Here is a 113,787-nt window from a genome sequence, read left to right on the forward strand (position 1 = left end):
AAGTCCCATTCTCAACCCTAAACCTCCTGCGGATCGAACCCCGGCCAGCCCTTCGGTTCGAACCCTCACAACGCAAAAAATCCCTCATCTTTCGATGAAGGATTTTTCTGCGGAGAGTGAGGGATTCGAACCCCCGAACCTGTGACAGTTAACGGTTTTCAAGACCGCCGCATTCGACCACTCTGCCAACTCTCCGCGACAAAAGTAGAAATTCCGAGTTGATCTGCAAAACTTATTTTGGTATTTCCTTTTTACGCATTGAAAATGAGCGAAATTATTTTAGGTTGGCTTAAATCTGTTCGTTAGGGCGAGAGAACTTCGTGAACATGCTTTTTAATATTGCTTGCTATCTTATCGATGGGCAGATCATCGGCATCGCTACCGAAAGGCTCTTCGATGGATTCGCCGATCAGCTCCAGCGAGGCTAAGACATAAAATATGAAAGGCACCGCCGCAATCACAAAATAACCCATTGAAAATACATATCCGATAGGTAGGGTTATCGAGTACGCCATGACAAACTTTTTTATGAAGGAGCTATAACTTAATGGAATCGGTGTGTTTTTGATGCGTTCGCATGCACCACATACGTTAGTTAGATTTTGCAATTCGTCGTTTAAGATGATAAACTGTTCCCCCGAAATCTGTTCATTTTTATACAAGCTATTTGTTTTCCGAAAGATGAGGGATGCCAGTTGGTTTGGACCGTGTTTCTTATCATCCAGATCTGCCAGTTCGGGATGTTCCTTTTCATCAAGCATAAATTTGGTATAATCGGAACGCAAGAAGTTGAAGAGCGTCTCCGCATATAGTGGGATTGCTTTCCGATAGAAACTTCGCGATACTTTATCGTCACTGTCTATAAAACTGTTTAATTTATACGCCAATGTGCGACTGATATTGGTGAGGGTACCCCATTGTTTTCGAGCTTCCCACCAGCGGTCATACGCAGTATTCGTGCGGAATACCAAAAGCAATGACAAAACAAATCCCAATAAGCTATGTACGATCGTGATATTTTTGATCCAGCTTTTTTCCGAAAGCTTGAGATATTCGAGTTCCCAATACGCAATGCCCCATGCGTAGAGCGCCATGAGGAGTAAGAAGGGCAACAGCTTACGGAAGGTATCTGTTCGGTGAAAGAATACAGTAGCTGTAAACCATTCTTTGGAGTTGTAAACACGCATCGGTGAGTTTAATTTTTTGGGTTGTCAATAAAAAATAATTCTACTATTTTCACTGCAATATGGCAAAAACTAAGAAAACTGTCAAGAAGAAAGCCGAAACAGCCACGCAAGAACGAAACCGAATGTTGCTATGGAGTATTATGATCCCATTGTTTGTGGTAACGATCATTGGTGTCATGCTTTGGAGGACAGATCTTTCTTATACCTTGAAAAGCTGGATGTACGGGGAAGATAGGGGTGATCGACACAGTGCAAATGAGCATGATCGACGAAACTTGGATTTGATGCGGAAGCACGATGGTTATGTCTACGGTATCGATATCTCGCAATACCAGGGTAAAGTACGTTGGATCGAAGTGAACACCATCCACGACCAGATTCCTGTCGACTTTGTATTTATACGAGCTACCATGGGCGAGCGGGCTAAAGATAAACGGTATGGAGAAAATTGGAGGGCAGCTTCAAGCCGTGCGAAGCTTCGCGGAGCCTACCATTATTTTAGACCTAATGAGAATTCAATCCGGCAAGCACGAAATTTTATACAAACGGTCGACCTGAAGCCGGGTGATCTTCCTCCTGTTTTGGACATTGAGGAACGGCCGCGCAGACAGCCTATGGATTCACTGAAGGTGGGATTGAAACGATGGCTGGACGAAGTGGAGGCACATTACGGTATTCAACCGATCTTGTACTCCGGGGATAGCTATTTTACAGACTTTTTAGAGAAGGAATTCTCGGATTACATATTGTGGATTGCCAACTACAACTTTTGGATTAAGAAACCGAAGAAACATTGGAACTTCTGGCAGTTTTCCGAACGCGGTTATGTACGCGGTATACAAGGAAACGTCGATCTTAATATGTTTAAGGGGAGTATAGAAGACCTGGAGGGATTGGCTATTCCGTATTGAGTGAAAAGTGCATGGAAAAAATTGTATCTTTATAGATATGGCTTCTTTTACTGATATTATACAACAAAACCCGCTGGTATTGGTCGACTTCTCAGCCACTTGGTGTGGTCCGTGTCAAATGTTGGCGCCGATATTGAAAGACTTGAAAACCCACTATGGTGAGGCTTTGTCTATCATTAAGATTGACGTGGACAAAAACAATGCGTTAGCATCCAGTTATCGCGTGCAAGGCGTGCCTACATTGATCTTATTCCGCGACGGCCAACAGGTATGGCGGCAGAGTGGTGTATTGACTGTGCAACAGCTCATAGCGGTCGTAGATCCGCAGAGGGCCTGAAAAGGGCATGTGGGTTAGTCTTCGTTTTCGGAGATGTCTCGTGTCGGAAGCGGCAGTTTATTTACTTGCACTTTGTCGATGCGATGTCCGTCCATGTCGATAACCTCTAATCGATAATTTTTGAAATGGATGGCTTCTCCTTCTTCGGGGACGTGATCCAAGGTTAAAAAGACTAAGCCGCCAAGCGTCGTGACGTTGCCTAACTCTTCTTCTTCCTCTTCGCTTAGGTAGATCTGAAAATAGGTTAGAAAATCGCTTAGTTGCGTGCGGCCATCCACCATGTGTGATCCGTCTTCGCGTTTGCGGATATGCGATTCCGTGTGCTCGTCTCCATTTTCCATGTCGCCAAACAACGTACGAACAATATCCTTAATCGAAACAATACCTTGTGGGATACCATACTCGTCAATGACGACGGCTAATTGTGCCTTTGCGTTCTTAAAGATATTCAATACGTTGTAGGCGTAGGTGTTTTCATTAACAAAAGGCATTGGCTCGATGAGCTCGGTCAAATCGATTGGCTTATTGTCTATGTACTTCTTTAGGAATGTTTTGACGTGAATGATACCTTTAACTTGATCAAAGCTACCGTCGATTACGGGAAACTCGGTGTGCTCTGATTTTCGCATAATCGCTTTGTTTTCGTCGAAGCTGCTTTGAAGGTCGAGACAGTCGATATCCGAGCGATGTACCATAAGATTAATAGCACGTTTGTCGCCGAGCACGAGCAGGCGATCGACAAAGTCATGTTCGAAGTTTTCGATAACACCGCTGTCTACACCTTCGTCGACCAAGGCTTTGATTTCCTCTTCGGTCACGGTGTTTTTTGAAACTTTGATATTTAAAAGCCGTACTATGGCGTCGGTGGATACGCTGAGCAACCAAACGAAGGGTCTAACGATTTTACTTAGCACTTGCATGGGCGCTGCAATAAACGAGGCATACTTTTCGGGTATAGCCATTCCGATGCGTTTGGGTACCAATTCGCCAATGACCAGTGATAGGTACGTGATGACAAGCACGACCAGTATAACAGACAGCTGTTGGCTATAAGGGGCGAGAAACGAAATCTGACTAAAAATGCTGGCTAAGAAAGACGATATAGTGCCACCACTGAAAAAACCGGTGAGGATACCAATGAGTGTAATCCCTATTTGTACAGTAGATAAGAATTGGTTTGGATTCTCTTTAAGTGCTAAGGCTATTTTTGCCGATTTGTTGTTTTTATCGGCAGCAGCTTGCAAGCGGGCTTTTCGGCTGGAAACAATGGATATTTCGGAAGCGGATAATATACCATTTAGAATGATTAAGGCAAGGATGATGAAAATCTCCGTGAGCATAAGGTTTGTTTTAAAGCCTAAAATACAAATTATTTTTCAGGCAGGGGCACGTCGGTTGAAAAAAGCGTCTTACACCACTTCATTGTCGCCGTGTCTTGTTGATTTAATAGTAGACATAGGCGGAAAAAAACGGAAAAACGTGCAAACGTTTGCTTTTATTTCAGGCTTTCGTTTTTTAAATTATTTGGTGATATTGCGAAGGGATAAACATGAATTATGTTAAAATTTGAAATTTTATAATGTTTGATTGTAAAAATAGTAGTGTCATAGCGTCAGCCAATCATTTTGATATAGAGGGAGATATAGAACGTGTCGACCGGTTCGGATCCGGACATATCAACGATACTTTTTGCGTGAAAACTAATAGTTCGAATGGAAAGAGTTACTTATTGCAGCGAATAAATAACCAAATATTTGAGAATGTCGCGGGACTCATGGAGAACACGCGTATTGTATTGGACCACCTGAAAGAAAAATTAGCGCATCTCGGAAAGGAGGTCGTGGAAAAAAAAACGTTGACGCTGATTCCAACGCGCGATGGAGCCTTGTTTCATCATGACGAGGAAGATGGCTACTGGCGAATGTTTCTTCTTTTGGAGGGAACAAAGAGTTACGATATTGTGGAAACGCCAGCACAAGCCCATTCCGGTGGAAGGGCATTTGGCGATTTTCAGAAGCAACTTTCTGATTTAGATGCACGGAGATTGGTAGAGATCCTGCCGAATTTCCACAATATTGACTTCCGTATGGAAAATTTGCGGAAGGCTATCGACAACGATGCGGTCGGGCGTGTGCACGACGTGCAGGATATCTTGGATTATATTTTTGAACGGGAAGAACGTATGCGTGCAATCTTGTTGATGGGGGGGCGTGGAGATCTGCCCTTGCGGATTACGCATAACGATACCAAGTTCAATAATGTGCTGTTGGACCAGGAGGACCGCGTACAATGTGTGATTGACCTCGATACGGTGATGCCCGGGTATGTGGCCTATGATTTTGGCGACGCTATTCGAACGATTATTAATTCGGCGGCAGAAGATGAGGCAGATACGACGAAAATTGTATTGAATATTCCGCTTTTCAAAGCGTATACCGAGGGATATATGAGCGAGGCTAAGGATTTCTTATCGGAGACAGAAATTGAATCGTTGCTTCATGGTGTATTCTTGCTTCCCTTTATGCAGGCGGTGCGGTTTTTGACAGATTATCTGAACGGAGATACGTATTATAAGATACATTATCCGACACATAATTTGGTCAGAACAAATGCACAACTTAAATTAGTTCAAGAAATGGAATTGCACCAAGATCAATTGTCTGCGATTCTTGAGGAGAGTGTAAACATATAAACCGAAAATATATGAGTAGTTTACGGGTGCCAAAGATTGACGGGAATATCGTCACATTGAACTATGCGACGCTGCAGCAGAAGCTGGAAATGTTGCCTTGGAATAATCTTCCAAATGTGAACTGGCCGGAGGAATATCCGGATAAGCCCATCGTTAACTTTCAGATCGCACATAGCGGAGAGTCGATTTTCTTGCATTATGTGGTGGATGAAGATTTCGTCAAGGCACAATACGTCCGCCCGAATGAAGCAGTATGGGAAGATAGCTGTGTGGAATTTTTTGTTTCCTTTGATGAACGTAAGCATTACTACAATTTGGAGTTTAATGTATTGGGAACCGGCTTGATCGGGTATGGAACAGAGGTAAAAAGCGAACGACAGCGTTTGCGTGCAAGCCTGATTGAAACCGTACAAACGGTTACCTCCGTAGTACACACGGGAGGGAAAAAGACCTGGGGTATCGTGTTAATCATCCCGGTATCCGTTTTTACCGAAAGCAGTATTGCGCGTTTGGATGGAGTGAAGGCGCATGCCAACTTTTATAAATGTGGAGACGGTTTGCCAAAGCCACACTTCATTTCTTGGAGTAAAATAGACTATCCAACGCCTAACTTCCATCTGCCGGCTTTCTTCGGCGATGTAATCTTTGAATAACGATTATGGTTTGTTAAATTGATGTAGTGTCCCCAAGACGCCTGTAAGGCCTCCCGTATGAATAAGGAGGATGTTGGATCCCGAAGGAATTTTTCCTTGCTCTATGAGATCGTGTACAGCAAAAAAAAGTTTTCCGGAATAGGTGGGTTCAATCAGTATGCCCGTATGCCGCACGAAAGCTTGGATGAACGCGATGAGTGCAGGTTTGGTTTTTGCATATCCGCCAAAATGATAGTTTAGATGTAAGGTAGGAGGCAGGCTGTTTTCGGACAGGTGGGCTATTTCTTTTGCGAGAAAATCAGCTCCTTTTAGTACAGGAACACCATGAAGTTGTGTCGATAAATTTCGTTCCTGTATGCCGAGGGCTAATCCGGCCAATGTTGTGCCGGTTCCGCCAGCACAAAAGCAATAATCGTAAGGTCGACGAAGTTCGTGCACGATTTCGGCACAACCCCTTGCACCGAGAGCGCTATAGCCCCCTTCATCAATAAAAAACGCAGAGGGGTCGTCTGAAAAATACGTGTTAACTAGATTTTGCTTATCACGGTAGGTCGTTCGGTCTACGAAATGTAGTTTCATGCCGTACAAACGGCACATCGCAAGTACGGGGTTTTCTACATCTTCGCCCCGGACAAATCCGTAGGTACGAAATCCGAACTTCGCGCCTGCACAAGCTGTCGCTAACAAATGGTTGGACCAGGCTCCTCCGAACGTCACGAGTAATGTTTTGTGTTGCTCTCTGGCCTGGTGTAGCGGATATTTTAGCTTGCGCCATTTGTTGCCTGAAATGAAGGGATGGATGAGGTCGTCTCGTTTCACGAACACACGCACATGTCGTGTTTCATACAGGGGGAAGTGGATCTCCTCTTCGGGGCTATAAAAATCAAAATTCAGCATATTCCTTCAGGCAAAGTTAGTAGATTTTAAAGGATTTCAATACTTTTGCGTGATGGCAGAGGATTTCGATTTTCAAGAACAAGATGAACAGGAGCTTTTTGAGCACTTTAGGATAGAAGCACCTAAAGGACAAGCATTGTTGCGGGTAGATAAGTTCTTGATGAACAGGGTAGAAAACACGTCCAGAAATCGTATCCAAAACGCAATAGACGCGGAGACTGTTCTGGTGAATGGTAGGATCGTAAAGGCGAGCTATAAGATCAAACCGTTCGATGTCGTGACCATGGTGCTGCCGGATCCGCCCCGTGACACAGAGGTTTACCCGGAAGATATTGCACTGGAAATTGTTTACGAAGATGATGATGTGCTCTTGGTGAACAAAGCGGCGGGTATGGTCGTGCACCCGGGATATAACAACTATACGGGCACACTGGTAAATGCATTGACGTTCCATCTCAATCAACTGCCCACGCTACCGGGGAATACTGGTCGTCCTGGGTTGGTACATCGCATTGATAAGGATACATCGGGCTTGCTGGTCATTGCAAAAAACGAATGGGCAATGACCTTTTTGGCCAAACAATTTTTTGAGCATACAATAAATCGAAAATATATAGCGTTAGTGTGGGGAGATATCGTTGCGGATGGGACGGTTTCCGGTTATATTGGCCGCAGTACGAAAGACAGACGCATCATGGATATGTATGATGATCCAGAAAAAGGTAAATGGTCGGTTACGCATTACCGGGTCTTAGAGCGTCTAGGTTATGTCACGCTCATCGAATGCGAATTGGAGACAGGACGTACCCACCAGATCCGGGCACATATGAAATCTATCGGGCACCCGTTGTTTTCTGACGAATCTTATGGAGGGAATAAAATTCTAAAAGGAACCGTGTTTAATAAGTATAAACAATTCGTGCAGAATTGTTTTGAATTGCTACCTAGACAGGCTCTTCATGCGAAATCTCTAGGTTTTGTTCATCCCCGTCGTAAAGAGCGGGTACATTTTGAAGTACCTTTGCCACAGGATTTTCAGCTTGCGCTGGAGAAATGGCGATCATATGCTACGGCTGTTGATCAACAATCTTAACACGAAACTTTTTATGTCAGTACAATTTATAAATTTTGATGGGCAGATTATTGCCGAAAATCAGCATATAGCCAGCATCGATAGTCGTGCGCTACGGTATGGTGATGGACTCTTCGAAACGATGCTGTGGAAAGATGGAGACATCCGTTTTCTCGATTTCCATATCGATCGACTGCAACGAACAATGCAGACCTTACAATTGGAGGAATCTACCAAATTCGATGCATTTTTCATTCGTTCGAAAACGGAAGAACTGGTGCGGAAAAATAATATGATCGGACAGCAGGTCCGGGTGCGTTTAACGGTGTATCGAGCGGGAGGGGGACTCTACGCCCCGGAAACGAATAAGCCTGTATATTGTTTGCAGGTGTCCCGTTTGCCGACGTCATTGCGGGATAAAAAACTGGGTTTGATCGTCGATCTGTACACCGACTTTAAAAAGCCATATAGCGAGCTGTCGCATTTAAAATCCAATAATGCGCTGATCTATGTAATGGCTGGACTCTATAAGAAAAAGTTTGCGTATGATGATGTTTTTATTCTAAATCAAGAAGGTTATCTCTGTGAAGCCCTTACCTCAAATATTTTTGTGTATTACGAAAAAGTATTGTACACGCCTGCATTAACGCAAGGATGTGTGCAGGGAGTTATGCGGCAAGTGGTTATGGATATGGCTGCGGATGAAGGCATTCAAGTGGTAGAAGCCCAGATCAGTCCGGAGATTATGAAACAGGCCGACGAAATCTTTTGTACGAACGCGGTACAGGGGGTACAATGGGTTATGGGCTATAAGCAAAAACGGTATTTTAATAAGATTTCCCGTATTCTGCAGGACAAGTTGCAAACATGGAGCTACAACGAAGAGGTTTAAAAGCCGCGTGTTAAAGAGCAAGCTTCCTGTTTCTCCGAGCAGAGGGAACAGGAAGCGAAAGCAAGTCTATTTTTTCGATCTACTTTTCTGAACCAGTAGGTAGCTAACATACAGTAAAACCAACCATATAGGGATAAGTTCGACCGATATTTTTAATCCGGTAAACCACATCATAACCAGCACGCCCAGCAGGAACAAAAGGCAAATATAGTTGCTAATGGGGTAAAATAATGTCGGAAACAGGGATTGTTCTTTCTTGGCCGTGATCGTTCGTTTAAAGAAGATATGTGTCAGGCTGATCATGATCCAATTGATGACCAAAGACGAAACAACCAAACTCATCAAAATTTCTAATGCCTTTTCCGGGATAATCTTGTTTACAACGATGCAGACCGCGACCAGTCCGGCAGACACCAGGATCGCATTTATAGGCGAATGATTCTTGTTTAGTTTTGTCAAAAAACGAGGGGCATTTCCTTGTTCAGCTAGGCCAAACAACATGCGCGAGTTACTGTACACACAGCTGTTGTATACCGAGAGTGCTGCTGTCAATACGATGAGGTTTAGTGCATTGGCAATCACATTGGTGAAATAATAGGTCGATCCGAACAGTTGGAATTGCATGCCTTTCAAACTAGCGAAGACTTCCACAAAAGGACTGGTTTCTGAGGTGATATTCCGCCAAGGCATTAAGGAAAACAGGATAACCAACGAACCGATATAAAAAATCAGGATACGCCAAAGTACTTGATTCGTTGCTTTCGGGATATTTTTTTGTGGATTTTCTGCTTCGGCGGCGGTGATACCGACGAGTTCAAGTCCCCCAAAGGAGAACATAATCATCACCAAAGCGGCAAGTAATCCTTGATACGATCCGCTCTCGGAGGTGGTTAACCATCCTTTTGGAAAGAACCCTCCATCGTTAGTTAGGTTGTTTACGCTCGCATTTTCACCTCCTTTTCCACTCATTAGCAAGTACGAGCCAAAGAGAATCATGGCAATGATTGCAACAACTTTAACGATAGAAAACCAGAATTCGGTTTCACCGTAGACCTTTACGGAAGCTAAGTTCAAAACGTTAATCACGACAAAGAAGAAGAGACTGGATACCCAAAGTGGGATTTCTGGCCACCAAAATTGTACGTAGTGGCCGATGGCGGTAAGTTCAGCCATACTGACCAACAGATATAACACCCAGTAGTTCCAACCGGAGGCGTAGCCCGCAAATGACCCCCAATAGGTATTGGCAAAATAGCTGAAGCTGCCGGATACGGGTTGATGCACGACCATCTCCCCGAGTTGGCGCATGATGAAAAATGCGATCAGACCGGCTATAGCATATCCTAAAATAACAGAGGGACCTGCGAGGACTGCCGCTTGGCCTATTCCTAAAAACAGACCGGTTCCAATAGCCCCGCCTAAGGCGATCAGTTGTATATGCCTATTGCTGAGCCCTCTCTTTAACGTTTTGTTGTCGGTAGAATTTGTTTCCAAGTTATGTGTTTGATTAGTTGCTGTTCTGGGTCGTTATTTTCTGGAAGCCAATTAGCTCGTCCCATAGGCTTCCCGGACGACGATTGTAAATTAAAATTTGATACTCGTTTCCTGTGTCGTAATGGCTACCAGAAAATGCATCGACACGGAGTTCGCCTGATGGAGCATCTACGATGTATTCATAATCGTATACTCCTTGCTTCAAAAGTAAGGTGGTCTGCCATGTTCCTGACTGCGGATCATAAGAAAGTCTATTTTCTGCCTTACGTTGAAAATTGGAAAATCCGCCAACAACAAATATGTTTCCGTTGATGGTCTGTTCGGTTTTTAGGGAGAATACGACGTTCGCGTAATCGCCGTGTACGGCGTCGGGTTGATCCGAAGCATCGCTACGAAGTAGAAAACGTCCATTTCTATCAAAATTGGCCACATAGGTGTTTTTATAGTGGTCTTGATCCGTTTGTAATTTAATATGTGTTGTGGAATCTGTCTCTATGTGTTGGACACCTTCAGCTGCCGTACGGATATTTCGAATATCAAAAAAACGAAATTCGTTGTTTCCGTTGAAATCGAATGCATCTACTTGTGTGTAGCGCAGCTCGTTGCCAGCAGAAAAGCTCGGCGTTTGCAGCTCCATACGCTGATCTTCGCGTTGGTTTTGTAAGACCATTACTGTTAAATCGCGTTGTGGATCGGGGATTGTTACGGCTGTCGTTAGGCGTACGTCAAGTTTCTGTTTACGGAATCTGTCTGTTGTCGACGGCTTGACCGTGACGGATAGCGACGTTAACGGATTGACTACGTAGAAACGACGTGTCAAAATCAATCGCTCTTTATCCGCATCTTCATATACCTTGAGGATGTAATTGCCAGCTATCTTTGGACGTAAATTGGGCGAGGGGAAGCGGAAGATATAATGGGTATATGGATGCAACGTGCTTTGAGATTGTTGATAATCGTCGAGCCTTTCTTCGTTGATTCCCTCTGCATAATCCAATATGCCGGCTCGGCTTGGTCTCCAATTGCGGTCGCAGTGCACCATGCTGACGTAATAATTGCGTACATCTGCGCGTAAATCGTCAAATGACAGATGTAGATTGTCTCCGCTCCCCAATATATACGATGGAAAGCTGCCCTCGGCACCGCTAGGATAAAGTTGGACAGTCCGAATGACGGGCAGATAGCTATGGTTATCGTATATAAGTTCTTGCCGAGGCGATGGCTCCACAGATTTGTGTTTCTTTTTTGCCTGCGCTGGACTTTCGACAGCCCAAAGCAGAAAAAGAAATGCCGTAAACAGCGGGAAAACCGTCCTTCTAATCATCTTGTAAAAATAAGAAAACCGCTCTATTATCAGCGGTTTTTATAATTATTAAACGTTTATTCCTACATAGCGGGAGGAATAAACAGGGAATCGGGTGGGTTGTCGTTGGATCTGCGTCACTCCTAAAATGTATTTCCCCTGGTCGAGGGATCGGACTGAGAACAGCCACAGCCTTTCGAGCAGCTCCCTGTTTTATTCTTGCTTGGAAGAAAACGTTTAACGAAATAGAAGAGCGCTACCGCAAATACGACAGCTATGATAACGTATTGAATTGTTATATCCATTGCCAGTTTATTTGATGAATTGATACGCTAAAAAAGCCACCACATAAGCCACCCCGGTCATCATTGCGGTTTGGATTAATGTCCATTTCCAAGAGCCGGTTTCCCGTTTCATAATGGCAATGGTACTCATGCATTGCATAGCAAATGCATAAAATAGTAATAACGAGACGCCCGACGCCAGATTGTATGCTGGCCGTCCCGTGTTTCGATTGACTTCAGACTTCATTTTACTCAATAGCGTCGTTTTTTGCTCCTCATCTTCAATATCGACGTCTTCGCCCAAACTGTAAACGGTTGCCATTGTTCCGACGAAGACCTCGCGCGCAGCGAAGGAGGAGACAAGACCGATTCCCATCTTCCAGTCGTAGCCCAATGGCTCCACTAATGGCTCTATACCCATTCCGATATATCCCAAATAGGAATGCTCCAACCGAAAGGAAGCGACTTCTTCCGCAAAGTCATCCTCATTAAGTGCGGGATTGGCTTCTTGAACATACCGTTCCGCATCGCTGAATTTGTCGTTCGGCCCAAAGCTGCCCAGTACCCACAAAATAACGGCCATTGCTAAGATGATCTTACCCGCGCCAAAAAGGAAGCTCGACGTTTTATCCCAGACATTGGTTCCTACGTTTTTCCAATCGGGCGCCTTGTAGGATGGTAATTCGAAGATTAGAAATGACCGGTGTTGGGTTTTTACAATTTTGCTCAATACCCAAGCCGACAAAAGCGCCGCAACAATTCCAAGGATATACAGCACATTGAGGACGAGTCCTTGAAGTCCGAAGCCTAGAAAACGATCGTCTGGGATGACCAAAGCGATGAGGACAATGTAGATCGGTAGTCGGGCAGAGCACGTCATGAATGGAGTGACCAACATGGTAATTAACCGTTCTTTTGTATTTTCTATATTACGTGCGGCCATGATCGCCGGAACAGCACATCCGACGCCAGACATCAATGGAATGACTGATTTTCCATTTAATCCGTAAGGGCGTAACCATCTGTCCATCAAGAAGACAACACGACTCATGTAACCTGTTTCTTCCATCAACGAAATTAAGAGAAAAAGAATAGCTATTTGGGGGACAAAGATGATGATTCCGCCGATACCGGCTAAGATCCCCTGTGTAAGCAAATCAGCGACGGGACCTTCTGGCAAGACGCCGGCAATGCTATCCACCAATGCCGAAAAATTGACATCAATCCAATCCATGATCGGAGCGGAAAGGGTGAAAACAAGCTGGAAAATAAGAAATAAAATAACAAAGAAAATAACGTAACCCCACAATGGATGGAGGAGTAATGCATCAATTCGATTGGTTTTGGTGAGTAACTTATTTTCTGCTAGAAAAACAATGGGCTGTATATCTTTCTCTATCTGTGTATTACGCGCTATTGCTTCTGCCTGTTGTAGTTCGTTGGGATGCAGTTGATGTCGACCTCTGATTTCGTTTAGACTTTTGCGTTGACTATCCGTTAAAAAGGAGGTGTATTCCTGTGCTAGAAATTGCCAGGTTTGGTATTCCGTATGTAACGGAAAACTTTTTCTAATTTCGCTTAATGCGCCTGCATAACGCTCGTCTATTTTAAACTGACTTAGGAAATGTGCGGGGCGTTCATCAAAAGCTTGAATAAGTTGTTGAATGCCTTTTCCGTTACGTGCATCGGTTGTGAACACCTTGGTATGCAAATAAGACTCCAGTTTGTTGTAATCGATTTCTAAGCCTTTGTCCTTGACTTCATCAATCATATTGATGACAAAAAGTGCGGGAACACCAAGCTCTCTCGCTTGTTGGTACAGAACTATAGAGCGTTTTATATTGTTTGGTTCGGCTACGACAATAACGAGATCTGGATGCGCCGGATTCGTTTTATCGGCCAAGGCATTATATACAATTTCTTCATCCAAGGATGTAGGAAATAGCGTGTACGTGCCGGGGAGATCAATAATTTGATACGTTTTACCGTTGGCTTTGACGGATCCGACTCTTTTTTCTACCGTTATGCCGGGATAGTTACCGACGTGTTGGTGCAACTTCGTAATACGGTTGAATAAGGATGTTTTTCCCACATTAGGATTTCCTAATAGGGCTATAATAGGATTCTTCATATTATCTTTCAACTAAAATGTGCGTGGCTTCGGATTTACGGATGGCAACGAGTACATTTGAGCTATGAATATGTATACCTATCGGGCCATTGAAAGGCGCTTTGTGCTTTACTTCGATCACCGTGCCCGGCAGCAAGCCCATTTCAAAGAATTTGGAAGGGAGTTCGAGCGCATTAAGCTGACGGATGGTGGCGGTTTCTCCTACGTTCATTCCATCAAGACTGAAACTTTTTTGCATTTTCTATGTTAAAAATAGTATATAAATATATATTCGTATTCGAAAAATATTTGCGTGTGCCACCAAAGATAACCAATTTAGATTGATTCTACGGTTTAAAGTTGTCACACTTTTGTTTTAAAATCAAAACATCGATGAGGATAGAAGAAGAACTCCATGTGAGAAAATTTGTAAGTGATTGGCAGCGAGCGACTGTCAATATTTTGTTTACTGCGGGATGGCTGGGGCTGATCTTGGAGAAGCGTGCGTCGAAAAAGGGTATAACGTTGCAACAGTTTAATGTATTGCGTATTTTACGCGGTCAGTTGCCGCAGGCGGCCACGAACAATTTGGTACGTTCCAGAATGATCGGGAATACGCCGGATATTTCCAGATTAGTCGATCGGATCGTTGCGAAAGGCCTCGTTTCGCGCGATAAAAATAAGGAGGACAAGCGGGCTGTCGACTTGTTTATCACGCAAAAAGGCTTAGATCTTCTCGAAGCAATTGAGGAAGATATGATGTTATCCGATGTATTGCCGCATAATATATCCGAAAAAGAAGCGGCGCAACTAAGTGAGCTTTTGGACAAGATGAGGGGAAATGCTGCATCAGATTATTAATGTACATGGCCGTGGTCATCATGGTTATGGTGATCGTGGTCATGATGGTGCTGTTCGTGTGGCGTTTTGTTTCCGTGGTCGTGGTCGTGGCTATCAAATAGGAAGTTTGCTAATGATACCAATACCCCTAAAAGAACGGCAATCATTTTTTTCTTATTAAATTTATGGTGGTCTGCGGATCCTGATTCAAACAAAATGGTGGTTGATATGTGCAGGAATATGCCGATAACAATAGCCATGATTTTGTCAAAGTATTTCGCTATATCGCCAATTTCTCCTTCGGATATACCTTTGCTCGTGAGAAAACCAAGCGGTGTCATGGCTGCAAAGAGAAGAATAAACGTACCTATTTGGGTTTTCGACAAACGTGTATTGAGTAGTAAGCTTCCTAAGGCGAATGCAGCAGGTACATGATGTATAGCAATCCCAAATACCAGTTGAGATTGATGGCCTGCCGCTAATGGCATGCCCTCCAAAAAAGCATGCAAACACAAGCTGACCATTATACCAAGTGGGAAGACGCCATGATTGTGGTGGTGTATGTGGCCGTGCTCTATGCCCTGCGAAAATTGTTCCAGAACAAGCTGAAAAAGAAATCCGCCCAGTACATAAAGTCCGATGACTTCAGGACTGGTGCTACTGGATAGGTATACGTGTGGGATAAGATGTAATACAGTGATCCCAAATAGATAGGCACCACTAAAGGAAAGAATCAGTTTAAGCAAACTGGTATTGTCCCGTCGAACAAAAAATACCGAAAGTCCGCTGATAAACGCCGAAACAAATAAGATACTGACAATGAGAAATGCGTTCATGCTGTTGGTGAAGTTGATGGGGTGTTCGTGTAGAATGAAGGAAAAAAGCGTTTGAACAGGTATCCGACCCCGACGCCTATCAAAATACCTAACAAGGCGCCACAGACGACGTCGATCGGATAATGCACCCCAACATATATTTGGGAAAAACTAATTAAAGATGCCCAGGTAACACACAGCCATAATGCATGCTTCCATCGCCTCCTAAAGAGCATGATCCAAAAGAACGCCATGGCAAAATGGTTGGTCGCATGTGACGACGTGAAACTGAACCCTGATCCACAACGAACCCGGATATTGACTTCATTTTTGAAGACCAAGTCGTTGCACGGTCTGATCCGTTTTACATTTTTCTTAATTAAATGAGAGGAAACGGCATCAGATAGACCAAAATTGGCCAAGGTAAAAGCTACGATAAGGATCCCCATCTTGCCATAATTTTTAATAAAAAATATGATAAGAAACAGATACAAAGGTGCCCAAGTGTAGGGATTTCGTAGTATAGGTAGCAACCAATCAAAAAAAGGATTACTTAATCCTTGGTTGATGACCAAGAACATTTCTTGGTCAAAATGAATGAGTTGATTTAACATAAATTCTAAACCTGAAAAATTATCCTTCAAAAGTAAAGAATAATTGGCAACAAAGCTGCGTGATATTTAAACGAAACTATGTTGCAACAAATGTACGCTTTAGTTTGCAAATGTGAAAGTTTTGTATGATATTTTAGGATATAAAGCTATTTTTACGCTTCAAATAATTGATTATGACACTTATTAAATCTATATCGGGTATTAGAGGTACAATCGGCGGCAGGCCAGGAGAAGGTTTGACACCTGTAGATGTTGTTAAATTTACGGCAGCGTTTGGAAAAATATTGATGCAGAAAACCGGGAATACTAAAATCGTCGTCGGTCGAGACGCCCGCTTGTCTGGTGAAATGGTTAGTAATTTGGTGGTGGGAACACTTCAGAGCATCGGTGCGGATGTCGTTAATCTAGGACTTTCTACGACGCCAACCGTCGAGTTGGCTGTTCCGATGGAACACGCGGCCGGGGGGATTATCTTGACTGCTTCGCATAATCCTGGGCAATGGAATGCGCTTAAGTTACTAAATAGTAAGGGTGAGTTTATTAATGATGAGGAAGGAAAAGAGGTATTGGCGCTGGGTGATAGCCTTGATTTTGATTTTGCCGAGGTCGACGATTTGGGTAAGGAAATACAAGACGACAGCTATTTGCAGAAACATATAGATGCTGTGTTGGCATTGCCTTTGGTGGATGTTGATGCGATTCGCCAGGCAAACTTTAAGATCGCGGTCGACGCCGTAAATAGTACGGGGGGGATTTTCATCCCGGCTTTGCTCGCGGCATTGGGCGTTGAAACGGTGTATCAGATTCATTGCGAGCCCAATGGGAAGTTTCCTCACAATCCAGAACCATTGAAAGAACACTTAACCGACTTGTCTAAGGCCGTGTTAGACAATCATGCCGATCTGGGGATCGCTGTTGATCCAGATGTGGATCGGTTGGTATTCATGATGGAAGATGGTGAACTTTTTGGCGAAGAATATACATTAGTGGCTGTTGCTGATTATATTTTGGCGCATACGAAAGGCAATACGGTGTCGAACTTATCGTCGACGCGTGCGTTGCGGGATGTGACACTGAAGCATGGTGGCGAATACTTTGCCGCGGCAGTCGGAGAGGTAAACGTGGTCACTAAAATGAAGGAGGTGAACGCCGTGATCGGAGGAGAGGGAAATGGGGGTGTCATTTATCCGGACTCCCACTATGGTCGTGATGCGCTCGTTGGCGTGGCAATCTTTTTAAGTCATTTGGCAAAGTTAGGCAAATCAGCTTCAGCGTACCGTGCGGAACTCCCGCAATATTATATGTCTAAAAATAAAATGACACTAACCCCTTCTCTGGATATTGACGGTTTGCTCAGCAAGATGGAGGAAAAGTATAAGGGTGAACAATATACCACGATCGATGGATTGAAGATTGATTTTGAGCACGAGTGGGTACATTTACGGAAATCCAACACCGAACCTATTATCCGCATCTACTCTGAAGGTCCTACTCCGGAAGCTGCTGAGGCAATTGCGCAAAAGATTATCCGCGACATGGAAGAAATAATTAACTAAAAAACGGGCAGTTAAAAACTGCCCGTTTTTTGTTATAGGTTATGCTTTCCATTTCCAGGCTAAAATACGAATACTTTTGTTTCCTTGTGTCATGGGAATAACCTGTATAGCTGGGGCTTTATGGTATTCTAAGATGGCCAACAATGGTTTTAGATTATCCTTGTCAGAAACGAGTGTCGTTATCCATCCTAGCTGCTGCTGGAAGTCCATGCTTTCGTAAATCATAGTGCGTATAAACTGCTTTTCACCACCTTCACACCACAATTCGTTCGGATGGCCACCAAAATTTTGTACCGGCAGCTTCCCTTTGTTTGCTGCTAGATTGTTAAATTTTTTGGTCGTCTTTTCCCAATTATGTGCTCTTGATTTAAAAAAGGGCGGATTGCACATGACGGCGTCTATATATTCTTCGGTCGCTAGTATGCCTTTAAAAACATGGGATCGATCCTCCTGTAAGCGTAATTCTATGTTGTTTTTTAAGTTGCCGTTTCCTTTTAAGATGGCTTTGGCATGATTTAATGCTCCTGCGTCTATATCTGTTCCCACAAATCGCCATTGATAGATACGCTGTCCTAAAATCGGATAGATACAGGAAGAGCCTGTTCCAATATCCAATACACGTGTATTGGCACCCGTAGGAACCTGCCCGTTATGGTCGGTAGCAAGTAAATCCGCGAGGTAATGCACATAGTCTGCTCGTCCCGGAATGGGGGGGCAGAGGCTATTTTTTAAAATCGACCAGTTGTCAATTTGGTAATACGTTTTTAATAAGCTTCTATTCAGCTCGTACACCGATAGGGGATTTGAAAAATCGATAGATTCTTTCCCGGCTGGCGTGGCGATTATATGGGAGCGGAGGTCTTTATTCACGGAAGCGAGTTTTTTCATATCGTATCCGCCTCCATGTAAATTTCTAGGATGTAGCGTATGCTGTTGTTTTGAATGAGACATAAGGCTATTTTATGCAAATGTAGCACAAAAATTGTTGCGATTTTCGGAAATGGGTATATTTACCGCAAGTTAAATCGCACGCCTTCTTATGGTAGAGTCAAATATCCTCTTAGTCATGCTGCTGTTCTTTTTTATGGCGATGCTTTTCGTCCTTAGTCAGCGTTTAAAAATCTCGTATCCTATTCTCCTGGTGATAGGAGGATTATTAATCTCGTTGATTCCCGGTGTGCCTGCTATCAGTTTGGATCCAAACATGATCTTTTTGGTATTTTTACCGCCGCTGTTGTTTGAGGCCGCTTGGTATACATCGTGGGATAACTTCCTGAAGTGGAGACGATCGATCTTGATTATGGGCTTTGGTTTAGTGTTCGCGACTTCCCTCGCTGTCGCGTATTTTTCAGTCGCCATCATTCCTTCGTTTACGCTGGCGTTAGGATTTTTGCTAGGAGGCATTATTTCGCCTCCGGACGCTGTCGCTGCGACCTCCGTATTGAAAGGAGTACATATGCCAAAACGTGGTATAACGATTTTGGAAGGTGAAAGTCTTGTCAATGACGCGGCTTCTCTTACCGTTTTTCGGTTTGCACAGGCTGCGATCTTGACCGGCAGTTTTGTTTGGCATGAGGCAGCTACTGAATTTTTTGTATTGGCTTTTATGGGGGTGGTTGTGGGATTAGTGATTGCGCATATCCTATACGTCTTTTTGCGCTATGTCGCCAAATCGTCCAATATTACGACACCCATCACCCTGATAGCACCCTATATCATGTATATTGTAGCTGAGCATTTCGAGTGGTCGGGTGTGCTGGCGGTAGTAAGTGGGGGGCTGTTCCTTTCTTATCGAGCGCAAGATTATATGAACCATCATACGCGCATACAAACCAAAGAAGTATGGGCAACGGTGGGTTTTCTATTAAATGGATTTGTATTTATTCTGATCGGTCTGGAACTGCCGGTTATTGTTAGCGGATTGGAAGGGTATTCCATGGGCGAAGCTATTGAATATGCGTTGTTGATTAGCGTCATTGTAATTGTGCTGCGTGTGTTGATGGTATATGCTTCCGCTTTTGTACCGCGTTTGTTTTTCAAACGTGTGCGAAAGCGGGAAAAGAGTCCGGGATGGAAGTTGCCGCTCGTGGTTGGTTGGGCCGGTATGCGCGGTGTTGTGTCGCTGGCATCTGCACTAGCAATCCCTTTGGCGTTAAATAATGGCGAGGCATTTCCGCATCGGAATTTGATCTTGTTTATCACGTTTGTTGTTATCCTGGTGACGCTCGTTTTTCAAGGGCTGACATTGCCAATCCTTATCAAATGGGTTCGTTTGGAAGAAGTGGATGTAGAAGTGCCCGAAAAGGTACAGGTGGAATCCATCCGTTTGGCGTTGGCCAAAGAGGCTATTGCGTATTTGGACAAACATTATGAAAAGGAAATGGCTCAATTTGAGACGATAGCTCGCGTGAAAGAACAGTATCAACGAAGTATCCGGGCTACTGAAGACGCATTGGATGAGGAGGCAAAAATACGCTTAAGCGGCGTCAGGGCACTGTATACGAAGGTAGCTTTGGAGCTGGTCAACGTGCGGAGAAATGGCTTGGAACGTTTTCGGCAGGAGAAACGTTTCGATAGCGAAATTATCCGGCAAATGGAACATAACCTGGATTTAGAAGAATCTCGTTTGATACATGGATAATGGCTGACTTTGACGTTAAAGAATTTTTAGATAAGAAGGTTCTGTTGTTTAATAGACCGGCTTTTATTGAAAATGACCCCATCTGCATTCCGCATCTATTCGATAAAAAAGAAGATATAGAGATCATGGGCTTTTTTGCCGCAATATTGGCCTGGGGCCAACGAAAGACGATCATTAATAAGTGCAAAGAACTCATTATGCGCTTCGGAGGGACGCCTTACGAATTTATACGGCAGCATCAAGACGAGGATTTGAAAAGTCTGCTCGGATTTAAACATCGAACGTTTAACGATACGGATCTTTTGTATTTTGTCTCTTTTTTGAGGTTTCATTATGCTCGATTCGATTCATTGGAAGATGCTTTTTTACTGGACGTACATGCTGGATCGCATTTTACCATGGAAAGAAGCTTAAACGAATTCAAGGCGTACTTCTTTTCTCTGCCGGACCATCCGATACGAACAAAGAAGCATATCAGCTCGCCCGCTCAAAAATCAAGTTGTAAGCGTTTGAATATGTTTATGAGATGGATGGTTCGGAAAGACGACGCCGGTGTAGACTTTGGTATTTGGACACGTATTGATCCTCGTCAGCTGATCTGTCCGTGTGATGTTCACGTCGAACGGGTAGCACGTCGGTTGGGCTTGATTCAATCGGATAAGGTCAATTGGAAAACGGCGTTAGAATTGACGGAGCATTTAAGACGTTTTGACGCTGCAGATCCGGTCAAATACGATTTCGCACTGTTTGGTATCGGAGTGGAAGGAGAATTGTAAAACATGTGAAGCGCTTCCGGGTAAATGATGCCGTGAACGGCGCTTCATCACGTATGATCAGGTGCGGTTTGCCAAACGGTGTAAAATATCAACCATTCGGTTGGAATAGCCGAATTCATTATCGTACCAGCCGACCACCTTGATCAATCCCCCGACGATGGACGTCAGTTGCGCGTCAAAAACACAGGAATATGGGTTGTTGATGATATCGACAGAAACAATCGGATCTTCTGTATAGTATAGAATCTCCCGGAGCGGACCCTGCGCGGCAGCATGGAATGCGGCGTTTATCTCTTCTACAGTGGTTTCTCGTTTTAACGTACAGGTGAAGTCCGTTAAGGAACCGTTTAAAACAGGAACACGAATTCCAGCGCCACCGAGTTTACCGTCTAAATGGGGAAAAACGCTGGTAATCGCTTTTGCCGCACCTGTGGTGGTCGGAATAATAGAGGATGATGCTGCCCGAGCCCTGCGCAGGTCGCGATGTGGCGCATCATGTAAGTTCTGATCTCCGGTCATGGAATGGACCGTCGTGATGTAGCCATCGTTGATCCCCCAATTTTCGTCCAAAATTTTTACCAGTGGTGCAACGTTATTTGTTGTACAAGACGCGTTGGAGAATAACGGCGTGCTCCAGTCAAAGGTTTCGTCGTTAATGCCTAAGACGACCGTCGGAACATCTTTGTCGGGAGAAGGGGCGGAAATGATCGTCTGTTTGGCTCCCGCTTGCAAATGTAGGCTCGCCTTGTCTTTACGTGTGAATAAGCCAGTGGATTCGACCACAACATCGATGCTTTGATCCCGCCAGGGTAAAGCCCCGGGATCTTTTTCGTTGTAAATGCGAATAGGCCGGTCGTTGACATAGATATATGTACCGTCGTAACGTACGTGTTCACTATAAGGACCGTGCACCGAGTCGTACTTTAACAGATGCGCTAAAGTTTCTGTATCGGTAAGATCGTTGATCGCCACGACCTCAAGCTGTTCACTTAGTGAGCGCCTATACACATTTCGTAATATGTTTCGGCCGATACGGCCGAAACCATTGATTGCTATTCTCATGACTTGGTAAACTCCGCTAACAGGAACTCGATTGTTTTCTCTCCATCCCAATTGTTTTTCAACTTGTTGTCGGATCCATATACATAGTTGGCTGGGAATTGTTTCGGTACGTGGAATTTTTGGATGAATTCTTGATTTCGGTCATACAACACCTCTACATTCGGTTTGTCGATCAGCTCTTTGCCAAACGTCTCTAAAAAAGAGGCCATTAATGCAGGATCGTTCATAGAAACAAAGTAGATATTCACGTCTGTCAGCTTAGCGTAGTTTTTAGCTAAAAGTCCGGTTTCGTGCTGGCAATGTCCGCAGTTCGGATCGAATAAGATAAAAACCGTATTTCGGCCGGAGGGGATGTCTGCTTGCGTAAAGCTAATGCCCGATTTCACTTTGTAAAATTTGAAATCTGGAATTTGTTTGGCGGCTTCTTTGGCCATAGGAGGGGCGGGTTGTGTTTGCTGCTCTGGCGCACTGCTTGCGTGTGCGCTCGTCGTCTCCTGCTGCGCCGATTCCGCTTGTTGGTTGGTTGTCGGGTTATTGGATTGGCAGGCTGTAAGTCCGGACAAAACAGCCAATAAAACACCGCTACATATATACTTCATTTGTTGTGATTTTTTGAAGATCAAACTTAGTTAAGATTTCATAAAAAAAGAAATATAAAGCCCCTATCATCGCTTGGTCGATTTTAAATGATACTAAAATGAAAAAAGGCTCTTCATGGTATGTGAAGAGCCTTTTTATGGGGTTATTCAGATTATGGCGTAATCACCTTCGGTGTTTGCGCTTTTTCTTCTGAAATGTGATTTCCTTTTCCGAGGTCGTAGACCGTAGGTGCAGCAAGAATAATGGAAGAATAGGTACCTACAACGATACCGATTAAAATGGCGAAAGAGAATCCACGGATAACTTCGCCACCAAAAATGAACAATACAACGAGTACGAAGATAATGGTCAGTGACGTAATCACCGTCCGGCTTAACGTGGTATTGATGGCATGGTTTATCACCTCACCAAAATTCTTATTATGCGCACCTGGCTTACTTAAATCTTCGCGGATACGGTCGAATACGACCACCGTGTCGTTTACAGAGTAACCCAATACGGTCAAAATAGCAGCAACGAAGTGCTGGTCGATATCTAGGGAGAAAGGCACAATTCCATCCAAGATGGAGAATAAACCCAATAAAATAATGCCGTCGTGTATCGTAGCTACTGCCGCGCCCACAGAGTACTGCCATTTGCGGAAACGTAAAAGAATGTAGCCAGCGATAATCAAAATGGAGAAGATGCCTGAATAAACTGCTCTCTCTTTAATATCTGTTGCTATAGATGGCCCTACCTTTTGAGAAGAAAGGATTTCGTGCTTACTGCCTGCTATTTTTGATAGCCCTTCGTTTAGTTTCGTTAAAACCTCCTGATCCGCTTCGTCACTCGTTTCATCGATATGGTAAGTTGTTGTCACGCGAACCTGGTTCTCACTTCCGAATGTTTTTACTTCGGTGGTAGAATTGAACGTTTCATCTAAATTTTTACGTACCTCTTCTAGGTTTACTGGCTGATCATACCGAACAGTATAGGTCCGTCCGCCTCTGAAATCAACCCCTAGCGAGAATCCTTTGGTGAAGATGGACGCGATACAGATGACCACCGCGATGATGGAGATTGCATAGAAAATTTTACGTTTTTTGATAAACTGATAGTTTGCGTTTAGCAACGTATTGGCAGACCAAGGGAAAGATACGGAAATCTTCATATCCTTATCTAACATGTACTCAAATATCAAACGAGAGATAAAGATGGAAGTAAACAACGAGGTAACGATACCAATCATCAAGGTTGTAGCAAATCCTAAGATTGGGCCGCTACCGAAAAAGAACAATACTAGGCCGACTAAAAACGTTGTGATTTGCGAGTCAAGGATCGACGGCATCGCATGTTTATATCCATCGGCAATAGCCTGACGGATACCTTTACCCATTCGAATCTCTTCGCGGATCCGTTCATAAATCAAGACATTGGCGTCTACGGCTGTACCCATAGTTAATACGATACCAGCAATACCTGGGAGTGTCAGCACCGCATTCAGGGATGCTAAAATTCCCATCAAAAAGAATACGTTGAATAATACCGCAATATTGGCGGCTAAACCAGCTCGGTTGTAGTAGGCAATCATAAAAATCATAACCACCACAATACCGATAACAGCGGAGTTAACACCAGCGTCGATGGCTGCTTGTCCTAATGAAGGTCCTACAATTGCTTCTTCGACAATTTTTGCCGTTGTTGGTAAACGACCGGCTTTTAATACATTGGCTAAATCTTTCGTATCTTCGATCGTAAAGTTTCCAGAGATCTGTGAACTACCGTTTGGAATTTCTTCATTTACAGATGGTGCGGAATACACCACGCCGTCCAAAACAATAGCAATAGCTTCTCTGTTTTGTGCTGCTTGCGCGGTGATTTTACGCCATTGGCGCGCACCTTCTGTGTTCATGTCCATGGACACGACCGGATGGTTTTGTTGGTCGAAATTATCACGTGCATCGGTGATTACATCACCTGTCATGACAGCGCCGTTCTCTAGGCCCGCAGTCTTAATCGCATACAATGATAAAAAGTTAGGCGTTTTCTGTTCAGGCTTCACGGCCCATAACAATTTTAAATTGCCAGGAATAGTAGCTCTAACTTCTGAACGGTTTAAATATTCGTTAACGCGAGCTGTATCTTTCAAGTTTGCAATACCAACCATTGGGCCAGGCATCAAGCTTGGTTGACCATTTTGACCGGCATACGTGGCTGGATTTAAGACCGCAAATAATGGATTGTTGGCCGCTAATTCTGCTGAAATAGCAGTCGAATCTGTGCTGTCCTTCTTCGCGGCTCCGAGGTTTGCTAATAAATTATCGTCACTTTTCGTGGTGTCGGTAGCAGAAGTATCCTTTACCGCCGCGTTGTTAGCAGCGGGAGCTGTTGCTTTGATGCTGGATGCCAGAATATTGTTGATGTTCTCCAACAACGGGTAAACCTGGAAATTGTCGTGTGTTTGGTAGAATTCTAATTTCGCAGATCCCTGTAGTAACTTGCGTACACGCGCTTCGTCATTTACACCCGGTAGCTCGATTAAGATACGATTTGTCCCTTGTTGAATTTGGATATTCGGAGATGCTACACCGAATTTGTCGATACGGGTGCGCAGTACTTTATATGAATTTTGAATGGCGTTGTCCGCTTCTTTGGAAAGGAAATTACGGACGTCGCTTTCTGAACTCGTCGCTTGGATTAATGCGGCATTGTCTTTGGTTGCAAAGAAACTTGCTAAAGGCGTTGCCGCACCGGATGCTTTATATTCGTCCACGAATAGATCGACCACGCTTTTATTAGCCGATTTGCTTTTTTGAACGGCCGCCTCAAGTGCATTGTTAAACTTTTCGTCTTTGGGTTTATTAGCCAGGTTCTTGATGAGTTCGTCCAAAGAGATTTCCATAGTAACGTTCATCCCGCCTTTAAGATCCAGACCTAAGGCTAGTTCATGTGCTTTAGCCTCCCTGTACGTGAACTTTGCAAGTCCCAAATTATAAACCTCTTCACCAGCCATGGAATCCAAATATGCTTTTTCTTTGGCCATATCGCCTTTAGCATACTCCGCAGCATCTCGTTCAACTTTTCGTGTAACAAATGTGAATGATAGGGAATAGAGGCATGCTATTGACACCACTATTACCAAAAATTTAATCAGCCCTTTACTCTGCATTGTCTGTATTCGTGTATTTGTTTGATATAGTTTATATTATTTTTCCTTACGATTTAGCTTAATAATACTTAGCCAAGATTCGCAAAGGTATAAAAATTTTGTAGAAAGAAAACATAATTCTACAGATATGCAAACAAAAATTACAAATACAAATACGGGGAAAGTGTACATAAAAAATAAGGTCTATATCGTGCGGATATAGACCTTAATTTGTCGTGCTGCTGGCGGATTATTTTAATGTAAATTTGAATCCCAATGTAAACCGCGCAGGTTCAAAATTGGAATTATGCGACAGATTCCACCAAGGTTTCCAGTCGAAATGGAATGCGATCGGCGCTGAAGGAATTTTATATTCCAAACCGGCAGCCGGACGGATTGCGAAATCTACGTGGTCATCATCGTCCCAACGGTCATCATGCCAATATCCACCATGGTCGACAAAAGCTAATTGAGGTCCAACCCCCACGTACCATCCTAAACCGTTCGTGCCCGGGAATTGCCTATTGTACGAATAGTCAACTCCTAATACGGTAATGTTGTCCCCGAACAACACCTGTGCATTACCTGCGTTTGCGCCTCCAAATGAATGTTTGATTTGTGGACCAAACAAGGTTTCACCATCACCCAAATCAATACCTAGCCCTAAAGCGGTTCTATAAGGGGTTTGCGCATTGGCTTGTTGGACACCGAGTGTTAAGAATGTAGCAGCTAATACGGATAAAAATACTTTTTTCATAGTGTTACTTATATGATTTCATTATCCCATCGATTTTCGAAAGGGATGTTTGTTTTGGGGTTGTATGCAAATAGTTTGCCAAAACAAATTAGATTGATTCAAAAAAAGTAATCTTGACCGCGCAAATATCTTATTTAATCTAAGTGTCATCGTTTGATAAAAAACTTTAATTTTTTGATAAATTCAAGTAAAATCGTAAATTTGCCTGGCAAATAGAAACTCCTAAGATATTTGCCATATGCAATTAGACCCACAAAAATTCGTAGCTGAAGGACTTACATACGACGATGTTTTATTAATCCCAGCGTATTCTGAAATTTTGCCTCGTGACGTCGATACGAGCACAAACCTGACAAAGAAAATCAAATTGAATATTCCGCTCGTTTCGGCCGCAATGGATACGGTAACGGGCGCTGACTTGGCAATTGCTATCGCACAAGCCGGGGGCATTGGCATGTTGCACAAGAACATGACGATCGACGAGCAGGCTGCCGAAGTAAGAAAGGTTAAGCGTTCAGAAAGTGGCATGATTCAGGATCCCGTTACCTTGTTGGAGGGGGCAACAGTCGGCGATGCATTTAAAATTATGAAGGATCACAAAATCGGTGGTATACCGATTGTAAATGGTTCGGGAAAGTTGGTGGGCATTGTCACTAATCGTGACTTACGTTTCCAAAAAGACATGACCAAGCCAATTAATGAGTTGATGACGAAGACGAATTTAGTCGTTGCACCTGAAGGAACGGATTTGATTCAAGCGGAGGAGATTTTACAGAACCAAAAAATAGAGAAGTTGCCTGTGGTCGATGTGGATGGCAATTTAAAAGGGTTAATCACTTTTAAAGATATTCAAAAGTATAAACACTATCCCAATGCGGCAAAAGATAGTCATGGACGTTTGCTGGTAGGCGCCGCGGTAGGTGTTACAGCGGATACCATCGATCGGGTCAGCGCATTGGTAAAAGCAGGTGTTGATGTCGTGACGATTGACACAGCTCATGGACATTCTAAAGGCGTGCTTGAAAAATTAAGAGAGGTTAAAGCAGCCTTTCCAGAGCTTCAGGTTATTGTCGGAAATATTGCAACGGGTGCAGCTGCATTGGCATTGGCTGAGGCGGGCGCAGATGCCGTAAAGGTCGGGATCGGGCCAGGATCCATCTGTACAACACGCATTATTGCGGGAGTAGGAGTTCCGCAGTTGTATGCTGTTTACGAAGTCGCGAAAGCACTGAAGGGATCGGGAGTACCTGTTATCGCGGATGGCGGAATTAAACAAACAGGAGATATTGCAAAGGCTATTGCCGCTGGTGCTGATACAATTATGGCAGGCTCGTTATTCGCGGGTGTGGAAGAGGCGCCGGGTGAAACGATTATCTACGAAGGACGTAAGTTTAAATCGTATCGTGGGATGGGATCATTAGAAGCCATGGAAAAAGGATCGAAAGATCGTTATTTCCAAGACGTGGAAGATGATATTAAAAAATTAGTTCCTGAAGGTATTGTAGGGCGTGTTCCTTATAAAGGAACGTTGGCTGAAGTTGTATATCAATACATCGGAGGATTGAAAGCATCTATGGGCTATTGCGGTGCGCCGACGATCGAACGTCTAAAGGATGCACAATTTGTCAAAATAACCGGTGCAGGCTTGCGGGAGTCACATCCACACAATATCTCGATAACTAAGGAAGCTCCGAATTACAACAGTAGGGGGTAGTTTGATTTTGCGGAAACATTTTGGATTTCTAGCCAATTTTTTGTAGATTGCTTTTTATCGATCAATAGTAATACATTAAAAAAAAGCAATTATGGGAAAAGGCGATAAAAAAACCAGAAGAGGCAAAATAGTTATGGGATCGTACGGAAAGAAAAGACCGAAGAATGGTCCCAAAATAAATGTGAAAAAAGAAAAAGAAGGAGCTTCATAAGCTCCTTCTTTTTTATTTAATGTTATTGATTGCCTGTTGTTCGCGTAGTTTATCCACGTTATTTTTTTCAGCGAACTCATCGGTAGCTTGCTGGAACGTCTCCAGAATTTCCCGTATTGAATCGGCATTATCTGCCGTACGCTGATAGATATCAGGCAGCTTGGTTTCAATCGTTTTATCGCCCAGCTCAATATTGTCTACTTCTATTTTACCGATTTTTTCCAAAACCGCCTGCTGGCTATTTCTCACATCTTCGAGCTCCCGGGCAATTTTAGCCATTAAATCGAATTTCTTTAACTTATCCATAGTCGTTGTTTTGTTTTGATACTATAGATATAACGTATGGTTAAAGTTATTGTTTTTAAAAAATCTATATAAAAACGGACGAATGCTTTAACTGATCGTGCGTCCAGGATATACGGCTAATGCTTCTCTTAGACATTCTAAGGCCCTTTTTAAATCTTCTTGTTTGAGCACATAGGCTAAGCGTACCTCGTTTTTTCCGGCCCCATCTGTACTATAGAAACCCGTAGCGGGTGCCATCATAACGGTCTCGTTGTGGTGGGAGAAAGACTCCAACATCCATTGGCAGAACTTGTCCGCATCGTCGATGGGCAATTGGGCGACTACATAGAAGGCGCCGCCGGGATTCGGACAGAACACCCCGGGTATCGCATTTAAGCCTTGCACGAGTGTATCCCTCCGGGCTGTATATTCCTTGGACACCGCTTGGAAGTAGCTGTCTGGCGTATCAACGGCCGCTTCAGCTGCAATTTGTCCTTCTAACGAAGGGCTTAATCGAGCCTGTGCAAATTTTAAAGCGGTCTGATACAAGGCTGTATTTTTCGTAATCAAACAACCGATACGCGCTCCACACGCTGAATAACGTTTTGATACGGTATCAAAAATGACAACGTGCTCCTCCAAACCTTCTAAATGCATGGGAGAGATGAACTCCCGACCATCGTAGCAGAACTCGCGATACGCTTCGTCTGAGAAAAGGTATAAATCGTGCTTCAAGCATAACTCCTTTAAATGTTCAAGCTCCTCGCGCGAATAGAGATAGCCGGTTGGGTTGTTGGGGTTGCAGATTGCTATTGCTTTCGTTTTCTCTGTAATCAGTTTCTCAAATTCTGCAATGGGCGGTAGTCCGAATCCGTTCTCGATATACGACATGATCGGTTTAACCACGATGTCCGATGAACATGCAAAACCATTGTAATTGGCGTAAAATGGCTCGGGTATGATAATTTCTTCTCCGGGATTTAAACAAGCTTGCATCGCAAAGATGATCGCTTCTGACCCACCATTGGTCACTAATATATCATTAGCGGTAATATTGTAATGCAACTTATTGTAGTATTGCGCCAATTTTGTACGATAAGAAGCAATTCCTTCTGAGGGCGTGTAGGCCCATACTTTAAAGTTTATGTTTTTGAGCGCTTGTAGCATTCCCGCTGGCGTCTCGATATCGGGCTGACCGATATTCAGATGATAGATTTTTTTTCCTTCTTTCTTAGCCTCGTCAGCAAATGGTGTAAGTTTCCTGATTGGCGAAGCTGGCATGTCGATGCCTTTTTTTGATATTTTTGGCATTTCTTGTGGTGTTTTAGAATGTGCTGCAAAATTAGCAAAAGAAAATGATCGAAGATAATGATTTTATCAAGTGGATACGATAGGTTGTGAAGTGGGCAATTTACGCGGTTTCCGTCGGGGTTGACAAGGCGTTGTTTATAAGAACGGTCCCTCCGTAGTCATCCTACGTTCATGCAAAGAACAGTTCCTAAAAAAAACCATCCGGAGATGGTTTTTTATGGAAAGGAATCGTTGGTTATTACTCGACGTTTCCTTTTACTGTCAATGTCTTTACAGGGGTCTTGGTATTGGACTTCACTGTAAATTGTTTGGTAAAGGGTCCTTTTGCCGCAGCGTTATAGGTTACGGTTACGGTTCCGCTTTCACCTGGTTTTACAGGAGTTCTTGTGAATTCAGCTACAGAGCAACCACAAGACGGTTTTACCTCATTAATAATGATTGGCGCGTCGCCTGAGTTCGTGAACTTAAAATCAAATGAGGCCGGTTTGTTTTGAGGAATGCTACCGAAATCGTGTGTTTCTTTTTCAAATTTAAATTCTCCGATAGCTAGTGTCATGGATGTAAATCCTATGATAGCTATAAACATCGCTAAAATTCCTACTGTTTTTTTCATCGTCATCATATCTTCGTTAACTACCTAATTCAATCAAAATATACGCCAAATTTACCAAATATGCCTCATTGTTATGATATAAGGATCATTGTCGACAAAAATATTACAAAGCTCCTATTAAATAATACCTTCTTTAAGAAGATCTTGGATGTGTATAATCCCCTGATAACGATCGTCTTCTGTGACGATTAACTGCGAGATGTTATTTTGCCGCATTTTGTGTAATGCTTCCACGGCTAGTTCCGCACGATCGATGGTTTTCGGAATTCTGGCCATAATATTTTCAGCCATAACCTTCGATAAGTCGTCGTATTTTTCCAACATGCGGCGTATATCTCCGTCGGTGATAATGCCAATAATGTTTTGTCCGTCGAGAACAGCCGTAGCGCCTAGGCGGTACTTGGTTATGGTGATAATAACTTCCCGGATGTTGGCTTGCGGACCAACGACAGGCTTGCCATTGGCATCTGACAAGTCGCTAACTTTGAGATAAAGCTGTTTTCCGAGTGCCCCACCTGGATGGTATTTAGCGAAATCCCGGTCAGAAAACTGACGGCACGTCTGTAAACACACGGCCAACGCGTCACCCATTGCCAATTGCGCCGTGGTGCTGGTGGTAGGCGCAAGGTTATTCGGGCAGGCTTCACGTGCGACAGTTGTATCCAACACATAGTCGGCTTGTTGTGCTAAGAACGACGATAGATTTCCTACAATGGCGACCAGGGTATTTCCTGTTTGCTTCAGGAAGGGGACTAATACCTTAATTTCAGGTGTATTGCCACTTTTAGATATAGCGATGATTAAGTCGTGCGTTTGGATAATACCTAGATCACCATGGATCGCGTCGGCAGCATGCATAAAAATAGCGGGCGTGCCTGTCGAATTAAATGTCGCAACAATCTTTTGAGCAATGATGGCGCTTTTCCCGATACCGGTGACGATAACCCGTCCCTGCAAATTTAGGACCGTATCTACCACTTTAACAAAATCTGGACCGATGAGGCCGGTCAAGTTATGTATGGCAGACGCTTCCAGTTCGAGGGTTTCGATAGCTGTCTTTTTGATGTCGATGTTGTGTATCACAGAAAAAATATCTAATTTTATATTAAGAAACTACAAAAGTAAGTTATTTAGCGCTCAAAAGCGTCACAGGTCCATCTAATTTTTTGTCTACAGTCAATGGAAATAGAAAAGTCACTATTTGACAATTTGCAGGAATTTTTCGGCTTCGATACATTCAAAGGAGATCAGGAAGCGATCATAACGAACATCCTCAACAAAAAGGACACGTTTGTCATTATGCCTACTGGTGGAGGAAAATCGATCTGTTACCAGCTTCCTGCACTCATGAGTGAAGGAACCGCTATTGTCATTTCTCCATTGATCGCTCTGATGAAAAATCAAGTGGATCAACTGCGTGCATTCGGGGGAAATGACAGTATTGCTCATTTTTTAAACTCTTCGTTGAACAAAGGGGATATTACCAAGGTAAAACAGGACGTCTCTTCTGGAAAGACAAAGTTGTTGTATGTGGCTCCGGAGTCGTTGGCAAAAGAGGAAAATACGCAGTTTTTAAAGCAAATTAAGGTGTCTTTTGTAGCGGTGGACGAAGCGCATTGTATTTCGGAATGGGGGCATGACTTTCGTCCGGAATACCGCAAAATAAGACAGGTCATCAATGGGATAGGCGAAGGCATTCCAATTATTGCATTAACGGCTACAGCCACACCTAAAGTTCAGTCGGATATTCGTAAGAATCTGCAAATGAACAATGCAACGCTTTTTAAATCGTCCTTTAATCGTTCTAATCTCTATTATGAAGTTCGGACAAAAAAAGATGTTGTAAAAGAAATCGTACGATTCATCCGATTAAACGCCGGGAAAACGGGTATCATCTATTGTTTGAGTCGGAAAAAAGTCGAAGAAATTTCGGAAGTTCTAAATATTAATGGAATAAAGGCCTTGCCTTACCATGCGGGACTGGACGCAAAAACAAGGGCGGAGACACAGGATAAATTCCTGATGGAGGACGTCGAGGTGATTGTTGCGACTATTGCTTTCGGAATGGGGATTGATAAACCAGATGTGCGTTATGTTATCCATCACGATATCCCAAAGTCTATGGAGGGTTATTATCAGGAAACGGGTAGAGCGGGACGCGACGGCGGGGAAGGGTATTGTTTGGCGTTTTATTCCGAAAAAGACGTAGAGAAACTGACTAAGTTTATGAAAGATAAACCAGTTTCTGAACGCGAGATAGGAACACAGATCCTGAAGGAAGTTATCGATTATTCGGAATCTTCGGTATGCCGACGTAAACAGATACTGCACTACTTTGGCGAACAATTTGACGAAACCGGCTGTAACAATATGTGTGACAATTGCAGGGCAAAGAAAACGTATTTCGAGGCGGAAGAGTCCCTGCTAAAAGTTCTCAATTTTATAAAGGAAGAAGGTGAGCGTTTCGATGACCATCACATCATCAATGTGCTTATTGGTCAAAATAATCAACCTATTTCGTCCTATAAACACGACCAGCACCAGTTGTTTGGCACCGGTAAGGAAAGGGGAGCGAATTATTGGAAATCGCTCATTCGACAAGCGGAGCTCAATAACTTCGTTCGAAAAGATATTGATCACTATGGCTTGCTGATGTTGACAGAAAGCGGTCGTAAATACCTGGCCAATCCATATGCAATTAAGTTCATCTTGAACAGGCCAATGGAGAAAGCGGAAGACGAGAGTGCAGATGAACTGGCGGGAGGTTCTGTCGCTTTGGATGCAGAGCTTCTGAAGATGTTGAAGGAATTACGTAAGAAAATCGCAAAACAAAAAGCACTGCCGCCGTTTGTCATATTTCAAGATCCCTCGTTGGACGAGATGTGTACTCATTATCCGGTGACGTTAGATGAGTTGAAACAGATTCAAGGCGTAGGCGGTGGAAAGGCCACGAAATTTGGAGCACCCTTCGTCGAACTGATCAAAAAATATGTCGACGATAATGATATTGATCGTCCGCAAGATTTGGTAGTCAAAAGTACGGCAAACAAATCAGCACTGAAAGTCTCCATCATACAAAACATAGACCGAAAAATTGGATTGGATGATATAGCATCTTCGAAAGGAATTAGTTATGAGGATTTACTTAAAGAAGTAGAGTCTATCGTTAACTCAGGAACGAAGCTCAATATCGGTTATTTTGTAGATGAAATGATTGATCGCGATCGACAGGATGAGGTATATGACTATTTTCGCACGGCAGAGGTTGACTCGATCGATAAAGCACTAAATGAGTTGGGCGAAGAGGACTATACATTTGAAGATATTCAGTTGATGCGTATAAAATTCATGTCAGAATTAGGAAATTAATTACCAAAAATATATATGATTCAACAATATTTGTCCACAATCAAAAACGGTGATTCCACCCAGTTTTTTTTGATGGCGGGTCCTTGTGCCATTGAGGGAGAAGAAATAGCGCTACGCATAGCAGAACGGATCGTAACAATTACAGATAAGTATAATATTCCGTATATTTTTAAAGGATCTTATCGAAAAGCTAATCGTTCTAGAGTCGACTCATTCACGGGAATTGGGGATGAAAAAGCGTTGAAGGTATTGGAGAAAGTAGGCCGAACGTTTGGCGTTCCGACTGTCACGGATATTCATGAAAGCCATGAAGCCGAATTAGCTGCGGCGTATGTGGATGTACTTCAGATACCAGCTTTTCTTTGTCGACAAACGGAACTGTTAGTGGCAGCGGCTAAAACGGGCAAAGTTATCAACATAAAAAAAGGACAATTTTTATCCGCCGGATCTATGAAGTTTGCCGTAGACAAGGTCAGAGATTCTGGAAATAACAAGGTATTCTTAACAGATCGGGGCAACTCATTCGGGTATCAGGATCTAATCGTGGATTTTCGAGGATTGCCGGAAATGCGGGCGTTCGATGTACCAACGGTGATGGACTGCACACATTCCCTACAACAGCCCAATCAAACGTCTGGAGTAACTGGAGGAAAGCCAGAATTGATTGAAACGATAGCAAAGGCGGCTATTGCGGTTGGCGCAGACGGTTTATTTATCGAGACGCATCCCGATCCAGCCAATGCGAAATCTGACGGGGCCAATATGCTTCATCTGGACTTGCTAGACCCCCTATTAAAAAAACTAATTAAAATTCGGGAAGCCATTTTATAAATTCCCCGTCCTGTACACCTAATAAGGCGACCTCGATTGGTCGCTTTTTTTTTTGTGGTACAGCGATTTTCAGAAATGGAAAACCATTTCAGGGATAGACCATTCTTCAGTTGTGCGTGTCTACAACAACGTATTGGGAGCTTTGCGAGCAAGCTGGGGAGCTGAGGTTGTTGAGATAAACGATCAAGAACGATATTTGGAACTGAGGAGGATTTAACACTAATAAATTTGAAGGATGTATTTACTACGTAAAACGAAGATCATGTATCTCATAGGATTAGGGACGATTCTCCTATGTATATCTTGTGTGGGGGGCTCGACGGAGGAGCAATCCATCGAAGGACCGTCCGATTCCATTCACCGTTCTACCGATGGGGATGAGGGTGTCCCGTTGAATGAACTAGATCGTAGCCACGACGAGGATAGCGCTATACAGAAAGCCCAAGAGCCGACCGGAGTGCCAATGGATAATCTGGATAGGACCGAAACGAACGACACCATTGGGCAACCAGCGGTATCACCAAAAGAAGATTAGAACCGTTGGTTATCCTTTTTTCTGCAGGAATCGTTGATCATTTTCGGGGGAGTCATGGTATCTCTCCCGTACTGTTTTTAACTTGTCAATCATCATTTTCCGAACATCACTGTAGGAAGGGTCATCGAAAATGTTATTCAGCTCTGCGGGGTCTTTTTCCAAATCATATAGTTCCCATTCATCAACATCATAATAAAAATGAATGAGTTTGTACCTGTCGGTTCGGATGCCATAGTGTCTTTTTACCATATGTATACTTGGGTATTCGTAATACGTGTAGTAAACCACGTCTCTCCATTTTTGCGTATCTCCTGTAGCGAGCGGCCGAAAGGATTCCCCCTGCATGTCTTTGGGTGGTTTGACGCCTGCGAAGTCTAACAATGTGGGGGCGAAATCCAGATTTTGAACCAATGCATCCGATTTTCTTCCTGGAGCAATTTCTTGGGGATATCGGACTAAAAGTGGTGTGCGAAGAGACTCTTCATACATAAAACGTTTATCGAACCAGCCATGTTCTCCCAGGTAAAATCCTTGATCAGAGGTATAGACAACGATCGTGTTTTCATCGAGATCATTTTCAGCTAAATAATCTAATAGTTTTCCGACACCTTCATCTACAGCGGCTACTGTGCCCAAATAATCTTGCATATAACGCTGATATCGCCATCGTAGTAACTCATCCTGCGACATCTTAGGGTAGTGCATACGAAAGTCTGCCATGATTGGCATGTATACAGAATCCCAAGTCGCCCGTTCCTTTTCAGACATCCTTCCCAAGTTGTTATCGAAAGCAGCTTTGTCCCACGACATATATTCCTTTAATCCAAGTTCATCCATTAATGAAGGTGGAATCTTACTGTCGCCCGCCCAGTTCATGTGTTTTAGAATGTTCATCTCTGCAGTCTTTGCCGCAGTTCCGCGATTTTGAAAATCGTCAAACAATGTCGCGGGCTCCGGAAAACGCATGGCGGTATATTGTTTTATATGCCGAAGCGCAGGTAGCCACTCCCGGTGGGGTGCTTTCTGATGGTATAGTACGCAGAAGGGCTTCTCGGGATCGCGGTTATCAATCCAATCCAGTACCATATCGGTCGTCAGGTCGGACACATAGCCTGTCATCTGTCGTTTTTTGCCATTTACAATGAAGTTAGGATTGTAATATTCGCCTTGATCAATTAAAACGGCGGAGTGGTCGAAACCGGCCGGTATACCGTCCATATGTATCTTGCCGATTAATGCTGTTTGGTAACCATTTCTCTGCAAAATCTTGGCAAAATTGTCTTGACTCCAATCGAAACTAGCTTCGTTGTCAATTTTTCCGTTAATGAAGCTGTGTTTACCAGTTAGCAATACGGCGCGACTTGGTGCACAAAGCGAGTTGGTGACCGTTGCTCGCGTGAACATGATGCCCTCTTTCGCTAATCGGTCTATATTTGGTGTGTGATTAAGCCCATGTCCATAAGCGCTGACTGCTTGATAGGCGTGATCGTCACTCATGATATACACGATATTTGGTCGTTGTTTTTTTTGAGCGACCAGGATGGTCGGGAGGATAAGCGTCAGCAGCAAAAGGAGTGTTAAGTTTTTTCGGTCGTTCATGTTCAGAAATATTTCGTCCACGCGTTTATTTGACGATTTAAATATATATAAAATCTGCTAAAGAGCGGAATACACTAAGAGACAATCCCTATCTTAGTGTATTAACACGGATAAAATGAATGTCGATACAACAAAGCAAACAGGGATGGTTTACCGTAGATGTGGCAGAAGTGGTATAAATTTGCCTGCAATTTCTCTCGGGCTGTGGCAGAACTTTGGTGGTACGGACACTCAAGCTCAATTCAGAAGAACACTACGAACAGCGTTTACCGAAGGAGTTATACATATTGATTTAGCGAATAATTATGGACCGCCGTCAGGTACAGCGGAAATGAATTTTGGTCAGGTGCTGAAAAGTGATTTGGGTGTTCATCGGGATGAGCTATTTATCTCTACGAAGGCAGGATATACGATGTGGCCAGGTCCATATGGCGATTGGGGTAGTAAGAAGTATCTGATGGCTAGTTTAGAACAAAGTCTTAAACGTATGCAATTGGAATACGTGGATGTGTTTTATCACCATAGGCCGGATGCCGAAACACCGATGGAAGAAACTATGGAAACCTTGAGCAGTATGGTAAGCCAAGGGAAGGCTCTATATATTGGACTATCTAATTATCCAACAGAACAAGCAGAGCGAGCATTTACGATCCTCGAACAATTGGGGACTCGTTGTTTGGTTCATCAACCGAAATACTCTATGCTGGTTCGGACCGTGGAAGATGGGCTGCTGGATTGTTTGGAAAGGTTACAGGTGGGATGTATTGCATTTTCTCCGTTGGCGCAAGGTTTACTTACAAATCAATATCTACATGGCATACCGACAGACTCGCGCGCACGCAAAGAACATTTTTTAAAATCGGCGAGTATAACGCCAGAATTGATAGGTCAATTAACGAAGCTGCACGAGTTAGCTCTTTCCAGAGGGCAGTCTTTGGCACAAATGGCCATAGCATGGCTTTTAAAAGATGAACGGGTGACATCTGTCTTGGTCGGCGCACGCAACGAAACACAGTTATTGGATTCGTTACAAAGTTTAAACAACACGTATTTTACAGCAGATGAACTACAGCAGATAGACGCTATCTTAGGCCACGCCGGGATTTAAATTAACGAAGAACGTACCCCTCCATATCGAAATGTCAAGGGGCTTGGCGAGAGGGGCACGGTCTTATAATTTAATGGAAATGGTAAAGAAACACCACGTCGCCTACATAAGCCGGTTTAGTTTGTTCTTTAATCACGAGCGTAGCTTCTATAGTTGCTTTTACAATCCCTCGTAGATTTGTAATGGACTTTACTTTCGCCTGAAGCTGGACTTCATTATCGACCAAAACAGGTTGTCCGAATCTCAGATTTTCAATGCCGTAATTGATTTCCATCTTGACATTTCGAATATCTGCTATCTGTTTCCACAAATGTGGTATGAGCGACAGTGTGAGATATCCGTGCGCAATGGTGGTCTTGAAAGGTCCTTCTGACGCGGCTCTTTCCTGATCTACATGTATCCATTGGTGATCAAGTGTCGCATCAGCAAAACGATTGATCTGCTCTTGATCGATTTTGTGCCAATTGGAAACTCCAAGTTGGCTGCCTTCATAAGTTTTGTACTCTTCGAAATTATTGATAATGACCATAGTGTATATAAGTTTTTTTGAACGTCATAACGTGTGCGTTACCCACAATTGTCATACTTTTGTAAGTTCGTCCCTAAAATATCAAAAACTATGCATAGATTGCCGTTTTTTTAAATTAAATCGTAATCCATATGAAATCTTTCCGATCAGAACCGCAGCATGTAAAATGGTATAAGTTTTGCTAGGTAACGATTAATTTTAACCTTATTTTTATGCCGATTAATTTGTCTCAGCTCATTTATGGAGCAATAAAGAAAGATGAGCTTGATGAAATTATCAGTCGCCGATATTTTGGCGAACGTGTCTATATCGATCCGCCAATGCATGAGGAAGAGATCTTCAACTTAATTGCCTTAGCGAATAATCTATACCAACAAGGTGCTATTTCGAGAACAAAAGAAAGTCCGTTTGAACTTATGGACGCGGGAGACTACTCCGTACAAGGACCTTTTTGTTTAGTGATGGGGTACTTGTCGAAGCAGATCGAGTTTATTAAGAATGGAGCGGATCCAGGCGACTATTCTTCGCGTGACTTAGAGAATTTTTGTGACGAAAGCATTGAAGACGTAACGATACGGTTCGGAAATTACACAATAGGCAAACGCTTAGACTAGACGCTGGACAGAACAACAAAGAATATATAGGCTAGCGAGTTATGTTCGTATCATCATCATTCCCGCTATGACGATCAACAATACCCAAATCCTGTTGTCGTTTGCGTTGTTCGATATCTACAGATTCTTCGTCGTCGTTTTCAACTTCCGGTGTTTCTGTCGGTTTATTTTCCTCATATGTATCTATATCGGGGTTTTCTCTTTCTAGTGGATTTACGTCGGGCTGAATAGGGGGAAGATTTTCTACCTCTTCTTCGGGATCTGGAGACGCAAACAGGTTGCCGTAGAAAGGCCTACTATACCAAACATTGATTTCCATTGTACTTTTTCGAGCCCGCCAAGTGGGAAATTGGTCTACTGTTGTTGCCTGATAATTCTTCATGAACGATATGTTTTAATTCGTCTAGAGAACGCAGAAAAACCATTATCGTTTTGTACGTTGGTAACGGAGTACTTGGCTGAGGACGTCAACTTTGGATATAAAAATGCAAAAGTTTGTAACTTTTTGTAATTCCACTCGACTAATCCAGTGTTTAATGAATCAGTCGAATTATTTAACTTTATGAAAAGAACCTTTGTGACCGTTATTCTTGTCGTACTTGTCTTGACCTCGTATGCGCAAAGCAAAATTAAGGGCCGCGTTTACGATGTTGCAGATAATCAACAATTGACCAACTCCATGCTTATGCTAATAACAGCGAAAGACTCGATATTAGTAGATTTTGCTTATTCCGACGAAACGGGGCAATTTGTGATGAACCAACCCGATACGGGCATCTACTTGTTGATTGCTAGCTATCCGAAATATGGCGACTTCTATATCGATATTAGACCCGATACAGCGTATGGCGCATTACAGATACCCTTGACCAGCACAGCTCAATTATTAGAAGAGGTGGTCGTAACAGGTCGGATCCCGATAAAAATAAGTGGTGATACGACAGAATACGACGCAGGTAGCTTTAAAGTGGAAAAAAATGCAAAAGTTGAAGATCTGTTAAAGGTGTTACCGGGTATTACGGTAGATGCGTCGGGCAATATAACTGCTCAGGGCAAAACCGTGAAACGAGTGCTTGTTGACGGTGAGGAGTTTTTTGGAGACGATCCAACGCTAGTAACGCGTAACATCCGGTCGGACATGGTGGACAAGGTACAGGTGTATGAAAAAAAATCTGAGCAAGCCGAGCGCACAGGCGTGGACGATGGACAACGTGAACAGACGATTAATGTTAAACTGAAAGAAGATGCTAAAAATGGAATGTTTGGCAAGGCACTATTGGGAGGCGGTACAGATCAATATTACATGGGGCAGTTGATGATTAACAAATTCAAAGGAAGTCAAAAGATATCGGCATATAGCCTATTCGGAAATAATGCAACGACGAGTTTGGGACGGGAAGATGCCGAGAAATACGGGGGGGACAGCGGCGTAAACTATGGGGATGACGGCAGTGCTTGGTTTACCAATGTGGATGATCCATTTTCCGGAAAAGGGGTGGTAGGCGTCCCGAGTGCCATCAATACAGGAATAACTTACGCCGATCGATTCAATAAGGATAAGCACAAGGTTAATTTAAACTATAAATATGGCCGTATAAGTAGTGATGGGGAAGATGAAACAACTACGAGTGGAATCATCAATAACAATACACTAAAGAAAGTAGATACAGACAACGAACAACACCGCGTTAATTTGAAATATGATCTTAATTTGGATTCGTTAAATCTTTTGACTATTGCTGGAAACGCTTCCAGAAAGAAGCTGTGGCGAGATAATGTAACCGAATCAAACCAATATAATTTGGACATGTCGCCAACAGTAAGTAATAAAAGTAACGAAATATCGGAGGCTGAGGTAAGTTCGTATACCCTGAATGCACTATACACGCGCAAGTTTATGAAGAAAGGACGTTCTATCACATTGAATGGGCAAATCAGTCGAGATCAAAATGTGGGCGGGGGTACTCTTTATGCTACTACAGATCGATTAGCGTCAGCGATAGATACAACGGATCAACGTAAGAACCGAGATCAGCAAAATGACCATCAACGTTTGTCGCTCACCTACACGGAACCATTAACGAAAGCGTTGAACCTTTCTGTTGGAGCCGGTGTCGAACGTAGCAAAAGTGCCTCGTTGATTGAATCATTCAACAAGTCCGAGGCTGGGGTATATGATGAATTGGATTTGCGTTTCAGTAACAACTATAGATTCGATCGTTTGAGTAGCAATTATAAGCTAGCGTTAAATTATCGAACGGAAAAATTGCGCTTGAATTTCAGTAACAGTTTTAACAACGATGATTTAAATCAACACAATAATTATACGGATGCTGAGCTGTCGAGAAACTTTTTTACGTACAATCCGTCATTAGGCGGCGGCTATTCATTTACGAAGAGCAAGAACATTTGGTTCAACTATAACGGACGTAACAACTTACCTTCGCTAAGCCAAATACAACCTATCGTAGATAACACAGATCCGATCAATAGGTACATAGGGAATGAGAATTTAACCCCTTCGTTTAGTCATTCTTTCAACGTGGGCTATAATACATTTAAATTATTGACGGGCAGTTATTTTTATGTCGGAGGTGCATTTAGTTTGGAAAAAGATCCAATTAGTCAGAATATTACCACTCGGGACACAATTAACGAATACAAGTGGAATAATGTTATCGGAGAAAATAATACCAATTTTAATTTTTGGGCAGGGCATTACTTTAAAATTGATAAAGATTTAGGGCTATCTAATTCGCCACAAGTATCTGTATGGCGGAATGTGAACTTTAATTACGTGAATGGTGATCTTAATAAGATAAATACCACAAACTATAATTTTACGTATAATATCTTGCGGGATACAAAAACGGGGGTCAACTTCAATGTGAACCTAAGCCCCCAATATCGGGTGATGAATTCCAGTTTGGAAACGAATACGAATAGCAACGGTTTCGTCTTCGGTTCAAACGGTAGTGTCGAATATTTTTTAAGTAAGACATTTAAGATATATACAAACTACACCTATACGTACGAAGCACCGACGCAGGCATTTGATCAGAAATTCGAGCAGTTTCTGGTGCATCCGGGCGTTAGCAAGAAGTTTTTGAAAAACGAATCTTTAGTTCTTGATTTTGTAGTCAATGATGTCTTTAACCAAAATAAAGGGTTTAGTCGTTCTGCCGTCAACTCTGTATTTACGCAACGCCGATTCGAAACCATCCGTCGATATTATATGTTGAAAGTATCATGGGATTTCGCTAAAATGTTTATTTAATATTATCAAAAATGAAAACTAAAATATATATATTCTTTACTTTTTGTTTGTTGTGGTTGGGGGTAGATGCCCAACACACCCTGTTTTCGAAGTCAGGAACGATCACGTTTGACAAAACAATGTATATGAAAAATATTGTTGCCAAACAATTTATTGAGAAGGCCGACGATCGGTCCCGAGGACAATTTGAAAGCATGTTGCCCAGAATTCCACAACAAGTCGTATTGAAAAAAACGCTTAAATTTAATGCACATGAAACCCTATTCGAGCCGGTAAAATCTCAGGATCTGGATTTGCAAACACAACAACTGATCATGATGTTTGCGCTGGATTTCGAAGCCACTACTTTTTCTAATCTCCAAACAAAAGAGTATAAACGTTTTAATGACTTGATTGGAGAAAAAATAGTTATTCACGATACGGTGAAAACGATGAAATGGCGTATTACAAATGAATATCGTGACATTGCTGGTTTCACATGCCGACGGGCAAACGGACTTACGCCAGATTCGATTTATGTGGTGGCCTATTTTACACCTGAACTTCCGGTTAGTGGAGGTCCCGAGTCTATTAGCGGTTTGCCAGGAATGATTTTGGGCCTTGTCGTGCCGAGCCAACATGTTTCCTATTTTGCTAGTAAGGTTGAGCGTAGTGCGCCGGTCTCGATGGATACAAAAGTCTTTGAAAATAAAAAAACAAAAGTTATGTCCAGAAAGCAAATGGTCGATCAATTTTCGGCAACCCTGTCGGGTTGGCTGAATAAAGAAACGGTGGATTATATTATGAAACTGGGAACACTATAACGCATATCATCTGTTCCCCAAAAAAAGCGGGGACTGTCTCATCAAGTAGTAAATAAAAAATATGGAGTTCAGTTATGTCCCTTATAACTGGACTCTTTTTTCAAATAAAGTTAAGAACTGATTTAGGACAGATATCTCTCAAAGTCAAATATACCGATTTCAGTACGGCAGCGTCGCTGGGAAATGATAGTTTATTCTTTGTGTATTTACGAACCTTCCGATTCATGTTTTTGATGATATGGGTCGTGTAGATAATTCTTCACGTGTTGGAAGGCGCTGAACTTTCTCCTTATGGAGTGAACTAGGTCGTCGATGGGATGGCCATCGTATGGAGCAGGATGGTTCCGCGATATGTTATTAACTGATGAACTAATATCTAGGTTCCACACGATAAGATGGGATGGTTAATGAAAAAAAGGGTCGTTATGTCAACGTTTAAGGTAAAACAAAGCGAATATCTTCCTGTAGCTTGGGAATATGTCGAAATTATTGAAAAATTTGTTCGTAATCAGAAGGAGGGTAAAGTCTTCTTTTTTGATGAGAAAGGCGATGTGGGCGAAACATTTGGAAAAATAATGGGGATTGAAGATCGAAAAAATGAGGGGATGTTCATCGAATTGGATCGAGGCGTATCAATCAGAATTGACCGGATCATCACGTTATTTGGCAAGATTGGAGCAGCCTATGATCTCTACAATGCATATGCTGACGCATGTATGGACTGTCTCGGTGGTTACGAGAAGGACGAACTGTAATGACGTGGAAAAGGAATAGCAGATCGCTATTTCCTTTTCTCCAAAGCCAGTCCGGTAAATTGTATACCGTTCCAACCGTGTAAAGAAAACTGTCGAATGTTCTGATGATCATTACCGGCAGGTTTTTCCAATACGGATTGATAGTGTTCTGCGAAGAGCAGAAGAGTATCTTCTTTTGATAATTTGTTTAACGAAGCGAAAGTGAATACCTTTGCACTTCCTTGGTTTTCAGTGGGATCATTTGTTATTTCGCCATTTTTAAAACCCGTGGGTGTGTGGATGTAATAGGTATCTATAAAAGAGATTACATCGGAAAAATAACTATTTTTTCCTCTTAAATCTGCCAATAATTCGCTAATCTTTTGGTGCATATTCTTCCAATTTTAGTATTTCACGTGTAAAAGTACTAAAATTTCAACCAATGGATAGCGTAAGATCCGTTATATCGTTGTTAAACAAGACATCAAAACAAACCGCGTGTCAACGGTTAAAAGCAAAGCGGTGCAGTTGATTGGGCGTATCTGTGAATTGTTGTGAGCACTTGCGTGGTATTTCAGAGTGTGAAAGTCGATCGTCTAATGCATCTCTCGAGTGCATAATGAAAATATCAACCAATAAGAAGAATCTGTTCGTTGATTGAAAGCGTAGAAATTTCAATAGCATGTAAAGATTTATGTCTTTATGTTCTATAATATGCGGATATAAGGATGCGTTTTTTCCGTATTCATGAAAAGCGATGGTCGATATAGTATTTACTGAAGGACAAGACCTGTTTGTTGCTATGCACTCGGTTCGTTGATGTTAGCACTGTTCGTGTATTGGAAGCCTCACGTGCGGTCATCCTTTAGGATTTTTTGGAGTATATCAGAAAGCTCTTTGGCTCGATTGAGCGTTATCAAGTGGCCTCCGTGTTTAATCCAAATACAGTTTTTGACATAACGTGCGGGAAGGATGTGGTCACTTGTACCGTGTATATGTATGGTGTTTTTAGCAATTTTGCTATTTTGCCATCGGGTTATTTTAGTGAGCGCCCACTTCAAAAAAATGTTGTCTGTTTCCCGGAGAATTTGTTTTAAAAGAAGCTTGTCTTTATTAGATTTTGCACCGAATAGCCAGTTAGTCAACGTATTTGGAGACTTTAATAATTGGGCAGGGATGATTTTTAGTAATCCAAGACTTCCTATTCTTCGATAAAACAACGGTATTTCAGACCTTGTCTTGGCAGATGCAATTAGAATAATTTTGGATGTTGGAATCAGTTTTGCCACTTCTATCGCTATCATTCCTCCGAATGACAACCCAATCAAGATGGCATTTGGATCCGTAATTTGCTGCGCTAAGCGAGCGGCGTAATCTTCCATCGCTTCATTTTTTTTAGGGAGGACCCACTTTATATATTTTAATGGATGGCCTGAGAAGTTTAGTCGGTGAAAAGCTCTCTCGTCGGCTCCGAGGCCACTAAAAAGATATATCGTTTTTTTCTCAGCTGCTTGCATGCTTATTATTCAGAAAAATCAAATCAAATGTTTATCCGAATCATGTGATAGGTTATGATTTCAACGAAAGTAAGTTACGTAATCTATTTAAATACGGAGCTCATTTAAATGGTAATACGTGATGTATTTAGTTAGTCCTGTTAAATCTACCTATGTACAAGTTTAACATAATTTAGATGTTTTGCTATTTCATACTAAAGCAGAAGCGCTATCTTTGTTATGTTAAATTAAAAATGTTGATCCCTTCACATCTGTGGAAAGATCTCGAGTCTCAGGAGCGCAACTTCTGAGACTTTTAATAAGTTACCATAATTTGCCGAAGCCCTTTGGCGTTCTACTTATGATCAATCCGATAAATGGACGGACTTTTTTTAGTAAGAACAGTATATCCGTTTTAGTGGCTTTTATCTTGTTGTTTGAACATCTAGCTTTTTAGATCCATTTGCCCCATACGATGCGGCAGAGGATTATTGTAATTTGTGTGGTAGTACTAGCGAAGGCTTCGACACAAACAAGGGATTGCGCCTATCCTTTTCGGCACATCTTCATATACTCAGATCGTCCGCAGAGCTAGCTAATCAATGACATTGACCAGTGTTGCCCCCGAAATATTGCCACCAATTTGCATGTGGTTTTTATCAAAGACCTGTATGGTGCGTAACCGGCCAACCCCCATATTTGACGGTAGGGTTAGTCTAATTTTGTTGTCAGAGGGATGATACTGAGGTGTAATTTGATGTGCAACTCGTGAACGATCCGTAATTTTGAAATAGGACACTTGGTTTTGATAGTATTTTTCGTATATATCGGCTTGGTAACCCAAATCAATATGTTCTCCTTTTTTTACGTCAACGATATCTGGAGTTTCTATATAAACCAATGTTTCGATGGAAGGAGGGGGCGGAGCGACAATCGAAAACTGATCCGTAACAACCGAACGAATACCAGAAACAACTTTTAAACGATAGGTTCCTTCTGTTGTCTCGTCGGGAATATATACGTTTATGGCACTTACGCCCAGGGACGCCAGTGATAGCTTCTCCTCTTCGCCCTGTTCGTTGATTAGGTAAACCGATGTGCTGCCCTCCGCAGTCAATATGTGTTCCGTTGAAATACTCAGTGGTCCACTTGTTAAAACATAGTTGTTATCCGGTAGATTAGGAACGGCACGTATGAGCGGCTGGTTAACGATTAAATGTACCTGATATGTTTTCGTGGAACCGTCCTGTGCGGTTACTTGGTATGCGACTGGTGTCTGATTCGACAAATTGATCTCCACGCCAGAGGCAGGTACAATAGTTGCTCGTTCGGATATGCTGATAATTGGAGTAATCGATTTTGGGACAACTTGATATGGGGGCCAATAAATGAAAATGTTCTGTTCGACAATACTGGCCGTTAACGATTGTCCTTTCGCGTCATGTACGATATAACGCTCTATGTTGTTGTATGGAAAGTCTGCGTATTCTGTTTTACAGGACCATAGACACATTAGGGAAGATATAATTAAAAAAAACGGGACGAAGATCTTGGTTTGTATCTGAAAATGAGGTTGCATAAGTTACTTCATACTAATTTAATGGGGGATGAGCTGATAGGAATACACCGGTCCATCCACTAACCGGTGTAAAACCTGATGGGAAACCCTATTGGGTGGTTAAAGTGCTTTGAATTCGATGTTGATGTCTGCTTTCACTTCCAAATCTACGCCTGGCGTTCCTTGTTGACCAACATTGGCAAAGCCGTTTAATTTAACCGCATAAACAGCGCCGGTTGAATTGCCCACTAAAACCGTACGGCCTGCCACGGGTTCGTTCGCACGTGTCGTTGTGTTGTATGTATACCATCCTACTTGACTTGTTGTGTTTCTTCCCAGTGTACCGACGGGAGTAGCACTTGACCAGTCGCTGGCCACAACTGCGGTGTACGCTTTATCAATATAGCGGATAGTGAAAGCTGATCCCGCAGAAATGTTGCCATTGACATGGCTACCAAGAATAATTTGATGGGTGGCGGATGACGATAAACTTTGCGCTCCTGCACCTGAAATATTGACGTAGATATTCGGCCAATTCGCCGCGTCGCTTGGATCCCACCATTCGCCAATGACGGAAAATGTCGCTGTTGCGCGCGCCTGATTAAATTCAAGAGCTGTGTTGTCCTTTTCTTTGTCGCAAGAAGTGGTTAGCAAAGTTGCTGATAAAACGGCTACAGAAAAGGCCGATTTAAAGATTGTTTTAAAATTAAGAATCATGTTTTGTTCTCCTTTTTTTGTTAAATTATATATGTTGATGCTTCAGGCATCCGTGGATGACTTTGTTACGATTCGGTTATATTCAGTTGAGCGATCAATGTTACGCGTTGCCATTCTTTAAAGTCGAAATGCACACTTACATCGGACAACGGTCCGGTGGGGAAGTCTGCCGGAAAGGTAATCTTCATTTGCGTGCGGTTCCAGCTTTTTATGGGTAACTCATAATCTTGGCCTTTAACGGTCGCCGTCACTTTCTCTAAACCTAGGAATACCGTACTATATGGAACAATTTCCCATTCGTCAGTTTTTTTCATCGTAATGAGAGACGGTGTAAAGTAGACGTCGGGTTGTTCGTAAGCGATCTCGAAGGGTTCTTCCATGGTCGCCGTATGTCCCAGGTTTTTGATTTCGATTTTGTAGGAACCTTTTGTTACCTCTGCAGGGATCCGATCCGTCCTGAGACTGTAGTAATCCTGTACAGGCGTTAGACTGGTTGCCTTCAGTGGATAGCGCTGGTTTGTTTGTTGATTAATTAATGTGACTTCTACAATTTGTGGATTGGTATGGGCAAAGTTACCGGTTATTGCCGGAAGGTACCGCTGTGGTGAAAGGTTGGCAGGAAAAGTACCTTCCGGCCACGTCACCTGAAGCGATTCCGTACTTTGAAGAATAATGTGCAGGGTGTAGGTACGTACACTTCCATTGGCCGCCCGTACGGTGTAGGTGGTGGTGGTGGACGTTGTATTTATTGGGACGATAGGATCTCGTAACGCAGCCCCCGTTGAAAGTTTTATTTCTGGGTCAATAACTAATAAACCGTAGTAAAAAGGTAGATACACGGTTATTTCATTGGCTTCATTGTCGATTGCTCCATAAATTACCTCATCGTTGGGAAGGTTTACGATCTTGTATTCCACTACTCGATCTTCTGATAAGGGAGGTAGATCTTCTGTTTTTGTACAGGAGTACATTGTGAAAAATAGAGCATATAGTAGACCGGTCTTGATTAAGGTTCTGTGTAATTGCATGGTTGAATAAGGCTTTACGGTTTAATTTCAAATCGGGTACTACCTGCTTTTACCAATACATATTGGAAGGTATAGTAGGGTTGTGGATCACTACGGACCCATGTGTTTGGATCCAGTTTATCTTTGTAAATACTTAAAATTTTAATTTTAGCGTAGTTTCCCTTCGCCGTTCGAACAAGTAGGGTGTGGTTTTCTATCGGATAGGCTATGTGTTTTTTTTCTTCTGATCCGTCTCCTTTTAAGGTTCCGCCAAAATCGTATAAATACCAACCAAGTCCTTCTCCAAAAGCTCCGGAATCGTCGGTTCCGTAAGCCCGCTCACCTCGACGAAAAACATCGTCGGGGGGAACGTTAACAACGTCTTCAAACTTTTGTTTTACCAAATAGATGCCGCCCTTTCCGGGTCCATCGTTGCCGAACCCAGCCGAAGAGTGGTTACAGTTGATAAAGCTTCGATAAATATCGGAAAAGGAAATATCCCAACGGGTGGTGCGTTGGTAGTCTGGTTTTACAGCTTGTTTTTGCTCTAGGCTAAAAAAAATAGGATCCTGTTTATCCGTGGGTATACTACCGTCAGCTAAGGCTTCGCCAAAATTATGCACGGTAATAAGCCGGTTAAACATGGTGTCCGACGTTATTGGGTCAGGTCCAATTACTGGCGCAGTATCTTCATTTTTACCGCAGGACGAAATCATTCCAAGGCTTATGAAAAGTGCGAATAAGTGAATTCGCAATACATTCTTCGGAGTTGGATACGTTATCTGCATAGTTTATCTTTAATTATAATCATTCTAAATAATGACAAATATACGACCTGCACACATTATCCGAGCTATTAAAATTGACATTTGGTGTATGCAAAGTGATTTGATGCCAATCAACTATGGTTTGATATAAAAAATTAGATAGTAGGATGAACATAGGGATGCCGTCTATAATTTTTTTTGTTGTTTTTTAGTCGACACTATTTTTGGATCTGCTTAGATTATTCGTTAGATTAAGGTATTATTTGGAAGTAGGCCTATTCTCGTTTTTGGAAAGTCAGTAGAATAGCATGTGGATAGTTTAAGGAGTTGCTATAAACTTCATCATGCAAAAAGGAAAAAGAGTCTGCTTAATATATTACCGATTTACTACTATAGTAGGATGATAAAAACAATTTCCATTGGCAAATTTTGCAAATTTTGTATCTGCCTTTTACTTTCTTCTTGTTCACTTAAGCCGGTTAATAACGTGCAGTGGTACCAAAATCAAACTATTGAGCAGGTACTTTGGGAAACAGATTCGACCTACATTGTCCAAATCGGAATAATGGCGCAAGCTTTTCGGTTAAAACGCGCAAATGATGACTTTGAGGAACAATTGACGAGGTTACAAGAGGGGATGGTTCATCAACGTAAATTTGATATCGCAATTGAAAAAGGAACGGCTACTATTGTATCCGTTAAGGAAAGTCGTGACGTGTTACATTGAATTCTATTCTAGAGTAGTTTAATAACCGAAGATAATGAAAAACAACCCAATTACATTTCAGTTTATTTCTGAGCCGTCTGACGTCAACTACGGCGGGAACGTACACGGTGGTAGTGTAATGAAATGGATCGATCAAGCAGGTTACGCTTGTGCGAGCACATGGAGTGGAAGCTACTCAGTAACCGTTTACGTTGGTGGGATTCGATTCTATCAGCCGATTAAAATCGGCGACATTGTAAAAGTTGAAGCCCATGTGATCTACACGGGTTCTACCAGTATGCACATCGCAATAAACGTGTATTCCAGAGATCTAAAGAAGAAGAATTTTGAAAAGCGGACACATTGTATTATCGTATTCGTCGCTATAGATGAAAACGGGAAAGCGATCATGGTTCCTAAATGGCAGCCCAAAACAGCTGAAGAACTGCGTCAGGAACGATATGCGATCCGTTTGATGGAACTGCGAAAACAAATTGAAAACGAAATGAAACCTTTTCTTTGATTATTTAGCAACTCGCCTTTTTGAAATAGTTAATTATGCATTGGGATCCAGAATTATACGATACCTATAAAGAGCTTCGTTCTAAGCCATTCTTTGACTTAACGAATCTGATAAAATTTGAGCATGTAAAAAACGTAATTGATTTAGGATGTGGTACTGGTCAGCAAATTTCTATCTTAGCACAGCAATATGAACAGATTCGTTTTTTGGGGATAGATTCTTCTGAAGAAATGCTCGCGAAATCGAAATCATTTCTACGGGAAAACCTAGTTTTCCGTTTGTGTCCAATTGAAAGGATGTTAGATGATCAGGAAAAATGGGACGTAATTGTCAGCAATGCGGCACTACAGTGGCTAGAGAACCATGATCAGCTGTTTCCACGTCTACTCAATTTGTTGTCTGAAAACGGGCAAATTGCCGTACAGATGCCTGTTCAGCAAGAGAATATACTGAATCAAATCTTAGCCGACCTAGCTGATGAAGCTCCTTATTGTTTTCAGTTAAGGCATATGCAACAAAGGTCACCCGTCTTGTCCATGGATGACTATGCAAAAATTCTATTCCATCACGGAATGCAAAATATACATCTTTCTATAAAGGTGTATCCAATGATAGCAAATAAAACGGAAGATTTATTTCAATTTATTGCTGGAACAGCGTTACGCCCCTATTTGAATAAATTAAGAGAAGAAGACAGACCAAATTTTATCAAGGCGTATAAATTAAAGATCAATAAACATTTTGGATGTTATCCTGCGATTTATGCGTTTAAGCGTATGTTGCTATATGGTTGCAAGACAAAGCCAGATGTACATTAACTTCATAAAAATGTTGTTTATTTGTTGGTTCTGAACGAGCCTTTCTCCAGGCTGTTTTTAAACAGGAATGTCCCGACGGTTTAGTCCCATAGCCGGTCCAATTCATTGCAACTGACCACGCATGCATTGATTTCGTTTCAGCTACGATAACAATTTTGATGAATCGATGTGCATGTTAGTTGATTCCGATATGGATGGAGAATTGGTCGAGTCCTCTCTATTTATTGTTTGAGCAGGCCGATAGTAGGCTCACTGACCAAAAAAACTAAAAAAGTAAGATGGATTTTACGTATTCGTAAGATTTTGAAAAATTTATAAAACGATTAGTAAAAGTTCTTTATCTGCCTAGTTACTTTTACGAGGTGAGTGACTAGGCAAACATACCCAAAAATACAAATTTTTGAACATGAATGCGGCAGACCTCCATGAAAGAGGTCTGTTACGAAGAAGCAGGAAATTTATAGCATCATGCGATGTCACTATTTCACGAATTAAAGTGCTGTTCACGAGATTTTAATTCTTTTTTTATAGCACCGATTTTCTTGTAATTCATCAGGACGATGGGCGATAAAGCCAATGGCACAGCGAGCAGCGGGCTAGACCCGTTTATGATCCATGTATACGTCGTAAGACCTAAAAGGAGTGTTAGCATGCCCAGCAGAATGCTTGTTAAGACTGATATCGATTTTTTGCTTTTGAGCAATTCTTCTGTACTCAATTGATGCAAGCCCTTATTTTTCTCCATATGTTTTGTTATACGATAGTTATAATCGTTCATGCTAATATATTAATGCTCAGTAGAAAAAACAAAAAAACGTCAATATATCTCTTTTTTATGTGAAATTATTCTTCGTTATTGCAACTGGCAAAGGCCAAACCGTGGCAAACTCGCCATCAAGAGGCGAAGGATTTTATGTGTCAAAAAACAGTCTACAATTGGATTCCTGTGAACGAATTGAAAAAATGTAGCGATTATACTACAAAAAAAATAAATAAATACCGGTAGCTTCGAGTCTGCATTTATATCTAATGTAGTAGCTATCGAAGAGCAGGGCCCCAATCCCTGCTCTTCTTCTTTTTTAAGGAACCAAGATGCTCAAAGTTCACCCCTGTTAAAATAGGAATATGGAATACGAAATACAGATATTGGATACGAAAATCGGGAACCAGTAAAAAACGCTTACGTAATTTCTTTTAGGCCTACCGTTATCAAAATGCGTAAAATTAGGATAGACACGACTAGTATGCTATATTGACCAAAGATTCGTTTATTATTTCCTGATATAAAAACTTTTAGACCAATCGTCCGTTTCTATACAAATACATTTGTGATGATAAAAGCGCTTACAGATCTCCCCAATACATTGGTCGGCTTCGAAGCCACGGGGGAAGTTACGGCCGACGACTTTAAACAAGTGGTTATGCCTGCTGTGCATTCGTTTATTAGAATTCATGGTAAAATAAATTATTTACTCTTACTAAATACCGACATACAACTTTTCTCCGCCGGAGCATGGATCCAAGATATTTGGATGGGCATTAAAGATCTCGGTAAATGGAACCGAGCAGCGATCGTTTCCGATAGCGAAACAATTCGTAAAGTGACAGAAGTATTTACGAAAGTTATGCCTGGAGAATTTAAAGTGTTTCCGCATGACCGGTATGAGGAAGCGGTAAAGTGGGCAAGCGAAGCGATAGATTTACGGTAACAGTCAACAGAGGAAGCGTATAACCATTTTAATACTCGAGGTCGATTTAGATTAAACTGATGGTTTCTTCGCAATCAAACTGACCACTAGTAGAGGTGACCGGAAAGCGCACCATACACTTTTTTGAGATTACACTTCATTAGCTACTCGAGCGAACTTATTTCTGTATTCGATAGGCGTCAATCCCGTTATTTTCCGAAAAATGTCTCTAAAGGCTTTGGTATCCGTATAGCCTACATCATACATAACTTCCGAGACATTCTTTCTAGAAGCTTCGAAAAATTTTTTGGCAGCTTCAATGCGCACGCGCTGTATATACTCAATAGGCGTATTGTTGGTCGCTTCCTTAAACCTCCGTTCGAATGTTCTTCGCCCGATATGAACGTAATTGGATAAATCTTCTACCGTGATCCGATCTTCATAATTCTTTTCAATATAGTCTTGTACTTTCTGCATATCACGATCCCCATGGTTACGCTGTCCTCGAAAGATCGCAAATTGCGACTGGCTATCCCTGCTAATATCCAAAGCGAAATATTTAGAAATCATAACAGCAGTTTCACGATCCGAAAACTTCTCCACTAAATACAAGATCAGATTCCATAAACTGCTCGCTCCGCCACTGCTGTAGATGTTTTCGTGTTCGGTGATGATGGCACCGTCTTCTACATCAATATGTGGATATTTTGCTCTGAACTCGTTGATATAAGCCCAATGTGTAGAGCATTTCTTGCCATCTAATAAACCTGTTTCTGCAAGTAAAAAAGCACCAATACATAAACTAGCGAGACTTGCGCCTTGATCGTACAAACGCCGAAAACAGGGTATGGCTTCGGCATTCGCTTGTATACCAGCGTTCATGTCGCCAAAAGTTGGAGGAATAATTAGTAGATCAGTTCGTTTAACGTCGCGAAGCAATCGATTGGTTTTTATCGTGTATTCACCATTATTGGCCGGTACGTAGGAATGTAGCCCTACATATTCCACTTGGAATACCGGCTTTTTTCCGAACGTTGTCAAGAATTCATTCGCGGTATGGAATGTCCTGAATGCGGGTGTAATAGCTTCTATTGTGCCATATTGTGGAACAAAAACCGAAATCTGCATATCTTGTTATTTTGTAATGTAAAGATACATATAGTTTTTGTCGTAATCCACCCCTATAGTTGACGTTTTTACAACAGCCGGTTTTTGCGAAACTGTAGCAACTTTGTAATATCATTATAAACAAAACGAAAAGACAATGGCAACACAAACAAAAATGAAGGTAGAAGCAAAGGTAAATGCTCCCGTCGAAAAAGTATGGCAAGCTTGGAATACACCAACTGATATCATGAAATGGAATACGCCTGATCCGAGCTGGCATTGTCCCAGCAGCGAAAACGATTTACGATTGAACGGTTCTTTTAAAAATAGGATGGAAGCAAAAGACGGAAGTTTCGGCTTTGACTTCGAGGGCGTCTATAGTGAAGTGGATCTTCATAAAAAAATTGCGTATAGCATGGCTGATGGCAGAGCTGTGGTGACGGTTTTCGAAAATGACGGAGTTCATACGTCAATTACCACACACTTTGATCCGGAAACCGAAAACGACCCGGAATTTCAACGCCAAGGTTGGCAAGCTATATTGGACAGCTTTGTCAGGTATGTTACTTCTGAGAACCATTGAAATAATTAAATTAACGCGTCAGCTGTCGCACATCAGTCCAATCATGAAAAATATACAAATAAATGTAGGCCTATGCCTCGTCCTAACCTCTTTAATTACATTATCCTGTCAATCGGCGGACACGAAGAAACCGATGGACACAATAGAAAAAGAAGATAGTTCTCGAAAAGCTCTTAGCCTCCAACCCGCTGAGAAGGGGTATGCCGATGTCAACGGGATAGAGATGTATTTTGAAGTGCATGGAGATGGCGATCCTATCGTACTCATACACGGTTCATTTATGACCATACCATTGAATTGGTCCGCGCTCATTCCGCGTCTCGCACAGGATAGAAAGGTAATTGTAGCAGAAATGCAAGGACATGGGCGAACAGAAGATAGTCAGAGAACATTCAGTTACGAGCATATGGCAGACGACATATCCGCACTTTTGAAACACATAAAGGTCGATAGTGCCGATATATTAGGCTACAGTATGGGTGGAGGCGTTGCTTTTCAGATGGCAATCCGACACCCGAAGCAGGTACGTAAACTTGTTGTTCTATCTGGAACCTATGCGCACGACGGGTGGTGGCCCGATGTCGAAGCCAGTTTTAAGCACATAAATCCAAAAATGTTTGATGGAACTCCTATACGAGCACAATACGATAGTCTCCGTAAAACGCCAGAGCATTTTCCGGAATTTGTGAAAAAAGTGATACAGATAGATTTGGAACCCTACGATTGGAGCAAAGAAGCTGTCGAAATAAAGGCGCCTATTTTATACATAATCGGTGACGCCGACGGAGTGAGGTATGAACATGCGCTTTCACTATTCAAGGCGAAGGGGGGCGGTAAGATGGGCGATTTGCATGGGCTTCCGGCATCTCAGCTTGCGATTATTCCCGGAACGACACATATAGGAATGATGCATCGAGCAGATTTATTAATACCAATGATATCCGAATTTTTAGAAAGCACCGGCAAAAAGGACATACCAACATTTTAATCATTAAAAATATGTATACCATGAAAAAAAATAAAATAATCTTTTGGGTGGCTACAGTTATCCTTATTCTATGGGAAGGGGTCATGCCACTAGCAACCATGTTGTTCGCTCCACAGTTCGTCAATGCGGGAACGAAACCGCTCGGCTATCCTGACTATTTTGCATATACGCTGATTATTTGCAAAGTACTCGGCGTTATAGCGATTTCACTTCCGAGTCTTCCTAACAGGATAAAGGAGTGGGCCTACGCCGGCCTGACATTTAATCTGATCTTCGCGTTTATTAGTCACGCCTGTGTAGATAAGAATATCGGATTCATGGTTATGCCGCTTGTCGTACTAGGTATTTTGATACTGTCTTACCGTTACCGTGACTATGCCGCTGTTCAAAACGACAAAAAACATCCGAATGCAGATCTGATTGATCCTGCCGGTACTCTTTAAGTTCAGAAGAGGCTCACCGTAATAGATATGGAATAATAGACAATTTTTACATCAATCAAATAAACTATGAAAACTAACAGCGTTTCTTTACATCGAATTTTAACGGCAAGCCCGGAAAAGGTATTTCGCGCTTTCTCCGATCCCGTAGCACATGCAAATTGGCTACCACCTTATGGCTTTGTTTGTACCGTCCAAGAAATGAACTTTCAGGTCGGCGGAACTTTTAAGATGACTTTTATCAATTTCAGCACCGGAAACAGTCACTCCTTTGGAGGTGAATATCTGGATATAAAAAGCAACCAGTTCGTCAAATACATCGATCGGTTCGACGATCCCAATTTGCCGGGCGAAATGATAACGACAGTGTCGTTATCAAGGGTCTCGTGTGGTACCGAGCTTAATATTGAGCAATCGGGTATCCCAGAAGCTATCCCGGCCGAAATGTGTTATTTAGGATGGCAGGAGTCTCTAGATAAGCTGAAAAAATTAGTGGAACCGGAGATACCCGATGCATAATGTACAGGCGATGTTAGCTCAACAGCGCACCAAATTAATGAGTGGGATTTTTATTACGTTTTCCGGCAATTGTAAACAGGCACTTATGTTTTACCAAGCTTGTTTTGGAGGAGAAGTACAGATTGAATCTCTGGAATCTCCCTTACAAGGCTATTCAGAAATTCCCGTTATTAGCGGATCACTTTTATCGGACCGGATTACCATTCATGGATCCGACTTGGTACATAACGAAGGCCGGCAAATAGGGAATTATATGTCGATTTTTCTTCCCTGCAGAGATGATTTGGAGCGGAATGCCATCATCGCCAGGCTAGCACCGGAATATGTTGGAATACGAGCTGATGAAGGATTAGCACTCGTGGAAGTGACGGATCCCTTCGATGTGCGATGGGTTTTGGGAATTTAACGGGAAGGCGCTACCGATAGTGCCTTCCCAATTACTATATGGAGGCCGACTTACTGTACAAGTTTGTGCGCGGAATAAACTATTTCATGTTTCTGTTGTTCTCTCCAATAAAAGCTGGTAATTATGGATTTAAATAGGTCATTTCAATATACACATGATGGGAGAACAATACAATTTACAGCAACCTACAACCTGCAACTGCATAATTTTTCGATTGTAGAGGATGGATGCAGCCCATACACACTAAGTTACCATCCCACGACTAAGAGTTGGACAACTTCCTCAGGGTCGGAACCGTCGATACCCATTGCTACGTTGGCGGATCTCGTACAACGTAATTTTGGAGTTTTTGTATAAGTGTAGCGGTACAAATCTATCCAAGCGGATCAATACGCGAGACAGAATAACTTTTTTTGTTAGACCGGACGAAGAAAGAAGCACTCCGCTGTCATAAACCTTCGTCTGCTACAAACGTATTGAACCTTCCGTGACCAACGTCACAATCTGTACCCCACATAATTTAACGTTTACAATAGTTTAGCGCTTGGGAGCCGAATAAGGCTTCCAAGTTTTTTCGGAAGTCCTTAGCCGATTTGGTTGCTCAGATCTTGGCCCGCCGAATATCCTCTTCATATTCGTTCGCTTGTTTTGATGTCTACAGACCCCTGGGCGTAGACAAACATCGGCGTGCCAACAATGGATTCACGAATTCTTGATTTCCCAAAAAGCTTCTGATGTAAATTGGAAGAATGAATAGACGGTCGTCGACTATATGTTGGAGCGTGCCTATCTACTGTTTGGAAACAAATCGGTAGATGAAGTTAGCCAGACAAAACGTGTGCGTAAGGGTTTCATAGCGCGAATAATTACAGATGCATGTTCAACCACGCATTGTTGCAGGGAGGTGGACAGTATTATGAGAGGCTGGAGGAAATCCCGGCGCGGTACTGGTTGTTCACGGTACAGCAGACACGATTTGACATATAAAACACACGGATTAATCGCTTTCGGCCATACGAGGATCGAAAGTACTTAATTTAGGAGGAACTAGACATGAATTGCATGTCGATGATTAGAAAGTGATCATCTGCGCGGTAACCGTATTTTTTCCGCATCGAATGATCGAGAAAAATGATTAAATTAGACTTGAAAACATGAAGAAATGAATACCAGCGCAGATATCTTCTATCCAAAAACAAAGTCAGCGTGGCGAACATGGCTGATTGAAAATCACGAGAAAAAAAATGCGATATGGGTCGTATTGTTTAAAAAAAAATCGAATCAACCCACTATTTCCTGGAGCGACGCGGTGGAGGAGGCTTTGTGTTTCGGTTGGATTGACAGCATAAAAAAAACAGTGGATGAAGATCGATCCATTCAATTTTTCAGCAAACGCAAACCCAAGGGGACATGGTCAAAAATCAATAAGCAACGTATACAGCAACTTATGGAGACTGGCAGAATGTTTCCTGCCGGTTTGGCCAGCGTTGAAACGGCGAAGCAGAATGGTAGCTGGTCCATCTTGGATGATGTGGAAGAACTGATCGTACCTCCAGATCTGGAAGGGGCACTGAAAAAGAGCGGCGAAGCCGAAGCCTATTTTTTAAGTCAGAGCCGCAGCAAGCGAAAGATGCTGCTGCATTGGGTAATATTGGCCAAGCGGCCGGAGACGAGACGTAAGAGAGTCGACGAAATTGCAAATTGTGCCGCCGAAGGCAAATTGCCGCGCGGCTTTTAATCTAAAAACTAGTTAAATCAAAACGGAAAGTCTATCAAATATATTCAATTGCACCAAGATGCAATTCCTTGATGGGTGTATCATCTAGGCATCATGCTGATTGTGTTTATGTTGTGCTTTTTTTTCTGAACGAATATTTAGAAATTCGACCAAGACAGAAAATGCCATCGCAAAATAGATATATCCTTTTGGAATGTGCTGATCAAAGGCCTCAGCAGTCAACGAAACACCAATGAGTAATAAAAACGCTAAGGCCAACATCTTAACAGAGGGATAATGATTGACAAAATTACTGATGGGTTCCGCTGAAATCATCATAATCCCAACAGCAACAATAACGGCAGCGATCATTACCCCGATATAATCGACCATGCCTACTGCCGTAATAACCGAATCAAGCGAAAAGACGAGATCCAATATCAGGATTTGTGTGATAACATGAGTAAAAGTGATCCGTTTAAGTCGCATACCCTCAACCTCCGCATGCCCCTCCACACGGTGATGTATCTCCGTTGTGGATTTATAAATAAGAAAAAGTCCGCCGAAAAATAAAATGAGATCACGGCCAGAAAGCGATAGATACCGAACGATATTTGGATTGTCGATGTTTAGCCAGCCAGCAATATCGATCAATGTAGTAGTTAGACCCATAACCCACTTTATCGAGAACAAAAGGCCGACCCGCATAATCAAAGCAAGAGCTAAGCCCACTTGTCGAGCTTTCTTCTGTTGTTCTAACGGAAGTTTATTGCTTTGTATCGAAATAAATACGATGTTGTCAATACCTAGTACAATTTCTAAAATTGTAAGGGTAAAAAAAGATATCCAAATCTGTGGGTCGGCGATCCATTCCATATAATTCCTTTAGCGTCTTAGTTAAAAATCTAACGGGTTCGTTGCGTATATCATCCTGTGAACACCTATGAACAAATATTGTTTTGTGTATCGTGCTGTGGTCGAAAAATTGTTGTTTGCATTATATTATTTTATCTTTGTTGTCAAGATACTTTTTTATAAAGATTATGAGTACGCCAAATAAAATTACAATCTTGAGACGCTTGAGTCAGCAACTTGCATATACAACACTGCAAATGCATGAGCATATTGGTCGGTCGATTGGCCTTTCTGGAACTGACCATAAGTACTTGGGTTTATTTGTTCAAAAGGGTAAAATGACGGCCGGAGAGCTTGCATTATTAACCGGTTTAACATCAGGTGCTGTAACTGCTTTAATAGACCGGTTTGAAAACAAAAAGCTGATTAAACGGAAAGCGGATAAAAAAGACAGAAGAAAAGTCAATTTAATACCTGATAAGGAGAAGATAGTCGCACTGCTTACGCCAGTTTATAAAGACTTTCAAGATGCCACGGATGCATTAATAGCTTCATTATCGGAGACAGAACAAAACGTACTGGAATCTTATTTCAAAGGGTATATCAAATTGATGGAGGACAGCATGCGTATGGAAAGGGAGGAGGTCGGAAATATTTCCGGCGACCGCTTTTATCACGGTACAAAAGCCGATTTACAGATTGGCGACTACCTGACTGCTGGTTTTAAATCAAACTACCATCCTGAGGTTGTAATGAACCATGTCTATTTTACGGCATTGATAAACGGGGCAGGGCTGGCTGCCGAATTGGCTCCGGGCGACAAACCACCTCGAGTGTACATTGTGGAGCCAACAGGGAATTTTGAAGATGATCCGAATGTGACGGATAAAAAATTTCCCGGTAATCCCACACGTTCCTATCGGAGCAAAGAACCGTTGAAAATAACAGGGGAAGTCGTCGATTGGATAAGGCTTACCCCCACTGAATTGCAAGAATGGCGAAACAAGATTTCCGCATTGAAAAATAATTCGCAGGCTGAGATTATCAATTGATTAGTATAGGAGTAAGAGCAGGGGGTCATGTAAAAAACAGATGAGAAAGCGTGTGAAATTTTGGGTGCCTAGAAACGCAAACGGCTTCCAATGCATTAGGATGATGGTAAACCGTTTCATCCTGGTTTATCAGCTTGACGTTAAAAAATACTAAATCCGTAGCATGAACACAGGTTTATCAAGGCCATTTTACTATATTGTACGCGGTAACTAAACATGAGACATATGAAATGCCCAAATTGTAATGAAACATTATTGATGACGGAACGCCAAAATGTAGAGATTGATTACTGTCCAAGTTGTAGAGGCGTTTGGTTGGACAAAGGAGAGTTGGATAAGTTGTTGGAACACGCAGCAGGGCAACGTGCAGATAACGGATATGCAGTCGACAGAGAGATGGGGCGAAATAAGCATGCTCATGAAGATAGCGCGTACATCGACAGACATGATAGAGAGAGGGAACATTACGCGGATAAAAATAAATATCCGCACGGACGTAGGAAAAAATCTTTTTTATCGGATTTCTTTGATTTTGATTAGACGAAATAAAGGATTCAATAGCGCTTCATACTGCTCTATTAGGGCCTAGATGGTCTCAAACATTTTGCCTGGGATGGAGGTGCTTTCCAACCCATTCGAACACTTTTGAACAATAAAAAGTAAACGTCATCTTTTTCTTTTTCGAAATGCTGCAAAGGTTGCCGTTAAACGTATTCCCATTTCTTTACAGATTTATGGGTTTCATTTGTATTTTAATCATCGCATTTGATGGATATTTTAATTGAATTTTTAAATAATCTCAGCGATCCTGACTGGATCGTTGCCCACGGTGGGCTGTATCTATTGTTATTTATCATATTTGCGGAGACGGGTATACTGATTGGTTTTTTTCTTCCTGGAGACCCAATTTTGTTCATTGCCGGGATGATAGTCTCCAATATGACACTTGCATCGGCAGAGCAGACGTCGACCTTGTTGTATTGGATATTGTTCATTTCCATTGCCGCAATCCTCGGAAACTTTGTGGGATATTGGTGTGGAAAGCTTTTTGGTAAACGTATCATGCGCATGAAAGATACATGGTTCTTCAAAAAGGATTACATCTTGAAAGCGCAAGAATTTTATGGTAAGCGCGGGGGAGGCGCAATCGTTCTTGCTAGGTTTCTTCCGATTGTACGTACTTTTGCTCCGATAGTGGCTGGTATCGTAGGTATGAGTTTTCGAAAATTTGTAACCTACAATATTTTGGGTGCATTTATATGGGTAGGAAGCTTAATGACGTTAGGCTACTTATTAGGAGAAATGCCTTGGGTCCAACGTAATCTAGAGGTAGTCATTTTGTGTATTGTATTCGCAGCGACGGCTCCAGTGCTATTAAAGACATTCGCCGGCAAACGAAAAGATTCTACACATATATCGGATGCCAATACGTAACGTATCTGCATACGTACGGAAGATACAAGCCGCAGCAGCGAGCTACGATTTGCGCATGTTGGCACGTTTCTAAACGTGCATATGCGCGTGAGGATGCACCATGTTGCGTAAGATAATAGTTGAACTGCAGACGATTGTGTGCATCTCCGAAAATTGTACATTTTGTACCGTCTATGTCGCTTTCAGAAAGGTGCGGATGAAAAATAAAGTGCGCCATGAACCGCACACCACCCAACAGACTCTGTGTAACGAAAACCTTCAGAGGGTATACATAATCTGGCGGTTGGTATGATCAATACTGCCTGACAATTTTTAGTCTTTTTCGACAGGGAGAACTTGGAAACTGTCATACTACAAACATGAAACCGGAAGAGTTACGCTTTGTGCAAAAATATATCTATCTTTGCATCAATTTATTTATTTTTTATTTATTAAATCGCCATGAAAGAAGGCATTGTAAAATTTTTTAACGAAACAAAAGGTTTCGGGTTTATTACTCCAAATGACGGTGGTCGTGAAGTTTTTGTTCATGTTTCCGGACTTAAACAGAACATTCGTGAAAATGATCACGTATCGTTTGAGGTAGAAGAAGGAAAGAAAGGTCCTAATGCAGTAAATGTTAAGTTGATCTAAAAATTACTCTTGCATATATTGTAAAAGCCGTCCCAAAAGGGGCGGTTTTTTCGTTTCCACTGTCGATGTCGCGCAGGGTATAGCCGTAGCATGTAGCGGCCGATAAAACTAAAAACTTTTTCGCAAGTCTGTTGTCCTTTGCACATAGGCGTCGTTTGTTAAACAGAACAATCGCTTATTCTCCCAATAAAAAACGAGGAAATGAAACAGTCTCCCAAAAGAAGCTATAAACGAAAAGGTAGTGATCGTAACAACGACAGTCCTACCGATAAAAAACTAAAGGGAAATCCTGTCGAGCAAATAGAAGCGCGTGTAAAGCAGCGCGCATCCCCCGTACATCCACATACCAGCGATTGGATGAAAAGTGTAAAAAATGCTCCAAAACAAGCTTTTTATGATCGTGTTGAACCGATGCTAGCAACCTTGGTTGATCAACCTTTTGATCATGCCGATTGGATATATGAAGTGAAATGGGATGGTTACAGGGCGTTGGCCTTCGTGAATAAAACCGATGTGCAGTTGAAATCCCGAAACGACAAGAGCTTCAACGAAAAATTTTATCCTGTTTATGAAGAATTGAAAAGACTTAAATTGGAAGCGGTGTTGGATGGAGAGGTGGTTGTACTCGATCCGAACGGTCAAGCCAACTTCGCCTCTCTGCAAAAGTGGCGGAGTGAAGCGGATGGGGAGTTAGTCTACTATGTTTTTGATCTCCTGTGGTATAAAGGAAAAGATCTGAAAGATTTATCATTAGCACTACGTAAAGAAATACTGAATCAGATACTACCCGATAGTAATATCATTATTTATAGCGAACACTTCGAGACATCAGGTATAGAATTTTTAAAAACGGCAAGGACACTCGGCCTTGAAGGTATTATGGCTAAACGTAAAGACAGCAATTATCAAATACACAACCGCACAAAGGACTGGTTAAAAATTAAAGCGAGCAGGAGACAAGAAGTCGTAATTGGTGGATACACGCTGAATGAAGACTCCAAAAAGCCGTTTAGTAGTCTTCTGGTTGGGGTTTTTGACGAACAAAATAAGCTGATCTACAGCGGTAAGATAGGCACAGGGTTCACGATGGCGATGCAAAAAGATCTGAAGACCTTATTCAAACCATTAATTACGGCAAAATCTCCCTTTTTCAAGGAGCCTGACGTTAACCAACCGTCCCGATTTCGTCCAGACCCACCGCGGGCAGCAGTCACTTGGCTAAAACCGGAGTTGGTCTGTGAGGTTAATTACGCAGAACTCACCAAAGACGGAATCATGAGACATCCATCTTTTGAAGGGATGAGAAGCGACAAGAAGGCGACAGCGGTCGTCTTGGAGAAAGAAAAACGTGTGGCCGAGGTGGTGGAGCAGACCGACGGACATGTCCTAAAACCTCGGCCAAAACCTATCCGAAAAACCTTACTTAACCCAACAGAGAAAACACAAGTTAAGCGCGTTAATAAGCAAGAGCTAAAGTTTACCAACTTAACAAAGATGTTTTGGCCCGAGCAAGGGATAACGAAAGGTGATTTGATTAATTTTTATTATCAAATGGCTCCGTATATATTGCCGTACTTAAAAGATAGGCCGCAGAGTATGAACCGATTCCCCGACGGTATCCACGGAGAAAGTTTTTATTACAAAGACGTGACGGGCAGGGCGCCGAAATGGGTGGACACATTCCGCTATATAAGCGATACCGACGATCGCGAACGACACTATCTCGTCGGGAAAGACGAGGCCACATTACTCTATATGGCGAACCTTGGCTGTATCGAAATGAATCCTTGGAACAGCACCGTAAAAAAGCCTGATTATCCAAGCTTTTGCATTATTGATCTTGATCCCGATAAAAATTCCTTTGATCAGGTAATTGAAGCAGCACAGGTAACAAAACACGTCTTGGATGAAATGGGTGTCCCCTGTTACTGTAAAACGAGTGGCTCGACTGGACTGCATATCTACATCCCTCTTGGGCAGAAGTATACATATGAACAGTCTAAGGAATTCGCTCGCTTGATCGTCACGTTAGTACATCAGCAGATTCCAGCGTTTACCAGTTTAGAACGTACGATTAAGGATCGTCGCGGAAAGATGTATTTAGATTTCTTGCAGAATAGACCACATGCTACGATCGCTTCTGTATATTCGGTGCGGCCAAAGCAGGGAGCAACCGTGTCTATGCCCCTACATTGGGATGAAGTAAAGATAGGCTTGAAGATGCAGGACTTCCATATCTTTAATGCAGTGGAACGGGTACGTAGTGAAGGCGATCTCTTCAAACCAGTACTTGGCACAGGGATCGACCTAAAAAAAATAGTAGAGAAATATGCTAGTACCTTATAGAGAATCGAAAGGGGCTGCGCGATATAAGGAACGTGGTTCGTATACTGAATTTAAGGTCAGAGAGCAGGGCACGTTACCTGCTCTTTTTGGGCTGAAGCCTTTGGAATATACTAGAATTCCTCCGATACTGTACCGAAGGAATCCCAAAAAGTAACAATTAAAAATTTGTCAGATACATATAAGACATTGTCACGATCAATTGGTTTAAAGATCGGAGTAGATAGAAAGGAGCAATCCTGCGCCAAGATGGAACACCTGAACCATCCGTGGTGTAGTCGACGAAGAACACACTACAGACCGAGGGGAGAGCAAAAACGTCTAAGGGCTAATCCACAGAATAAGCGGATGTGTGAATTTTCAAACGACTTGCTCGTTTCGTTGTTTTCTTTAAGACGACGCATTCGTACGAAAACAGCGTAAAAACGTAATCTTTCAAACTTAGACAAATGATTAAATTCGAAAAACAGCGGATAGCAGCTATCGGGGCATTACTACGAGCGAGAGAGGAACGTGTTTCTGTCGCGGAGAGCGTGACTGCTGGTGTAGTGCAGTGCGCATTTTCGCAGATGGAAGGTGCCTCTGATTTTTTCGCGGGTGGAGTCACCGCATATACGATCGACGAAAAAGTACAGATCTTGGGCGTAGAGCGGCCTTTAGCCGAGGAATGTAACTGTGTATCTAGAGAGGTCACCGAGCAAATGGCGGTAGGAGTTGCAAAGCTGTTTAAAAAAACGAGCTGGGCGATAGCGACCACAGGATATGCAACAGTCGTCGACGAATCGGAGGGACAGCTTTATGCCTTTTACGTGATTGTACATCAGGGTAAGGTCCTACACTCGGAGCGTGTCGTTCTTCCTCTGGGAACTTCACCGGAAGAAGCACAATATCGCTACGCTGTCATGGCTCTGGACAGCTTTCACGAATCTTTGAAACATACAGCGCGGAAGATCTTTTAAAAGTAGCCCTATACATTTCGATACTTGTAGTTGATTCGCTACATGAAATACCGTCGAAAGATTTTATTTTTGGTTCAATACATATAGTTTAATGTAGAATCGATGTACGAGTAGAGGCATAGCCTCTACTCTCTTTTTGAAATCCCTTTTCCAACATGGCTGACACAAATAATCAATAAATTGATCGGTTTTTATTATTTATTCGCTGCCTAAGCTTGTATACTTGTTTGATCCGTTTGCGCAGTAGGACGCCGTCACCGCGCCTTTTGGTCATCTCTTTATCTACGAAATAAACCGACTATGAAAAGACGAACGTTTTTGCAAGCCCTGAATCTAGGTATAGTTTCAACTGCCTTTGTTGGTACAAAAAGCTATGGTTTCTCTTCGCTATTGGAAAATCCGGCCAATCAAGAGCTAGCGTACCACCGAATTCAACATATTGATTTTTCAACCGTGCAGTTGCGCTATCCCAGACTGGTCGGTAAAAATGCCCGCCTTGATTTACACGGCTACGGCCCGAACGTAGAAATTTGTCGTTTAACTACCGATAAAGGTGCTACCGGTTGGGCATCGTTGCGGGGATCCAAACGCGAAGCAGAACAGTTGATTGGCGAGCTACGGGATAAAAAAGTATCGGACTTGTTTGCGACGGAGGCGGGAACGTTACAAGCACGACATATCCCCTTTGACATAGCATTGCACGATTTGGCTGGAGTCATCCTGCAGAAACCAGTATATAGCATGCTAGGGCGTGAAAAGCCTTTTATCACCGATTATTATAGCGGCATGATCTACTTTGACGACCTCGAACCTGCTAGCCAGCCGGGCGGAATCGATCGCATTTTGGAAGAATGTGAGTACGATTACGGGGTTGGATATAGGCAGTTTAAACTAAAAATTGGCCGCGGACACCGATGGATGCCATTCAAACAGGGATTGCAGCGTGATATTGACGTCACCAACGCGGTTGCGAAGGCGTTTCCTGATTGTCAGATTTTGGTAGATGGCAATAACGGGTTTTCAGTAGATCAGTTTATTCAATATCTTCGAGGCATTCCTTCTGTTTCGTTGTTTTGGATTGAGGAACCATTCCACGAAACAGTAGCCGACTACCAAAAATTGCGCGACTTTGTACGGAGTGCGGGAATAAAAACATTGTTAGCAGATGGAGAGGCCGATCCAGACCCCAAATTGTTACGCGAGTTGATTAGTAGAAAATTACTGGATGTGCATCTGACGGACATCGAAGGACTCGGATTTACAAATTGGCGTCAATTGATGCCAGAATTAAAAACAATGGGTGCACAAGCATCGCCCCATGCATGGGGATCGTTGTTAAAAACGAATTATACGGCCCATCTCGCCGGTGGACTAGGAAATACGGTAACTATTGAAGGAGTGACAAGCACGTCAGATGATGTCGATTTATCGGGCTATGTGGTACAAAATGGAAAATTGATTCCCCCTTCAGCACCGGGTTTTGGCATGCCATTGTTGAAGAAAATCTGAAGCATGTAATCGTTACCGACCAGGTTTATCCCGACCTATGAATCTATTGTTGCCCAGTAGGAAACCAATCGCACGCTGTATGTTTTTGGTGCGACTAGCCGACGTTTTTAAGGAGGCTATATAGCGAATAATCTCGTTCCGCAAAGAAGGCGACAGGGATTGAAATACAGCATGCGCCTCAGGGACTTGCACCAACGCCTCCATAAAGTCGGGATCGGGATGTAAACTGCGATCCCTAGGGTCGAATGCAATGGTTAATTCCACGGTTTCTCCGATTCGTTTGGGAGAGTTCGGTAACATAACCGTGTTGATGTAGAAGCGCCAACATCCTTGATACCGGATCAATGTTTGGGTATAAGCTTTCCCATTTACTGATCCGTATACAGGAATTGGCCCTTTTGTTCGGCCAGCGTCACGAAAAAGCGACGTTAACACCGAGTCTGGTACGAAAACAAATGGGTTGATGCCTATACGTTCCAAGGTAGCCTCAAATGTGTACATTCCTGTAGCGTTGATTGAGCTAAAGTTACAATTACAAATCCAGCTCGCCAAACACTTCCTAACCGAAAGGCTGAAGGGAGGGAAACATGATTTTTTCCGCCTTTACCTTCTCGCTATACCTCATACGTTGGGGAGCAGATTTTTGTCTTTTAAAAAGCTAGAATCGAGAGCTCTTTGTTAATACTCATTCCCGTTTTATGACCGGCATAGATTGCGCTCGTAATAGACCGTAAAAAATTAGAGTTATCGCCGCATGCATATACGTGGGGCACCGTCGTTTGTTGAAATTTGTTCACTTTAATATAGCCTTGCTTGGTCAGTTGGCAACCAAGCTGTTCTGGGAGATTATCGGGAAAAGCGAAGGGTAGAGTGGCATATACTACGTTGGCCGCTATACTGCTCTGATCCCGAAATAGAATCCTGCTCACCTGTCCGTTTGTATGAGCGAACGATTCAATATGTTTTTCTATGATATTCACGCCTTTTCGTTTCAGTTTGTTGCGCTGGGCAGAAGAAAACGAGCGGTGATCTGGAGCAACAACAGTAATATCTTCGGTTAAGTTCCTTACCAATGAAAGTAGCCGAACAGCTTCTTTCCCCTCTGCAAGGACAACCGTCTTTTGTTTCCTGTATGCATACCCGTGGCAATATGGACAATCCAAAACAGATTTACCCCAACAATCTATAAAACCGGGAGTCTCGGGTAATTGGTCGACAATTCCCGTCGCGAGAACAAGCTTTTTCGTACGGAACGCCTTTTTGCGAACCGTCTTGACAATAAGTCCCTCCGATGCCGGGGTCGCTGTCTGCACTCGATCGTTCAGATAGTATATCGTTGGATAGGTTGCCAATTGGCTCTTTGCTGTTCCAATCAGCGTGGCGGGTATATCGCCATCGTGGGCCAACACATTGTGTGCTTCTCGAGCATATCGGTTGCAAGGCCGCTCGTCGTCGATAATTAGTGTATGCTGCTCAAGCCTACCCAAGGCAAGTGCGGCAGCGAGTCCGGCGTAACTGCCGCCTATGATAATAACATCGTATGTTTTCATCTTCAGTTCTTCTGTCATTGAAAGTACGCACAACGAAGACTTTCGTTTTTTATAACATGCAGAAAAACAAGATCATGCCGCCTCTAGGCGGACAGACTATTTTTTGTCTGGCATATGCGATGAATCTGAAAACATCTTTTACGGAAGCGTTACTCCTCGACGATCGAGTTATTAACATCCAAAAATCTGTTGGAAAAGGTAGTGGCTATAATCTCAACTCAGCACATAAATCGTCCAACAATTTGGGTTGGCTATCGAGAAAATAAAAAATTGAGCTTGCTTTTGTGTTGGTAAATTAATTAATAACGCATGTCCAGCATACGGCCCCATATGGAGTACTTCCAAGAATAGGGCATCATAGGGTCGGTAACACCGTAGCGTCGGGATGCGTAACTTACCCACCCGTAGAACCTAGTGCAACGGATGGCGTACAATCATGACGACATACTGGTCGATACAAAAGACATCACTGCTCCTCGATCGGCAACGACCCAATTACGGTATCGCCCTTTACGGAACGAAGATAGGTTTCAAAGGCGAGTTGCAAAGCGTCGGTTATAGCTTTCGCATGCGGATCACTAGACCCGTAGGTGCCAAGCTGTTGTTTGTCCGTTTCGCTATTACCCACCATCGCTAATACACAATGTTCACTGTCGGGTAAGAACAAACCCACACCGATGATGTCTTCTCCGTACCGAACAAACCAAGTTTCTTCAGTTTGTTCATGAACGATATTCGGAAGGCGATCTGCTTTTGCGAGATCGTCCAATGTCAGGATTTCAAAATTCATAGCCATAGATTTTATATACAGGATACGTTTATAACTGAATTTTGTTTTTATAAAACTTGTAAAGCGTGATATTCGAAAAATGAGAAAACAAATTGGACACGTATGCGTTTACGCTACGGTATCCCATGCGTGTCTGGAGGCAGACTGATACCTTATGTATAGACACATATCGTGCATTCGCGGTATGTGTACACACAACTCAAAATCGTATTATGCAGACACCTAGAAATAAAACAAATGACCATTTGGCGAATGAGCGGACTTTTTTGGCCTGGATCCGTACTAGCATCGCGGTTATGGGATTCGGCTTTTTAGTCGTTAAGTTTTCCTTATTTATCAAACAGATCGCGCTGCTGATGGGAGAGGAGCTGACGGTTCCCGCACGGGGATACTCAGGTGCGATGGGCATCGCGTTGGTCGCGGTAGGGGCCTGTACCACGCTGTTTGCCTTCGTGAGTTATAAGCAGACCAAAACGCGTATTGAAAAGGATCTTTATAATGGGTCGAGCACGTTTGTGATAGCAATAACCGTTTTTATTGTTCTGGTTAGTGGCGCACTTATTTGGTATCTTTTGGAAAATATCTCCTGATGCGTACTTCGACTTCAGGGACGGCTAAAGCAAATTTGTGCATGCATTCACATGCACAAATTTGCTACCTAACTTCGGATTTCTTTCCGCATAAATAAATAATACCCCCACGCAAAACACATGAGAGTGGCTGCTAGCAGACCGCTCACTTGGGGCCAAACGATCAGCACACTTTGTCGAAAAGAAAGAGCTGATGGAATGGCTCCGGCCATTTGCTCCATAGTGATTGGACCTAGACTCCGCACCGATGGACTTAATAATGTTGTCGTCGCATCTGTATACAACTGGCTCGGTGATAATCGCAATATATTAAGTATAAGATTGTTATAGTCAATAAATTCTTTTTCTGTAAGGTAGCTTGGGTTTGGTAAAAAAGATCGAACAAATAAGTTAACGATAATCGGGAAGAAGACTGTAAAAAATAACCATATTCCTATGGCCGTTAAAGCAGATGTGGCAGCGTGCCTGAAGCGAATGGAGACGAGAATCGAGAGGCTTAACCAAAATGCAACATATAAAATAGTCATGAACACAAAACCGATAATACGTATAAATTCTTGAACTTCAATCCGTACTCCGGTACGCCATAATCCAGCGCCCAACATCAACAATACAAGTGCTGTGAAAAGCGTACTAATTATAAGTAATGGCCCTAAAAATTTAGCCAATAAAACATTATCCCGATAAATGGGGTGGGCGAGAAGGCGCACCATCGTATTTCCATTCTGTTCACCATTGATTGCGTCGAATCCGAGCGCAATGCCTAATAAAGGCCCTAGGAAATTGAGAAAAACATGGAAAGGTGGAATCGATTGATCCGTTGTCGTTAAAAGTTTAAGATAAATAAACGACTCGCCAGAATGCTGTAAATCCGTTATAGCACTTCTTAGGTTGGACGAGGACACGTACATGGATGCGATGAAAGTGAGGATAATTAAAAAGATCAATATAGCAAAACGCCAACTTCGAATATGAGCGGCGACTTCCTTATTTATTAAGACTTCTATAGGTTTCATATATTATATATATTTATTGGTAGATACGTCGTTTATTTAAGTGCGCGTTTATTGTTGATTCGTGTGGTGGACATGCGGGACGACGAGATTGTTTTCGAAATAGCGCGTGTAAATGTCATCCAACGTATACGTTTGCCGTTGCACAGAGGTGATATCTGCTCCTAAATGCACAAGACAACGAACGATAGTGGGTGTGTCATCAGCGGTGCAACGAATTTCCAGCGATGTTCCGTGACGCTTCACCTGTTGAACACACTTAAGCTCACCTAGTGTACGTTCCCAAGTGGTCATATCTGGAGGAAGTTGCTTGAAGTTGACCGTGGTGATGTATCCTTCCTCTTGAAAAAGATTGGTCGCTAGGGTATCTACAGTTCCTTCCACCAATAAACGCCCGGAAACAAAGATACCGACACGGTCACAAATTTGCTGTACCTGCTGCAAATGATGGGACGACAACAGTACGGTTAAGCCCTGCTGCTGGCTAAGGCGTCTAATGAGCGCTAAAAACTCGGCAACTCCGGTCGGATCAATCCCAAGCGTGGGCTCATCCAATATAACAACTTCAGGCTGTTTAATAAGCACATCTGCCAATCCTAAACGTTGCTTCATGCCCCTCGAATAGGCCGCGGTTTTTTTATGCATATGATCCGCTAAACCAACTTCCGCCAGCAGTGTCTTCGCTTTACGATCCGCCTCTTCCAATTTATATCCGTTTAATCGTGCAATCAAGGTCAAGTTTTCGAGCCCAGTGAGGTTGTCATAAAAACCAACGTTGTCCGGCAGATAGCCAACTTTCCTTTTCACAGCAATGGGGTGTCGTGTCGCGTTCTCTCCGCACACGAACGCTGTGCCTGTTGTTGGTTCCGCTAATCCCAACATCATGAGAATACTTGTCGTTTTTCCCGCTCCATTCGGACCCAATAAACCAAATATCTCGCCTTTATAGATCGTGAGATTGAGTTGATCGACGGCCAGAAACGATCCATAACGTTTGCTAAGATCCGTCAGTTCAATAATAGGAATACGCATTGTTTTTCTTGTTTATAGTTTCAGAGTGTCGGCATTGCAGCCTCAATAATAGGCGATTCGAACGCTATTAATCGTAGCGTCCGCTATCGTCTTCCATACTTGCGTATTAACAGGACAATTAGACCAATGGCGCAGGCAATAACAATTACACCGATCCAACCAGATAGCAGGGATGTTTTTACGGTGAACCGAAAAGCGGTCTCCGCTTGCGTATTAACATTTTTCGATAACAGTTTTGCAGCATAATCGCCGGCTATCGTCTTTTCCGGAACGTTAAGCACGACCTGGACTTCGGTCGATTTACCAGCCTCCAAATGGGTAATTTGAGCAGGTTCGAAAGTCGACTCCCATTTGGACGGAAGCTGTGCTGACAGCTCAATATCCTGAAGGGGTAGGGTGCCCGTGTTTTTAATCAAAATTTTGACCTGTTTCCGACTGCCTGTCGTCACTTCGTCGCTAAGACGTCCCGTCGGTGTGGTAAGTTCCATGCCATACGTTCCCCGTACTACCGCCTCGAGGGCTAACGACAGGGTATCTCTAGGGGAGAGCGCTTTAATGGACAGCGGGTATTTGCCCGGTTTTGCCGAAAATGGCGCATTGATTTCGATACCGATTTCGCGGCTTTGCTCCTGTTCCATTTGTACGGAGGTCACTGTATTTCCGTCTACTCGCATGCGAACTTGCCATCCCGCTGGGATATCCGATTGGAATTCATATACGACAGGTGGTGTGTCCCCGTGAAAAAGTGTTGCATTATACCGGAATGGTTCATTGGCAGGTGCCTCCATGTTCAGTAAACGGGCTTCAAACCGCGATGGTGATTTGATTTGCGCTTGTACCGGAGTGGGTATCCCGTATCCTAGGTAAACAAAAAGCGCACACAAAATAGATGGATACAATTTAGTACTTCGTAGTAATCCTGTTAACATAATCCAATAACTAAAATTTATAAGTAAATAGAATAATAGTCTATAAAGAATGTCTTTCCAGTAATCTTACCTGTTTCCGTTTTTTTTTGCCAAAATAAAAATCGCATTTTATTTTTTCAAGATCAGGCGCAAAAAAAATAAAAAAAGCTACCTAACATCTTATGGGTACAGGCTACTTTGAAAAAAGCGTATGGCCGATGCGGTTTGGTTTTTTACCACAAAAAAAATACCTGAATTCACATTTATTTTACGTTAAATTATTTCTTGATAAAAATCGAATTTGCTGAAAAAAGTGTTTTAAACCCTATGTTTATCCCGATAGGAAAATACCTAAACCATTCCGTACTTGTCACGGCCCCTCCGTACGGTCATATCGATATCAAAATTTAACGAGTTAGCGGTGTTCTATTATAAAGCTAAAACATCGACTACAAGAAAGGAAACAGATATGGAAAGCAAACAACTGCACGCGGAATTGATGAAAAACCAGCAAATTTTACGAAATATTGCATTTAAATTTACGAAGGATCCGGAGGAAATCCAGGAATTGGTGCAAGACGCACTTGTCAAATCCATAAACTACGTAGACAAATTTTTTAATCACCCCAAACTGGTTGCATGGCTTTATGTCATTATAAAGAACGCATATATCAATAATTACCGAAGGCATCAAAAGCAGTATCGCTTTGAAGATCATCAAAAAGCGGCCTATAAAGGAGATGGTTGTGCAGAACCAGCGGTAGGTAATCACGCGGAGAGCAAATTTATCATGTCCGATATCAAGCGCGCCTTAAACAAGTTGCCTGCAGACTATCAGGTCCTTTTTATGCGCTATACCGAAGGTTACAAGTATCGTGAATTGTCGGAAGAGTTTGGTATGCCGGAGGGGACGATTAAAACACGTATTCATTTTATTCGTAAAACCCTTCAGAAACAACTCGCTGTTTATCGGCAAAACGATCCGCATTGTGCCGCGTAACCGAGTTGTCACAAATAGGGATGGCTTAGTGGCACACCCGCTTATAGACAGCCTTCGTGGATGTGCCTAATAATACATCGTATAAATTCTAAAGTCATGAGAAAGTTTATTCCAACATATTGGCATGCTGTTATGGATTATTTGCTAGTTTTTATATTGCTTTGTGGACCATTTATATCTGAATTTCACATGGTGGGAACGGCAGCCACCGTCAGCTTTGTCTCTGGAGCTGCGGTGGGTATCATTTCATTAATAACAGCGAATGAAGGCGGATTAATCCGCATGCTACCCATGCACATCCATCTATGGATCGATATCGGTTTAGGGGCTTTTCTGATTGCTTCTCCTTTTGTATTAGGATTTAGTGATGCGTTATACTCTTTCCATATGCTGGTAGGCTTTTTTTTGATCGGCTTGGGGTTATTTACGGCCACGCATACAAAGAGGCACCGCCCGCCTGTAAAGATCGATTAGGATTCGCTGTGCACGAAGAACCGTTTAACACATTTTAACGAATAACGATGAAACAAATGTATATCGAAGACGCATGCATAGTACCCATCGATTTCACAGCAGAATCGCTCTCCCGGGAAATCAAAGAACTACGGCCCACTGTTTATGTCCAAGGCAATGCCTTTTGCTGCTTGTTGGGTGCAGATCCGCAAACCGGTATTTTTGCATGTGGAGACACCATCGAAACAGCATTAGCCGCTTGGCAGGATGCTCTGGTTGAATATATGAAAAAGGCATTGGAAGACGATGAATTGCGGAATTACGTAAGCGACAGTTTAACAGCGTCGAATAGGGAGGTCTGGTAAGTTTGTTATTGTGATCCATTTGCGCGGTGTCAGGCGGATTTTGTTTTAAGAGGGGAATGGCTATATACAATCGAATAAGATCTCTTTCGTAAAAGCCTGCTTCCTCTATACTATAAATCGGTCTCTACATCGTTGGATACAACCATGCGGCATAAGTGCAACAACGCGGTAGCCAGCAGATCGGTCGACGAGATAGGATCTGTCGAAAAAGGAGATAAGGTGCTGTATTGTGTGGCGGCTTGATAATATAGCGAGGAATTATCTTTTGTTCAGTGCACATACATCGCCGGCCTGCTCATAGAAATGATCCGAGATTGGGGGAAGTCGTCCATTTGTCGCCGCTACGGCCTGTTTTATCGAAAAAAGTTCTGCCCTCGGCGATAAATTGAGCAAAGTACTAGACCGGCTCACGGACTGAACCACCTTTCCTTACTTATATCAAGTCCGACTCTTGGCCGACGATATTTTCTTTCTGACCGTCTCTGCGCGTTTCTTCCATGTTGAAAGATAGTCAGCTTGATAGATGGGAATACCTTTCTCGTCTAACAGTCCGAGTTTTTGTGCCAACGCCTTGGTCGTTGATTTCAACGAACGAACATCCTCGTCAGCGGCGAGTTCGGCGAGATTTGCCTCTTGATGATGCTCAATAGCCTTGGTAATGATTTTTAGTTCGGCCTGATAATTTTTCTGTTTACGAAAAATGATCATGAGACGCGAATAGGCGCGAACATTCAGTTGGTCTTGCTTAAGCGCCGCGCGATACATCTGTACCGCTTTTTTTAAGTCGCCACTTTTTTCAGCATCCGCGGCGGCATGTAGCTTAGCGTGTAGTCCTATTTTATTTGATGTCGTCATACGTTGCACGAATTACAGGTGACAAGGAGGTGATATATGTAGCTTTCATGTCAAAAAAACAGACTCCTAACGGTACCGTAGGGAGTCTGCTTCTTTAAACCTTAATGAGCAATTAGATTTTAGGATGAACGGTCGCGCCGGTAAATAGTTTTAAAAAAATAAAAAAATACAGATACAAGATGCATTTCAGGTGTTGAAGAATTGCTAAACAATAAGTATGGAAAAACTTTTATCACGTTTCCACGGTTTATGAGACGATGGCAATGTACAATTGTCTAAATTGAATATTTTTATTCCATGAACATAAAAATTATCACACCGATCAAGCTGTTCGTATTGGGCATGCTATTCGCTTGCTTGACACTTCACGCGCAGCAGGATTCCGCACGCTACGCCTACAGTACTATCATTAATCAGACCTACAAAATTGCGAGAAATGAGGACTCGCTGCAATTGGATTTGTTTATCCCCCAGGGTGCCAAACAAAAGGACGTTCCGGTGATTGTTGTCGTTCACGGTGGGGGGTGGGCATTTGGTAACAAAGATCTGGATGGCATCCCGTACACGCGGATGCTGAAACAAAAGTTGTTGCAGCAAGAAATTGCCGTAGCCAGTATCAGCTACAGCCTGGTGTCGAAAGACGTTCATTTTCCAGCGCCAATTGCTGATTGCAAGGACGCTGTTCGGTGGCTACGCGCGAACGCCAAGCAATATAACTTAGACACGACAACAATAGGTGTATGGGGAGGATCCGCAGGAGCGCACCTGGCATTGCTTATGGCCTACACCTCCGAAGCTGAATTTCCTGGTGATCCCCAGCTGAAACCATATTCCGCCCGCGTGAGTTACGTAGTCGATAACTTTGGTCCCACCGACCTAAACGAATTGTTCAAAGTGGATCTAAACGGATTTTCTACGTTTATGTTTAAGGTATTTATTAGACGTCTTTATGACATTCGTAATAAACTGACCTTAGCGATGACAGGCTACGATTTCAAAACGGATCGTGATAAGGTGATAGAAACGAATGATAGATATTCTCCGCTACGTTTCATAAACGAGCATGCGGTACCCACGTTGATTTTGCATGGGACGAAGGACAAGATCGTTTCGCTCAATCAGTCGGAAGTATTAAAGGACACCCTGGATCGTTATGATATACCGAACCAACTGATTCGCGTAGACAAAGGGGACCACGGATTTAATAAAATCGGGATGAAGAAGACAGAAGAACTCGTCAATATCACGGTCGATTTTATCCAAAGACATACTGGGAAAAATTAAAACGTGCAGGTGTTCCTTAGGAAATGACAAGTCGATCTCTCTGATGGGCAAGGGCTTTCAAAAAACAGACAAGTTACTGCAATTGGTGCATGTCCTCCACTTCCCGAATGAATGGAACTTGTGCTGGATTTATTTTTTTTATTGCTTGTTCAACCGTAAACCATTCCCAGCGGTCAACTTCAGGTACTTGCATAAGCTTGCCTGATCTCGGGGGCCATTCGAGCGTAAAGCTATTGCTTTGAAGTTTATCCATGTTGACATCCCCCTTTACCGCCCACGCCTGCACTTCTTTTCCTCCCTTTTGACGAATCGGAGATAGGATGCAAAATTCACCCGCAATGGATTGACCTGTCTCTTCTTCAAATTCACATCGGGCACGCTGAAGAGGATCTTCGCCCACATCTAATTCTCCCTTCGGGATAGACCAAGCTCCGGTGTCTTTATGTTTCCAAAACGGGCCACCGGGATGCACTAAAAAATAGAAACGGACACCGTCTTTTTCTTTGAATAACAAAATGCCTGCGCTTACTTTCATAAAGCTGATCATGAGTTAAAATGGAACATATTACAACAAGAAACAATTCATAGACCGCGCCTGTTTCGTGTTCTATCGACAATCCCTAGGGAATACCATGGTAACTTTTGTTCCTTTATGCAATTCACTGCAGAGGGAGATATGTCCTCCTAATCGGTCCATAATTCGCCTAACTAACCCCAATCCCACACCCGTACCGTCAAAAGTTGTGGCATTGGAGGCCCGAACGAAAAGGTCAAACACATGTGGAAGATGCTCCGATGGAATTCCAATCCCATTATCTTCTACTTGGTACGTAACCCAGTTCTCGTCCTGTACGCTATCTATGGCGATCTGTGGAGCTTGATGTGCCGAGGTATATTTGACGGCATTACCGATGACGTTCAGAAAAATTTGATATAATACACTTTTTTCACCGCAAATCGCATGTAACTTGCCCAGTTGGAATACACAGTTTGGATTGTTATGTACCAGTTGTGCTTCCTGGCAAAGACTGCGTATTGTTGAGGCCATTGGGGTCGGCTCTTTGGCGTATTCATACGTCTTGCTTTGACATAACTGCACGGCGTTTTGAACTAAGTTTTCGATGTCGGCAATTCCTTTTAATAGGGTTTCTCCCCATTTTTGCTGTTGTTCTGCAGAGACATCCTTTTTTTCCACCATGTATTGTACACCCATTTTTACAATGGATAATGGGTTTTTGAGATCATGTGACAAGGTGAAGGTGAGCATCTCTAATTCATTATTGAGCGAGATCAGCTCATCATGTAAGCGATCGTTCTCTTTCGATTTGTTCACAATGGTCTCGTTGATCAAGTTGTGCACGCTCAATGCATAACTAATGTCGTGTTCGTCCCAAGGTATCGCGGTGTTTCGTACGGTGCGTTCCCAAATGACAAAAGAGGGTACAGCCTCGCCCCATTCTGAACGGGGCACCGAGCTACGGGCATCTTGTTGATCAATTTGTAAAACCCGGTTTACAGATTCTTTCCGGAACCACACGAGGTAATGGTCGTCCATATCGTTGAGCTGTAGCACCATTAAACCCGCGAAGGGAATAGCGCTACTGATTTCTAGAGCCCGCTTCTCCCGAAAATTATAATCTTTCCAAAGTGGGCGCCTGGTCTGCTGTTTAAAAAGCGTAATGATTTCTTCCAATTGTGCCTCGTTAGGACTTAACCCGAAGGCCACGTTTTCACCTTGGAAATAGATGGCCACGCCATCCGCCCGCGTTAGTTTAGCCAGTGTGTGTATGTTACGGATCAACCCCGCATGAATGGTCTTGCTTTCGGAAAGTGCAGATTTAAGCTCTCGTTCCGCGTGTTTGATGTCTGCTAAATGCTCCAACCGTCGTTGCTTATTTAAGCCCGCTTGTTTGCTTGCCGCATTTTGCACGATGAAACTACATAGCTTTCGCTTTTGAAGATCGATTCTTCGTGATTCGAAATGGTGTGCGATGACGAGCCCCCAAAACCGATTATCGATGATAATCGGTAGGAATAAAGCGGATACGACCTGGATGCTACGCATGTAAAATGCATGCTCGGCCGGAAATTGCTTGAATAAGCACGGCGAGAGATCAATATGTTCGGTAGTCTCGACCATTTGTGTTTCCGCGTCTATATCCGGTGTATAGAGGTAGGCGCGGCCCATATAATGGGCCTGAATATCCGCGGACATATAAGCCTCCGAAAATTCGGTGTGAAGCAATACAGGATAAGGCGCCGTGCATGCCTCCGCGATAACTCGGCTGCCACCGGTTTCGGCGACCTGTAGAATGGCCACCTGGTGAAACCCCAAAAGTTTCTGGATCGAAAAACAAAGTGAACTCCAAGCGTCATATAAATTCTGTTCGAACAGAAAACCAATTTCATTCATTTCCGCGGCAAGTATGGCTTCGTGTTCTTGTTGTTCCCACTCCATATAAAGCCGATTCTGAAAGACATAGATGTTGATATAGTACACCCTATCCCGCAAGTTGTGTAAGATGAGTTTACGCGGTGACTGAAAAGTGGAAATTTCATGAATTGCCGTCAAGATGCGCGTTGCAGCTTCTCCGAAACACCGGCGAACAAAATCAGCTAGGCTTGTACCTGTCTCGTGCACGCGTAGCTGGTCAGTCAATGCCGATACATGTTCGCTGACGGCAATGATCTGAAGATCTAATGTGGAAACTACCAGATGTCCGAACGATTGTATTCGTGTCTGTACCTCCGTATACAGTCCATTATCTGACTTCATAATTTATCATTAGGTTTAGCTAAGTTTTTTCTGCACATATTTAAATATAACGCGCTTTGAACGTGTATATTGTGATGTCGTATGTTTTGTTTTTCATCACATAAAACCATCCATCTGTTTAGGTAGAGGAGTCTGCCTATACCATTCGCCACTACTACCGAAACCTTTAGAAGAACGCGTATAAATATACGGATAACCAGGTGAGAATCGTATTATTTTGCAGACGTAAGCCTGGCGATTTGTACGTGATTGGGTGGAAAAAGTACGCGTTTCTCGATCTAATACAACAGAACAGCGACAACCGGGTCTTTGTTAAAACCGGATGAATAAGTCCAACAGCTGGATTATTCCCGATAAACGCGAAAACGAACAAAACATAAATGGAATATGCTATGAAAAATTCAACACAAATTTTAGCCGGATTGGGCGGCGCATTGGTCCTGAACCTTGTACACGAGTTTGCGCGACATGGTGTGCGTGACGCCCCGCATGTGCAAGAGATCGCTGAACAGGGAATAGATAAGATCGTGGACAAGGCAGGTCTTCCTAAGCCAGAGGGGAACACGCGATATGGAATTGCACTGGCGGGGGATATCGTGGCCAACACCGTGTATTATGCCCAGGTTGGATATGGAAAAAATGGATGGACGCGAGGTATTGCACTGGGCCTGATCGGCGGCATAGGGGCGGTACTGCTACCCGAAAAGTTAGGATTTGATGATCGTCCGGTTTCCAAAACTACCACAACAAAAATCCTAACGATCGTCTGGTATACACTCGGAGGTATTACGGCGGCGGCTTTGAATCATGCGTTACGTCGAGAAGCGACTGCTTGACATAATTTATACGTATACCGGACTAATTTATACGGACAATCATAGCGATAAATTACAGAAAAAAAGTTTTAGGGAACCAAGCCGGAGAAACATCGTTCTGATACAAACTAAAAAGAATAGAGTTATGGCACAAATGAAAGAAGGCAATATGCCAAATGCACACTTGCATGAACTATTTATTGATGAGTTAAAAGACATCTTAGGTGCAGAGCGTCAGCTACTTAAGGGATTAAAGAAAATGTCGGCCGCAGCCGGAAGTGAGAAATTGAAAGAAGCGTTCAATACGCATTATCAACAAACCGAAGGACACATCCAGCGGTTGAAAGATGTATTTTCAAGCCTTGGCCTCACTGCGCGTGGCAAAAAATGTAAAGCGATGGAAGGACTGTTGGCCGAAGCCGACGAAATTATCGAAGATTTTCAAGATAGTCCAGAAGTATTGGATGCAGCCTTGATCGCAGCAGCGCAAAAGGTGGAACATTACGAAATTGCCAGTTATGGATGCGTTGTGACGTACGCTAAACTCATGGATCATTCGGAGGCAAAAGAACTTTTGGGCCAAACATTAGCCGAAGAGAAGGAAACGGACGTCTTGCTAACGGAAATTGCCATGAACGAAGCGAATGTAGGCGAAACCGTTTAAATCGTCTCGAAAAGCCAGCAACGTTGTATACATGCTGGCTTTTTTATGGTGCTCCTAGGTATTTACTCAAACGATAAATTATGTTACGTGACGGAAAAAACAAAAGTGTTTGGCAGGAAACGTCCATGTCGGTCTCGAAACCGGCTGAGATTCTGGAAAAATACGATGTACTTATTGTAGGAGCAGGAATTACGGGGCTTACGACTGCCGTAAGGTTGCTTGAAATGGGGAAAACGTGTTTGCTTACAGAAGCCAATCGTGTCGGTTTTGGTACAACTAGCGGCACGTCGGCTCATCTCAATACAGTGCTGGATACGCCGTATACGCAGATTATCAAGCAACATGGTGTTGAGAAAGCCAGACGCGTATTGGAGTCAACACGAGAGGCTATACGCGTCGTGGAAGGGAATGTTGCGCGTTACCACATCGAATGCGATTTGGAACGATGCCACGGAATCATGTATGCCCAAAACGAGAAAGAAAAAGACGAACTCACGCGCATACGCGATGCGATAAAAGAACTTGGGATCCCTTGTGAGGAGATTGAAGGAAATCCACTTAGTGTCCCTTCGCTATACGCTATTCAGTTTCAGGAGCAAGGGCGATTTCATCCCACGAAGTATTTAAAAGGACTTTTAAAGGCGGTTTTAGATCGCGGCGGTCATATTCTCGAGCAGACATTGGTACAACACGTGACGGAAAAGGATGGTGCACGAGTTATTAAAACAGCAGATGGACGCATGTTCGTAGCCGACAACGTCGTGTATGCTACGCATACCCCGCCGGGTATACAACAAATGAGTTTCAGACTGTCGCCATACCGAAGTTACATTCAAGTGTGGGAACTCGTCGAAAATTATGTATTCCCCGACGAAGTAGTGTACGATATGCAAGAACCTTTCCATTACTTTCGGCAAGTTGTAGAAAACGGTAAGACTTATCTCATGGTAGGCGGACAAGATCATAAAACAGCGCATCATCAAAATGAGCAATACAATTTTTTGGAACTCGAGGCATTCGTACGAGGAACACTTCCGGCTAAACAAAAACGATACGAGTGGTCATCTCAATATTACGAAAGTCAGGATAGTTTACCGTTCATTGGGCAATTTCCGGGGCCTGGTCACGACAATGAATACATAGCCACCGGTTTCGGCGGAAATGGTATGATTTTCGGCTCATTGTCTGGTGTTTTGATTGCTGATTTGATTGTGAATAAATCATCTACCTATAGCGACTTATACTCGCCGGCACGCGTAGGCCCTTTATCCAGCATACCGGATCTGCTTCTAGAGAACCTTGACGTGGTTAAGCATTTTATACAAGATCGCTTTACTTGGGAAAAAGTGGAGGGAATGGTTGAATTGGCATGTGGCGAGGGCAAGATAGTAAAGTATGAAGGAGAACGGGTGGGCGTATACAAAGATGAAGAAGGCCATATAACCGCGGTAGATCCGGTATGTCGCCACGCAGCATGTGTGGTCAAGTGGAACAATACAGAACACAGTTGGGATTGTCCCTGCCATGGCGCGCGCTATGCACCTGATGGAAGCTTGTTAAACGGTCCTTCCGTTGCTCCGCTTAAACGATGGGAATTTGACCAGGAAGCGTCTGCGCAAGCTACAGATGATACGTCTTCCGCTAGACGAGATATGAACGAATAAATAAGAAAAAGATATGCAAGCAATGAACTATCGAGGGCCCTTTCGGGTACGTGTCGAGGAAAAACCTATGCCAGAGATCCTGCATCCTACCGACGCCATTGTGCAGGTCACGCGGGCGTGTATCTGCGGTTCGGATCTTCACCTTTACCACGGTATGGTGCCTGATACGCGGGTTGGCAGCACTTTTGGTCACGAATTTATCGGCATTGTACGCGAAATTGGCTCCGCAGTATCGAATATTCAGGTGGGCGACCGTGTGCTGGTTCCGTTTAATATTGCGTGCGGGCAATGTGTGTTTTGCCGGCAGGGACTTTTCGCGAACTGCCACGAGTCGAATTCCATGTCGACAGCAGTAGGTGGCATCTTTGGATATTCCCATGTGGCTGGCGGATTCGACGGGGGACAAGCGGAGTACGTACGCGTCCCGTATGCGCACATTGGGCCAGTAGTCATACCAGAAGATATGCATGAGGAGGATGCGCTATTGCTAACGGATGTCCTTCCGACAGGGTACCAGGCGGCCGAAATGGGAGGCATTAAGGTAGGGGACACGGTGGTGGTCTTTGGAGCAGGACCTATCGGAATTATGGCTGCGCGATGTGCTTGGCTTTTCGGAGCCGGCCGAGTAATCGTCATTGATCATTTGGAGTATCGCTTGGAATTTGCGAGAAAATATGCCCCTTGCGAAGCATACAATTTTCGTTCGATGGACGATCCCGTACTGTTCATTAAACGGCTGACCGATTGGCTTGGTGCTGATGTTTGTATTGACGCGGTGGGCTCGGAAGCGTGTGGAAATGCGTTGCAAACCATAACAGGCAAAAAACTGATGCTACAAGCAGGTTCCGCCACAGCACTGCACTGGGCTATCAACTCCGTCAAAAAAGGAGGGATTGTATCCGTCGTAGGCGTGTACGGCCCTACAGATAATCTGGTTCCGATCGGGAATATTGTCAACAAGGGCATAACCCTTAGAGCGAATCAAACATCCGTAAAGCGTCTACTACCTAAACTGATCAAACACGTACAAAACGGAATCTTACGGCCACGGGATATTGTCACCCATAGGTTTGCGTTGGAAGACATTGCCGAAGCATACCATATCTTCTCGGCGAAGCTCGACGAGTGCATTAAGCCGGTCATTATTCCCCACCGTACTATTTAAATAATTCTATATGGAAAATTTACCAGAAAAATTCATGCATATTAAAGGGTGGGGCGTAGATGCGGATCCGCTCAACGAACCCACCTATCCGATGCGAAATGCAGATGCGGAGGGCACCACGGCCCTTTGGGAGCGGCCGCAGCAGCAGCAGCCGTTTGTTGAAATCCTGCATTCGAATGAGCGCCCTAACTTATCGGCGGTGTTCGGGGATACGCTTCCGCCCCAAGGTCTCAGCGGCCATATCAGGCGCTTTGCTTTTCAGCACAGCGAATCTCGCTACCGGCATTGGTTACCGCTCTTGTTTGCCGATCGCATCAACGAACTTGAAGGACTGATAGACGATATACAGCGTGGAAAATGGCCAAATATTTTTCGCGAACGGGGATGGAAGGCACGGTGGAAATATCAAAAAAAAGACACCGTTGTTAAGGCGGCGGGAATCTTAATTGTATTGGTCTGCATCTCGCTATATCGAAAAAAAACGACATAGCAAGATGACTGTAATCCGCGCGAGCGGTGCCTTATCGTTTTATGTATCATCTAAGGGTTGAGGAGAACCTTCCAGCGAGATCCCCTCCGAGCTGCAGAAGACTGCTCCTGATTGGGCAGATAGGAGTACGGTTCGCTGACTTTCGTCGGGTGTTATGGAGTGACCTCCCCATTTTTCTGCAGCGCTATCCCATATTTTTCGCCAAGAGCCAGCTCCACGAATCGAGACATGCTGTGATATGTTTCTGAAGTTCAGTAAACACAGGAGCGTTTCATGTTTTTTTACGATATACAACGCGATGATCTGAGCGTCAGGATAGCTATCCACATGGATGTCCTCTCGCCGGAAGGAGGTGGAAAGCAAAACGGATTTTCGGAAAGCGATGAGTGCTTGATAATAGGCGAACATATGCTGGTGTCGCGGAATGTCTAGTTCGTCCCACACGAGTATGGAACGTCTAAATGTTTCTTCGTCCTGCGGATCAGGTATTTCGCCGGTCTGCTGAAACGCCTTAAATTCTTTTTTTCGACCCGAGCGCACTGCTTCAATCAATGCACTGTCACTGTGACTGACAAAATATAGAAAAGGGGACGTAGCACCCCATTCTTCGCCCATAAATAATAAAGGTGTGAACGGACTAAAAAGTACCGTCATCGCCATCAACTTTTGCAATGCGGAAGTATACAAATGACTGCTCCGTTCGCCTAACATGCGATTGCCAACTTGATCGTGATTTTGGGAGAAAACGACAAACCGCTCTCCGGCGATACCCGTAGCACGACTTCCGAAAAACTTTTTACGGTGAGGAGAAAAGCAACCGTCAAATACATAAGCATCCTGAAGAGCCTTGGCTAGCGATGCGATGGGCGTGAATTCGCTATAATAACCTTTAGGCTCTTCGCCTACCGACACACGTAAAGCATGGTGGAATTCGTCTAGCCACTGTCCATCCAGCGCCAACCCATTTCGGCCCAAGGGTTCCAGATACCGACGATCATTCAGGTCGCACTCACCAATGAGGTAATACGTACGTCCCGTTTGTATCATCAAGTGGTCAACCGTATGACGGATGTCCTGAAGGATATGCGAAGCACTTGCATCTTTGATAGCATGGACAGCGTCCAGGCGCAACCCGTCAACATGGAAGTCCTGTAACCACATGCAGACGTTGCTACAAACGAAATCGCGCATACCCATGCTCCACGCGTCATCGTAGTTGAGCGCTGCTCCCCACGGCGTGTGGTACTTGTCCGTGAAGTATGGTCCGAATGCCGGGAAATGGTTGCCTTCGGGGCCTACATGGTTGTATACGACGTCCACGATAACTGCGATACCCTGCGCGTGGCAGGCATCCACTAAGTGTTGAAAGGCACGGGCGCCTCCATAGCTCTCTTGTACAGCAAATGGGTAAACACCGTCATATCCCCAGTTACGAGCGCCAGGAAATTGCGCGATAGGCATAATCTCTATGGCATTGATACCTAAAGATTGGAGATACGGCAGCTTAGACAGGACTCCCTCGAAATCACCTTGTCTTGTAAATGTTCCTACGTGGAGTTCGTAGATAATAAGTTCTCGGAGACTGGGTGCTTCGAAACCGTGGTCGGTCCACGCGTATTCGAGGTCGACAGCGGCGGAAATGCCATGTACACCGTCCGGCTGTGATCGAGACGCTGGGTCAGGAAGATCGACGCCATCCACGTGGAAGTGATAATGTTGACCTGGAATGATATCTTGGGTATCCGAACACCAGTAGCCATAACGATCCTGTTCGAGTAGGATGTAACGTTCAGGCGAATAGGTATGCAAAGCCACGGATGTGGCAAAGGGAGCCCAGACGCAAATATGTGCATCATGTTGGGTAAAACTGATGCCTACCTGTTCATATCGACGTGGATCATTCATACTTGCCCTCCATAAGTACGACGATACTGCGTGCATCGACCTCGACTACTACCGAAGCGGGGAACTGTTCCTGCGGTTCGACGTTGCTGTGGTTTGTATCCAGTATTTTGGTCCATTTTTTTCCGTATTTCTCGTCCGGAAGCGTAAACTTTATAGGCTCCCAATACGCATTAAATAGTAAATAGAAACTGTGGTCAACTGTTTTTGTGCCATCGTCTTGAAGTGAACGAATCCCTTTGCCATTTAGAAATACCGCCAACGAGCGTGCGAAGTCGTTCTGCCAATGGCTATCCTCCATTTCTACGCCGTCCGGAAGGAACCAGGCGATATCCTCCAATCCTATGCCTTTGATCGGAATGCCCTGAAACCATTTCCGCCGACAGAAAATCGGATGTGCTTTACGAAGTTTGATCAACTGCTGGGTAAAGTGCAAGAGGGTGTGGTCTTGCGCGCTCCAATCAAACCAAGACAACTCGTTGTCTTGACAATACGCGTTATTGTTACCTTGCTGCGTACGACCGCATTCGTCGCCTGCGACAAGCATTGGAACGCCTTGTGAAAGGAAGAGGGTTGTCAACAGATTTCTTTTTTGTTTTGCTCGAAGATGAATAATGTCTTCATCATCGGTAGGACCTTCAGCACCACAATTCCATGATCGATTATGGCTCTCCCCATCTTGATTATCTTCTCCGTTCGCTTCATTATGTTTTTCGTTGTACGACACCAGATCATGTAACGTGAACCCATCGTGTGCAGTGACAAAATTAATACTGGCCGCAGGTGTTCGATAATCGTCCTGATAGAGGTCTGAGGATCCCATGAGGCGATCCGCAAATTCTCCGAGCATGCTGTCCGCACCAATCCAGAAATCCCGGATACAGTCTCTATATTTTCCATTCCATTCGGCCCAGCCAGGAGGAAATTCGCCAACTTGATAACCGCCTTCGCCGATATCCCAAGGTTCAGCGATCAGTTTCACCTGCGATATCACTGGATCTTGATGGATCACATCAAAGAACGAACTCAGTTTGTCCACGTCGTGTAATTCGCGCGCCAATGCGCTGGCGAGATCAAAACGGAATCCATCGACATGCATTTCCTGTATCCAATAGCGTAGGCTGTCCATAATCAGTCTTAGCACATTCGGTAATCGAGCATTCAACGTATTCCCTGTTCCAGTAAAGTCCATGTAGTACCGCGGCTCGTCCGCTAATCGATAATAGGATGAATTGTCAATGCCACGAAAAGAAAGAGTAGGTCCCATTTCATTTCCTTCGCCCGTATGGTTGTAAACGACGTCGAGTATCACCTCGATACCGGCTTGATGGAGTGCTTTAACCATTTCTTTAAATTCAACCACTTGCTCTCCGCGGGTATAAGCCGTAGCGTAACGTACATCCGGAGCAAAAAAGCCGATCGTGTTATACCCCCAATAGTTCGTTAGTCCTTTATCACTTAAATGGCGATCCGTAATAAAATGCTGAACAGGCATTAACTCGATCGCGGTAATACCAAGATTTTTTAAATAATCAATCGTGATCGGATGTCCAATAGCAGCATACTTCCCCCTGATCTCCTCGGGAATATCAGGATGCGTTACCGTAAAACCCTTGACGTGCGTTTCGTAAATGATACTTTTATGCATAGGGATACGGAGAGGCTGATCTCCCTCCCAAGAGAAAGTGTCGTCGATGACAATACATTTCGGCATATATGGCGCACTATCAGATTCGCTGAAACTGAGGTCTTGGTCGGCATGACCAATGTCGTATCCGAATAATGCATCATTCCATTGTAAGGTGCCCGATATTGCCTTTGCATATGGATCGACGAGTAGCTTATGTGGGTTAAACCGTAAGCCTTGAGCGGGATCGTATGCACCATGGACCCGATACCCATATAGTTGTCCAGGACGTAGTCCGGCCACATACACATGCCAAACTTGATGTGTCCGTTCGGTGAGTCGTATCGTAGTTGATTTGGTCACATCTTCGGGGGTATCGAATAAACACAATTCTACAGCGTCTGCATGTTCGGCGTAGAGCGAAAAATTAACACCTTCCCCATCGAAGGTTGCGCCTAAGGGATACGGAGACCCCGTAAATGTTTGTATCTTCATGGTAATTGTTTGTCGTTAACGTAAGGTTGGGTATATTCGCCAAAAGAACAACGATATGTACCCTTATGTTTTGGCAAAAAACTTTTTTGTAAGGGCGTACATCTGACTGCAAATTTCCCGCCGATAAATGGATATTTTTCCTGTTTTAAACAATTTAGCGGTTGAAGAGATACGCATACGTCCGTAACATACGTTGTTGTTGTTTTGTAAATGCCTTGGGCGGCATGCGCCAAGTCCAATTCCCCGTAGTGCTAGCCGGCGTATTCATTCGGTGCTTCGCTCCCAAACTCATGACATCTTGCATAGGGATAACAACGCGATCGGCCGTTGATGCATAAGCCAGGCGAATGAGTGCATCACTAACGTTCGTTGCGCTGATGGGGTGGCCTATGTAAGCGTGTAGGCGATTTTTAGATGCTTCATCCAATGTCTCATACCAACCTCGCGTGGTATTGTTATCGTGCGTGCCCGTATAGACAATAACATTTGTCCCAAACTGATGTGGAATATTTGGAGACGACGGCATGTCTGCACCGAACGCAAATTGCAGCACCTTCATTCCAGGGAAGCCATAGCGATCGCGCAGTGTACAAACGGCGTCGTCGATATCCCCTAAATCTTCCGCAACGAATGGAAGTGTCCCCAGTTCAGATCGTATCCTGTCGAAAAGATCGGCTCCTGGGCCTTTTTGCCAACTACCATCTTGCGCTGTCGCGGCGTCTTCCGGAATCTCCCAATACGCGGAAAATCCCCGGAAATGATCTAGTCGAACTTCATCAAACAATCGGCAATTAAGGCGCATTCGATCTACCCACCACCGGTAGCCCGTGACGCGTAATGAATGCCAATTGAAGACCGGCATTCCCCAAAGTTGCCCCTCGGGCTCGAAGTAGTCGGGCGGTACGCCAGCGACCTTGCGAAGTTTTCCGTCTCTCCGAATTGAGAAAATAGATCGATGGGCCCATACATCGACGGAATCGTGACTGACATAGATGGGGACGTCACCGAGAACATGTATGCCCATAGCCTGACAATAACGATGTAAGGCACGCCATTGGCTGAAGAAAACATATTGAAGCCACTTTTGTTTACGAATTTGCAGCGCGTACGTTTTTTTCAACCGCTTGAGGACAGTATGATTTCGGTTTTTTATGGCGAGAGGCCACCTGTACCAAGGCGAATCGGGATACACTAAGCGAAGTACCGCAAAGAGCGCGAAGTCGTCGAGCCAACTCTCTTCTGTCTCGCAAAATTTTTCGAATGCAGGCATACGATGCTTTTGTGCCCGGTCAAATGCGCGGTCTAATAGTGTCCATTTATCGGCCTCTGCGCGCTGATAGTCTATTTGGTCTGTTTGCCTACACCGGATGGGCTGTAGATCTGCCGGCTCCAGGAGCCCCGCTTGAACCAGGTTTTCCAAATCGATGAACAATGGGTTGCCTCCCATGGCGCTCCACGTGCTGTATGGAGAATAGTACTGTTCACGGGATAAAGGACCGAGCGGCAAGATTTGCCACCAACGTTGACCGCTGGCCGCCAAGCGATCAACGAATTGATAAGCACCTTTTCCGAAATCCCCAATGCCGAATGCCGACGGCAACGAACTGATCGGTAGGAGGAGTCCGGCCTCTCGTTTTGGTCTCGTCAAATAAAGATGTACGGCGGCACAGGGGAGTTCTGTAAAGAGGTCCGCAATCCGGATCTCTGGTCCTTGACCGACGCCCTTGCAGAGAAGATTCTTCCAGTTATCGAACGGTAGGTCGTTCACGACAATACGTGTATCTTCCCAATCAAACTCCTGAAACGTCGAGGGATCCCATTGTTCTAGAACGCCCACGTGAAGCGGAATCACCGTAAGGATCATCTGCTCTGCCAACCGTCGACCAAAAGCGAAGATATGCCGCCGGTACACACCCTCAACCTGCACTTCCACATAAGCACCTTCTGCAAATAGCGATGCAAAATCTTTTCGCATATGGGCAAGCTGACGTGTCAACCATAATTTAATGATGCCGGAATAACGATCCTGCCATAATTTGGACACCTGCACAGGGGACCCGGAAAAACAAGCGTTGAGGTCGTTGTACCGTTCCGCGTAATGGACATCCCTGCGGTTGTCGGGATCCACAAAACTTAGATCCCACAACTCGGTGCCCTGGTAGATGTCCGGAATACCCGGGCACGTGAACTTTAACAGCACCTGCGCCAAGGAATATATGATTCCACCATCTACTGTCGACTGGAAAAAGCGATGAAAGGACGGAAAGAAACGATCGTTTTTGTCCAGTAGAAAATGTGCAAAGTCCGTTAAGACTTCTTCGTAAGCGACGTTTGGATTCGCCCAATCTGAGTGCTCTTTACCCTCTCGAACGTATTTGACCAAGTAATCTACAAGCCTAGGTTCGAAACATTCTTCTTCTGTATGCGGCATGGGGTAGGAGGCGTATAAGGCTTGGAATAAACAGTATATATCATTCCGGTGGGGCAATTCTTTTCCATATGACTCACATATGGTGAGCCAATCGTTGACATGCGCAAACCAACAGGACGAACATCCTGAAAGATAAGCTAACCTGGCTCGGGAATCCTCTCCACGTTTCGTATCATGGGTCGCCGACGCATTCATGGTGTACGGCCAGTTGCGCTGTCTTTTACGCATTTCTCGATGAAACATCTTCCGGCTCATGCCGAAGTTTTTAGGATGATCGCCTACTTCGTTGTGTCCAATAAACCTATTGTACGTATACATAAGCGTGTCTTCCACGCCCTTGGCCATAGCAGGTCCTGTAAATTGCATACACCGTTGCAGGAATACCATCAGATTGTGTTTCAGATCTTCATCGTTGCCATGCTGTGCCATGGCGAAAAGCTTACGCATCCAACTGATCTCTTTGCCAATCGAAGGATGGTTATCCGAAAGGTTATCGAGAACAGACTGAATTAAAAAGTAACTCTTCTTTATCAGAGGAAAATGCGTGTCGTAAATCCGATACACCGGAAAATAAGTAATGAACCCGCCTATCAATTCGCGTACCACCTTCCGCTTTACAGGGCGCTTTCCGAATAAACGCAACGTGAGAAATAACCTACAGAGATTATCCAATTCGCCAGCGAGATGTTCGTGTACAATTCGTGCTTTAGCCTTCACTTGCAAATCGTCGACTGTCGAAGTAATACCGCTTAATTTTTGATAATTTTTCGTCCATTTTTTTTCGTCGGCACGATAGGAGAGCAGGTTGTTACAGAGCGCAAGGAAGTCATATCCCGTTGTACCCTGTATCGGCCATTCCTTCGGTAGTCTTTCGTTCTGTTCCAAAATTTTTTCCACCGCAATATAAGCGTCTGGACCGACCAAGGCCCGCAGTCGACGCAAGTAAGTCGTCGGATCGTAGAGACCGTCGATGTGATCCACCCGAACCCCATCTACGAGCCCCTCTGCCAACAGGGCCTGAATGCACATGTGGACATCGTTAAAGACATGTTCGCGGTGCACGTTCACACAAATAAGACCATTTACAGTAAAAAATCTTCTGAAATTAATTCGTTCGCTGGTCTCTTGCCAAAAGCAAAGTCGATAGTGCTGTTCATTCAGTAGATTGACCAGTGTACGGTTTTCCCGTTGTAACAACGGCAAGTTCGTGTACACCGTATCGAATAGCTCGTTTTGGTGTAAGAATGTAAACAGCCGATCTCGCAACTGATTCCAGCGGGCCCCATCTCCGCTGTCTTCCACTTCTTTTAGTTGCATTAACGATATAGGCAATCTGGGGAGCGCGTCAGGAACAAGGATTCGTAAAATGGAGATGTAGGTGGTTGGCCGAAGGGGAAATCGCTGCTTCGCGTATTCCAAGTAGAAATGCTCATTATTTAATATAATCGATAATGCTCCACTGTTTAATGCCTCGTCGAATGACGTCGACAAGAATGGAACCATCAACGGTTCGCTCGTTGATGAGTTTTCACAAAATAGTGTATCAAAATGCCACCGGAATTTCGATGTTTGGCCGTATTGAAGCAGATCCATCAACCAGGCGTTTTCGGTATGGAATGCCATGTGATTCGGCACAATATCCTGCACCCATTTGAGGTCTAGACGGTCACATGCTTTGCGGAGTGTGCGAAAGGATTCCAGCGAACCGATTTCGGGATTGATGGATAGCGGGTCCGTTCCGTCGTAGCCGTGGGTACTTCCGGATACCGCCCGTACGATCGGAGATGCATAAATGGTATCTATTCCAAGCAGGTGTAGGTAAGATAATGTGTTGCTTAAATGATGAAATGTAAACTCCTTATGCAACTGGATGCGATACGTGCAATTCGGTCGATTCATAGATGTCTGGTAAACGAGGTTTCATGTACTATATGAGGAAGAACGTTGACAAGAACATTTGGTTCTAAAAAATAAAAGCTTAACCCTGGAAGGAAGGCGAATCAAAATCCCCGACAACGAAAACTGACCATGAAAACAACCGGTAGCAATTCTTGAAATAATTTAAAAAAAATAAAACGAGAATGCTGCTTCGACGTTCTAATGATGCTTGTGAGTGGAACGACAGGGGCTTACGTGAAAAACAGCATGCCGACCAACGCTTCTATACGATTTTGAACAACATAATTTAATGTACATCTACCATGAAAATAGGAATTACCTTTTCAGCTTTTGATCTGCTGCACGCCGGCCACATAAAAATGCTTGAGGATGCGAAAGAACAATGTGATTATTTGATCTGCGGGTTACAAACAGACCCAACACTGGACAGGCCAGAGAAAAATAAGCCGACACAGACTGTATTTGAACGATATATGCAATTGCGTGGCTGCAAGCATGTCGATAAAATTATTCCGTACGCGACGGAACAGGATTTAGAAGATATTTTGCGCTCCTTTAAAATTCATGTTCGCATATTGGGTGATGAGTACATGGATAAAAATTTTACGGGAAGGGCCTATTGCGAAGAAAAAGGGATAGAACTCTACTTCAATCGGCGCGAAAACCGATTTTCAAGCTCTTCGTTGCGTCGCATCATCGCAGACAAACAAGGAGAGACACAAGGGGCGATCGTTACCATGGTAGAAAAAACCGAGCTGTCTTTGCAGCGGGCAAATGCTTAACGATAGTATATAAAATATGAAAATAGGGATAACTTTTGGTGTATTTGACCTCCTGCATGTCGGACACCTGGCCATGCTGGAAGAAGCGAAAAAGCAATGCGACTATTTAATAGTCGGTTTAAAGACGGAAATGGATGACGTGCTGTCAGAGCATTCCGAAGCAGCACAAACTGTGGTGGAGCGGTTTATTAAGCTCGAGGGATGTCAATATGTTGACGAAATTATTCCCTTTGCATCGGATGAAGACTTACTGGACATCTTGCAGACAGTGCCGATTGACGTGCGTTTTATTGGTGAGGAGTACAGAGAGACGGATTTTGCAGGAAAAGAACTCTGTCTTCAGGAGGGGATAGCAATACAGTACATGCGCAGACGACATCGATTCTCCAGTCAGGCACTGCGAGCCGGCGTGAGTCAAAAAGAACGTACGAAACAATTCAAAGGAGAGAAACCGAGGGACAGTCAGGCGATCAATCTTTTGGGAGAAATCAGAAACGCGATGTATCCATTAGATAACGGGCGATAGTCGCTTTAAAAGGAACAAAAAAAAGCCGCTATGTTGGAAGACATAGCGGCTTTTTAACGCATAAGAAATAGAATGAAAAAAGGCGAGAACGAAACCAGAGTTCGTGGAATAGAAGCCGAAAACTTTTACGTCAAGACGACGTTCTTTGTAAACAGTTATAAGCCCAGTCAACTATGACGGCTCGAGATATAGAAAGATTTAACAGTATGGACGTTATCCATGTCGGGATCATTAGCTCAAATAGAAAATTGCGTTTTTCATTGAGGACTCTTTTGGTGGAAGAGGGGGGAGACGCCGTCGATCTTGTCTGTGAAGGTTTGTCCCTTTACGAGTTTGGCTGGAAGAAGCTCAGTATTCCGGATGTTGTGCTTATTGATATGGATCACGTCAGTACGTTTCAGGACATCTATTTAGCCTATGCGCAGGAGATATTTCCCCGCGCTGCAGTATTGTTGCTCTACGATGAGACGTTTCCAGCAGATAAGTCGCACCCGGCGATGCGGATTGCAGGGTTGTCCAAGCAATGTACGGCATTGGAACTGTTAACGGCTGTCTTTCGTGTTGTTCAAGAAGGCGTCACGCTGTCCTAGCTGATAGCAGGTAGGCAAAAAACCTCCGCTTTCACCACCGCAATAGAATCGACCCGCTTACAGTGTCCAAGGCGTGCGGAGCCATACATAGCCAAATGCGTTCACGTGCCATACATGCTTACCTCGCCTCCTTGCTTTGGTCGGTGTGTCCGCAAGAATGACCTCATACTGCGTCAAGTTTTCCTGCGGTAGACGGATATCAACGGCCTTGTTGCTTAGATTGTGTATAAAAAGTAGTTGATGGGTAAGACGTTCGTAGCGATAAACAATACAGGCAGTGGAATCGGTGTCGATTATAGAAAATTTTCCTTCGGGTAAGCCATTTGCTTTTCGAGCATCAATAAATGAGCGGATGCGGTGCAGCAGCGAATCCTTATCACTTATCTGTTGCTGTACGTTTATTTTCTCATAACGAAAAGGGCCATCGGCAATCAGCTCTTGATCAAGTGCACCAACGGTGACGTCGGAGAACCCTGCATTTTTTTGATCGTTCCATTGCATGACCGTGCGTACACTTTTTCGTCCTTGCTTTTGAAGGTTATCCCCCATGCCTATTTCTTGTCCGTACCGGAGCACAGGCGTACCTGGAAGGGAAAATAATAAGCTATAGGCCATCGCAAGACGTTGTTGATTATTTTCAAACATAGGGGGCAATCGTCTACGAATTCCTCGGTCGAAAATACGCATATGCTCCTCAGGAGCGAATGCAGCAAATACTTCTTGCCGTTCAGCAGGTGTTAATTGTTCAAGATCGAGTTCGTCATGGTTACGTAAGAAATTTGCCAAATGTTCCTCAGGCTTTAGTGTCGGTATTTTTCGCAGCGCCCGGGCTATGGGTGCACCATCCTCACGTGCACATGCGAGGAAGAAATAATTATTTAAATAAAAGTTGAACAGCAAGTGCATTTGCTTGTTTTCTTCCAGGAACTCCGTGTAACGCTTCGGAGGTACATCCACCTCAGCCAAAAAAATAGCCTGAGGATTATGCGCTTCTAAAAATGAGCGCCACTCCCGAAACACGTCGTGCGGATCGTGGTCAAAAGTATATCCGCCTTTCGATTTGATTATGTGTGGGGCAGCGTCGATACGAAAGCCGTCAACACCCAGCTTAAGCCAAAAATGCATAATCTTTTTTACTTCTGCTACCACCTGCGGATTGGTCATATTCAAATCGGGTTGATCGGGATAAAATGTATGGTAGTAAAAAGCACCGGCCTCTTTGCTGTACGTCCAATTCGTAAAGCCTTGTTCTTCACCGAGAATAGCATTAACATTTTCCTCTTCAGGCTTTTGATCAGCCCAAATGTAATAAGACCGGTAGGGCGAATCTGCGTGGCGGATCGCGTCCTTGAACCAGGGATGTTCGGTAGAGGTGTGGTTAATGACCAGATCTATAATAACTTTCAATCCTGCGCCTTTTGCGTTATCCAGAAATGCCACGAAGTCGCCGAGATCGCCGATCCGTGGATCCACGCTATAATAATCCCGAACGTCATAGCCGTCATCTTTCTGTGGGCTATCATAAAAAGGAAGTAGCCATAAGCAATCTATACCGAGTAATTTAAAATAGGGAATACATGTTTGTAAGCCAGTCAGGTCGCCAATACCATCGCTATTAGTATCTTTGAATGATTGGATCGCAAGCGCGTAAATAATAGCATCTTTATACCAAAGTTTATACATTTCTTTCGTTGAAATTTAGATGGACGGTAATACCTCGCGTCCCATAAAAGCAAGAAACGAATCTTGCTCCCTGTTCACGTTGTGTAGAATAATCTTGTTAAATCCCATTTGTTTATATCGTCGGATGGCGTCTACATATACGCTGGGGTCCGTAGCGGCCAGCACCTGCTGTGCTACATGTCGTGGTGTTATATGTATACCCGCGGCATCGTACTGTTGCGGAAGGGGCAAGTCTGCTTGCAGCATATGCCCGAGTGTATTGTTTCGCCAGGCTTGCCAAGCCGAAGTCACCGCAGTCTCGACGCTAGAATTATAGGATACCTGAAGTTTTAAGATCAGTTTCCCGTTTGGGTTGTGTTGTCTAAAACCATCGATAATTGCCTGTAATGTCGGAATATCTTGATTAACTGTAATCAGCCCATCGGCCCATGTACCCACCCATGTGGCTGTTGAAACCGTCAGCGCCGCCCCGTATACGGTCGGTTGGCATGATGGACGTGTATACAATTGGGCATCTTGTACCCGGATATCGTCATGTCGCGTCACGTTCTCTCCCTTCCATAACCGGCGCATGACATCTGCACATGCCTCCAACCGTTTATGGCGCAATTCCTTCGACGGCCAGCCGGTTCCCGTTATTTGTTCATTCAATGCTTGCCCACTTCCCAGTGCTATCCAAAATCGGCCAGGAAACATATTGTCTAAAGTTGCTACGGCCTGCGCGATGATGGCGGGGTGATAGCGCTGGCCGGGAGCATTCACGATTCCGAATTCCATCGTTGTAGCGTGCATGGCCGCACCCAACCAACTCCAAGCGAAGCCGCTTTGTCCGTCTTGCTGGCTCCAAGGATGAAAATGATCGGAGGATAGAATGGATTGAAAACCAGATTGTTCCGCTATTTGCACCAACCGAAGTAAATCCCTCGGACTGAATTGTTCATGTGAAGCATGGTAACCTATTTGCATCGTCATATCGTTTTCGAACTACCTCTATGGATAGAACACTGATGTACACGCAATGTTCTCGGGCAACCGTGTTTACACCCAACACGATTGTAAACTGCTAGAGTTTTGCCCGTTGCGCCGCGGAAAGAAGATCCGTTTGCAGTAAGAACTCTTTAATGTGTGCTTTCAAGACTGTCGGTTTAGCTTCCGAGTATTTATTCATAACAATCTGTAAATCCGGTGAAATATGGTCTTTGTAGCCTAATATTTTCGGTGCAGAATATTGGATTGTAAGACGCAGGAAATGAATTTCAACATTCCCTGGATCCCGTCGCACCGCCGTCTCCAATTGTGCTTTTCCTTCCTTAAAATTGTTGAGTTTTTTAAGTGGAGAAGTTAGATGTTTTGCGCGTACGGCATAATAAGCACCTATGTACGCTTGTTCTATGGGCGTCGGATTCTTCATTTTTTTTATTCCGACCAGTTGCTTTTCACACGTCTCTGAATCTTTAATGGCGCGCGGATAGGCAGACCGGAGACTATCTAAGGTAGCAGGATCCTGAACGATGTTTAGGCCGAAGAGCAGCATAGTAAGAAGAATAATCTTTGTCATCATAACTTTAGAAGGAAACGTAGGTGATGGGAAATGGTTTGCTGGAGTGTAAACAGTATATTAAAATTTGATGCGTATGGGGGTTTATTTAAAACGTTTTGAGGAAGTAGGACGTTCAAGAGGAAAATAAACACATATGGTTATGCGACATGACACTAACATGGAAAATCCAAGAGACAAATATCCGCGACCTCCGTTTAGAAAGCAACAACAACCTTTTCCTGCGTTGACAAACCGCATGGTTCCCATACCCGACCATGGGGAAGATACCTATGTCGGTTCCGGTCGACTACATGGCCGTCGGGCACTTATAACGGGAGGTGATTCTGGAATTGGTCGTGCGGCAGCTATTGCCTACGCACGAGAGGGGGCAGATGTAGCGATAAACTATTTGCCGGAAGAGGAGGAAGACGCACAGGAAGTGGTACGGTTAATTGAACTGGTGGGTAGAAGGGCATTTTCTATTCCGGGCGATATAACTAGCGAAGCTTTTTGTCAACAACTTGTGCAAAAAGCCGTTAAAAAAATGGGAGGTCTTGACATCTTGGTCAACAATGCGGCCTTTCAAAAGAGCTATCCGACAATCTTGGATATACCCGCTGAAAGTTTTGATCGTACGATGAAAACAAATGTATATGCGCCGTTTTGGATTACAAAGGCGGCTGTGCCTTATATGGAAGCCGGTTCGGCAATCATTGTCACGGCATCTGTACAAGCATACGATCCGGAAGAAGTCTTGTTGGACTACGCCCAAACCAAAGCGACCAATGTTATTCTCGTAAAAGCACTGGCCAAGCAGTTGGGCAAAAAAGGAATTCGCGTTAATGGTGTTGCTCCTGGGCCAATTTGGACACCCCTGCAGGTTTGTAGCAAGGATCCTGAAATGATTGCCAACTTTGGAGCATCGACAGCATGGGGCCGGGCTGGACAACCTGCAGAGTTAGCCTCCATTTACGTACAGCTTGCAGACAATTCTGGAAGTTATTCAACGGGCCAAATATTCGGTGCATCCGGCGGAGGTGGACACCCATAACGGCCTATACTGTCGTCGAAATTTCTGACGACGCTTTCTGATTAACGCTGTCACACGCTGAAAGCTTGTGACAGCGTATCCTCTTATTGGCGTTAGAACTGTTAATAGGCTCGCGCTGGCTTGTAGCGATACCTTCGGTTCCTGCCTTTTCACCGAATCTCTTATCGACGGTTAATCCTTGGATTTCTGGGGATCAACATTTCCAGCTGCATTTCCAGCTAGATCCCCTCCGTCAGACCCTTTATCCTCCTGTGCACGTTGGCGCTCTAAAGCCTCAGCATCGTCCGGCTTTGTTGAGGATGTATCACTGTAATTCGCTTGTTCGTTCTCCGCAATACCTTGTTCTTTTCGTTTCGTCTCTTTGTTTTTCATAGCATGTATTTATTGATGTTCAAAAAGAACGCGACAAGTAGGCTATGGTTTTTTAATTTGTAATCTACTATCCTTAAAACCTGGTGAACAAATCCGGGCGCTTACCGTTCGTACTTATAATGTAACATTTTTCTTATGGCTGATCAACGAACGAAAAACACCCGTTTGGATACATGGACGAACAACAAAAAGATACCAAATGTAATCCGGGAACCTATCCTTACTGCATTATCGCATTATCCAGAACTCCGCCAAACGCGTATCGACTTTGTTTTTACGCAAAAATTGCGAAAATCCATCATGGCTGCACGACCAATAGCCGCCTCCGCGATTGGATTGCGCAATCAGAGGCGATATCAGATTCTCATCCGTCCGGTATTCAAGCTGGCGCATACCATCGAGCCTATACACCACGTTTCTCCTCAGGTGTTGATTGGTTGGATCGGACACGAATTGGGACATATTATGGACTATGAGACAAGGAATGCTTGGGGACTTATCCAGTTTGGAATCCTGTATGGGCTATCAAAAAAATACGTACGAAAAGCTGAACGTATCGCTGATACCTATGCCGTTGAACGCGGTATGGGAGGCTATATTATAGCCACCAAACAATTTATTCTTGGCCATAGCGGATTGCCCGACAAATACAGAAGAAAAATTGCCCGTCTATATCTGTCGCCCGATGATATCGTGGCCTTGGTAGCTTCATTACAGAACGAAGACATCGAAAACCGCGACAGTATGTTGGAAGAAGAGGTGAGGTCGACGGCAGAGACCAACGAAAAAGAGCAGCAGTAACTTACGAGGTAGCAAGAAACTGTTCGAATTCGGCTAAGGTCGTTCCATCCATGACGCGGGGAATCTTCGTTTGTCCCCCGAGGCGTTTATGACTTGCATTCCACTGGTAAAAACGTTCCGTAGGTGTAAGGATCACTTCGATCCGGTCTAATGTTTGTCGCCTTGCTACCGCATAATTTTTGTTGGACGCCATCAACTGTTCGTCCAAAAATGAGCTAAGGTCGACGGATTCAACGGGACAGTCTACTCCTAGATACCACCGATTAATATAGTGGCCATCCGATCTAATGCTCGCTACCGTAAATTCACGGACAGGTAAGTTAAACCGTTCTTCCACCATTTCAATCGCGTGGTTCATTTGATGAACGGAAAGTTGTTCGCCGACCACATTTAAAAAATGTTTGGTACGGCCAGTAATCCGGATTTCAGCTCGTTCTCTGTCGGTGAACATCACCGTATCGCCGATCATATAACGCCAAGCCCCAGCGACGGTAGAAATAAGTAGTACGTATTCCTGATTTTCCTCCACTTCAGCTAAAGTTAGTGCGGGGGCATCCGGTTTAACGCGACCCAGTTTGTCCATGTATTCCGGTTCGAACGGTACAAACTCAAAAAAAATACCATTGTCGGTGATTAAAGCCATACCCTCGGCATTTGGCCGTTTTTGAGTCGCCAAATACCCCTCGGAAGCCAAGTAGGTATCGATATAAACCATCGGGCGGGCGAAGAGTGTCTCGAAGCTCTTACGATAAGGACCAAAGGCCACGCCGCCAGTAGTATACACCCGTAAGTTAGGCCAAATATCGTGGATTGAATTCACACCATGATAACGCACGATCTCCTTGAGTAAAATTTCGGACCAAGAGGGGATACCCGTCATACTGCCGATATCCCATTTTGCTGCAGATTTTGCGATGAGTCGTACCCGCTCGTCCCAATCGGCCGATGCCGCTATCTTTTTTCCCGGCTTATAAAACCTTCTAAACCACAAAGGAAGATTGGCAGCGGATATCCCACTGATTTCCCCCGCGAGGAAACCATTCCAATCGCGTAAATTGGTGCTACTCCCCAACATCATGATATCACGCTCGAAAAAGTCGGCAGGTAGATCAAATTCATGTAAACTTAGTATCTGCTGTATACCCGCTTGCTTAATCGAATCCAGCATATCCATTGTAACCGGTATGGCCTTGCTCGTGCTGGTTGTGCCGCTGCTGAGCGCAAAAAAACGTTGTCCGCCAGGCCACGTAATATTCTCGTGTCCCTCTTCTAAATAGTGCCACCAGTGTTCGTATAGCGTGTCGTAATCGTAGATAGGAACTGCCTCTTGAAATGCATGCGTAATATCTTGTTGTTGAAGTAAATCCGCAAATTTGAACTTCCTACCAAATGCGGTATCTTTGGCCTTTGTCAATAATTTCAGCAATACCTCCAGTTGCGTTCCCTCCGGGGAAGGATTCTTGCTTATGATTCCGCCGACGTCAATGACACGTTTGATGAGTTCTCCAATTATTGCCATACGTTTTGTTTCCTGTTTTGTCCTTCAAGCACGCGATGCAGCGTCTTTTGTTTTGCACGGATGTTATTTCCACGTGACCTTCCCCTGATTGTCCCAATGGTCTTTAACGATGCGTCCCTTTTGATCATACGTCGTCCGCCGATGATATTGCTCACCGATAATACGCCCCAAATTGTTTTTCTTACCAATAAACAAGCATACCGGACGTCCCTCTACGTCTGTCCGAAACTGTAATTCGTAGCGTCCAAAGTGCGCGTCGATAGTTGACGATGGCGTGTACGTCTTATGCAGAAAATTGATGATGCGTTCTTTTAGCGGCATGCTCTCTATCTATTTAAATGTTTCTACTACAGTCTGTAATCTCGTGGTGGTTCAGTATGATCCAGACTATATTTTTATATGTTCCTGTCCCTAATTGGTCACTTCATCGATGTCCGGGTTCTTATCTATTTCATTGAGATCCGGCACGGGGGCATCTGTCTGATTCGGCGCGGGCTTTTCATCTATATCTTGCTCAAACAGTTCATCTTCATCGATGCCTTCTCGTTCTGGGTAATCTTCGTTTGGCTGCTCTATAGGCAAATTTTCAACTCGTTGTCCTGAATCCGGTAGAGTTTCTTCTCCGGGAGTCTCCGGCGAATCCTCTGGACCCGACGTCGATTGTTGTTCCGCTTGCTGAGCCTCATAACTTACCAGCGCACCTACTACAATCCGACCTGGTCGGATCATAGTCGCTATTTGTTGTTTCTTCATCGTTCACATTTTTATGGTTAGAGAACGTCATTATGTGCATATGGTTGGCCTGTTAAATACTTGAAAAAATAGAAAAATACGATTTGGTCATCCCGATATGTGGTATACTGAACGGGGGTCAAGCGCCCGCCCGCCTGGGTGTCAGCTCCGTCTGGTCAAGAGTAAAAGAGCATACAGAAAAATTTTTCGGTTCCACACATTAATATTATGTTTGTACGATTGTACCTAAAAGCTAGCCGATGAGAGCAAACCGTTCGCACCTATATCATTACCTGTTCATGGCCTGTTTAGGATGGATGATGTTTTTCCGTACCGCGGTTCCGTGCCATGGGCAAGTAGTAGATAGCCTGACGGTGCATGTACGACTAGATAGTGTGCTGACGATCATGAAAGGAACACAGTCCCTTTTGACCTACCAATTTAATACGGTGTTTCCTCCGGACGGGCAGGACAGCAGTTACAAGCGAAGCGGCTTTATCCATCCACTGAACACACTGTCAGGTAGAAGCCTGACGCGCATACAGCCCAAAGACCATTACCATCATTACGGCATTTGGAATGCATGGACACATACACTTTTCGAACAAGATACGATCGACTTTTGGAATTTGAAGAAAAAACTAGGCACAGTGCGTTTTGTGAAGCTAAAGCACCATCAAGCCCACAGTAGGCATGCTTCGTATTCGGTTCTGCACGACCATGTCGTTTATCAGAAAGACGGGACAGAAAAGGTAGCGATCCATGAGCTACAGACCGTCGATGTTTATCTGCCTTCTGAAGATAGCAACTACTATTGGGTTGATCTACGGATCGATATGCGCTGTGCTTCCGATAGCCCTATTCAACTCTTAATGTATCGTTATGGGGGATTGGGCTGGAGAGCGACCGAAAGCTGGGATGCCTCTAACTCAGAACTTCTGACTTCAGAAGGAGATGCACGGTCGGAAGCAGACGGTAGTCGGGTTCGTTGGTGTGCCATACAGGGCGTGCTATCTAGAAATACTTACGGAGGTATGGCCATATTCTCTAACCCAAAGAATTACAACCACCCCGAACCGATCCGTACGTGGGACGCGCAAGCAAACAACGGACAAGAGAACGTTTTTCTCAATTTTACCCCAACGCGGAACCGCCATTGGACGTTGGAGCCTGGAAAATCGTATACTTTACGGTATCGATTCTTAATATTTGACGGCAAGATGAGTAGCGAAGCACTCCATCAGCATTGGAAAACGTATGCCGAAGCGAAAAAATAAGCATATCCGGCCTCAACACTTTTTTTGCTTGTTTGATCGTTGTGTTCCCAAACGGGCACGTACGGAACTCGCATAACGCGGATTAAACGAAGCGTGACGAGCGTGTAAAAGGTGATCCTGGCGTTTTTCCGTGAAGCGCCGGGAAAGTTATTCTTGTACTTCGATCTGTATAGGCTGGCCGTTAGCCATACCGCTAATCGTACCGCTATTATATTGTAATGTGTACAGACCGGGTTTCTCTATGGTATACGCCTTTTTCAAATCGAAGGAAATACTATCCGACATCCCCGGAGCGACCGTGTGGTACGAATTCGTAGGTGGAGGCATTATTCGTTTGGCCATCGGACCTTGATAGGCGATTTCATACCCGTGCTCGTCCATAACCGTTAAAAAATTGCTGACGATTCCCTCAAAGGGGGTGTGATACTGGGTGAAACGTAATGTATCTCCTGTAGGATTTACCACCCTAAAGGTGATCGGAATCTCGGCTTGCAATGGAAAAGGGCCCTTTGCACGCAGTACCGCAATGAGCATGGTATCTGCAGTTACAGGTTGAACCGCACCGTCCTGTGCGGGTAAGGTGTTTTTTTTCGAAGGCTGGGAGCAAGCAAAACTTGCCAGTGCAATCAGGGCCAAAATACAAGATTTTGCAGATTTAAATAAGGTCATGTTGTTTTTTTTAATACATCATACGAAGAAACACGCACAGGCGTTACACCGGCCTATCATTAGGAAGACAGATAAGTCATCATGGGATTTTCCAAATCATGATAAAACAAGATCGTCCATCCTTCTTTCGCGGCACGCTGTTTCCAATGCAGTCGGTCTCGTTCGGCAGATTTTCCATCATAATCGGTTTTATAAGCGATGTCGAGTTGAAAATAGACCTGTTGCGGTAAATTGTCCCCGCCATAGAAAATCGCATGTTCACCATCGGTTATCCAAAAGACCTGGTGAAAAGGAGAATGCCCACCGGTTACTTGATAACACAGATCCGGAGTAATCCATCCCGCATCATCGTTCATCCAGATTATTTCCGGAAGATGTTTAAATGCTTCTAAGATTTCTTGATCGTAAGCCGGATTATCATGCTGTTGTACCGCGAAATCAAATTCCCGCGCTTGTACATATATGGAAGCCTGAGGAAAGTTTAACTTAAACACACCGGCTTGCCAAGTGCCTAATCCTCCGACGTGATCTTTGTGAAGATGGGAAAGGACAATTTTTGTAATGGCAGTTGGCGGAAGACCGTTGTATTTCAATTCCCGATGTAAGATTAACTCTCCGTTTACCTGCCAGCCGAGACCCGCGTCAAGGAGAATCAATTCTTCATCGAATTTGATGAGGAAAGGTTGTACTGCAACTTTTAAACCAGCGGGAGACGACGACGTGAGTACACGGAACTCTTTATCGCTACTGACAGAAAAGTGGCCTTCTTGAATTGGAAATACCTGAGCCATATTTAATTCCCCAATAGATCGTTCAATGCTTTTACGGTTGCTGGCTCCATATAATCGCGACCACCTTCCGCACGAACAACAAGCATCCCTTGTTTATCTAAAATAACGGTGGTCGGAATCGCATTTCCCAAAAACGCGGTTGGGATCTCGCTCTGTGGCGTGTAAACGGGAAGGTCATAGTCGTTTTCGTCCATAAATGCTTTGGATGCTTCATATTGACCATCGACATCTACCATTAAAAAGACCAGATCAGACCTATTTTTGAAGGTTTGTTTTAAACGATCAATGGAGGGCATCTCTTGAATACAGGGTGGGCACCAGGTTGCCCAAAAATTAATAAAAATAACCTTCCCCTTAAGGGATTCCAATGTGACAGGTTTGCCGCCTCCGTCCAGAAATGTAACCTGCGAAAAATCTTCTTTCTGTACCGAATCTGCTGGTGCTGGGGCAGACGCCTGTATGCTGTCTTTGTCGTTGGAGGTGTCATTCGTAGACATCTGTTGCTGGCAACCCACGCAAATGAACAATATGATAAGGACCAATAAAGCAGGAGCAGAACTCATTTGGAAAGGTATTTTCATGTGTTAAAAAATAATTGGATTAAACTTACATAAATTCAGGGGGATGTGCAAAGAATAAACCAAGGTTGGGGGGATGTTGCACGTTATCTGCCTAGCTTAGCCACGGAGATTAACATTCTGGTAAAGATATGTAACCTAAGTAGCACAATATTCTCGATTATTATATGAACTTTGTAAGGTACAAATAAAATTATAGTAAAGATGGAATGGTTATTTAATCCCTGGCCTTGGTATGTTGGCGGTGCGTTGGTCGCCTTCATCATGTTGGCATTGGTCTGGTTGGGCAAAAGTTTCGGTTTTTCTTCCAACTTCCGTACGATGTGTGCCGCACTGGGCGCCGGTCGCATGTGTGACTTTTTTCGCTTTGATTGGAAAACACAAAAATGGAATCTCCTCTTTTTACTCGGCGCCGTAGGCGGAGGTTATCTTGCGGCTCACGTATTATCTGTCGAGGCTGTACCAGAAATTTCGGAAAATACCGTACAGAAATTACAAACAATGGGTTTTCAAAGTGCTGGACAAGCCTATTATCCCACCGAACTGTTTACAGACTTAACGGTAAAGAACATCCTGCTGTTTGCTGTAGGCGGACTTCTCATCGGTTTTGGTACACGTTATGCCGGCGGGTGTACATCGGGTCATGCTATATCTGGGCTAAGCAACCTGCAACTGCCCTCCCTGATCGCTGTAGTTGGTTTTTTTATCGGTGGACTGGTAATGGTTCATCTTATTTTTCCACTTTTATTTTAGAGAAACGATGCGCAATATAGTATATGTGATTTTAGGTGTGTTATTCGGAATAGCCATGTATAAAGGCGAGGCAGCGTCTTGGTTTCGAATTTTTGAAATGTTCCACTTCCAGTCATTCCATATGTACGGTTTTATGGCCACGGCGTTGGGTGTTGGAATGATCGGTATGCAATGGTTGAAACGAGGTAAGAAAGACGTGGATGGTCAATTTATCGAGATTGCACCCAAACAACGTTCGATAACCCGATATCTGGCCGGAGGTGCTATTTTCGGAATGGGCTGGGCATTGGTTGGCGCCTGTCCGGGTCCGATTTTTGTTCTTATTGGCGTAGGGGTGTGGCCTATGCTTATTGTTGCTGCGTTTGCCGTTTTGGGAACTTTCTTATACGGCGTCGTCAAAACTAACTTGCCACATTAAGATAAAAACACGATAAATAGGACGGTCCACACCTTAACATAGACGAATGATTTTAGGATATTTTTTAGCAATCGTAGTCGGGATTACACTTGGTCTTGTTGGCAGCGGCGGAAGCATTCTGACCGTTCCCATTTTGGTGTACACGATGGGTGTCGACCCGGTGCTCTCGACTACATATTCCTTGTTTGCCGTGGGGGTTACGGCGGTGGTGGGCTCACTAAAGGGATTCTATCAGGGCGAAGTGGATTTGCGTAAAGTGGTCAGTTTTGGTATACCCTCTTTGTTGATGGTGTTTGTGACCCGGACCTTTATTCTTCCCTGTATTCCAGAGATATTTATTATTGGTGATTGGGAAATACATCAGGCAACGGTACTAATGATTGTTTTCGCGGTCGTTATGCTGGCATCGGCATGGAGCATGATCAAAGGTCATTCCTTCGCATTCGTCGAAAAACATACGGCGCGTCGGTTCGGAAGTGGTCAGATTGTCATGCATGGCATGTTAGTTGGATTGGTGACCGGTGTAGTAGGGGCGGGAGGAGGATTTCTTATTATTCCAGCGTTGGTTCATTTTTACCATATGCCAATGAAAAATGCGGTATCTACATCATTGGTTATTATTGCTGTCAATGCAGGATTTGGACTATTGGGTGATGTCGAAAAGCTGCCGACTTTCGATTGGCAGATTCTAGGTGGCTATACCGGCTTGGCCATTGGAGGAATTTTTGTAGGATTCTATCTGGCCAATAAAATCAGCGGCGATCAGTTGAAAAAGCTGTTCGGCTATATGATTTTACTTGTGGGGATGTATATCCTTGTAAAAGAACTGTTTTTGATCTAACAACAGCAGTGGAACGGCATAAGATAAGCCCTGTTATTTAATTATTTTTTCACATAAAATGAGATTATGTTCTTTCAACAAATATATGATAAGACTTTGGCGCAAGCGAGTTACTTCGTAGGGTGTCAGGCAAAGAATGAAGCGGTAGTGATTGATGCGAAACGCGATGTAGATACCTATCTAGAAATCGCTAAGCAAAACAATATGCGTATAACGCACGTGGTCGAAACACACATCCACGCGGATTTTTTAGCGGGAACGCGCGAGTTATCGGCATTAACCGGCGCGGAGATATACCTTTCTGATGAGGGAGGCGACGACTGGCAATATGCGTTCGATCATCAAGGGCTTCGGGAGGGAGATAGGATTCGTGTCGGTAACCTGTCTTTGGAAGTTCTGCATACGCCGGGACATACTCCAGAGAGTATCAGTTTGTTGCTGCGCGACCATCCCGCATCCGACGAGCCGGTGATGATTTTTACCGGTGATTTCGTCTTCGTTGGCGATATTGGCCGCCCCGACTTGCTTGAGCAAGCAGCCGGTATTGTGGGGACAAAAGAGATCGGCGCCGTGCAGATGTTTGCCTCTTTGAAAAAATTCAGAAAACTTCCTGACTTTGTGCAGGTGTGGCCGGGACATGGCGCGGGATCGGCATGCGGAAAATCGCTAGGATCAGTACCTAGCAGCACGGTCGGTTATGAAAAGATTAGGAACTGGGCGTTTCAGTTTGACAATGATTTTGATGGATTTCAACGTTATCTTTTGCAGGATCAGCCAGACGTTCCAACGTATTTTGCCCAGATGAAAAAACGAAACAAAGAGGATCGTAAGCTATTGTTGACCGTTCCAGAGCATCCTACCCTCGATGCGGTAGCCGCCTTGAAAGATGCTGGTTTGACATGGGTCGATGCGCGTCACAAGTCGAAATTCGCAGCTGGCCATGTGCCTGGATCCTGGAATATACAGCATAACCAAGCTATGGCCAACTGGGCTGGATGGATGCTGTCGTACGATGACAGACTCGTCATCGTAGCGCCCGAAGAAGAACAGCAGGAGATAACCCGTAAGCTGATGCGCATCGGAATGGACCAAATAGCGGGCTTCTTGACGGATCTTACAGGAGTAGATCGCATTGCTTCGCACGTGGTAGACGCAGATGACGTAGAACGTTTGAAAGGACGAGACGATGTCGTTTTATTGGATGTCCGTAGCCGACGTGAATATCAGGAGGCGCATATACCGGGTGCACGGCATCATTTTGTCGGCGATCTTCCGTCTTTGAATTTGGCCGAAATCATGGACAAGCACGTCGTTATTCAGTGTCAGTCGGGAGATCGTGCGACGATCGCCTATTCGTTTCTCGAACGAAACGGGATAAATCGCTTGTCGATCTATTTGGGCAGTTTTCAGGATTGGAAGACCCTTGAAAAAGCGGTGGTTACGGGCGAATAGGAATGGACTTGCTGCGCGAAACATATGGTGGAGTTTTAGAGCCAGAGCTGATACTGGAACTGCAACGGGTCGCGACGATAAAAAACTTTACGGAAGGCGATTTAATCATCGACTATGGGCAATACGTGCGTTCTATGCCTTTGCTATTGACCGGAACGATTAAAATTATCCGCCGGGACATGGAGCAAGGTGATCTTTTTCTGTATTACTTAGCCAAAGGCGATACCTGTACGATGTCGATTGCATGCTGCGTAGGTCTCAAAAAAAGCGAGATACGTGCTGAAGCGGAAACGGAGACCGTCGTTGCGATGGTGCCTAAGCAATACCTAGCTGATTGGCTCGGGCGCTATGCCTCCTGGCGTGCTTTTATTCTTCAAAGCTACGCCGCACGTATGGATGAATTGCTTCAGTCTATTGATAATCTCGCTTTTATGGATATGGAAAGCCGTATTGTATACTATTTGCAGGAAAAAGTGAAAGCATTAGACAACCGTATTTTAATCGGCACGCATCAGCAAATTGCGACGGAATTGAATACGTCACGTGTTGTCGTTTCTAGGATACTAAAAAAACTGGAAAAAGAACAAAAAATTGTGCTGTTGCGCAATGAAATCCGCGTACTGTTTTAGGCTTTTCTTCCAAAACTGACCGACAGTCCTTGGCGTTTAAGGCCGTATATCATTATCGGATTGGTGGAAAGGGCTTAAACGGTCGCTTGGGCTCAAAGTAATTCCACAACACATTGGCTATTTTGCGTGTCAAGACTTCCGCCTCGTTATCGGAAGTCCACCGTTGATCCTTATTGCCTTTTGTCAGAATGGAGAAAAAGAAATCTCCAGAGGGGGCATGTACGAATACGACTTCTCCACGCGCATCATCAATGGACCCGGTTTTGGACGCCGTGGCTATATCGGCTGGAAATTGAGCTAACGATCGCTCGTTATAAAACTGATTTTTGAGGTAGCGGTACATCTTGTCGGACATCCGCGGCGAAAAAACCTGGCCCGAACGGATATAATACATCAATTGAGCGATTTCGCGCGGAGTCGTTTGTCCCCACCCATATTTTTTCCATATCGCTTCTCGACCAGCTGTCCGGGAATTTACTTTCGTGTGCACTAATCCGAGGTCGTCCATAATCTGGTTGATCACGGCACCACCACCAGCCAATTCCTGGCACCAAATCGAGGTGACATTGTCGCTATAAGTAAGCATTAAAGAGATCATGGTTGACAGGTCAGTTTGCGCACTATCTTTGTAGAATTGCATCAATCCAGACCCGCCGTAAACTCGTTTCGCATCGTAGCGAAAGGAATTGTTGAGATGTAACTGATCTTGGTTGATTTTATTGAAAACGCCAACGAGTATCGGTATTTTCACAATACTCGCAGTAGGGAATACTGTGTCTGCATGAATTTCTACTTTTCGGTGTTTGCCGACATGTTCTACGTAAATGCCGATATCCCCGCCAAAGCCGGCAATTTCATCCCGAAGGATTTTTTCTAATTTTTTATCGTGTTTTTGGCCGTACACAGTAGAGAAGCCCAAGAGGCAAGTTAAAGCAATAACGAATCCTGTTTTCATGGTCATTTGTTTCTGACGACCAAAGTAGCAAAAAGATGCGTAAATCTTTTATTTTATTTGCTTTATTATGCGGTTTAGTTATTAATATCCTGCAGTAAACCGCTTGTTGATAAACCGCTCTGTCTCTATTTCGTCTACAATGGCTACCGCCGCGTCCTCGACCGATATCTGTGATTTTCTGGAGCTGTCAAATACCGGGGTATCCGTATCGGTTCGGTATTTTCCCGTGCGACTGCCAGGTGTATCCGGGCCCATGTTGATCGCCGGGCTGAAGAAGGTCCAAGATAGGTCGTGTTCCCGCTTAATCACTTCTAGATAATCCGATGCGGCTTGGGCGCCAGCTTTAATGTGCTTCGGAAATTTAGGATCGTCGACCAGCTTTTTCCCGTTTATGAGCAAACTACCCGCTCCGCCCACAACGATGAACCGTTTCACATGTGCATCTTTTACAGCGAGTAGGATACTTCGACTGCCCCGCATGAAGTCGTCATACAAGGAGGGATTGTCCCAACCGGCGTTAAAGGCAGAGATAACCACATCACATCCTTTCAATGCTGCAGCTAATGCAACCTCTTCGTTGACATCGACTTGGATCGCAGTCACCTGTTCTTTGTTTTTTAGCTGTTGAACATCGCGCGCGATGGCCAGCACGTGATATCCTCGAGCGATCAATTCCTCTAATAGTGGAAAACCAACAAAGCCAGTGGCGCCGATAAGTGCTATTTTTTTCATACTTCGATACGTCTTTTATTCTTACATGAACGTGGACTGGTAACGTGTGCCGTTGTCCAGCCAACAAAATGTTCTTTGTATTAATAAATGGTTGAATCGATAAATTGTTTTCCCGACAGGAACTCGATGCGCCTGCATGAAGAAATTCTGAAGGTTCAGCATCTAATAAAAACAGGCTGGACAATCTGGCCAGCCTGTTTTTAAGAATTCGATGAACGATTAAGATTTCTGTTGTGCTTTCCGAATTTTACTATGTTTCTTTCCGTATAGGAAGTAAATGATCAGTCCGATAAGTAACCATATGCCCAGTCGTTCCCAACTTTCAATTGGGAGGGAGGCCATCAGTAAGATACAGACTACAACCCCCAAAATAGGTATTACGGGCACAAATGGTGTTTTGAACGGACGCTCAATCTCAGGGTTAGTCCGGCGAAGGACTAAGATGCCAATGCAAACGAGCGTGAACGCAAACAATGTCCCGATACTGACCATATGTCCGAGATCCGATACGGGAACGAACCCTGCGAAAATAGATACAAAGATCATGAAGATCAAGTTTGTTTTCCAAGGGGTCTGATTTTTGGAAAGGTCGGAAAAGATTTTAGGCAGCAGGCCGTCTTTACTCATGGAATAGAACACGCGACTTTGACCCAGTAGCATAACTAAGATAACAGACGTGTATCCTGCTATGATGGTAACAATCAGTGCAGAATTTAAAAAGGTGTATCCTGTTTTTGCGAAGGCCGTTGCGACAGGCTTTGCATCACCTTTAAACGCTTGATAGTTTTCGAGACCAGTCATCACATACGAAAAAAGGACATATAGAATGGTGCAGACGATCAGCGAGCCAATAATGCCAATGGGCATACCTTTTTTTGGATCTTTAGCCTCTTGCGCTGCAGTACTGACGGCATCAAAACCGACGAAGGCAAAAAAGAGTACCCCTGCAGCCCGCAGTATTCCACTGATACCGAACTGACCAAAATAATCACTGGTTAAAAAGGAGAAAAAACCGAGCTCTCCACGTTTGACCAATTCTTCCCCTTCGTTGTTCGGAATAAATGGAGTATGGTTAGCTGAATCGATAAAACTCCAGCCGAGAACAATAAAGATCAACACGACACTAACTTTTAAGATCACCAGTAAGTTATTGACGGTGGAAGATTCTTTAGTCCCGCGCATCAACAATAAGGACAGCAAGCAAACGATTACAATAGCAGGGATATTCACGATTCCACCTTCCCAGGGACCCTTCAAGAGCTGCTCTGGGATGCTGATCCCTACGATCATGAGTAGCTGGTTAAAATATTGCGACCAGCTTACCGCTACCGTTGCACTGGCGAGCGCGTA

General features: G+C 43.8%; 116 protein-coding genes, 1 tRNA gene and 1 pseudogene (1 of these 118 only partly in view). 60 read left to right on the forward strand and 58 right to left on the reverse strand.

Annotation, left to right across the window (positions count from 1 at the left end; all coding sequences use genetic code 11):
• Nucleotides 1-110 precede the first annotated feature (110 nt).
• Nucleotides 111-195, reverse strand: a tRNA-Ser gene (locus ACFSR5_RS03220).
• Nucleotides 196-302: 107 nt separating this feature from the next.
• The gene (locus tag ACFSR5_RS03225) at nt 303-1,187 is read right to left on the reverse strand and encodes a bestrophin family protein (RefSeq protein WP_380900660.1); all 885 of its coding nucleotides are present in this window, start codon (nt 1,185-1,187) and stop codon (nt 303-305) included.
• Nucleotides 1,188-1,246: 59 nt separating this feature from the next.
• On the opposite strand from ACFSR5_RS03225, the gene ACFSR5_RS03230 reads away from it, so the two are divergent.
• Entirely contained in the window at nt 1,247-2,098 is an 852-nt protein-coding gene (locus ACFSR5_RS03230; RefSeq protein WP_380900662.1) for a GH25 family lysozyme, read from the forward strand.
• Between the two features lie 37 nt (nt 2,099-2,135).
• The gene (trxA, locus tag ACFSR5_RS03235) at nt 2,136-2,435 is read left to right on the forward strand and encodes a thioredoxin (RefSeq protein ID WP_380900664.1); all 300 of its coding nucleotides are present in this window, start codon (nt 2,136-2,138) and stop codon (nt 2,433-2,435) included.
• Between the two features lie 14 nt (nt 2,436-2,449).
• On the opposite strand, the gene ACFSR5_RS03240 is transcribed toward trxA, so the two are convergent.
• On the reverse strand, nt 2,450-3,775 hold the full coding sequence (locus tag ACFSR5_RS03240) for a hemolysin family protein (RefSeq protein ID WP_380900666.1): 1,326 nt from the start codon (nt 3,773-3,775) through the stop codon (nt 2,450-2,452).
• Nucleotides 3,776-4,014: 239 nt separating this feature from the next.
• Here ACFSR5_RS03240 and ACFSR5_RS03245 point away from each other — a divergent pair, with 239 nt between their 5' ends.
• Both ACFSR5_RS03245 and ACFSR5_RS03250 read left to right on the forward strand, forming a co-directional pair.
• On the forward strand, nt 4,015-5,127 hold the full coding sequence (locus ACFSR5_RS03245) for a phosphotransferase enzyme family protein (RefSeq protein ID WP_380900668.1): 1,113 nt from the start codon (nt 4,015-4,017) through the stop codon (nt 5,125-5,127).
• 11 nt (nt 5,128-5,138) lie between these two features.
• The gene (locus tag ACFSR5_RS03250; protein ID WP_380900670.1) at nt 5,139-5,780 is read left to right on the forward strand and encodes a carbohydrate-binding family 9-like protein; all 642 of its coding nucleotides are present in this window, start codon (nt 5,139-5,141) and stop codon (nt 5,778-5,780) included.
• 3 nt (nt 5,781-5,783) lie between these two features.
• On the opposite strand, the gene ACFSR5_RS03255 is transcribed toward ACFSR5_RS03250, so the two are convergent.
• The gene (locus tag ACFSR5_RS03255; RefSeq protein ID WP_380900672.1) at nt 5,784-6,677 is read right to left on the reverse strand and encodes a 1-aminocyclopropane-1-carboxylate deaminase/D-cysteine desulfhydrase; all 894 of its coding nucleotides are present in this window, start codon (nt 6,675-6,677) and stop codon (nt 5,784-5,786) included.
• Nucleotides 6,678-6,729: 52 nt separating this feature from the next.
• On the opposite strand from ACFSR5_RS03255, the gene ACFSR5_RS03260 reads away from it, so the two are divergent.
• Both ACFSR5_RS03260 and ACFSR5_RS03265 read left to right on the forward strand, forming a co-directional pair.
• Nucleotides 6,730-7,770 (forward strand): RluA family pseudouridine synthase, encoded by a 1,041-nt coding sequence (locus ACFSR5_RS03260; protein ID WP_380900674.1) that lies wholly within the window; start codon nt 6,730-6,732, stop codon nt 7,768-7,770.
• A 13-nt stretch (nt 7,771-7,783) separates the two neighbouring features.
• Nucleotides 7,784-8,641 (forward strand): aminotransferase class IV, encoded by an 858-nt coding sequence (locus ACFSR5_RS03265; protein WP_380900676.1) that lies wholly within the window; start codon nt 7,784-7,786, stop codon nt 8,639-8,641.
• A gap of 66 nt (nt 8,642-8,707) precedes the next feature.
• Here ACFSR5_RS03265 and ACFSR5_RS03270 read toward each other — a convergent pair whose 3' ends face one another.
• The 5 genes from ACFSR5_RS03270 to ACFSR5_RS03290 form a co-directional block, all read right to left on the reverse strand.
• Nucleotides 8,708-10,135 (reverse strand): amino acid permease, encoded by a 1,428-nt coding sequence (locus ACFSR5_RS03270; protein WP_380900678.1) that lies wholly within the window; start codon nt 10,133-10,135, stop codon nt 8,708-8,710.
• Between the two features lie 13 nt (nt 10,136-10,148).
• Nucleotides 10,149-11,459 carry a type IX secretion system plug protein gene (locus tag ACFSR5_RS03275; protein ID WP_380900680.1) on the reverse strand — a complete coding sequence of 437 codons (1,311 nt, stop codon included), beginning with the start codon at nt 11,457-11,459 and terminating at the stop codon, nt 10,149-10,151.
• Between the two features lie 122 nt (nt 11,460-11,581).
• Complete coding sequence (locus ACFSR5_RS03280; protein ID WP_380900682.1) at nt 11,582-11,743, reverse strand: FeoB-associated Cys-rich membrane protein; 162 nt, start codon at nt 11,741-11,743, stop codon at nt 11,582-11,584.
• A 7-nt stretch (nt 11,744-11,750) separates the two neighbouring features.
• Entirely contained in the window at nt 11,751-13,853 is a 2,103-nt protein-coding gene (gene feoB, locus ACFSR5_RS03285) for a ferrous iron transport protein B (RefSeq protein ID WP_380900684.1), read from the reverse strand.
• 1 nt (nt 13,854) lies between these two features.
• Nucleotides 13,855-14,091 (reverse strand): FeoA family protein, encoded by a 237-nt coding sequence (locus ACFSR5_RS03290; protein ID WP_380900686.1) that lies wholly within the window; start codon nt 14,089-14,091, stop codon nt 13,855-13,857.
• Between the two features lie 134 nt (nt 14,092-14,225).
• On the opposite strand from ACFSR5_RS03290, the gene ACFSR5_RS03295 reads away from it, so the two are divergent.
• Nucleotides 14,226-14,693: a MarR family winged helix-turn-helix transcriptional regulator gene (locus tag ACFSR5_RS03295; RefSeq protein WP_380900688.1), complete on the forward strand. Its 468-nt coding sequence runs from the start codon at nt 14,226-14,228 to the stop codon at nt 14,691-14,693.
• Here ACFSR5_RS03295 and ACFSR5_RS03300 read toward each other — a convergent pair.
• Together ACFSR5_RS03300 and ACFSR5_RS03305 are read right to left on the reverse strand one after the other, a co-directional pair.
• Complete coding sequence (locus tag ACFSR5_RS03300) at nt 14,690-15,508, reverse strand: ZIP family metal transporter (RefSeq protein ID WP_380900690.1); 819 nt, start codon at nt 15,506-15,508, stop codon at nt 14,690-14,692. The genes ACFSR5_RS03295 and ACFSR5_RS03300 overlap by 4 nt on opposite strands.
• Nucleotides 15,505-16,101: a phosphatase PAP2 family protein gene (locus ACFSR5_RS03305; protein WP_380900692.1), complete on the reverse strand. Its 597-nt coding sequence runs from the start codon at nt 16,099-16,101 to the stop codon at nt 15,505-15,507. The genes ACFSR5_RS03300 and ACFSR5_RS03305 overlap by 4 nt, the downstream gene beginning before the upstream one ends.
• Before the next feature lie 173 nt (nt 16,102-16,274).
• Between ACFSR5_RS03305 and glmM the strand changes: the two genes are divergently transcribed.
• Nucleotides 16,275-17,657, forward strand: a complete 1,383-nt coding sequence (gene glmM / locus ACFSR5_RS03310; protein WP_380900694.1) for a phosphoglucosamine mutase — start codon at nt 16,275-16,277, stop codon at nt 17,655-17,657.
• A gap of 39 nt (nt 17,658-17,696) precedes the next feature.
• Here the strand turns inward: glmM and rlmF are convergent, their stop codons facing one another.
• Nucleotides 17,697-18,608, reverse strand: a complete 912-nt coding sequence (rlmF, locus tag ACFSR5_RS03315; protein ID WP_380900696.1) for a 23S rRNA (adenine(1618)-N(6))-methyltransferase RlmF — start codon at nt 18,606-18,608, stop codon at nt 17,697-17,699.
• Between the two features lie 88 nt (nt 18,609-18,696).
• Here rlmF and ACFSR5_RS03320 point away from each other — a divergent pair, with 88 nt between their 5' ends.
• Both ACFSR5_RS03320 and ACFSR5_RS03325 read left to right on the forward strand, forming a co-directional pair.
• Nucleotides 18,697-20,298 carry a Na+/H+ antiporter gene (locus ACFSR5_RS03320; RefSeq protein WP_380900698.1) on the forward strand — a complete coding sequence of 534 codons (1,602 nt, stop codon included), beginning with the start codon at nt 18,697-18,699 and terminating at the stop codon, nt 20,296-20,298.
• A complete protein-coding gene (locus ACFSR5_RS03325) occupies nt 20,298-21,074 on the forward strand; it encodes a TIGR02757 family protein (RefSeq protein WP_380900700.1) in 777 nt (258 codons plus the stop codon). Before ACFSR5_RS03320 ends, ACFSR5_RS03325 begins: the two co-directional genes overlap by 1 nt.
• A 57-nt stretch (nt 21,075-21,131) precedes the next feature.
• Here ACFSR5_RS03325 and gap read toward each other — a convergent pair whose 3' ends face one another.
• From gap to ACFSR5_RS03345, 4 genes are all read right to left on the reverse strand, one after another.
• A complete protein-coding gene (gene gap, locus ACFSR5_RS03330; protein WP_380900702.1) occupies nt 21,132-22,136 on the reverse strand; it encodes a type I glyceraldehyde-3-phosphate dehydrogenase in 1,005 nt (334 codons plus the stop codon).
• The gene (locus ACFSR5_RS03335; protein ID WP_380900704.1) at nt 22,133-22,735 is read right to left on the reverse strand and encodes a peroxiredoxin family protein; all 603 of its coding nucleotides are present in this window, start codon (nt 22,733-22,735) and stop codon (nt 22,133-22,135) included. Before ACFSR5_RS03335 ends, gap begins: the two co-directional genes overlap by 4 nt.
• 152 nt (nt 22,736-22,887) lie before the next feature.
• Nucleotides 22,888-25,884: a protein translocase subunit SecDF gene (gene secDF, locus ACFSR5_RS03340; protein WP_380900706.1), complete on the reverse strand. Its 2,997-nt coding sequence runs from the start codon at nt 25,882-25,884 to the stop codon at nt 22,888-22,890.
• Between the two features lie 229 nt (nt 25,885-26,113).
• Nucleotides 26,114-26,620, reverse strand: a complete 507-nt coding sequence (locus tag ACFSR5_RS03345) for a hypothetical protein (protein ID WP_380900708.1) — start codon at nt 26,618-26,620, stop codon at nt 26,114-26,116.
• A 238-nt stretch (nt 26,621-26,858) separates the two neighbouring features.
• On the opposite strand from ACFSR5_RS03345, the gene guaB reads away from it, so the two are divergent.
• Nucleotides 26,859-28,334, forward strand: a complete 1,476-nt coding sequence (guaB, locus tag ACFSR5_RS03350; protein WP_380900710.1) for an IMP dehydrogenase — start codon at nt 26,859-26,861, stop codon at nt 28,332-28,334.
• A 91-nt stretch (nt 28,335-28,425) separates the two neighbouring features.
• Nucleotides 28,426-28,545 (forward strand): 30S ribosomal protein THX, encoded by a 120-nt coding sequence (locus tag ACFSR5_RS03355; RefSeq protein ID WP_380900712.1) that lies wholly within the window; start codon nt 28,426-28,428, stop codon nt 28,543-28,545.
• A 12-nt stretch (nt 28,546-28,557) separates the two neighbouring features.
• Here the strand turns inward: ACFSR5_RS03355 and ACFSR5_RS03360 are convergent, their stop codons facing one another.
• From ACFSR5_RS03360 to ACFSR5_RS03375, 4 genes are all read right to left on the reverse strand, one after another.
• The gene (locus ACFSR5_RS03360) at nt 28,558-28,851 is read right to left on the reverse strand and encodes a hypothetical protein (RefSeq protein WP_380900714.1); all 294 of its coding nucleotides are present in this window, start codon (nt 28,849-28,851) and stop codon (nt 28,558-28,560) included.
• A gap of 87 nt (nt 28,852-28,938) precedes the next feature.
• Nucleotides 28,939-30,141 carry a pyridoxal phosphate-dependent aminotransferase gene (locus ACFSR5_RS03365; protein WP_380900716.1) on the reverse strand — a complete coding sequence of 401 codons (1,203 nt, stop codon included), beginning with the start codon at nt 30,139-30,141 and terminating at the stop codon, nt 28,939-28,941.
• Between the two features lie 238 nt (nt 30,142-30,379).
• On the reverse strand, nt 30,380-30,754 hold the full coding sequence (locus ACFSR5_RS03370; RefSeq protein WP_380900718.1) for a DUF1573 domain-containing protein: 375 nt from the start codon (nt 30,752-30,754) through the stop codon (nt 30,380-30,382).
• Nucleotides 30,755-30,871: 117 nt separating this feature from the next.
• Nucleotides 30,872-31,834 carry a KpsF/GutQ family sugar-phosphate isomerase gene (locus ACFSR5_RS03375; protein ID WP_380903163.1) on the reverse strand — a complete coding sequence of 321 codons (963 nt, stop codon included), beginning with the start codon at nt 31,832-31,834 and terminating at the stop codon, nt 30,872-30,874.
• Nucleotides 31,835-31,933: 99 nt separating this feature from the next.
• Here ACFSR5_RS03375 and recQ point away from each other — a divergent pair, with 99 nt between their 5' ends.
• From recQ to ACFSR5_RS03390, 3 genes are all read left to right on the forward strand, one after another.
• A complete protein-coding gene (gene recQ, locus ACFSR5_RS03380) occupies nt 31,934-34,123 on the forward strand; it encodes a DNA helicase RecQ (RefSeq protein WP_380900720.1) in 2,190 nt (729 codons plus the stop codon).
• A 15-nt stretch (nt 34,124-34,138) separates the two neighbouring features.
• Complete coding sequence (gene kdsA, locus ACFSR5_RS03385) at nt 34,139-34,954, forward strand: 3-deoxy-8-phosphooctulonate synthase (protein ID WP_380900722.1); 816 nt, start codon at nt 34,139-34,141, stop codon at nt 34,952-34,954.
• A 235-nt stretch (nt 34,955-35,189) separates the two neighbouring features.
• On the forward strand, nt 35,190-35,489 hold the full coding sequence (locus tag ACFSR5_RS03390; protein ID WP_380900724.1) for a hypothetical protein: 300 nt from the start codon (nt 35,190-35,192) through the stop codon (nt 35,487-35,489).
• A gap of 9 nt (nt 35,490-35,498) precedes the next feature.
• Here the strand turns inward: ACFSR5_RS03390 and ACFSR5_RS03395 are convergent, their stop codons facing one another.
• Nucleotides 35,499-37,088 carry a sulfatase family protein gene (locus ACFSR5_RS03395; protein WP_380900726.1) on the reverse strand — a complete coding sequence of 530 codons (1,590 nt, stop codon included), beginning with the start codon at nt 37,086-37,088 and terminating at the stop codon, nt 35,499-35,501.
• Nucleotides 37,089-37,203: 115 nt separating this feature from the next.
• Here ACFSR5_RS03395 and ACFSR5_RS03400 point away from each other — a divergent pair, with 115 nt between their 5' ends.
• Nucleotides 37,204-38,196 (forward strand): aldo/keto reductase, encoded by a 993-nt coding sequence (locus tag ACFSR5_RS03400; RefSeq protein WP_380900728.1) that lies wholly within the window; start codon nt 37,204-37,206, stop codon nt 38,194-38,196.
• 70 nt (nt 38,197-38,266) lie between these two features.
• Here the strand turns inward: ACFSR5_RS03400 and ACFSR5_RS03405 are convergent, their stop codons facing one another.
• Entirely contained in the window at nt 38,267-38,725 is a 459-nt protein-coding gene (locus ACFSR5_RS03405; protein ID WP_380900730.1) for a MaoC family dehydratase, read from the reverse strand.
• A gap of 212 nt (nt 38,726-38,937) precedes the next feature.
• Between ACFSR5_RS03405 and ACFSR5_RS03410 the strand changes: the two genes are divergently transcribed.
• A complete protein-coding gene (locus tag ACFSR5_RS03410; protein ID WP_380900732.1) occupies nt 38,938-39,339 on the forward strand; it encodes a hypothetical protein in 402 nt (133 codons plus the stop codon).
• Between the two features lie 31 nt (nt 39,340-39,370).
• On the opposite strand, the gene ACFSR5_RS03415 is transcribed toward ACFSR5_RS03410, so the two are convergent.
• Nucleotides 39,371-39,721, reverse strand: a complete 351-nt coding sequence (locus tag ACFSR5_RS03415) for a hypothetical protein (protein ID WP_380900734.1) — start codon at nt 39,719-39,721, stop codon at nt 39,371-39,373.
• A gap of 180 nt (nt 39,722-39,901) precedes the next feature.
• Between ACFSR5_RS03415 and ACFSR5_RS03420 the strand changes: the two genes are divergently transcribed.
• Both ACFSR5_RS03420 and ACFSR5_RS03425 read left to right on the forward strand, forming a co-directional pair.
• Nucleotides 39,902-42,616, forward strand: a complete 2,715-nt coding sequence (locus tag ACFSR5_RS03420; RefSeq protein WP_380900736.1) for an outer membrane beta-barrel protein — start codon at nt 39,902-39,904, stop codon at nt 42,614-42,616.
• 11 nt (nt 42,617-42,627) lie between these two features.
• Nucleotides 42,628-43,419: a GLPGLI family protein gene (locus ACFSR5_RS03425; protein ID WP_380900738.1), complete on the forward strand. Its 792-nt coding sequence runs from the start codon at nt 42,628-42,630 to the stop codon at nt 43,417-43,419.
• A 100-nt stretch (nt 43,420-43,519) separates the two neighbouring features.
• Here ACFSR5_RS03425 and ACFSR5_RS03430 read toward each other — a convergent pair whose 3' ends face one another.
• Nucleotides 43,520-43,675, reverse strand: coding sequence for a transposase (locus ACFSR5_RS03430; protein ID WP_449325432.1), 156 nt, complete (start codon nt 43,673-43,675; stop codon nt 43,520-43,522).
• 169 nt (nt 43,676-43,844) lie between these two features.
• Here ACFSR5_RS03430 and ACFSR5_RS03435 point away from each other — a divergent pair, with 169 nt between their 5' ends.
• Nucleotides 43,845-44,174 (forward strand): hypothetical protein, encoded by a 330-nt coding sequence (locus ACFSR5_RS03435; protein WP_380900742.1) that lies wholly within the window; start codon nt 43,845-43,847, stop codon nt 44,172-44,174.
• Between the two features lie 26 nt (nt 44,175-44,200).
• Here ACFSR5_RS03435 and ACFSR5_RS03440 read toward each other — a convergent pair whose 3' ends face one another.
• From ACFSR5_RS03440 to ACFSR5_RS03465, 6 genes are all read right to left on the reverse strand, one after another.
• Entirely contained in the window at nt 44,201-44,545 is a 345-nt protein-coding gene (locus ACFSR5_RS03440) for a HopJ type III effector protein (protein WP_380900744.1), read from the reverse strand.
• A gap of 456 nt (nt 44,546-45,001) precedes the next feature.
• A complete protein-coding gene (locus ACFSR5_RS03445; RefSeq protein ID WP_380900746.1) occupies nt 45,002-45,670 on the reverse strand; it encodes an alpha/beta hydrolase in 669 nt (222 codons plus the stop codon).
• A 574-nt stretch (nt 45,671-46,244) separates the two neighbouring features.
• The gene (locus ACFSR5_RS03450; RefSeq protein ID WP_380900748.1) at nt 46,245-47,162 is read right to left on the reverse strand and encodes a hypothetical protein; all 918 of its coding nucleotides are present in this window, start codon (nt 47,160-47,162) and stop codon (nt 46,245-46,247) included.
• Between the two features lie 165 nt (nt 47,163-47,327).
• On the reverse strand, nt 47,328-47,924 hold the full coding sequence (locus tag ACFSR5_RS03455) for a hypothetical protein (protein WP_380900750.1): 597 nt from the start codon (nt 47,922-47,924) through the stop codon (nt 47,328-47,330).
• 65 nt (nt 47,925-47,989) lie between these two features.
• Nucleotides 47,990-48,952 (reverse strand): hypothetical protein, encoded by a 963-nt coding sequence (locus tag ACFSR5_RS03460; RefSeq protein WP_380900752.1) that lies wholly within the window; start codon nt 48,950-48,952, stop codon nt 47,990-47,992.
• 14 nt (nt 48,953-48,966) lie between these two features.
• Complete coding sequence (locus ACFSR5_RS03465) at nt 48,967-49,719, reverse strand: HmuY family protein (protein WP_380900754.1); 753 nt, start codon at nt 49,717-49,719, stop codon at nt 48,967-48,969.
• A 466-nt stretch (nt 49,720-50,185) separates the two neighbouring features.
• On the opposite strand from ACFSR5_RS03465, the gene ACFSR5_RS03470 reads away from it, so the two are divergent.
• The 3 genes from ACFSR5_RS03470 to ACFSR5_RS03480 are packed head-to-tail and all read left to right on the forward strand — an operon-like array spanning nt 50,186 to nt 51,745.
• Nucleotides 50,186-50,425 carry a hypothetical protein gene (locus ACFSR5_RS03470; RefSeq protein ID WP_380900756.1) on the forward strand — a complete coding sequence of 80 codons (240 nt, stop codon included), beginning with the start codon at nt 50,186-50,188 and terminating at the stop codon, nt 50,423-50,425.
• 34 nt (nt 50,426-50,459) lie between these two features.
• Nucleotides 50,460-50,927 (forward strand): acyl-CoA thioesterase, encoded by a 468-nt coding sequence (locus ACFSR5_RS03475; RefSeq protein WP_380900758.1) that lies wholly within the window; start codon nt 50,460-50,462, stop codon nt 50,925-50,927.
• 35 nt (nt 50,928-50,962) lie between these two features.
• Nucleotides 50,963-51,745, forward strand: a complete 783-nt coding sequence (locus ACFSR5_RS03480) for a methyltransferase domain-containing protein (protein WP_380900760.1) — start codon at nt 50,963-50,965, stop codon at nt 51,743-51,745.
• A gap of 484 nt (nt 51,746-52,229) precedes the next feature.
• Here the strand turns inward: ACFSR5_RS03480 and ACFSR5_RS03485 are convergent, their stop codons facing one another.
• Nucleotides 52,230-52,490, reverse strand: coding sequence for a redox-active disulfide protein 2 (locus ACFSR5_RS03485; RefSeq protein WP_380900762.1), 261 nt, complete (start codon nt 52,488-52,490; stop codon nt 52,230-52,232).
• Between the two features lie 586 nt (nt 52,491-53,076).
• Here ACFSR5_RS03485 and ACFSR5_RS03490 point away from each other — a divergent pair.
• Nucleotides 53,077-53,454: a SpoIIAA family protein gene (locus tag ACFSR5_RS03490; protein ID WP_380900764.1), complete on the forward strand. Its 378-nt coding sequence runs from the start codon at nt 53,077-53,079 to the stop codon at nt 53,452-53,454.
• 129 nt (nt 53,455-53,583) lie between these two features.
• On the opposite strand, the gene ACFSR5_RS03495 is transcribed toward ACFSR5_RS03490, so the two are convergent.
• Nucleotides 53,584-54,561 carry a GlxA family transcriptional regulator gene (locus ACFSR5_RS03495; protein ID WP_380900766.1) on the reverse strand — a complete coding sequence of 326 codons (978 nt, stop codon included), beginning with the start codon at nt 54,559-54,561 and terminating at the stop codon, nt 53,584-53,586.
• Nucleotides 54,562-54,697: 136 nt separating this feature from the next.
• On the opposite strand from ACFSR5_RS03495, the gene ACFSR5_RS03500 reads away from it, so the two are divergent.
• From ACFSR5_RS03500 to ACFSR5_RS03525, 6 genes are all read left to right on the forward strand, one after another.
• Nucleotides 54,698-55,123 (forward strand): SRPBCC domain-containing protein, encoded by a 426-nt coding sequence (locus ACFSR5_RS03500; RefSeq protein WP_380900768.1) that lies wholly within the window; start codon nt 54,698-54,700, stop codon nt 55,121-55,123.
• 133 nt (nt 55,124-55,256) lie between these two features.
• A complete protein-coding gene (locus ACFSR5_RS03505; protein WP_380900770.1) occupies nt 55,257-56,111 on the forward strand; it encodes an alpha/beta fold hydrolase in 855 nt (284 codons plus the stop codon).
• Between the two features lie 20 nt (nt 56,112-56,131).
• On the forward strand, nt 56,132-56,554 hold the full coding sequence (locus tag ACFSR5_RS03510; RefSeq protein WP_380900772.1) for a DoxX family protein: 423 nt from the start codon (nt 56,132-56,134) through the stop codon (nt 56,552-56,554).
• 66 nt (nt 56,555-56,620) lie between these two features.
• Nucleotides 56,621-57,070, forward strand: a complete 450-nt coding sequence (locus ACFSR5_RS03515; RefSeq protein WP_380900774.1) for an SRPBCC family protein — start codon at nt 56,621-56,623, stop codon at nt 57,068-57,070.
• Complete coding sequence (locus ACFSR5_RS03520; RefSeq protein ID WP_380900776.1) at nt 57,063-57,476, forward strand: glyoxalase; 414 nt, start codon at nt 57,063-57,065, stop codon at nt 57,474-57,476. The genes ACFSR5_RS03515 and ACFSR5_RS03520 overlap by 8 nt, the downstream gene beginning before the upstream one ends.
• Nucleotides 57,477-58,638: 1,162 nt before the next feature.
• A complete protein-coding gene (locus tag ACFSR5_RS03525; protein WP_380900778.1) occupies nt 58,639-59,214 on the forward strand; it encodes a YdeI/OmpD-associated family protein in 576 nt (191 codons plus the stop codon).
• Nucleotides 59,215-59,298: 84 nt separating this feature from the next.
• Here ACFSR5_RS03525 and ACFSR5_RS03530 read toward each other — a convergent pair whose 3' ends face one another.
• The gene (locus ACFSR5_RS03530) at nt 59,299-60,069 is read right to left on the reverse strand and encodes a TerC family protein (RefSeq protein WP_380900780.1); all 771 of its coding nucleotides are present in this window, start codon (nt 60,067-60,069) and stop codon (nt 59,299-59,301) included.
• A gap of 236 nt (nt 60,070-60,305) precedes the next feature.
• Between ACFSR5_RS03530 and ACFSR5_RS03535 the strand changes: the two are divergent.
• The 8 genes and pseudogenes from ACFSR5_RS03535 to ACFSR5_RS03570 all read left to right on the forward strand — a co-directional run.
• Nucleotides 60,306-60,500: pseudogene (locus ACFSR5_RS03535) on the forward strand (MarR family winged helix-turn-helix transcriptional regulator); the annotation flags it as partial.
• A 159-nt stretch (nt 60,501-60,659) separates the two neighbouring features.
• Entirely contained in the window at nt 60,660-61,100 is a 441-nt protein-coding gene (arr, locus tag ACFSR5_RS03540; RefSeq protein ID WP_380903165.1) for an NAD(+)--rifampin ADP-ribosyltransferase, read from the forward strand.
• 225 nt (nt 61,101-61,325) lie between these two features.
• The gene (locus tag ACFSR5_RS03545; protein ID WP_380900782.1) at nt 61,326-61,640 is read left to right on the forward strand and encodes a TFIIB-type zinc ribbon-containing protein; all 315 of its coding nucleotides are present in this window, start codon (nt 61,326-61,328) and stop codon (nt 61,638-61,640) included.
• A 228-nt stretch (nt 61,641-61,868) separates the two neighbouring features.
• Nucleotides 61,869-62,534 carry a DedA family protein gene (locus ACFSR5_RS03550; protein ID WP_380900784.1) on the forward strand — a complete coding sequence of 222 codons (666 nt, stop codon included), beginning with the start codon at nt 61,869-61,871 and terminating at the stop codon, nt 62,532-62,534.
• A gap of 441 nt (nt 62,535-62,975) precedes the next feature.
• Complete coding sequence (locus tag ACFSR5_RS03555) at nt 62,976-63,167, forward strand: cold-shock protein (protein ID WP_380900786.1); 192 nt, start codon at nt 62,976-62,978, stop codon at nt 63,165-63,167.
• A 201-nt stretch (nt 63,168-63,368) separates the two neighbouring features.
• Nucleotides 63,369-65,513, forward strand: coding sequence for a DNA ligase D (gene ligD, locus ACFSR5_RS03560; RefSeq protein ID WP_380900788.1), 2,145 nt, complete (start codon nt 63,369-63,371; stop codon nt 65,511-65,513).
• A 446-nt stretch (nt 65,514-65,959) separates the two neighbouring features.
• On the forward strand, nt 65,960-66,469 hold the full coding sequence (locus tag ACFSR5_RS03565; protein ID WP_380900790.1) for a CinA family protein: 510 nt from the start codon (nt 65,960-65,962) through the stop codon (nt 66,467-66,469).
• A gap of 300 nt (nt 66,470-66,769) precedes the next feature.
• On the forward strand, nt 66,770-67,978 hold the full coding sequence (locus ACFSR5_RS03570; protein ID WP_380900792.1) for an enolase C-terminal domain-like protein: 1,209 nt from the start codon (nt 66,770-66,772) through the stop codon (nt 67,976-67,978).
• A 12-nt stretch (nt 67,979-67,990) separates the two neighbouring features.
• Here ACFSR5_RS03570 and ACFSR5_RS03575 read toward each other — a convergent pair whose 3' ends face one another.
• A complete protein-coding gene (locus ACFSR5_RS03575; protein WP_380900794.1) occupies nt 67,991-68,479 on the reverse strand; it encodes a YdeI/OmpD-associated family protein in 489 nt (162 codons plus the stop codon).
• 149 nt (nt 68,480-68,628) lie between these two features.
• A complete protein-coding gene (locus tag ACFSR5_RS03580; RefSeq protein WP_380900795.1) occupies nt 68,629-69,528 on the reverse strand; it encodes an NAD(P)/FAD-dependent oxidoreductase in 900 nt (299 codons plus the stop codon).
• A gap of 56 nt (nt 69,529-69,584) precedes the next feature.
• Here ACFSR5_RS03580 and ACFSR5_RS03585 point away from each other — a divergent pair, with 56 nt between their 5' ends.
• Complete coding sequence (locus tag ACFSR5_RS03585; RefSeq protein ID WP_380900797.1) at nt 69,585-69,794, forward strand: hypothetical protein; 210 nt, start codon at nt 69,585-69,587, stop codon at nt 69,792-69,794.
• Nucleotides 69,795-69,994: 200 nt separating this feature from the next.
• Here the strand turns inward: ACFSR5_RS03585 and ACFSR5_RS03590 are convergent, their stop codons facing one another.
• Nucleotides 69,995-70,318 carry a hypothetical protein gene (locus tag ACFSR5_RS03590; RefSeq protein WP_380900799.1) on the reverse strand — a complete coding sequence of 108 codons (324 nt, stop codon included), beginning with the start codon at nt 70,316-70,318 and terminating at the stop codon, nt 69,995-69,997.
• A 125-nt stretch (nt 70,319-70,443) separates the two neighbouring features.
• Between ACFSR5_RS03590 and ACFSR5_RS03595 the strand changes: the two genes are divergently transcribed.
• A complete protein-coding gene (locus tag ACFSR5_RS03595) occupies nt 70,444-70,908 on the forward strand; it encodes a YidH family protein (protein ID WP_380903167.1) in 465 nt (154 codons plus the stop codon).
• Between the two features lie 68 nt (nt 70,909-70,976).
• Here ACFSR5_RS03595 and ACFSR5_RS03600 read toward each other — a convergent pair whose 3' ends face one another.
• The 3 genes from ACFSR5_RS03600 to ACFSR5_RS03610 all read right to left on the reverse strand — a co-directional run bounded on the left by ACFSR5_RS03600 (nt 70,977) and on the right by ACFSR5_RS03610 (nt 73,882).
• Complete coding sequence (locus ACFSR5_RS03600; RefSeq protein WP_380900801.1) at nt 70,977-71,924, reverse strand: ABC transporter permease; 948 nt, start codon at nt 71,922-71,924, stop codon at nt 70,977-70,979.
• Between the two features lie 48 nt (nt 71,925-71,972).
• Complete coding sequence (locus ACFSR5_RS03605) at nt 71,973-72,953, reverse strand: ABC transporter ATP-binding protein (protein ID WP_380900803.1); 981 nt, start codon at nt 72,951-72,953, stop codon at nt 71,973-71,975.
• Nucleotides 72,954-73,036: 83 nt separating this feature from the next.
• Nucleotides 73,037-73,882 (reverse strand): COG1470 family protein, encoded by an 846-nt coding sequence (locus ACFSR5_RS03610; RefSeq protein WP_380900805.1) that lies wholly within the window; start codon nt 73,880-73,882, stop codon nt 73,037-73,039.
• A gap of 448 nt (nt 73,883-74,330) precedes the next feature.
• Here ACFSR5_RS03610 and ACFSR5_RS03615 point away from each other — a divergent pair, with 448 nt between their 5' ends.
• The 3 genes from ACFSR5_RS03615 (at nt 74,331) to ACFSR5_RS03625 (ending at nt 75,679) form a co-directional block, all read left to right on the forward strand.
• Nucleotides 74,331-74,861, forward strand: coding sequence for an RNA polymerase sigma factor (locus tag ACFSR5_RS03615; RefSeq protein ID WP_380900807.1), 531 nt, complete (start codon nt 74,331-74,333; stop codon nt 74,859-74,861).
• Between the two features lie 96 nt (nt 74,862-74,957).
• The gene (locus ACFSR5_RS03620; RefSeq protein WP_380900809.1) at nt 74,958-75,335 is read left to right on the forward strand and encodes an SPW repeat domain-containing protein; all 378 of its coding nucleotides are present in this window, start codon (nt 74,958-74,960) and stop codon (nt 75,333-75,335) included.
• A 47-nt stretch (nt 75,336-75,382) separates the two neighbouring features.
• Nucleotides 75,383-75,679: a hypothetical protein gene (locus tag ACFSR5_RS03625; RefSeq protein ID WP_380900811.1), complete on the forward strand. Its 297-nt coding sequence runs from the start codon at nt 75,383-75,385 to the stop codon at nt 75,677-75,679.
• A gap of 438 nt (nt 75,680-76,117) precedes the next feature.
• Here the strand turns inward: ACFSR5_RS03625 and ACFSR5_RS03630 are convergent, their stop codons facing one another.
• On the reverse strand, nt 76,118-76,534 hold the full coding sequence (locus tag ACFSR5_RS03630) for a hypothetical protein (RefSeq protein ID WP_380900813.1): 417 nt from the start codon (nt 76,532-76,534) through the stop codon (nt 76,118-76,120).
• Between the two features lie 297 nt (nt 76,535-76,831).
• On the opposite strand from ACFSR5_RS03630, the gene ACFSR5_RS03635 reads away from it, so the two are divergent.
• Nucleotides 76,832-77,818 (forward strand): alpha/beta hydrolase fold domain-containing protein, encoded by a 987-nt coding sequence (locus ACFSR5_RS03635; RefSeq protein ID WP_380900815.1) that lies wholly within the window; start codon nt 76,832-76,834, stop codon nt 77,816-77,818.
• Nucleotides 77,819-77,891: 73 nt separating this feature from the next.
• On the opposite strand, the gene ACFSR5_RS03640 is transcribed toward ACFSR5_RS03635, so the two are convergent.
• Nucleotides 77,892-78,353: an NUDIX hydrolase gene (locus ACFSR5_RS03640; RefSeq protein WP_380900817.1), complete on the reverse strand. Its 462-nt coding sequence runs from the start codon at nt 78,351-78,353 to the stop codon at nt 77,892-77,894.
• A 72-nt stretch (nt 78,354-78,425) separates the two neighbouring features.
• Nucleotides 78,426-80,594, reverse strand: a complete 2,169-nt coding sequence (locus ACFSR5_RS03645; protein ID WP_380900819.1) for a sensor histidine kinase — start codon at nt 80,592-80,594, stop codon at nt 78,426-78,428.
• A gap of 392 nt (nt 80,595-80,986) precedes the next feature.
• On the opposite strand from ACFSR5_RS03645, the gene ACFSR5_RS03650 reads away from it, so the two are divergent.
• The 5 genes from ACFSR5_RS03650 (at nt 80,987) to ACFSR5_RS03670 (ending at nt 85,392) form a co-directional block, all read left to right on the forward strand.
• Complete coding sequence (locus ACFSR5_RS03650; protein WP_380900821.1) at nt 80,987-81,430, forward strand: hypothetical protein; 444 nt, start codon at nt 80,987-80,989, stop codon at nt 81,428-81,430.
• Nucleotides 81,431-81,554: 124 nt separating this feature from the next.
• The gene (locus ACFSR5_RS03655) at nt 81,555-82,073 is read left to right on the forward strand and encodes a YciE/YciF ferroxidase family protein (protein ID WP_380900823.1); all 519 of its coding nucleotides are present in this window, start codon (nt 81,555-81,557) and stop codon (nt 82,071-82,073) included.
• An 80-nt stretch (nt 82,074-82,153) separates the two neighbouring features.
• Nucleotides 82,154-83,737, forward strand: a complete 1,584-nt coding sequence (locus tag ACFSR5_RS03660; protein ID WP_380900825.1) for an FAD-dependent oxidoreductase — start codon at nt 82,154-82,156, stop codon at nt 83,735-83,737.
• 22 nt (nt 83,738-83,759) lie between these two features.
• The gene (locus ACFSR5_RS03665) at nt 83,760-84,902 is read left to right on the forward strand and encodes a zinc-dependent alcohol dehydrogenase (RefSeq protein ID WP_380900827.1); all 1,143 of its coding nucleotides are present in this window, start codon (nt 83,760-83,762) and stop codon (nt 84,900-84,902) included.
• Nucleotides 84,903-84,912: 10 nt separating this feature from the next.
• Entirely contained in the window at nt 84,913-85,392 is a 480-nt protein-coding gene (locus ACFSR5_RS03670; RefSeq protein WP_380900829.1) for a hypothetical protein, read from the forward strand.
• Nucleotides 85,393-85,431: 39 nt separating this feature from the next.
• On the opposite strand, the gene treZ is transcribed toward ACFSR5_RS03670, so the two are convergent.
• The 3 genes from treZ to treY all read right to left on the reverse strand — a co-directional run bounded on the left by treZ (nt 85,432) and on the right by treY (nt 93,746).
• Nucleotides 85,432-87,297 (reverse strand): malto-oligosyltrehalose trehalohydrolase, encoded by a 1,866-nt coding sequence (gene treZ / locus ACFSR5_RS03675; protein WP_380900831.1) that lies wholly within the window; start codon nt 87,295-87,297, stop codon nt 85,432-85,434.
• Nucleotides 87,290-89,416, reverse strand: a complete 2,127-nt coding sequence (glgX, locus tag ACFSR5_RS03680) for a glycogen debranching protein GlgX (protein WP_380900833.1) — start codon at nt 89,414-89,416, stop codon at nt 87,290-87,292. The genes treZ and glgX overlap by 8 nt, the downstream gene beginning before the upstream one ends.
• 154 nt (nt 89,417-89,570) lie before the next feature.
• The gene (treY, locus tag ACFSR5_RS03685; protein WP_380900834.1) at nt 89,571-93,746 is read right to left on the reverse strand and encodes a malto-oligosyltrehalose synthase; all 4,176 of its coding nucleotides are present in this window, start codon (nt 93,744-93,746) and stop codon (nt 89,571-89,573) included.
• Nucleotides 93,747-94,048: 302 nt separating this feature from the next.
• Between treY and ACFSR5_RS03690 the strand changes: the two genes are divergently transcribed.
• The 3 genes from ACFSR5_RS03690 to ACFSR5_RS03700 all read left to right on the forward strand — a co-directional run bounded on the left by ACFSR5_RS03690 (nt 94,049) and on the right by ACFSR5_RS03700 (nt 95,644).
• The gene (locus tag ACFSR5_RS03690; protein WP_380900836.1) at nt 94,049-94,528 is read left to right on the forward strand and encodes an adenylyltransferase/cytidyltransferase family protein; all 480 of its coding nucleotides are present in this window, start codon (nt 94,049-94,051) and stop codon (nt 94,526-94,528) included.
• Nucleotides 94,529-94,544: 16 nt separating this feature from the next.
• Entirely contained in the window at nt 94,545-95,054 is a 510-nt protein-coding gene (locus tag ACFSR5_RS03695) for an adenylyltransferase/cytidyltransferase family protein (protein ID WP_380900838.1), read from the forward strand.
• 206 nt (nt 95,055-95,260) lie between these two features.
• On the forward strand, nt 95,261-95,644 hold the full coding sequence (locus tag ACFSR5_RS03700; protein WP_380900840.1) for a hypothetical protein: 384 nt from the start codon (nt 95,261-95,263) through the stop codon (nt 95,642-95,644).
• Between the two features lie 57 nt (nt 95,645-95,701).
• On the opposite strand, the gene ACFSR5_RS03705 is transcribed toward ACFSR5_RS03700, so the two are convergent.
• The 3 genes from ACFSR5_RS03705 to ACFSR5_RS03715 all read right to left on the reverse strand — a co-directional run bounded on the left by ACFSR5_RS03705 (nt 95,702) and on the right by ACFSR5_RS03715 (nt 98,888).
• Nucleotides 95,702-97,327, reverse strand: coding sequence for an alpha-amylase family protein (locus tag ACFSR5_RS03705; RefSeq protein ID WP_380900842.1), 1,626 nt, complete (start codon nt 97,325-97,327; stop codon nt 95,702-95,704).
• Nucleotides 97,328-97,342: 15 nt separating this feature from the next.
• Complete coding sequence (locus ACFSR5_RS03710) at nt 97,343-98,299, reverse strand: TIGR03885 family FMN-dependent LLM class oxidoreductase (RefSeq protein ID WP_380900844.1); 957 nt, start codon at nt 98,297-98,299, stop codon at nt 97,343-97,345.
• A gap of 91 nt (nt 98,300-98,390) precedes the next feature.
• Entirely contained in the window at nt 98,391-98,888 is a 498-nt protein-coding gene (locus ACFSR5_RS03715) for a hypothetical protein (RefSeq protein WP_380900846.1), read from the reverse strand.
• Nucleotides 98,889-99,027: 139 nt separating this feature from the next.
• Between ACFSR5_RS03715 and ACFSR5_RS03720 the strand changes: the two genes are divergently transcribed.
• The gene (locus ACFSR5_RS03720; protein ID WP_380900848.1) at nt 99,028-99,918 is read left to right on the forward strand and encodes an SDR family oxidoreductase; all 891 of its coding nucleotides are present in this window, start codon (nt 99,028-99,030) and stop codon (nt 99,916-99,918) included.
• Between the two features lie 171 nt (nt 99,919-100,089).
• On the opposite strand, the gene ACFSR5_RS03725 is transcribed toward ACFSR5_RS03720, so the two are convergent.
• Complete coding sequence (locus ACFSR5_RS03725; RefSeq protein WP_380900850.1) at nt 100,090-100,290, reverse strand: hypothetical protein; 201 nt, start codon at nt 100,288-100,290, stop codon at nt 100,090-100,092.
• 135 nt (nt 100,291-100,425) lie between these two features.
• Here ACFSR5_RS03725 and ACFSR5_RS03730 point away from each other — a divergent pair, with 135 nt between their 5' ends.
• Nucleotides 100,426-101,091 (forward strand): hypothetical protein, encoded by a 666-nt coding sequence (locus ACFSR5_RS03730; RefSeq protein WP_380900852.1) that lies wholly within the window; start codon nt 100,426-100,428, stop codon nt 101,089-101,091.
• Nucleotide 101,092: 1 nt separating this feature from the next.
• On the opposite strand, the gene ACFSR5_RS03735 is transcribed toward ACFSR5_RS03730, so the two are convergent.
• From ACFSR5_RS03735 to ACFSR5_RS03745, 3 genes are all read right to left on the reverse strand, one after another.
• Nucleotides 101,093-102,610 (reverse strand): GH3 family domain-containing protein, encoded by a 1,518-nt coding sequence (locus tag ACFSR5_RS03735; protein ID WP_380900854.1) that lies wholly within the window; start codon nt 102,608-102,610, stop codon nt 101,093-101,095.
• Nucleotides 102,611-102,673: 63 nt separating this feature from the next.
• Nucleotides 102,674-102,931 carry a hypothetical protein gene (locus ACFSR5_RS03740; RefSeq protein ID WP_380900856.1) on the reverse strand — a complete coding sequence of 86 codons (258 nt, stop codon included), beginning with the start codon at nt 102,929-102,931 and terminating at the stop codon, nt 102,674-102,676.
• A 90-nt stretch (nt 102,932-103,021) separates the two neighbouring features.
• Complete coding sequence (locus ACFSR5_RS03745) at nt 103,022-103,339, reverse strand: hypothetical protein (RefSeq protein WP_380900858.1); 318 nt, start codon at nt 103,337-103,339, stop codon at nt 103,022-103,024.
• A gap of 263 nt (nt 103,340-103,602) precedes the next feature.
• Here ACFSR5_RS03745 and ACFSR5_RS03750 point away from each other — a divergent pair, with 263 nt between their 5' ends.
• Nucleotides 103,603-104,619 (forward strand): DUF6807 domain-containing protein, encoded by a 1,017-nt coding sequence (locus tag ACFSR5_RS03750; RefSeq protein WP_380900860.1) that lies wholly within the window; start codon nt 103,603-103,605, stop codon nt 104,617-104,619.
• Nucleotides 104,620-104,766: 147 nt separating this feature from the next.
• On the opposite strand, the gene ACFSR5_RS03755 is transcribed toward ACFSR5_RS03750, so the two are convergent.
• The 3 genes from ACFSR5_RS03755 to ACFSR5_RS03765 are packed head-to-tail and all read right to left on the reverse strand — an operon-like array spanning nt 104,767 to nt 106,660.
• Nucleotides 104,767-105,288, reverse strand: coding sequence for a hypothetical protein (locus ACFSR5_RS03755; RefSeq protein ID WP_380900862.1), 522 nt, complete (start codon nt 105,286-105,288; stop codon nt 104,767-104,769).
• Nucleotides 105,289-105,347: 59 nt separating this feature from the next.
• Nucleotides 105,348-106,079: an MBL fold metallo-hydrolase gene (locus ACFSR5_RS03760; RefSeq protein ID WP_380900864.1), complete on the reverse strand. Its 732-nt coding sequence runs from the start codon at nt 106,077-106,079 to the stop codon at nt 105,348-105,350.
• Nucleotides 106,080-106,081: 2 nt separating this feature from the next.
• Entirely contained in the window at nt 106,082-106,660 is a 579-nt protein-coding gene (locus ACFSR5_RS03765) for a TlpA family protein disulfide reductase (protein ID WP_380900866.1), read from the reverse strand.
• Between the two features lie 201 nt (nt 106,661-106,861).
• Between ACFSR5_RS03765 and ACFSR5_RS03770 the strand changes: the two genes are divergently transcribed.
• From ACFSR5_RS03770 to ACFSR5_RS03790, 5 genes are all read left to right on the forward strand, one after another.
• Complete coding sequence (locus ACFSR5_RS03770) at nt 106,862-107,410, forward strand: YeeE/YedE family protein (RefSeq protein ID WP_380900868.1); 549 nt, start codon at nt 106,862-106,864, stop codon at nt 107,408-107,410.
• 7 nt (nt 107,411-107,417) lie between these two features.
• Complete coding sequence (locus ACFSR5_RS03775) at nt 107,418-107,828, forward strand: DUF6691 family protein (RefSeq protein WP_380900870.1); 411 nt, start codon at nt 107,418-107,420, stop codon at nt 107,826-107,828.
• 46 nt (nt 107,829-107,874) lie between these two features.
• A complete protein-coding gene (locus ACFSR5_RS03780; protein ID WP_380900872.1) occupies nt 107,875-108,669 on the forward strand; it encodes a sulfite exporter TauE/SafE family protein in 795 nt (264 codons plus the stop codon).
• A gap of 66 nt (nt 108,670-108,735) precedes the next feature.
• Nucleotides 108,736-110,121 (forward strand): rhodanese-like domain-containing protein, encoded by a 1,386-nt coding sequence (locus ACFSR5_RS03785; protein ID WP_380900874.1) that lies wholly within the window; start codon nt 108,736-108,738, stop codon nt 110,119-110,121.
• Nucleotides 110,122-110,123: 2 nt separating this feature from the next.
• Nucleotides 110,124-110,750, forward strand: a complete 627-nt coding sequence (locus ACFSR5_RS03790; RefSeq protein WP_380900876.1) for a Crp/Fnr family transcriptional regulator — start codon at nt 110,124-110,126, stop codon at nt 110,748-110,750.
• Nucleotides 110,751-110,802: 52 nt separating this feature from the next.
• Here the strand turns inward: ACFSR5_RS03790 and ACFSR5_RS03795 are convergent, their stop codons facing one another.
• From ACFSR5_RS03795 to ACFSR5_RS03805, 3 genes are all read right to left on the reverse strand, one after another.
• On the reverse strand, nt 110,803-111,705 hold the full coding sequence (locus ACFSR5_RS03795) for a serine hydrolase (protein ID WP_380900878.1): 903 nt from the start codon (nt 111,703-111,705) through the stop codon (nt 110,803-110,805).
• Between the two features lie 81 nt (nt 111,706-111,786).
• On the reverse strand, nt 111,787-112,437 hold the full coding sequence (locus tag ACFSR5_RS03800; RefSeq protein WP_380900880.1) for an NAD(P)-dependent oxidoreductase: 651 nt from the start codon (nt 112,435-112,437) through the stop codon (nt 111,787-111,789).
• 219 nt (nt 112,438-112,656) lie between these two features.
• A protein-coding gene (locus ACFSR5_RS03805; RefSeq protein WP_380900882.1) for an amino acid permease crosses the window boundary here: on the reverse strand, nt 112,657-113,787 show its 3' portion. The gene runs 342 nt beyond the window's last position; the window shows 1,131 of its 1,473 coding nt (coding positions 343-1,473); its start codon lies off the right edge, out of view — the gene reads right to left on this strand; it ends in the stop codon at nt 112,657-112,659.

It is taken from the genome of Sphingobacterium suaedae (genome assembly GCF_042684625.1).
GTDB lineage: Bacteria > Bacteroidota > Bacteroidia > Sphingobacteriales > Sphingobacteriaceae > Sphingobacterium > Sphingobacterium suaedae.

Excerpts from the sequence above, each read along its gene's own strand:
- ACFSR5_RS03600 (WP_380900801.1), bottom strand. The coding sequence starts at position 71,924 with ATGAAACCTATAGAAGTCTTAATAAATAAGGAAGTCGCCGCTCATATT.
- ligD (WP_380900788.1), top strand. The coding sequence starts at position 63,369 with ATGAAACAGTCTCCCAAAAGAAGCTATAAACGAAAAGGTAGTGATCGT.
- ACFSR5_RS03320 (WP_380900698.1), top strand. The coding sequence starts at position 18,697 with ATGGTAGAGTCAAATATCCTCTTAGTCATGCTGCTGTTCTTTTTTATG.
- ACFSR5_RS03720 (WP_380900848.1), top strand. The coding sequence starts at position 99,028 with ATGCGACATGACACTAACATGGAAAATCCAAGAGACAAATATCCGCGA.
- ACFSR5_RS03390 (WP_380900724.1), top strand. The coding sequence starts at position 35,190 with ATGTATTTACTACGTAAAACGAAGATCATGTATCTCATAGGATTAGGG.
- ACFSR5_RS03405 (WP_380900730.1), bottom strand. The coding sequence starts at position 38,725 with ATGGTCATTATCAATAATTTCGAAGAGTACAAAACTTATGAAGGCAGC.
- ACFSR5_RS03355 (WP_380900712.1), top strand. The coding sequence starts at position 28,426 with ATGGGAAAAGGCGATAAAAAAACCAGAAGAGGCAAAATAGTTATGGGA.
- ACFSR5_RS03435 (WP_380900742.1), top strand. The coding sequence starts at position 43,845 with ATGTCAACGTTTAAGGTAAAACAAAGCGAATATCTTCCTGTAGCTTGG.
- feoB (WP_380900684.1), bottom strand. The coding sequence starts at position 13,853 with ATGAAGAATCCTATTATAGCCCTATTAGGAAATCCTAATGTGGGAAAA.
- ACFSR5_RS03240 (WP_380900666.1), bottom strand. The coding sequence starts at position 3,775 with ATGCTCACGGAGATTTTCATCATCCTTGCCTTAATCATTCTAAATGGT.
- ACFSR5_RS03695 (WP_380900838.1), top strand. The coding sequence starts at position 94,545 with ATGAAAATAGGGATAACTTTTGGTGTATTTGACCTCCTGCATGTCGGA.
- ACFSR5_RS03225 (WP_380900660.1), bottom strand. The coding sequence starts at position 1,187 with ATGCGTGTTTACAACTCCAAAGAATGGTTTACAGCTACTGTATTCTTT.
- ACFSR5_RS03775 (WP_380900870.1), top strand. The coding sequence starts at position 107,418 with ATGCGCAATATAGTATATGTGATTTTAGGTGTGTTATTCGGAATAGCC.
- recQ (WP_380900720.1), top strand. The coding sequence starts at position 31,934 with ATGGAAATAGAAAAGTCACTATTTGACAATTTGCAGGAATTTTTCGGC.
- ACFSR5_RS03295 (WP_380900688.1), top strand. The coding sequence starts at position 14,226 with ATGAGGATAGAAGAAGAACTCCATGTGAGAAAATTTGTAAGTGATTGG.
- kdsA (WP_380900722.1), top strand. The coding sequence starts at position 34,139 with ATGATTCAACAATATTTGTCCACAATCAAAAACGGTGATTCCACCCAG.
- ACFSR5_RS03450 (WP_380900748.1), bottom strand. The coding sequence starts at position 47,162 with ATGTGTCTATGGTCCTGTAAAACAGAATACGCAGACTTTCCATACAAC.
- ACFSR5_RS03440 (WP_380900744.1), bottom strand. The coding sequence starts at position 44,545 with ATGCACCAAAAGATTAGCGAATTATTGGCAGATTTAAGAGGAAAAAAT.
- ACFSR5_RS03630 (WP_380900813.1), bottom strand. The coding sequence starts at position 76,534 with ATGACGACATCAAATAAAATAGGACTACACGCTAAGCTACATGCCGCC.
- arr (WP_380903165.1), top strand. The coding sequence starts at position 60,660 with ATGGAGGACAGCATGCGTATGGAAAGGGAGGAGGTCGGAAATATTTCC.
- ACFSR5_RS03620 (WP_380900809.1), top strand. The coding sequence starts at position 74,958 with ATGAGAAAGTTTATTCCAACATATTGGCATGCTGTTATGGATTATTTG.
- ACFSR5_RS03745 (WP_380900858.1), bottom strand. The coding sequence starts at position 103,339 with ATGATCCGACCAGGTCGGATTGTAGTAGGTGCGCTGGTAAGTTATGAG.
- ACFSR5_RS03500 (WP_380900768.1), top strand. The coding sequence starts at position 54,698 with ATGGCAACACAAACAAAAATGAAGGTAGAAGCAAAGGTAAATGCTCCC.
- ACFSR5_RS03420 (WP_380900736.1), top strand. The coding sequence starts at position 39,902 with ATGAAAAGAACCTTTGTGACCGTTATTCTTGTCGTACTTGTCTTGACC.
- ACFSR5_RS03555 (WP_380900786.1), top strand. The coding sequence starts at position 62,976 with ATGAAAGAAGGCATTGTAAAATTTTTTAACGAAACAAAAGGTTTCGGG.
- ACFSR5_RS03650 (WP_380900821.1), top strand. The coding sequence starts at position 80,987 with ATGAAAAATTCAACACAAATTTTAGCCGGATTGGGCGGCGCATTGGTC.
- ACFSR5_RS03575 (WP_380900794.1), bottom strand. The coding sequence starts at position 68,479 with ATGTACACATTTGAGGCTACCTTGGAACGTATAGGCATCAACCCATTT.
- ACFSR5_RS03740 (WP_380900856.1), bottom strand. The coding sequence starts at position 102,931 with ATGCCGCTAAAAGAACGCATCATCAATTTTCTGCATAAGACGTACACG.
- ACFSR5_RS03655 (WP_380900823.1), top strand. The coding sequence starts at position 81,555 with ATGGCACAAATGAAAGAAGGCAATATGCCAAATGCACACTTGCATGAA.
- glgX (WP_380900833.1), bottom strand. The coding sequence starts at position 89,416 with ATGAAGATACAAACATTTACGGGGTCTCCGTATCCCTTAGGCGCAACC.
- ACFSR5_RS03290 (WP_380900686.1), bottom strand. The coding sequence starts at position 14,091 with ATGCAAAAAAGTTTCAGTCTTGATGGAATGAACGTAGGAGAAACCGCC.
- ACFSR5_RS03705 (WP_380900842.1), bottom strand. The coding sequence starts at position 97,327 with ATGTATAAACTTTGGTATAAAGATGCTATTATTTACGCGCTTGCGATC.
- ACFSR5_RS03780 (WP_380900872.1), top strand. The coding sequence starts at position 107,875 with ATGATTTTAGGATATTTTTTAGCAATCGTAGTCGGGATTACACTTGGT.
- ACFSR5_RS03625 (WP_380900811.1), top strand. The coding sequence starts at position 75,383 with ATGAAACAAATGTATATCGAAGACGCATGCATAGTACCCATCGATTTC.
- ACFSR5_RS03370 (WP_380900718.1), bottom strand. The coding sequence starts at position 30,754 with ATGAAAAAAACAGTAGGAATTTTAGCGATGTTTATAGCTATCATAGGA.
- ACFSR5_RS03610 (WP_380900805.1), bottom strand. The coding sequence starts at position 73,882 with ATGTTAACAGGATTACTACGAAGTACTAAATTGTATCCATCTATTTTG.
- ACFSR5_RS03760 (WP_380900864.1), bottom strand. The coding sequence starts at position 106,079 with ATGGCTCAGGTATTTCCAATTCAAGAAGGCCACTTTTCTGTCAGTAGC.
- ACFSR5_RS03445 (WP_380900746.1), bottom strand. The coding sequence starts at position 45,670 with ATGCAAGCAGCTGAGAAAAAAACGATATATCTTTTTAGTGGCCTCGGA.
- ACFSR5_RS03725 (WP_380900850.1), bottom strand. The coding sequence starts at position 100,290 with ATGAAAAACAAAGAGACGAAACGAAAAGAACAAGGTATTGCGGAGAAC.
- ACFSR5_RS03595 (WP_380903167.1), top strand. The coding sequence starts at position 70,444 with ATGCGTGTCTGGAGGCAGACTGATACCTTATGTATAGACACATATCGT.
- ACFSR5_RS03785 (WP_380900874.1), top strand. The coding sequence starts at position 108,736 with ATGTTCTTTCAACAAATATATGATAAGACTTTGGCGCAAGCGAGTTAC.
- ACFSR5_RS03635 (WP_380900815.1), top strand. The coding sequence starts at position 76,832 with ATGAACATAAAAATTATCACACCGATCAAGCTGTTCGTATTGGGCATG.
- ACFSR5_RS03395 (WP_380900726.1), bottom strand. The coding sequence starts at position 37,088 with ATGAACGACCGAAAAAACTTAACACTCCTTTTGCTGCTGACGCTTATC.
- ACFSR5_RS03460 (WP_380900752.1), bottom strand. The coding sequence starts at position 48,952 with ATGCAATTACACAGAACCTTAATCAAGACCGGTCTACTATATGCTCTA.
- ACFSR5_RS03265 (WP_380900676.1), top strand. The coding sequence starts at position 7,784 with ATGTCAGTACAATTTATAAATTTTGATGGGCAGATTATTGCCGAAAAT.
- ACFSR5_RS03485 (WP_380900762.1), bottom strand. The coding sequence starts at position 52,490 with ATGGAGAAAAATAAGGGCTTGCATCAATTGAGTACAGAAGAATTGCTC.
- ACFSR5_RS03415 (WP_380900734.1), bottom strand. The coding sequence starts at position 39,721 with ATGAAGAATTATCAGGCAACAACAGTAGACCAATTTCCCACTTGGCGG.
- ACFSR5_RS03770 (WP_380900868.1), top strand. The coding sequence starts at position 106,862 with ATGGAATGGTTATTTAATCCCTGGCCTTGGTATGTTGGCGGTGCGTTG.
- ACFSR5_RS03520 (WP_380900776.1), top strand. The coding sequence starts at position 57,063 with ATGCATAATGTACAGGCGATGTTAGCTCAACAGCGCACCAAATTAATG.
- ACFSR5_RS03275 (WP_380900680.1), bottom strand. The coding sequence starts at position 11,459 with ATGATTAGAAGGACGGTTTTCCCGCTGTTTACGGCATTTCTTTTTCTG.
- ACFSR5_RS03465 (WP_380900754.1), bottom strand. The coding sequence starts at position 49,719 with ATGCAGATAACGTATCCAACTCCGAAGAATGTATTGCGAATTCACTTA.
- ACFSR5_RS03250 (WP_380900670.1), top strand. The coding sequence starts at position 5,139 with ATGAGTAGTTTACGGGTGCCAAAGATTGACGGGAATATCGTCACATTG.
- ACFSR5_RS03345 (WP_380900708.1), bottom strand. The coding sequence starts at position 26,620 with ATGAAAAAAGTATTTTTATCCGTATTAGCTGCTACATTCTTAACACTC.
- trxA (WP_380900664.1), top strand. The coding sequence starts at position 2,136 with ATGGCTTCTTTTACTGATATTATACAACAAAACCCGCTGGTATTGGTC.
- ACFSR5_RS03335 (WP_380900704.1), bottom strand. The coding sequence starts at position 22,735 with ATGAAGTATATATGTAGCGGTGTTTTATTGGCTGTTTTGTCCGGACTT.
- ACFSR5_RS03400 (WP_380900728.1), top strand. The coding sequence starts at position 37,204 with ATGAATGTCGATACAACAAAGCAAACAGGGATGGTTTACCGTAGATGT.
- ACFSR5_RS03510 (WP_380900772.1), top strand. The coding sequence starts at position 56,132 with ATGAAAAAAAATAAAATAATCTTTTGGGTGGCTACAGTTATCCTTATT.
- ACFSR5_RS03795 (WP_380900878.1), bottom strand. The coding sequence starts at position 111,705 with ATGAAAACAGGATTCGTTATTGCTTTAACTTGCCTCTTGGGCTTCTCT.
- ACFSR5_RS03585 (WP_380900797.1), top strand. The coding sequence starts at position 69,585 with ATGCAGAAAAACAAGATCATGCCGCCTCTAGGCGGACAGACTATTTTT.
- ACFSR5_RS03305 (WP_380900692.1), bottom strand. The coding sequence starts at position 16,101 with ATGTTAAATCAACTCATTCATTTTGACCAAGAAATGTTCTTGGTCATC.
- ACFSR5_RS03545 (WP_380900782.1), top strand. The coding sequence starts at position 61,326 with ATGAAATGCCCAAATTGTAATGAAACATTATTGATGACGGAACGCCAA.
- ACFSR5_RS03605 (WP_380900803.1), bottom strand. The coding sequence starts at position 72,953 with ATGCGTATTCCTATTATTGAACTGACGGATCTTAGCAAACGTTATGGA.
- ACFSR5_RS03230 (WP_380900662.1), top strand. The coding sequence starts at position 1,247 with ATGGCAAAAACTAAGAAAACTGTCAAGAAGAAAGCCGAAACAGCCACG.
- ACFSR5_RS03255 (WP_380900672.1), bottom strand. The coding sequence starts at position 6,677 with ATGCTGAATTTTGATTTTTATAGCCCCGAAGAGGAGATCCACTTCCCC.
- ACFSR5_RS03565 (WP_380900790.1), top strand. The coding sequence starts at position 65,960 with ATGATTAAATTCGAAAAACAGCGGATAGCAGCTATCGGGGCATTACTA.
- ACFSR5_RS03490 (WP_380900764.1), top strand. The coding sequence starts at position 53,077 with ATGATAAAAGCGCTTACAGATCTCCCCAATACATTGGTCGGCTTCGAA.
- ACFSR5_RS03670 (WP_380900829.1), top strand. The coding sequence starts at position 84,913 with ATGGAAAATTTACCAGAAAAATTCATGCATATTAAAGGGTGGGGCGTA.
- ACFSR5_RS03570 (WP_380900792.1), top strand. The coding sequence starts at position 66,770 with ATGAAAAGACGAACGTTTTTGCAAGCCCTGAATCTAGGTATAGTTTCA.
- ACFSR5_RS03530 (WP_380900780.1), bottom strand. The coding sequence starts at position 60,069 with ATGGAATGGATCGCCGACCCACAGATTTGGATATCTTTTTTTACCCTT.
- ACFSR5_RS03735 (WP_380900854.1), bottom strand. The coding sequence starts at position 102,610 with ATGGCAATAATTGGAGAACTCATCAAACGTGTCATTGACGTCGGCGGA.
- ACFSR5_RS03665 (WP_380900827.1), top strand. The coding sequence starts at position 83,760 with ATGAACTATCGAGGGCCCTTTCGGGTACGTGTCGAGGAAAAACCTATG.
- ACFSR5_RS03360 (WP_380900714.1), bottom strand. The coding sequence starts at position 28,851 with ATGGATAAGTTAAAGAAATTCGATTTAATGGCTAAAATTGCCCGGGAG.
- treY (WP_380900834.1), bottom strand. The coding sequence starts at position 93,746 with ATGAATCGACCGAATTGCACGTATCGCATCCAGTTGCATAAGGAGTTT.
- ACFSR5_RS03455 (WP_380900750.1), bottom strand. The coding sequence starts at position 47,924 with ATGATTCTTAATTTTAAAACAATCTTTAAATCGGCCTTTTCTGTAGCC.
- ACFSR5_RS03700 (WP_380900840.1), top strand. The coding sequence starts at position 95,261 with ATGGACGTTATCCATGTCGGGATCATTAGCTCAAATAGAAAATTGCGT.
- ACFSR5_RS03765 (WP_380900866.1), bottom strand. The coding sequence starts at position 106,660 with ATGAAAATACCTTTCCAAATGAGTTCTGCTCCTGCTTTATTGGTCCTT.
- ACFSR5_RS03245 (WP_380900668.1), top strand. The coding sequence starts at position 4,015 with ATGTTTGATTGTAAAAATAGTAGTGTCATAGCGTCAGCCAATCATTTT.
- ACFSR5_RS03580 (WP_380900795.1), bottom strand. The coding sequence starts at position 69,528 with ATGAAAACATACGATGTTATTATCATAGGCGGCAGTTACGCCGGACTC.
- ACFSR5_RS03425 (WP_380900738.1), top strand. The coding sequence starts at position 42,628 with ATGAAAACTAAAATATATATATTCTTTACTTTTTGTTTGTTGTGGTTG.
- treZ (WP_380900831.1), bottom strand. The coding sequence starts at position 87,297 with ATGAATGATCCACGTCGATATGAACAGGTAGGCATCAGTTTTACCCAA.
- ACFSR5_RS03645 (WP_380900819.1), bottom strand. The coding sequence starts at position 80,594 with ATGAAGTCAGATAATGGACTGTATACGGAGGTACAGACACGAATACAA.
- ACFSR5_RS03525 (WP_380900778.1), top strand. The coding sequence starts at position 58,639 with ATGAATACCAGCGCAGATATCTTCTATCCAAAAACAAAGTCAGCGTGG.
- rlmF (WP_380900696.1), bottom strand. The coding sequence starts at position 18,608 with ATGTCTCATTCAAAACAACAGCATACGCTACATCCTAGAAATTTACAT.
- ACFSR5_RS03505 (WP_380900770.1), top strand. The coding sequence starts at position 55,257 with ATGGACACAATAGAAAAAGAAGATAGTTCTCGAAAAGCTCTTAGCCTC.
- ACFSR5_RS03480 (WP_380900760.1), top strand. The coding sequence starts at position 50,963 with ATGCATTGGGATCCAGAATTATACGATACCTATAAAGAGCTTCGTTCT.
- ACFSR5_RS03750 (WP_380900860.1), top strand. The coding sequence starts at position 103,603 with ATGAGAGCAAACCGTTCGCACCTATATCATTACCTGTTCATGGCCTGT.
- ACFSR5_RS03475 (WP_380900758.1), top strand. The coding sequence starts at position 50,460 with ATGAAAAACAACCCAATTACATTTCAGTTTATTTCTGAGCCGTCTGAC.
- ACFSR5_RS03615 (WP_380900807.1), top strand. The coding sequence starts at position 74,331 with ATGGAAAGCAAACAACTGCACGCGGAATTGATGAAAAACCAGCAAATT.
- ACFSR5_RS03690 (WP_380900836.1), top strand. The coding sequence starts at position 94,049 with ATGAAAATAGGAATTACCTTTTCAGCTTTTGATCTGCTGCACGCCGGC.
- ACFSR5_RS03590 (WP_380900799.1), bottom strand. The coding sequence starts at position 70,318 with ATGAATTTTGAAATCCTGACATTGGACGATCTCGCAAAAGCAGATCGC.
- ACFSR5_RS03550 (WP_380900784.1), top strand. The coding sequence starts at position 61,869 with ATGGATATTTTAATTGAATTTTTAAATAATCTCAGCGATCCTGACTGG.
- guaB (WP_380900710.1), top strand. The coding sequence starts at position 26,859 with ATGCAATTAGACCCACAAAAATTCGTAGCTGAAGGACTTACATACGAC.
- secDF (WP_380900706.1), bottom strand. The coding sequence starts at position 25,884 with ATGCAGAGTAAAGGGCTGATTAAATTTTTGGTAATAGTGGTGTCAATA.
- ACFSR5_RS03790 (WP_380900876.1), top strand. The coding sequence starts at position 110,124 with ATGGACTTGCTGCGCGAAACATATGGTGGAGTTTTAGAGCCAGAGCTG.
- glmM (WP_380900694.1), top strand. The coding sequence starts at position 16,275 with ATGACACTTATTAAATCTATATCGGGTATTAGAGGTACAATCGGCGGC.
- ACFSR5_RS03365 (WP_380900716.1), bottom strand. The coding sequence starts at position 30,141 with ATGCCAAAAATATCAAAAAAAGGCATCGACATGCCAGCTTCGCCAATC.
- ACFSR5_RS03710 (WP_380900844.1), bottom strand. The coding sequence starts at position 98,299 with ATGACGATGCAAATAGGTTACCATGCTTCACATGAACAATTCAGTCCG.
- ACFSR5_RS03715 (WP_380900846.1), bottom strand. The coding sequence starts at position 98,888 with ATGATGACAAAGATTATTCTTCTTACTATGCTGCTCTTCGGCCTAAAC.
- ACFSR5_RS03300 (WP_380900690.1), bottom strand. The coding sequence starts at position 15,508 with ATGAACGCATTTCTCATTGTCAGTATCTTATTTGTTTCGGCGTTTATC.
- ACFSR5_RS03755 (WP_380900862.1), bottom strand. The coding sequence starts at position 105,288 with ATGACCTTATTTAAATCTGCAAAATCTTGTATTTTGGCCCTGATTGCA.
- ACFSR5_RS03660 (WP_380900825.1), top strand. The coding sequence starts at position 82,154 with ATGTTACGTGACGGAAAAAACAAAAGTGTTTGGCAGGAAACGTCCATG.
- ACFSR5_RS03640 (WP_380900817.1), bottom strand. The coding sequence starts at position 78,353 with ATGAAAGTAAGCGCAGGCATTTTGTTATTCAAAGAAAAAGACGGTGTC.
- ACFSR5_RS03495 (WP_380900766.1), bottom strand. The coding sequence starts at position 54,561 with ATGCAGATTTCGGTTTTTGTTCCACAATATGGCACAATAGAAGCTATT.
- ACFSR5_RS03280 (WP_380900682.1), bottom strand. The coding sequence starts at position 11,743 with ATGGATATAACAATTCAATACGTTATCATAGCTGTCGTATTTGCGGTA.
- ACFSR5_RS03800 (WP_380900880.1), bottom strand. The coding sequence starts at position 112,437 with ATGAAAAAAATAGCACTTATCGGCGCCACTGGCTTTGTTGGTTTTCCA.
- ACFSR5_RS03515 (WP_380900774.1), top strand. The coding sequence starts at position 56,621 with ATGAAAACTAACAGCGTTTCTTTACATCGAATTTTAACGGCAAGCCCG.
- ACFSR5_RS03730 (WP_380900852.1), top strand. The coding sequence starts at position 100,426 with ATGGCTGATCAACGAACGAAAAACACCCGTTTGGATACATGGACGAAC.
- ACFSR5_RS03325 (WP_380900700.1), top strand. The coding sequence starts at position 20,298 with ATGGCTGACTTTGACGTTAAAGAATTTTTAGATAAGAAGGTTCTGTTG.
- gap (WP_380900702.1), bottom strand. The coding sequence starts at position 22,136 with ATGAGAATAGCAATCAATGGTTTCGGCCGTATCGGCCGAAACATATTA.
- ACFSR5_RS03260 (WP_380900674.1), top strand. The coding sequence starts at position 6,730 with ATGGCAGAGGATTTCGATTTTCAAGAACAAGATGAACAGGAGCTTTTT.
- ACFSR5_RS03410 (WP_380900732.1), top strand. The coding sequence starts at position 38,938 with ATGCCGATTAATTTGTCTCAGCTCATTTATGGAGCAATAAAGAAAGAT.